This window comes from Rugamonas rivuli (assembly GCF_009380165.1).
GTDB lineage: Bacteria > Pseudomonadota > Gammaproteobacteria > Burkholderiales > Burkholderiaceae_D > Rugamonas > Rugamonas rivuli.
In genome coordinates this window covers 114,360-226,989 of the sequence record NZ_WHUF01000004.1, presented here as the reverse complement: position 1 = coordinate 226,989, position 112,630 = coordinate 114,360, and the positions used below count along the sequence as shown (strand labels likewise).

Sequence of the window (112,630 nt, the reverse complement as noted above, 5' to 3'; positions counted from 1 at the left end):
CGATTGTTCGGCCGTCAGCACGACGATGGTCAGCGGCCGCTTGCCGGCGCGCTGCACGGTCACTGCCGCACCGGCGCCTGGCTGCACGCCGCTTACCAGCGCACGGCCGCCATGCACGGCGACTTGCGCGGCGCTGGCGTGGAGTTGCGGTGCGAGCGCGGCATCGAACGCCAGCTCCACCGGCACGCCGCTGCTGGCACCGAACACCGCCACCACACCGGCCTTGCCCTGGTCGAGCAGGGCCAAGGGCTGCGCCGTTGCGTAGGCGAGGTTCACGCCGTCGAGATCGAGATTCAGCGGCCAGATGAAGTACGCGCCATCGGCGATGTCGACCGGCGTGGCCGGCAAGGTAATCGTCTGGCCTGGCAGCTTGACCGAGAACTGCGTGGCCTGCTGCGCCGCCATCGCATACTGGCGAACGTGGTTGTTCACAAACAGGAAACCGCGACCGCCTTCGCTGCGCACCGCGAAGCGCGGCGTTTTCAAATCGTCCGGCGTGGCAGGCGACGCATCCGGTTTGCGCACCGTCATCGGCGCAAGACGCGCACCGAAATCATGCAGGAACAAGTGGAAGGGACGCAGCTTCTCCAGCACCTTGCGCTGCTGGCCGTCCGGCCCAAGCGGCGCCTGGAAGTCGTAGCTGATCATGGTGGTGTCGTTGTAGCCGCCGCTGAGCGTACTTTCCTCCATCGACGTGCCGCCCAAGCCGGTCGGATTGCGGCCGCCGTGGAACATGTAATAGCCCATCAGGTTCACACCGGACCCCAGCTGCACCGGCAGCATGGACGCGATGTCGTCGGCCGACACCACCGTGCGGCGGCGATACATGAACGGCAGGCCCGCGCCGTATTCCGCGCCGAGGAAGGGCGTCACGTCCTTGTCCGTCTCCGCCGTGCCGGGCGCGTGGGCGGCGGTCTGCGCGCCCAGGTCGCCGCTGACGCGGGTGTCGAAGCGGAAGGCATAGGTCTCCTTGGGCGGCAGCTCGGCGGTGCTGGTGCCCCAAGGCTCGTCGGGGTAGCCGCCGAATACCGGCGTCACTTCGCCGCCGGGGTAGATGGTGCCGTCCCAGCCGGTCACGGTGTAGTAGGGCACGTCCATGCCCGCCTTCAGTGCCAGCTGTTTCAGCGCGGCGATGTGTGCCGCGCCCTTGCCGGGACCATCGATGTTGTATTCGTTTTCCAGCTGGATGCCGATCACGGGACCGCCATCCTTCCACAACTGGCCCTTGAGCTGCGCGCCGATCTGCGCATACAGCTTCTCCACCAGCGCCATGTACTGCGGATCGTTGGAGCGCGTCGGCATGGCGTTGACCACCCAATCCGGAACGCCTCCATAGCGCACTTCCGCGTGCGCCCACGGGCCTACGCGCACCACCACGTCCAGCCCCGCCTTGCGGGCCAGCTGCACGTAGCGGCGCAGGTCGCGGTTGCCCCGCCAGTCGAACTTGCCCGCCACCTCTTCGTGGTGGTTCCACATCACGTAGCTGGTGACGATGTCGATGCCGGCCGCCTTCATCTTGCGCAGCTCCGCTTCCCATTGTGTAGCGGGCGTGCGGCTGTAGTGGAACTCGCCCGCCACCGGCAGCCACGGAGCGCCGTTGCGGGTGAGGTAGCGCGCATTGGCGCCCAGCTTGTCGCCATTGGGTGCGACCGAACTGCCCATGCGCAGTGCCGCCGCCTTCGGTGCAGGCGTGGCCGCGCTGGCGTCGATGGACAGCATCGTATCGGCGCTGGCGGTGCTGCCTGCCAGGAGGCCCGCGATCAGCGCGGCGCCCGAATGGCGGCGTAACAAAAATGACATGCGGTCTCCAGTATCTTTTTTCTTTTTACCACTCGGCGACGCTGCCATCCGCGTGACGCCACACCGGGTTGCGCCAGTCCGGCGCGTTGCGGCTTGCTTCGATCACGCGTGCTTCGTCGATTTCCACGCCCAGGCCAGGCTTGGACAGCGGTTTCATATAGCCGTCGGTGATGCGGAAGTCTTCCTTGTTGAGTACATAGTCAAGCAGCTCGCCGCCACGGTTGTAGTGAATGCCCATGCTCTGCTCCTGCAGCACTGCGTTGTACGACACGAAGTCCACCTGCAGGCAGGCCGCCAGCGCGACAGGGCCGAGCGGGCAATGCGGCGCCAGCGCGATGTCGTAGGCTTCCGCCATCGAGGCGATCTTCAGGCATTCGGTGATGCCGCCGGCATGCGACAGGTCCGGCTGCACGATGGACAGGCCGCCGGCGTGGAAGACATTCTTGAATTCGAAGCGGGAGTACATGCGCTCGCCGGCCGCCAGCGGAATCGATGTGGTCTCCGCCAGACGCGGATAGTACTCGGCCTGCTCGGCCAGCACCGGCTCTTCGACGAACAGCGGGCGATATGGTTCCAGCTCGCGCAGCAGCACCTTGGCCATCGGCGCGGCCACGCGGCCGTGGAAGTCCAGGCCGAACTCGATGCTGTTGCCGAAAGCGGCGCGGATCTCGGCGACGCGTTCGACGGCCTTGTCGACGGCGGCGGCGGTGTCCAGCATGCCCAGTTCCTCGGTGCCGTTCATCTTGAAGGTGTCGAAGCCGCCCTCGCGCAGCGTGCGGATGTGGTCAATGATGTCGGAAGGGCGGTCGCCGCCCACCCAGCTGTACATCTTCATGCGGTCGCGTACCAGGCCGCCCAGCAGTTCGTAGACTGGCTTGCCCATCACCTTGCCCTTGATGTCCCACAGCGCCTGGTCGATGCCGGCGATGGCGCTCATCAGGATCGCGCCGCCGCGATAGAAGCCGGCGCGGTACATGGTTTGCCACAGGTCGTTGATGCGGGCCGGATCCTGGCCGATCAGATAGGGCTCCATTTCCTGCACCGCAGTCTCCACGGTGCGCGCGCGGCCTTCGATGACCGGTTCGCCCCAACCGACAACGCCTTCATCGGTTTCGATCTTCAGCAGCATCCAGCGCGGTGGTACACGGTAGGTGGTCAGTTTGATGATTTTCATAGGTGTGGGAAGTAAGTTCGGGAACAGTGCCCAGTCTAAGCCCGGCTGCTAGACTGGAAATATGATAAATTCGCAAGGAGCCATATCAATATCGGATAGCTGACCGGGCCCGGTGCAGGTATTCGATATCGGCATGGCAGGCGCCGAATTATTCATATCTCCGGGGTGTGCGGCGGGCTTAGACTGGCGCGATCACGTCACCCACCCGGAGTTCCCGCAGCATGAGTCCACACAGTACGGCCGTCGCGCCCACGCCCGGCATCCTGTTGATACGCGTCGGCCTGGCTGGCAGCTCGCTGCGCTGGGACGCCAACGCGGCCTGCTGGCGATGGCCGGACCCGCAAGGTGGCCAGCTGTATGCGTGGACTGGCGGCGAAGAGGTGCCGGCCGGCGTGCGCCTGCTGGAGAGCGCCGGCGTGATTGCTTGCTGCCGCTCCGGGCGCATGCTGCTAGGCCTGGGCAAGCGCCTCGGCATGGTGGAGCTGCCCGATCCCGGACAGCCCGTCCGCCCACTCCAGGCGCAGGTGCTGGCGACCATCGACGCCGCCGAAGCGCGTACCGTCATCAGCGACGGCTGTACCGACCGCGATGGATATTTTGTTTTCGGCACCGCCAACACCGGCGCCGACCGGCGGCCCATCGGCAGCTTCTATCAGTATTCGACGCGACACGGACTGCGGCGCCTGGCCTTGCCGGCGGTGGTCGCGGCGAGCAGCATCGCCTTCAGCATGGACGGCACGCGCATGTATTTCGCCGATGCGGCAAAGGGCGCCATCATGCAGTGCACCTACGATGCGGAGCGCGCCAAGACCGGCGACGTTCGCGAGTACGCGCTGGCGGCTGAGCGGGGCGCGGCCACCGTCGACAGCGACGACATGCTGTGGAGCGTGCAGGGCGGCTCGCTGGTGCAGTACGACGCCGGGGGCCATGTGCGCCGGCAGGTCGTGCTGGCGCGGGAGGCGATGGCCGGCGTGGCTTTCGGCGGCGCCGATTTGACGCAGTTGCTGCTGCTGGGCGCGCGCGGCGGCCTGTATCGCCTGCCGCCCGGCCAGGCCGGGGAACTGGCCGCCGGCGTGGCCGATACGCCGTTCGACGACACGCCCGGGGCAGGCGTCGCCGTTTCCCAACGTATGAGATACGATGATTGACGCTGCAACAGCACGCCCTTATGATGGGCGATCCAGAAAATCGCCCCTATGACCGATTCAAGCTCCGACCGCTTCGTCCGCTCCCACCTGAAAACCCGCCATCTGGTCCTGCTGGTCGAACTGGGCCGCCATGGCTCCATCGCCCATGCGGCGCAAGCCGCCAATCTTACCCAGCCCGGTGCATCCAAATTATTGGGCGAGCTGGAACACGCGCTTGGCGTGCAGCTGTTCGAACGCCTGTCGCGCGGCGTCGCCCCGACCTGGTACGGCAAGGTGCTGATACGCCGCGCCGGCGCGGCGCTGGCGGAGATGGATGCGGCCCACCAGGAAGTGATGGAGCTGTTGTCCGGCTTGCGCGGACGCGTCGGCATCGGCACGGTGCTGGCGCCGGCCACGGGCCTGGTGCCCAAGGCGATCAACTTGTTGAAGTCGCGGCACTCGCGGGTGCATGTATCGGTCAGCATGTCGACCAGTAAAGCGCTGGTGGAGCGGCTGCGCAGCGGCGAACTGGATCTGGTCGTGGGACGCATCCTCGACACGGCCGCCGCCGATGAACTTAATTTCGAACCGCTGACCGACGAGCCGCATCTGCTGATCGCGCGCGCCGGTCATCCGCTGGCGGGCCGCACCGATCTGCAGCTTGAAGAGTTGATGGAGCAGTGCTGGATACTGCCGCCCGCCGGCAGCATCCTGCGCGACCGCCTGACCGCGCTGTTCCTCTCGCATGGCCTGGAGCAGCCGGCGGAAACCGTCGAGACCCTCGATTTGCCTGTAGTGGCAAGCCTGCTGACGAGCAGCGACATGATCGTGGCGCTGCCGTCGGACGCGGTGCAGCCGTATCTGGAGGCCGGCCTGATGACGGTGCTGCCGTTCGATCTCGGCGTCAGCATGGACTCCTTCGGCATTGTGACGCGCAAGCGACACCAGCTCTCGCCCGGCGCCGATGCGATGCTGCTCGCGCTGCGCGACGCCGCAGCCGGCATCTACCCTCATTACCGCAGGCCCGCATAGACATTCGTGTTGGCGAGATATACGATCTTCGTATCCCCCGCACGCAATAAGCTATTGGAAGTGCATCTTCCATTTCGTTAGCATCCAGTCATTCGTCCAAGCCGTAAATCAGAGACGAAACCAAAACAACACTGGAGATGCAAATGAAGCACAAGAAAATGAGCTGGCTCATCGCCACGCTTTTCACCTCCCCATTGCTGGTCCAACAAGCGCTTGCCCAGGAAGCAGCTGGCGATATCCAGCAGGTGAACGTCACCGGCATTCGCGCCTCGGTGCGCAATGCGCTGGCGGCCAAGGAAGCTTCGAACAGCATCGTGGAGGTCGTTTCGTCGGAAGACATCGGCAAGCTGCCTGACACCACCATCGCCGAATCGCTGGCGCGGCTGCCGGGCATGTCGTCCGGCCTGGATCGCGGCAACGCCAGCCAGGTCGTGGCGCGCGGCCTCGGACCACGCTTCATCGGCGCCACGCTCAATGGCCGCGAACTGGCGTCGTCCGAGCCTAACCGCGCGGTGCGCTTCGAGCAGTTCCCGTCCGAGTCGCTGAGCGGCGCCACGGTCTACAAAACGCAATCGGCCGAACTGGTCGAAGGCGGCGTGGCCACCACCATCGACCTGCAAACCGTCTCGCCGCTGAAGTACAACGGCCGCCAGGTGTCGTTGAAAGCGGACGCGCTGTACTACGCGATGGCGCGCGATATCCCCGGCGCCACCAAACTTGCGCCTCGCGTCGGCGGCGTCTACATCGACCAGTTCGACAACCGCAAGCTCGGCGTCGCGCTGGCGTTCAGCTACCAGGACCAGCCTTCGATTGAAAAGAACGTCAAGCAGTTTGGCTTCAATGAGGACCACTCCGCCGACTTGAACGGCGACGGCAAGATCGACAAGACTCCATGGGGTTGGGGCGATTCCGCCAAGCGCGGCAAGGACAAGCGCTCCAGCGTATTGGGCAAGGTGGAATGGAAGCCCAGCGGCGACGCCATCATCACCGGCGATGCCTACTACGCGCAGGCCAAGATCAAGGAGCCGGGCGTCGCCCACTGGAGCGGCGATACCGGTAACTGGGACGGCTGGCAGAAATCCGCCTACAGCAACCTGGATATCCGCAATGGCTATGTGGTCGGCGGCACTGTCACCGGCGTCGGCCTGACCACCAACGATACCCTGTGGACGCAGGACATGGACACCTTCGCCACTGGCGTGAACGGCAAATTCAATGTCGGCGACTGGAAGATCGAATCGGACCTGTCCACCTCGCGCGCGGGCCGCGACAGCCAGTGGCGCGACCTGCGCCAGGTCTCCAACAACGGCGCCACCGTCAGCTTCTCCTTCACCGGCGATGAGCGCCAGGTGTTCTCCTACGGGCAGGATACCGGCAATCCGGCCAACTTCGGTGCCGCCACCTTGTACGTCGATACCGATGGCCATCTGCGCGACAGCCTGAACGCGCTGCACCTGAGCGCTGCGCGCGCGGTGGAGTGGGGCCCGGTCAACAAGCTGAAAATCGGCGCGCGCGCCACTGACCGCGAGAAGGACTATCACCAGACGACGTGGAATATTTCGCGTCTCGCGACGAACGGCACCCTCTCAAACTCGGACTATGAAACCGTCACCGTTGCCGGACTGGCCGCGCCGTTCATCGCGCTGAAGGACTTCGTGGGCACCATGGAGAGAGCATTCGGCGCCTCGGCCTTCGATTCGTCCGGCCGCGTGCCGACGCAGAACGACCTGCTGTCCGGCTGGCGCGTCAAGGAGCGCAGCTCTTCGGTGTATGCACAGGGAGACCTTGAGGGCGACGTGGGCGGCAAGTCCTATCGCGGCAATGTGGGCGTGCGTGTGGTGCACACCACCCAGACGGGCGAGGGCATGCAGTCGCTGAATAACGCGGCGCCGACGGCGGTTTCCGACGGCACCAGCTACACCGAGATCCTGCCTAGCCTGAACCTGATTTTCAACATGGATGAGAAACAGGAACACCAGGTCCGCTTCAGCGTTGCGCGGGCGATGTCGCGCGCGCCGCTGGACGAGATGCGGGGTTCGCGCAATATCTTCATCGATCCGAATCCGGCCATGCCGCTGACCGGCAGCGCAGGCAATCCGCAACTGAAGCCGATGATGGCCAATCAAGTGGACCTGGCCTACCAGTGGTACTTCGGCAAAGGTTCGCTGCTGTCGGCTGGCGCGTTCTATAAAAAGATCACGCGCTACATCGGCATCGTCAGCGACAACACCACTATCGATGGCCGCGCTGCGGTGATCACCCGTTCGGTCAACGGCGAGGGCGGGAATGTGCGCGGCCTGGAGTTCATCTACCAGCAGGCATTCGATAACGGCTTCGGCGTTTCGAGTAATTACTCGTACACGAACAGCGACATCAAGGAGAGCTTCCCTACTGCGAATCCGTTCCCGATCGAGGGCCTGATGAAGCACAACGGCGGCGTGACGCTGTGGTACGAGAAGAACGGCTTCGAGGCGCGTACGTCGGCCAACTATCACAGCAAGTTTGTGCGCAACCCTACCTGGGGTGCGGGCCAGTTGATAGAGAACGGCGCCGAGACTTATCTGACGTTGAACGTGGCGCAGCAACTGACCAAGCAGTTGCAGGTGCGCTTCGGCATCGACAACCTGACCAACCAGAAGGTGGTTTACACCAGCGCCAATATCCCGCAGCAGCAGGAAGTGACCGAGTTTGGACGTCGCTTCAATCTGGGCCTCTCGTACAAGTTCTGACATCGGCCCTCCGATTGTGGTTTGGCGGAACGGTGCGTGATGGCGCCGTTCCGTTTTTTTTATCCGGGAGCGTGACTTGAAAATGATGACGATGAACTGGCGACGTTTATGCGGCGCCCTGGTTTTATTGGTGGCCGGCGTATCCGCCCATGCGGCGACGCAGGGCCGCGAGAAGCTGTCGCTGGATCGCGGCTGGCTGTTCCACCTGGGCGATATCGTCCAGCCGCCGATCAAGGGACACGGCGAATCCTACGGCAACGCCAAGGCGGGCAATGCCGCCGGCGCAGCCGGCACGGAGTACGACGATTCCGACTGGCGCCACCTGGACCTGCCGCATGACTGGGCGGTCGAAGGTCCGTTCGATCCCAATACCAACGTGTCGCAGGGCTACCGTCCGCGCGGTATCGGCTGGTATCGCCGCTATCTGCGTGTGGACGCAGCAGATCGTGGCCGCCATTTCGAATTGCAGTTCGACGCCATCGCCACCCACGCCACCGTTTGGGTGAACGGCAATGTGGTGAACCGCAACTGGTCCGGCTACAACTCCAGCTATATCGACATCACGCCTTATCTGCGCTATGGCGATGCGATGAACACCATCGCCATCCGCGCCGATGCCGAGGCCATGGAGGGCTGGTGGTACGAGGGCGCGGGCATGTATCGCCATGCGTGGCTGGTCAAGCGCGATCCGGTGCATGTGGCCACGGACGGCGTGCATGCCACGCCTGTGCCGCCTTCGGGCAAGGGCACGCAGTGGACGATACCCGTCGAAGTCACGCTGAACAACAGCGGCAAGCAGGCCAGTGGCGTGACGGTGGAGGTGACGCTGTTCGACCCCGCCGGCAAGCAGGTGCTGCGCAGGAGCACCACCGCGCGCGTGGCGGCGCTGGGCGCGGGCACGGTGCAGGTTCCGCTGGCCATCGCCGCCCCGGCATTGTGGTCGCTGGAGAAAACCAATCTGTATCGCGTGACGACGCGCGTTCTGCAGGACGGCAAGGCGCTGGACGAGGTATCGCTGCATACCGGCTTCCGCACCATACGCTTCGATGCGGCGCAGGGCTTCTTCCTGAACGGCGTGCATGTGAAGCTGCAGGGCGTGTGCATCCACCAGGACCATGCGGGTGTTGGCGTGGCAGTACCGGATTCGGTGTGGGAGTACCGCCTGCGGCGCTTGAAGGAGCTGGGCGTGAACGCGATCCGTTTCTCGCATAACGCGCCGGCGGCCGAGGTGCTGGATCTGGTGGACCGCATGGGCTTTGTAGTCATGGACGAGAACCGCAACTTCAATCCCTCGCCGGATTATTTGAAGCAGCTGGAGTGGATGGTCAAGCGCGATCGCCATCATCCGGGCGTGATCCTGTGGTCGGTGTTCAATGAAGAGCCGGAGCAGGCCACCGAAGTGGGCTACGAAATGGTGCGCCGTATGTCGGCCGCCGTGAAGGCGTTGGACGATACGCGGCCGGTGACGGCGGCGATGAACGGCGGCTTCCTGACGGAGCTGAACGTGTCGCACGCAGTGGACGTGGTGGGTTCCAACTACCAGGTGCCGGACTACGACCGCTATCACAAGGCCAATCCGAACAAGCCGTTCACCAGCTCGGAGGACACCTCGGCCTACATGACGCGCGGCGAGTTCAAGACCGTGCGCGAGAAAAACCTGATCGCCAGCTACGACGACGATGCGGCGGAGTGGGGCAATACCCACCGCGACGCATGGCAGGCGATCGCCACGCGGCCTTATGTGGCGGGCGGTTTCGTCTGGACCGGCTTCGATTATCGCGGCGAGCCTACGCCCAACGAATGGCCTTCTGTCAGTTCGGTGTTCGGCATCATGGACCTGAACGGCTTCCCGAAGAACGCCTATTACATCCATCAGGTACAGTGGATCAAGGACCGCCCGCTGATCCACATCGCGCCGCATTGGAACTGGAGCGGCAGCGAGGGCAAGGAGATTCGCGTCATGGTGATGGCCAACGTGGAGCGCGTGCAGCTGCTGCTGAATGGCCGCCTGCTCGGCGAGCAGAAGGTGGACCAGTACCGCATGAACAACTTCAACGTCGCCTACGCGCCGGGCAAGCTGGAGGCGATCGGCTACAACGGCGGCAAGGAGGTCGCACGCACGGCGGTGGAAACCACAGGCGCCGCAGTCGCGCTGGAGCTGGCGCCCGACCGCACGCAACTGGCCGGCGACGGCCGCGATGCGATGCCGATCACGGTGCGCGCGCTGGATGCTCAGGGCCGCGCTGTGCCGCTGGCCGATGCGCAGGTGACGTTTGCGGTGACGGGCGGCGGCCGCTCCATCGGCCATGGCAACGGCGATCCGAATTCGCACGAGGACGAGAAGGGTGCGACGCGCCGGCTGTTCAACGGCTTGGCGCAGCTGATCGTGCAGAGCCGCTACGACAGCGCGGAGGCCATCAGCGTGACCGCCACTGCGGCGGGGCTGGCGCCTGCGCGCATCGATATTCCAGTGAGGGCGGTTCCGGCGCAGCCTTACGTGGAATCGGCCGAGGCGCCGCTGACGCTGGTGCGCAGCTGGCGCATCGCGCCGGACACCGCCCAGCGGCCGGATCCCAATCAGCAGCTGGCCAGCTTCGATATGAACACCTGGGGCTGGGGTTCGCCGCCGATGATCGCGCCGGCCGCTGCGAAATATCATCTGTACCGCGCCAGCTTCACGCCGCGCAAGAACCTGGCCGATGGCAGCGGTGTGATTCGTTTCGCCAGCGTGCGCGGCAAGGCCGAGGTCTGGCTGAATGGACAGTTGATCGGCAGGAAGGAAAGCTACTCGCCGGCAGCGTTTGAGCTGACGCTGCCGGCTGGTGCCGGACAGCGCGAGATCAATGTCCTCATCGAAGCGGAGGATGGGAAAACCAGCGGCATCGAAGGCCATGTGAGTATTGCGCCACGCTTGCTGGCAAAATAGCAATTCTCGTCAACGCGTTGACGGCAAGGAAATAAATCACGCGCTTGCCCGCCAAATATGCGGGCAAGCGTGCGATTCTGTTGACGGCGTAACGCGCGCTGCCTATAGTGGCGGGATGATTTCAGAATTCGAAGAACTATCCGACAAAATCGACCAGCTGGCCGAGATGACCCAGGCCCTGCGCCGGGAAAATGCCCAACTGCGCCAGGCGAATGCCGCCCTGGTGATCGAGAACATGAGCTATCAGCGCAAGCTGAGTGAAGCGGCCGGCCGGGTGGAAGCCTTGCTGGAGAAAATCCCTGCGCTCGACGGCGACGCCGAACAGGAAGAACAGCCTGAAAACGAGGATGCACGATGATACAGCTGGATGTGACCATCATGGGTTCGCCGTATCGACTGGTCGTCAAGGAAGGCGAGGAGCGCGCGCTGCGCGAGGCCGCTGCTTTCCTGGACAAGAAGATGACCGCGATCCGCGATGCCGGCAAGGTCAAGGGCAACGACCGCATCGCCGTGATGGCTGCGCTGGGCATGGCGGCGGAGTTCCTGTCGGTGAAATCGCCGGTGGGGCCGCTGTCGGACATGTCTATACTGGAAGTGCAGACCAAGATCAGCGCCATGCACAAAGTACTCGACAGCGCGCTGACGCCGCAAGAAACCCTGTTTTAATTCGCTAAACTCCTTCCTTTGCGGCGGACAAAAGAGTAAACTTCGTTTCACCCTGCGGTGTTCGCGATTGCCATATATTCCTTGAACCATTTATGTGCACCGGTTGCGGAATTTTGTTCGATGGGCGTGAGCGTCGCTAGTCCGATGAACCCGAAATTGAACTAACTGTGACCACCTTGAACCGTTTGGTTCGGGATGCCGGCAAAGACGGCACAGGCGGGGCCTATCATATAAAGAAGCGGTTGCAAGCATGTGAGTGCGCAGCCGCTTTTTTTCGTCTGGAGAAAATCCATGCAATATTGGTTGATGAAATCCGAGCCCGATGAAGTCAGCATCGACGATGTGATGGCTTCGCCCGATCAGACCACGCCGTGGTTCGGCGTGCGCAACTACCAGGCCCGCAACTTCATGCGCGATGGTATGCAGGATGGCGACGGCGTGCTGTTCTACCACTCCAGCTGTCCGGAACCCGGCATCGCCGGGCTGGCGAAAGTGGTGGGCGGGCCGTATCCCGACGCCACTCAGTTCGACAAGGACAGCAAGTACTACGACCCCAAGGCCACGCAGGAACAGCCGCGCTGGATTTCGGTCGATGTGCGCGGCACGCAGAAAACGCGCTTGCTGCCGCTGGCGGAGATGCGCACGATACCGGCGCTGGAGGACATGGTGGTGCTGCAAAAAGGCAGCCGCCTGTCGATCACGCCGGTGACGGCGGCGCAGTGGGCCGCCATCGTCAAGCTGCTGAAAAATTAGCGCAGGCTATGGCCTCACTGTTAGAAATTCTTCCAGGTCGCTAGCGGCCAGCGTTCGCATGCCTCCTCGAACGAACCACTGATCAGCGGTGAGCGCCGTGTCAATATCACCCTTCCGCGGGTTTTTGTGTTGGTCCAGTATTCGCCACGCATTTCAAGTGTGTGCTTGCCTCCAATTTGAATCTCCGCGGCCCCTTGCTGCGTACCTTCTCCCGCGCGAAATGCTTCGTTCAGTGAGTATAGATAGACCAGTCGTTTAATCTGGGCGGCGTCGTTGGTAATCAATTGCGCTGCGTAGGAGACGCCATGTCGGTCCCGCGTAAAGCTTAAAACTGTCAGGGATAGCAGGTCTTGGCGGATCGAGAAGACAATTGGAGGCTGTTGTTGCACATTGTCCCGACCCCGTTCCCAGTCGGATTCCAGATGCCCCGTCCATGTCCCTTCCAGCACAGGCACGCCTAAGATCCAAGGAAAGGGGCGCAGTTTCCATCCCCATTTTATGATCGCGATACAGGCCAGTAGCGTGCCGGAGATGGCTGCTGGAATGTGGCTGACGATTTCCCTTGTTTCTGCAAAGCCGGTCACCGCCCAGCTCAGAAAGAGGCATAACAAAAACAAGACCACCGTCAGATAAATGAATTTCTTGAGGTGGTCGGCATTTGTTCCGATGCTGAGCATTTTAGCTTTCCGGCGGCGAGATCTTACGCGTTGTTCCCCGAATGAAAAGAGTGCCCCCGGTGTGCTTGCTGAGGGTGGCTGCGGCTGCGACTGACGGCAGCATTGAACAGAGATATGCTGCCATGAATCGCGCGCCGATGGGCTGGCTGTTCGCTATCGGATGACTTTGATCAGGTACTGGCGGCGAGAGAAACTGGCAGACGTGAGTGATCGCAAGGCTATCGGCATTCACCAAATGGAAGCCATCATGGAATGGCGACACGCGCCGACATATCTGATGCAATAGCTCGGCGCTTTGGCGGACATTTTTGGTTGGCAAGTCCAATGACGAAACATCGGGAGCCAGTGATACCGATGGCAGTAGAAAACCGGGGCGATAAAACAGCAGACCCAAGCCGGAAAAATCCGGGACTTTTTCCTTGCTGAGGTCGGAGAAAATTCTTGCTACCCAGTTTTCTATCTGATGGTTCATTTCACCACCAACTTTAATACGATCAGGCCTTGATGGGCGCGCGGCCTTTTTGTTTGACGGTGTAGGCCCACGCCAGCATCGCCAGCGCGCCGGCGACCATCGGCAGCGACAGCACCTGGCCCGAGGTGATCGGCATGCCGAGCACGGTGGTTTCCCAATCCGGCGTGCGGAAGTATTCGGTGAAGAATCGCGCGCAGCCATACAGCAGCGTGTACGTCGCGCCGACCGCCAGGCGTGGGCGCTCCTTGCGCGCATACAGCCACAGGATCGCGAACACCAGCAGGCCATCGATCAGCAGCTGATACAACGGCGATGGATGGCGCAAGCCTTGCAGGAACACGGGATTCGGCCACAGCGGATAGTTCGTGTCCGGCCACAGCATCGCCCATGGCAGCGTTTGATCGCTCACCACGCGGCCCGGCAGCTCGGCGTTGATGAAGTTGCCCAGGCGTCCGGCGGCGTAACCCAGCGGCACCAGCGGCGCGATGAAGTCGTACACGTCCAGCAGATTGCGGCCGCTCTTGCGCGCCCACACGGCCATCGCGATCAGCACGCCGAGGAAGCCGCCGTGGAAGGACATGCCGCCATGCCAGACCTTGAGGATCTCGATCGGATTGGCGAAGAAGTAGCCGGGACGGTAGAACAGCACCTCGCCCATGCGCCCGCCGATCACCACGCCCAGCATGCCGTAGAACAGCATGTCGTCCAGGTCTTCCTTCTTCCAGCCCTGCGCGGCGATGTGCGGCTGCTTGATGCGCACGCGGCCCAGCGCGATGAACATGGCGAAGGCGAGGACGTACATCAATCCGTACCAGTGGATCGCCACCGGCCCCAGTTGCAGGGCGATTGGATCGGGCATCGGGTGTATCAGCATAGGGTGTTCTTCCTTAATAATTCCAAAAAGCCGCGCAGTACCGGCGAGGCATTGTCGCGTCGCCAGGCCAGGCCGGTTTCGACCAGCGGCGTGGCGTCGCGCAGCGCCCGGTATTCTACCCCGGGCCGCATCAGGTTGGACACGGACTGCGGCACCAGCGCCATCCCCATGCCCGCCGATACCAGGCTGACGATGGTCTGCATCTGTATCGCCTGCTGGCCTATCTCCGGCGTGATGCCGGCCTCGCGGAACACCGACAGGATGGCGTCGTACAGCGCCGGCGAGATCGCGCGCGGGAAGATGATCAGCGGTAGCTTGGGCAGGGAAGCCAATGCCAGCCTGCCTTTCTTCTTCACCAGGCCGGCCGGCAGCGCCACCACCAGCGGCTCGCTCAGCACCGGCAGATAGTCCAGTTCCAGCTTGGCCTTGTCCGGCAGCGGCGGGATCAGCAGGCCGGCGTCGATGCGGTTGTGCAGCAGGTCGTCCAGTTGCAGGTCGGAGGTGGCTTCCTGCAGCGTGATCTGCACCTGCGGCCAGGCGGCGCGGTAGGCGCGCAGGAAGGGCGGCAGCACGCTGTAGTCGGCCGACGAGACGAAGGCCAGCGTCAGCCGCCCGACTTCGCCGGTGGCGGCGCGCTGCACCAGCTGCGGCAGTTCCAGCGATTGCGCCAGCATACGGCGCGCTTCCGGCAGCAGGGCGGCGCCGGCCGGCGTCAGCGCCACGCCGCGCCGGTTGCGCTCGAACAGCGCGGCGCCCAGCAGCTCTTCCAGTGCCTGTATCGTTTGCGACAAGGGCGGCTGCGTCATGTGCAGGCGCAGCGCCGCCTTGCCGAAGTGGAGTTCCTCGGCGACGGTGACGAAATAGCGCAATTGCCGCAGTTCCAGATTCATATTGTTTACTATTGAAATTTGTCTCAGTGATATTTTATACGACTCACAGAGTCGAAAATACTATATTTGACACCGGGGCAGGGGGAAGGCAATCTCTCATACTAAGCCAGCGGTCTTAAGCCCGCCTTTATCATTGGAGAATCATCATGCCGCAATACCGTTCCCGCACCACCACCCACGGCCGCAACATGGCCGGCGCCCGCGCCCTGTGGCGCGCGACCGGCATGAAGGACGGCGATTTCGACAAGCCTATCGTCGCCGTGGTGAACTCCTTCACGCAGTTCGTGCCCGGCCACGTGCACCTGAAGGACCTGGGCCAGCTGGTGGCGCGCGAGATCGAAAAGGCCGGCGGCGTGGCCAAGGAATTCAACACCATCGCGGTCGATGATGGCATCGCCATGGGCCACGGCGGCATGCTGTACTCGCTGCCGTCGCGCGACCTGATCGCGGACTCGGTCGAGTACATGGTCAACGCGCACTGCGCCGATGCCATGGTCTGCATCTCCAACTGCGACAAGATCACGCCGGGCATGCTGATGGCCGCGATGCGCCTCAACATTCCGGTGGTGTTCATCTCCGGCGGCCCGATGGAAGCGGGCAAGGTAATCAAGGTGGTCGACGGCAAACAGAAGATCATCAAGCTCGATCTGGTCGACGCCATGATCAAGGCCGGCGATCAATCGGTCAGCGATGCCGACGTGGCCGAGATCGAGCGTTCCGCCTGTCCTACCTGCGGTTCGTGCTCGGGCATGTTCACCGCGAATTCGATGAACTGCCTGACCGAGGCGCTGGGCCTGGCGCTGCCGGGCAACGGCACCATCGTCGCCACACACGCCGACCGCGAGCAGCTGTTCCTGCGCGCCGGCCGCCTGATCGTCGAACTGGCCAAGCGCCACTACGAGCAGGACGATTACTCGGTGCTGCCGCGCTCCATCGCCACCAAGGCCGCGTTTGAAAATGCGATGGCGCTGGATGTGTCGATGGGCGGTTCCACCAACACCGTGCTGCACTTGCTGGCCGCCGCGCATGAGGCGGAAGTGGACTTCGACATGAAGGACATCGACCGCATCTCGCGCAAAGTGCCATGCCTGTGCAAGGTCGCGCCGATGACTGACAAGTACCACATCGAAGACGTGCACCGCGCAGGCGGCATCGTGGCGATCCTGGGTGAGCTGGCGCGCGCCGGTTTGCTGGATACCTCGCTGCCGACCATCCACGCGCCGACGCTGGGCGATGCGATCGAACGCAACGACATCAAGCGCAGCGACGATCCGGCCGTGCACCAGCTGTTCCGCGCCGCGCCTGGCGGTGTGCCGACGCAGGTGGCGTTCTCGCAATCGGAACGCTACGACGCGCTGGATACCGACCGCAGCACGGGCTGCATCCGCGACAAGGCGCACGCCTATTCGCAGGATGGCGGTCTGGCTGTCTTGTACGGCAACCTGGCGGAGAACGGCTGCATCGTGAAGACTGCGGGCGTGGATGAAAGCATTTTGAAATTCAGCGGCAAGGCGCGCGTATTCGAAAGCCAGGATGCGGCGGTTGAGGGCATCCTGGGCGATACGGTGCATGAGGGAGATGTGGTCATCATCCGCTACGAAGGTCCGAAGGGTGGGCCGGGCATGCAGGAGATGCTGTATCCGACTTCGTACATCAAGTCCAAGGGCCTGGGCAAGGCTTGCGCGCTGCTGACCGATGGGCGCTTCTCGGGCGGTTCGTCGGGGCTGGTGATTGGCCATGCTTCGCCGGAAGCGGCGGAGGGCGGTGCGATCGGCTTGGTGGAAGAGGGCGATATGATCGATATCGATATCCCTAACCGCACCATCAGCCTGCGCATCAGCGATGCAGACCTGGCTGCGCGTCGCGCGGCGATGGAGGCCAAGGGCTCGGCGGCCTGGAAGCCGGTGAACCGTCAGCGTTATGTGTCGCAGGCGCTGCAAGCCTACGCGGCGCTGACCACGTCGGCCGACCGTGGCGCCGTGCGCGATCTGTCGCAGATCAAGCGCTAAGGTCAGCTGTCATTCCCGCGCAGGCGGGAATCCATGCTGAGCATCCATGCTTGGCGCTCTATGGATTCCCGCTTTCGCGGGAATGACGGGCCGCTATTTCTTGTCGAAATTCTGCTTCACGCGCGCCTTGCGGCGCTTTTCATCTTCGTCGTGGGCCTTGCGCTTGTCCAGGCCCAGCATCGGCTCCAGGAACTCGAACCACACGAAGGCGAACACCATCAGCCCGATAATCCACCACCAGGACAGTAGGGCGAACTTCCACACTTCGAAATAACGCAGCCCGCACAGGGCGAGGATTAGCAAAATCATAGGCATGACGTTCTCCTCCAGTTACCTCATCTTACAAAGAAAACGGTTTTACGTGCAGCAATATTCTATTATCGGTCAACGAGCATAAGCGGTATGGCGTTTATTGTTCACTGGGAAAACACGGTAGAATTGTTGGCAGATTTGAGTAGCACTTACCTGGAGAAGACAATGAAACGCAATTTGATGATGGTTGGTATGGTGGTGGCTTCGGCATTCGCATCGCAATCGGCTATGGCCGACGCGGGTATGGACCTGGCGAAAGCGAAGAACTGCCTGGCTTGCCACGCCGTGAGCACCAAGCTGGTTGGTCCTGCCTACAAGGATGTCGCCGCCAAATACGCCGGCCAGAAAGATGCGGAAGCCAAGCTGGTGACGAAAGTGATCAAGGGCGGCACCGGCGCCTGGGGCGCGATCCCTATGCCTGCCAATCCGCAAGTGAGCGAAGCCGAAGCGAAAACCCTGGTGAAATGGGTGCTGGCGCAGAAATGAGCCTTGCTTTAGCCGCATAAAAAAAACGCGCCATCGGCGCGTTTTTCATTGGTACAGCTGAAACTTACTTGATGACCGAAGTGATGGTCTTGGTGCCGTTGTTGTAGTTGTACAGCGTCAGCGAGCCATCCTTGATGTCGCCCTTGGCATCGAACTCGATCAGGCCGGTAACGCCCTGGTACTTGATCTTCTGCAGCACTGGCAGGTACTTGGCAGGCTCTGCCGAGTTCGCCTGCTGCATGGCGGCAGCCATGGTCATGACCGAGTCGTACACGTATGGCGCGTACAGTTGCACGTCCATGTTGTACTTCTTCTTGTAGCGGGCGTGGAAATCGTCCATATTCTTTTGCAGCTCAGGCGGCACACCGCCGGCTTCCGCGCAGGTGACGACCGGTACCGCGGTTTCGCCAGCCAGCTTAGGCAGCGATTCGGTGCACAGGCCGTCGCCGCCCATGTACTTGGCCTTGATGCCCAGCGCCTTCATCTGGCGCAGCAGCGGGCCGCCTACCGAGTCCATGCCGCCGAAGAAGATGACGTCGGGATTCTTGGCCTTGATGGTGGTCAGGATGGCGTTGAAGTCGGTGGCCTTGTCGGTGGTGAATTCCTTGCCGACGATTTGCACGCCAGGCATCGCCTTCTTGGCGCCCTTGACGAACTCTTCAGCTACGCCCTGGCCGTAGGAGGTACGGTCGTCGATGACGGCGATCTTCTTCACGCCCATCTTGTTGACGGCGTAAGCGCCCAGCGTGCCGCCCAGCTTGGCGTCGTTGGCGACCACGCGGAAGGCCGAGTTGAAACCTTGTTGCGTATATTTGGTCTGGGTGGTGGCTGGCGAAATTTCCGGGATGCCGGCGTCGAAGTAAATCTTCGAGGCTGGGATGGTGGTGCCCGAGTTCAGGTGGCCGATCACGCCGTTGACTTTGGCGTCGACCAGTTTCTGTGCAACGGCCGTACCCTGTTTCGGATCGCCGCCGTCGTCTTCCAGCACGAGCACGAATTTGACCGGCTTGCCGCCGATCTTGATGCCTTTGGCGTTCAATTCTTCGACGGCCATTTTGGCGCCGTTTTCATTGTCCTTGCCAAGGTGCGCGGATGGACCGGAAACCGGCGCCACGTGGCCGATCTTGATCACTTCTTGCGCGCCGGCGCTGCCAGCAAAAGCCAGGGCGATGGCGAGTGGAATGAATTTGGTCTTGAACAGCATATGCATTCTCCAATGGTTGAATAAGCGACGGTGTCTCGTGAGCGCCGCAGAATTTTTTCTGCAAGGCCAAAAGGTACAACAAATTATTCTTAACGCAAAGGGAGATTCGCAGGGTTTCGCACTTTTAAGTGGCATTTCCCGGTTTTGATGCGCGCTGCGCTGGGAGGGGGCGGTCCGTGCACCAGAAGTGGGAACGGACCGGGTGGGAAATTCTTACTTTTTGGCTTGCAGATGCGTCAGCTCTTGCGAGACGGCGCGGGCGACGATTTTCTCGATGGTGTCGTGCAGGCCGATACGGATTTCGTTGGTCAGGCCATGCAAGGCATGGGTCAGTACTTCGGCCATGCAGTCCTTGATGCGCTGCTCCAGCACGAAGTCCACGCGCGACTGCAGCTGGTGCATGATGCGCTCGGACAGGCGATGCTCCATCATCGCCCATTCCGCATCGCCCCAGTTGTCGATGGCGTCGGCTTCCAGATCGGCCGCCATCTCGGCGCGCTTGGACAGGATGGAACGGGCGCCGTTAGCCGCTTCGCCGGGCAGCAGTTCATCGCCCAGGGGCTCGGCCTTCAGGACTTCCGTCAAGACAGGGATACTGGCGTCAAACGATTGGGCTTGGCTCATGATTTTCCTGTGACAAAGTGGGTAAGTGGATAGTCTTGCTGCTTGTATGCGACGTAGCGCTTGCGGCCTGCAGCCGCATCATCCTCGTCGGAGGAAATTACTTCGATCATGCGCTCGAATTGCGCGACCCCGGAAGGCGCGCGGCGCGACAAATTTATCAATAATTCTTTGTGTGGTAATTCCGCCTCATCGTTGTCGGTAAGAATGATTGGCGTGTGCGCGGCGAGCGCATCGCCGGCGAGCACGTGGGGCAGGAAGTCCACAGCGGAAAATGTCCACATCGCCGTGTTAAGTTCCGCCAGTTGCGCCTCATCGTCTGCCATCAGTACCACGCGCGTGTTGGCCGCGCTGGCCTTGCGCACGAGGCGGCAGGCATAGGCGATCTTGTCCGGCACGTTGGTGTGGAAATCGATGCGTGTCATAGCTGTTTGATCTGTTCTGTAGAGGAGGAATGCGCGCAGCAAGCCGCTGCGAGATTCCAGTTTATTCGAAAATTATTTTTGCCGCTGGCACCGATGTTGCTACCGCGTGCGAATTTTAGAATTGGAAACCGGGCGGCGCGTTGACCGGCGGCAGGGGCTTAGGCAGTTCCTCCACCGGGCGCGGCGCTTCGGGCACTGGTGGTGGTGGCGGTGCGGCGGAAACCGGCGCAGGGTACTGGTAATTCGGCGGCAGACGTTTCTCCAGCGGATAGCCTGCGTCGCTCAGCAACACGTCCCAGCTGTTCTGTTCGAAGCCGGTCAGTTTGCTGCGACCCACCAGCAACAATGGCAGCTGACCATTGCCTCCGGCCTTCTTCAGCGCCAACTGATCGTCCACCGAGGTAATGGTTTTTTCATGGAAGGGAATACCGCGCGCCATCAGCATTGCGCGGCCGTTGCTGCAACCATCGCACTGCGCCGTAGTGTAGAGCGTGACCGGGCGGTTGCGTACGGCGTCGGCCAGTTCCTGCGGCAACTCCACCGAAGCTCCGCCGGTGGAAAACGATTTCACTTCGACTTTTGTTTTGGACGGCGTGGATGGCGGTGGCGGCTGGTCGCTGTAGTGGGTGACACCCTTGTCGTCGACCCACTTGTACACCTGGGCGCTGGCCGTGCCGAAGCACAGCAGCGCAACGGTGAGCATGGCCAGCCGCTTCATGATCAGGCCGCCATGCCGCTGTGACGCAGCAACGCGTCGATGCTGGGCTCGCGGCCTCGGAAGGCCGTGAACGATTCCAGCGCAGGACGCGAGCCGCCTACCGACAGGATCTCCTGCAGGTAGCGCTTGCCGGTGGCGGTGGTGGCGTCCGGGCCCAGGGCCTTGGCTTCTTCGAACGCGGCGTAGGCATCGGCGGACAGCACCTCGGCCCACTTGTAGCTGTAGTAGCCGGCCGCGTAGCCGCCGGCGAAGATGTGGCCGAAGGAGTTCTGGAAGCGGTTGAATGCAGGCGGCACGATCAGCGCGAACTTGGCGCGCACCTCGTCGATCACTTGCTGCACGGTCTTGCCGGTGCTGGCGTCGTAGTCGTAGTGCAGGTGCATGTCCAGCAGCGAGAACTCGACCTGGCGCAGCGTCTGCAGGCCGGACTGGAAATTCTTCGCGGCCAGCATCTTGTCGTACAGCGCGCGCGGCAGCGGTTCGCCTGTGGTCACGTGCGAGGTCATGTGTTCGAGCACTTCCCATTCCCAGCAGAAGTTCTCCATGAATTGCGACGGCAGTTCCACCGCATCCCATTCGACGCCGGAGATGCCGGAGACACCCAGCTCATCCACCTGCGTCAGCATGTGGTGCAGGCCGTGGCCGAATTCGTGGAACAGCGTGATCACTTCATCGTGCGTGAACAGCGATGGCTGCACCACGCCGTCTGCCACTGCTGGCTCGGTGAAGTTGCAGGTCAGGTAGGCGACCGGGGTTTGTACTTTCTCTTCCTCGGCGCGGCGGCCGCGGGCGTCGTCCATCCAGGCGCCGCCGCTTTTGCCGGCGCGCGCGTACAGGTCCAGGTAGAACTGGCCGATCAGCTTGCCGTTGCGCTCGATGCGGAAGAAGCGCACATCCTTGTGCCATACCGGCGCGTCGTCCGGTTTGATCTCGACGGTGAACAGGTTCTGGATCAAACGGAACAGGCCGTCGACCACTTTGTGTTCAGGGAAGTACTGCTTCACTTCCTGCGCGGAGAAGGCGTAGCGGCGCTCCTGCAGTTTTTCGGATGCGTAGGGAATGTCCCAGGCTTTCAGTTCTTCGATGCCCAGTTCTTCCAGTGCGAATTTTTTCAGCTCGGCCAGGTCCTGCTCGGCGAACGGACGGGCACGCTTGGCCAGGTCTTCGAGGAAGGCGATCACCTGGTCCGGCGACTGCGCCATCTTCGGCACCAGCGAGACTTCGGCGAAGTTTTTATAGCCCAGCAGTTTGGCTTCCTCGTCGCGCAGCTTGAGCAGCGTGACGATGTTTTGCGTGTTGTCCCAGTCTTCCTTCTTGCTGAACACTTCGCCCTGCTCGGAAGCCTTGGTGGCGTTGGCGCGGTAGATGGTCTCACGCAGCTCGCGCTTGTCGGCGAATTGCAGGATAGGGAAGTAGGACGGGAAGTGCAGCGAGAATTCGTAGCCTTGCTTGTTTTCCTTTTCGGCGGCGGCGCGCGCGGCGGCTTTCACGTCGGCGGGCAGGCCAGCCAGGTCGGCCTCGTCGGCCACCAGCAGCTTGAAGTCGTTGGTGGCGTCGAGCACGTTTTCGGAGAAGCGGGTCGAGACCGACGCGTGTTCTTCCTGGATGTCGGCAAAGCGTTCTTTTTTATCGGCAGGCAGTTCGGCGCCGCCCATGCGGAAATCGCGCACGGCGTTGTCGATGATGCGCTTGCGGGCCGGCGACAGGCTGTCGAAGCCGGCCGATGCGCGCAGCGCCTTGTACTTGCCGAACAGCGCCTCGTTCTGGGCCAGCGCGGTCCAGAACTCGGTCACTTTCGGCTGGTTGTCGTTGTAGGTGGCGCGCAGCTCGGGCGTATCGACCACATTGTTCAGATGACTGACGATGCCCCATGCGCGGCCCAGCAGCTCGGTGGCGTTTTCCAGCGGGGTGACGAAGTTATCCCACGTCACTTGCTCGGACGGCGCTTCCAGTTGCTCGACCACGGCGCGGCTTTTGGCCAGCAGCTCATCGATGGCCGGGGTGACGTGCTCGGGCTTGATCGCATCGAAACGCGGCAGGCCGCTAAAGTCCAGCAGGGGATTTTGGTCAGTCATCTTGAGTCCAATAAGTTCGATACGGTTGTATTAAGTGCGCTCGGCCGCTTCGACGGTGTTCATCAGCAGCATGGTGATGGTCATCGGACCCACGCCGCCTGGTACCGGCGTGATGTGCGAAGCCACTTCCTTGATGCCGGCGAAATCGACGTCGCCGCACAGCTTGCCCGCTTCATCACGGTTGATGCCGACGTCGATGACGATCGCGCCCGGCTTCACCATATCAGCGGTCAGCGTATTGCGGCGGCCGGTTGCAGCCACAACAACGTCGGCCTGGCGGGTGTACAGGCCCAGGTCCGGCGTCGCACTATGACAGATGGTGACGGTGGCGTTGGCTTGCAAGAGCAGCAGCGCCATCGGCTTGCCGACGGTGTTGCTGCGGCCGATGACGACCGCGTGCTTGCCGCGTAGGTTGACGCCGGTGCTTTCGATCAGCTTCATGCAGCCGTACGGCGTGCAAGGACGGAAACCGTCCAGGCCGGCCATCAGCTCGCCGGCGCTCAGCACCGAGTAGCCGTCCACGTCTTTCTTGGTGGAGATCGCTTCGATGACCTTGTGCGGGTCGATGTGCTTAGGCAGCGGCATTTGCACCAGGATGCCGTGGATGGCCGGATCGGCGTTCAGCGCGGCGATGCGTTCCAGCAGGGCGGATTCGCTCAGGTCGGCAGGGTACTGATCCTTCAAGGAATAGAAACCGGCGTCCTCGCAAGCCTTGACCTTGTTGCGCACATACACATGGCTGGCCGGGTCGTCGCCGACGATGATCACGGCCAGGCCGGGCTGTTTGCCTAGTGCGGTGAGGGCGGCAGCACGTGCAGCAATTTCCGCGCGCAGTTTTTGGGAGAGGGCGATTCCGTCGATCAGTTGAGCAGGCATGATTTAACCAGGTTGGAGAGGAAAGCAGGATTATAAAGCCGCAGCGCGCACTCCGCCTCGTTTCCCGTGGTTTAGTGATGCTGCGGCGCACAAGAATTTCATGGGGTGATTTCACAATACGGAATGACGTATCGTAATTTGAAAAAGAAGAAAACTGCTGTTAGAATCGCACACGGCATCGAAGTATTGGTAAATAATCAGCGTCACGTCAGCATTCAAACTCAGGAGACTTAATACATGTCAGCTCAACTTGACCAGGTAACGGCAAACCCCGACCCTGATTCGCAAGAAACCAAAGAATGGTTGGACGCACTGGCCGCAGTGCTGGAACAAGAGGGCCCTGAACGTGCTCACTACCTGATGGAACGCCTGATCGATCTGGCCCGCCAAAGCGGCTCGGACATCCCGTTCTCCGCCAATACCGCATACGTCAACACCATCCCCGCCCACCTCGAAACCCACTGCCCAGGCAATCTGGAATACGAAGAGAAGCTGCGCTCGTGGATGCGCTGGAACGCCATGGCGATGGTCGTCAAGGCCAACCGCGTCGACGGCGACCTCGGTGGCCACCTGTCCTCGTTCGCCTCGCTGGCCAACATGCTGGGCATCGGCTTCAACCACTTCTGGAAAGCGCCTAGCGAAAGCCACGGCGGCGATCTGCTGTACATCCAGGGCCACTCCTCGCCAGGCGTGTACGCCCGCGCGTTCCTCGAAGGCCGCCTGACCGAAGAGCAGCTGACCCATTACCGTCGCGAAGTCGACGGCAAGGGCCTGTCCTCGTATCCGCACCCGAAACTGATGCCGAACTTCTGGCAGTTCCCGACCGTGTCGATGGGCCTGGGCCCGTTGATGGCGATCTACCAGGCGCGCTTCCTGAAGTACCTGCACGCGCGCTCGATCGCCGACACCACCGACCGTAAAGTCTGGGCATTCTGCGGCGACGGCGAGATGGACGAACCGGAATCGCTGGGCGCAATCGGCATGGCCGCGCGCGAGAAGCTGGACAACCTGGTCATCGTCGTCAACTGCAACCTGCAACGCCTGGACGGTCCTGTGCGCGGCAACGGCAAGATCATTCAAGAGCTGGAAGCGGACTTCCGCGGCGCCGGCTGGAACGTCGTCAAAGTCATCTGGGGCCCGGGTTGGGACGCGCTGCTGAAGCAGGACAAAGAAGGCATCCTGCGCAAAGTGATGATGGAAACCGTCGACGGCGAATACCAGAACTACAAAGCGAAAGACGGCGCCTACGTGCGCGCCAACTTCTTCGGCAAGCATCCTAAGCTGCTGGAGATGGTCGCCAACATGACCGACGACGACATCTGGCGCCTGACCCGTGGCGGCCACGATCCGCACAAGATCTACGCGGCTTTCAAGGTCGCACAGGAACACAAAGGCCAACCGACCGTCCTGCTGGTGAAAACCATCAAGGGCTTCGGCATGGGCAAGCACGGCGAAGCGCGCAACACCGCGCACAACACCAAGAAACTGACCGACGAAGCGGTGCGCGAAATGCGCGACCGCTACTCGATCCCTATCCCGGACGACAAGCTGGCCGATATCCCGTTCTACAAGCCTGCCGACGACGCACCGGAAATCAAGTACCTGCACGAGCGCCGCGCCGCGCTGGGCGGCTACCTGCCGGCCCGCCGCATGCAAGCCGACGAGAAGCTGACCGTGCCGCCACTGTCCGCGTTCCAGAACGTGCTGGATGCGACCGCTGAAGGCCGCGAAGTATCGAGCACCCAGACCTACGTGCGTATCCTGACCACGCTGCTGAAAGACTCCAGCGTCGGTTCGCGTATCGTGCCGGTGCTGGTCGACGAGTCGCGCACCTTCGGTATGGAAGGCCTGTTCCGCCAGGTTGGTATCTTCAACCAGCAAGGCCAGTTGTACGAGCCGGTCGACAAAGACCAGGTCATGTACTACCGCGAAGACAAGGCCGGCCAGATCCTGCAAGAGGGTATCAATGAAGCCGGTGGTATGAGCTCGTGGATCGCTGCGGCGACTTCGTACTCGACCAACAACCGCGTGATGATCCCGTTCTACACGTACTACTCGATGTTCGGCATGCAGCGTATCGGCGACCTGGTATGGGCCGCCGCCGACATGCGCGCCCGTGGCTTCCTGATGGGCGGCACCGCCGGCCGTACGACGCTGAACGGCGAAGGTCTGCAACACGAAGACGGTCATAGCCACCTGTTCGCAGCGGCTGTACCGAACTGCATGCCTTACGATCCGACCTTCGGCCACGAACTGGCCGTGATCATCCAGGACGGTATGCGCCGCATGGTGGAAGATCAGGAAGACGTGTTCTACTACATCACCATCATGAACGAGAACTACCCGCACCCAGGCATCAAGCCGGGCCAGGAAGAGGGCATCCTGAAGGGTATGTACCTGCTGCAGAAAGGCGACGAGAAAGCCAAGCAGCGCGTGCAGCTGATCGGCTCCGGCACCATCCTGCGCGAATCGATCTTCGCCGCAGAACTGCTGAAGAACGACTGGAACATCGCCGCCGACGTGTGGTCCGCTCCGTCGCTGACGCTGGTGGCCCGCGACGGCCAGGACGCAGAGCGCTGGAACCTGGTCAACCCGACCAAGGAACAACGCGTGCCGTACGTGGCGCAGCTGCTGAAGGATACGACCGGCCCTATCGTTGCGACGACCGATTACATGCGTGCGTTTGCTGAGCAGATCCGCGCCTTCATCCCGAAAGACCGCACCTACCGCGTGCTGGGCACCGATGGTTTCGGCCGTTCGGACACCCGCGCCGCACTGCGCGAGTTCTTCGAAGTGAACCGTTACTACATCACGGTCGCTGCGCTGAAATCGCTGGCGGAAGAAGGCAAGATCGACGCGAAGGTGGTGGAACAGGCAGTCGTCAAGTACGGCCTGAACGCCAACAAGCCAAATCCGGTGACTCAATAATTAGAACGGAGCAGACGCTATGAGCATTGTGGAAGTTAAAGTCCCGGATATCGGTGATTTCAAGGAAGTTGAAATCATCGAGTTGATGATCAAAGTAGGCGACACCATCAAGGTGGACCAGTCGCTGATTACCGTTGAATCGGACAAGGCCAGCATGGAGATTCCTTCGTCCGCCGCTGGCGTGGTCAAGGAAATCAAGGTCAAGGTCGGCGACAAGGTGGCTATGGGTTCGCTGCTGCTGTTGCTGGAAGCTGATGGCGCTGCCGCCGCTCCTGCCGCTGCCGCACCTGCACCAGCCGCTGCGGCTCCAGCACCGGCGCCTGCCGCCGCTGCCGCGCCGGCACCTGCGCCGGCTGCCGCCGTTTCGGCCGGCCCGGTCGAAGTCAAAGTGCCGGACATCGGCGACTTCAAGGAAGTTGAAGTCATCGAAGTGATGGTCAAAGTTGGCGACACGATCAAGGTCGATCAATCGCTGCTGACCGTTGAATCGGACAAAGCCAGCATGGAAATCCCTTCGTCGCACGCAGGTGTGGTGAAGGAAGTGAAGATCAAGGTTGGCGACAAGGTTGCAATGGGTTCCATCGTGCTGGTGGTTGAAGCCACCGGCGGCGCTGCTGCTCCGGCTCCTGCCGCTGCTGCCCCTGCTGCCGCAGCCGCTCCAGCTGCCGCTGCTGCCGCGCCTTCGCCGGCGCCTGCCGCCGCAGCCGCACCGGCCGCGTCGCAAGGTTCGGTCCAAACCGGCAAGCTGGCGCACGCATCGCCTTCGATCCGCAAGTTCGCCCGCGAACTGGGCGTGGATCTGCTCAAGGTGCCTGGCTCCGGTCCTAAAGGCCGCATCACCCAGCTGGACGTGCAGAACTACGTCAAGGGCGTGATGGCTGGTACCACCGCAGCACCTGCCGGCGCATCGTCGCCAGCAGGCGGCAACGGCGGCATGAGCGTGCTGCCATGGCCGGTGATCGACTTCAGCAAATTCGGTCCTACCGAACTGCTGCCGCTGTCGCGCATCAAGAAAATCTCTGGTCCTAACCTGCACCGCAACTGGGTCATGATCCCGCACGTCACGCAGTTCGACGATGCCGACATCACCGACCTGGAAGCGTTCCGCGTCGAGACCAACAACGCCAACGCCAAGAACAAGGATGCGGCCAAGCTGACCATGCTGGCCTTCGTCATCAAGGCATCGGTCGCCGCGCTGAAGAAATTCCCGGCGTTTAACGCGTCGCTGGATGAGAAGGGTGAAAACCTGATCCTCAAGCAGTACTACAACATCGGCTTCGCAGCCGACACGCCGAACGGCCTGGTTGTGCCAGTGATCAAAAACGCCGACCAGAAATCGGTCTCGCAGATCGCCCGCGAAATGACCGAGCTGTCGCTGCAAGCGCGCGAAGGCAAGCTGAAACCGACCGATATGCAAGGCGCCAGCTTCACCATCTCGTCGCTGGGCGGCATCGGCGGCACGCACTTCACTCCTATCGTCAACGCGCCGGAAGTGGCGATCCTTGGCCTGTCCAAGGCGTCGATCAAGCCGGTTTGGGACGGCAAGGCCTTCCAGCCTCGCCTGATGATGGGTACCTCGCTGTCCTACGACCACCGCGTGGTCGACGGCGCGATGGGTGCTCGCTTCTCCGTGTACCTGAGCGAAGTGCTCGGCGACATGCGCAAAATTCTGCTGTAAGGAGCGACTATGAGCACAGAAGTGAAAGTGCCGAACATCGGCGACTTCGCAGAAGTTGAAGTGATCGAGGTGATGGTCAAGGTTGGCGATACGATCAAGGTCGATCAGTCGCTGATCACCGTTGAATCGGACAAGGCCAGCATGGAAGTTCCTTCGTCGCACGCAGGTGTGGTGAAGGAAGTGAAGATCAAGGTTGGCGACAAGGTCAAGGAAGGCTCGCTGATGCTGGTGGTTGAAGCTTCCGCTGGCGCGGCTGCTGCGGCTCCTGCCGCCGCGCCGGCGCCTGCTGCGGCAGCTCCGGCTCCGGCCGCTGCACCTGCGCCAGCCGCACCGATCGCCGCACCAGCCGGTAGCAGCTACGCCGGCCAGGTCGACATCGACTGCGACATGATGGTACTGGGCGGCGGTCCTGGCGGTTACTCCGCTGCGTTCCGCGCTGCGGACCTGGGCCTGAACACCGTGATCGTCGAGCGTTACGAAACGCTGGGCGGCGTGTGCCTGAACGTAGGTTGCATCCCGTCGAAAGCGCTGCTGCACGTGGCGTCGGTGATCGACGAAACCTCGCACATGTCCAACACCGGCGTCACCTTCGCCAAGCCGACCATCGACATCGACCAGGTACGCAAGTACAAGGAAGGCGTCATCAAGAACATGACCGGCGGTCTGGCCGGCATGGCCAAGGCACGCAAGACGCAAGTCGTCACCGGCGTCGGCCAGTTCCTGAGCGCGAACCACATCGAAGTCACGGCCGGCGACGGCACCAAGAAAGTGGTGCAGTTCAAGCAGGCCATCATCGCAGCCGGTTCGGCCGTGGTGAAGCTGCCGTTCGTGCCTGAAGATCCACGCATCGTCGATTCGACCGGCGCGCTGGAACTGCGTCAGATCCCGAAACGCATGCTGGTCATCGGCGGCGGCATCATCGGCCTGGAAATGGCTACCGTGTACTCGACCTTCGGCGCGCGCATCGACGTGGTCGAAATGATGGACGGGTTGATGCAAGGCGCCGACCGCGATGCGGTCAAGGTCTGGCAGAAGTTCAACGAAAAGCGCTTCGACAACATCATGACCAAGACCAAAACGGTCGGCGTTGAAGCGCTGCCGGAAGGGATCAAAGTCACGTTCGAAGCGGCGGAAGCCGGCGCTGCCGCGCCAGCCCCGCAGATCTACGACCTGGTGCTGGTCGCAGTGGGCCGCAGCCCGAACGGGAAGAAGATCGCCGCCGACAAGGCAGGCGTGATCGTGTCCGATCGCGGCTTCATCCCTGTCGACAGCCAGATGCGCACCAACGTGCCGAACATCTTCGCCATCGGCGACCTGGTGGGCCAGCCTATGCTGGCGCACAAGGCGGTGCACGAAGGCCACGTGGCGGCGGAAGCTGCAGCGGGCCAGAAGTCGCACTTCGATGTGAAGGTGATTCCATCGGTGGCCTACACCGATCCGGAAGTGGCATGGGCCGGCATCACCGAAGACGAAGCGAAAGCCAAGGGCATCAAGGTCGAGAAGGGCCACTTCCCTTGGGCAGCGAGCGGCCGCGCCGTGGCCAATGGCCGCGCAGAGGGCTTCACCAAGCTGCTGTTCGACGCTGAAACGCACCGCATCATCGGCGGCACCATCGTCGGCACGCACGCCGGCGACATGATCGGCGAGATCGCGCTGGCGATCGAGATGGGTTGCGACGGCACCGACATCGGCAAGACGATCCACCCGCACCCGACCTTGGGCGAGTCGATCGGCATGGCCGCAGAGGTGTACGAAGGCGTCTGCACCGACCTGCCTCCGCCACGCAAGCGCTAAGCAACGCAGCATCACAAAACCGGGACTTGTTCCCGGTTTTTTTATAGGCTTTCAAGATGTCTTCAATACTGTCATTCATTCCGCTGCTGCTGTCGATCGCGCTGTACACCAGCCTCGTCAAGCTCGCGGCCTTCCTCTACAAACGCGCGCTGCTGAGCTGGCGCGATGCTTGTATCTTCAGTCTGATTCTGTTAACGGTGCTGGGCACTGGCACGCTGCTTAACCGCCTTTCAGGCAATGCGATTCCACTAGTGGTGTCGATAGCCGCCGGCATGGTGATCCAGGTCGGCATCGGCGCGTGGTACCTGGCGCCCCGTGCGCGCACGGCCGGTGGTGAGCCGCTTGCGGCCAAAGGCGCTGCGATGCTGGCGCTGATCGCCTATGGGCTGATCGCGATCCTGGGCGTACTGGCCGGCGTTGCGGTTACGGCGTTGCGCAGTTGAGTGCTATGGCGACAGCAGAACCCTATTTGACCAAGCGATAACTACGAGCAACGTGAAGGTAACTTTTTGATGTAAATCCAAATCGCCAGATAACACAACAATTCGGTGACAACCATTAGCACAATCACACCCGGGTTTGAAATATCAGGGGTTTCGCCAAGATTCATCATTATGAAAACTGAAGCTGCCGTGAATGTAACTATGAATCCACTGAAAAATGAAGGAATTTTCGACACGTCAGATTTTATTGCCTTGACAATTAAGTTATCCAAATCACGCAGGTATCTCATGTCTTCCTCCGAGAATGACGTAGCAATTATTTGAGGGTGCCAGTTTGGTCCGTGACTGGATCAAAATGATTTCACCCGGCCGTCGTTACATGATGGCCGCTACGTTCGGGTAAGTACTTGTAGAACCTCAAGAAATAGTTGATTTCAGTCACTTTTTTTGTGGCGAAGGTATAGCCTCAGCGAGTGAGGCGATAGATCAGGAGCCAAGCGGGGGAATGGTTTGATCGTTAGCGCGTGAGGCGATACAGCAGGATCGCAGTGCGAATAGTCGCACGTTCGATCGAGGCGATTTCCAGATCTTCGTCGGGCGAGTGCGCGCCGTTGCCGGTGGCGCCCAGTCCATCCAAGCTGTCGAGCAGCGGGGCGACGAATTGCACGTCGCCTGCGCCACGCTGGCCGGGCGGCAGGGCGGGGATCTCGCCCAGGCCTGCATCGGCGCTGGCTTGCGAGTAGGTCTTCAGCACCTCCAGGTTGCCGGCCGTCGGCGACATCGGCGGATACGATTCGTGGAAGCTGATGCTGGCGCTGGTGCCAGGCAGGTTCTGCGCGACGATGGCTTTCATCTTCGCGTGGGCGCGGTCGCGCTGCTCGTAGCTCAGGTAGCGCAGGTCGCCGTGAACCGTTGCGGTACGCGCGATCACATTGCCCTTGCCGGCGGCTTGGCCTTTCGATCCGGTGCCATCGACGCTGGCATCTGTGCCGCCCAGGATCAATCCCGGGCTGAAGGTCAGGTCAGGCTCCATCACCTGCTGGCGGAAGGCGTCGACGATGCGCGCCGCTTCGTACACGGCGCCATAGCCTGCGCTCTCGGTGAAGATGCCGCTGGAGTGGCCTTGTTTGCCTTTGACTTCCAGATCCCACGACGACGACGCGCGGCGCCCGATGGTGCCGGTGTCCTTGCCGGTCTTGTCGCGCACCGTGGCTTCGAAGGCCAGCGCGATGTCGCTGCGCTTGGCGGCTGCGACCATGTCGGCGCGTGAGATGTCGATCGGATCGCCGGCGTTCTCCTCGTCGCCGCTGAAGATCACGGTGATGGTGGTGTTATCCAGCGCGCCCACGCGCTGCAAGGCGCGCAGCGCTTCGACGATGATGACGTCGCCGCCCTTCATGTCGTTGACGCCCTGGCCGCGCACGCGCGCGCCATCGCGCTTCCACAGTTGCACCGGGCTGTCTTTTTCAAACACGGTATCCAGATGGCCGATCAGCAGCAGGCGCTTGCCTTGCTTGCCCTCGCGCGTGGCGAGCAGGTGGCCGGCGCGCTTGACTGCGGGCGGCATGTCGATCCAGCGGGTGCTGAAACCCAGCTGGTCGAACTGCTCGCGAAACAGCTTGCCGACTTCGCGCACACCTTCATGATTCATGGTGCCGCTGTTGATGTTCACCGAACGCTCCAGCAGCTGCAAGCCTTGCTCCGAATGGGCCTTGACCTCGTCGACGATCTTCTGCTCTACCGGCGACAGCGCTGCTGCGCCAGCGCTTGCGGTACTCATTGCCATCACCAGTGCTGCGAACGCGAACGGTTTCAATGCCATGTGGACTCCGGGTGATTCCTCAAGCCTGCGCCGATGCCGGCAATCCGAAGATGCGGTCGAAGGCTAGGCTGAACAGGAAGGTGTAAAACATAAAGAATAACACCAGGCCCAAGTCCAGCACAAAAGCCTCCCACAGCGAGATGTTGAGCCACCAGGCGAACAGCGGCACCAGGATCAGCACCAGGCCTCCTTCGAAGCCCAGGGCGTGTGCGGCGCGACGCGCCCAGCTGCGGCCACGCTTGGCCTGACGCGCTTCCCAGGCTTCGAACATGCCGTTGTAGACGAAGTTCCAGACCACCGCGACCAGCGACGAGGCGACGGCGGCCACGCTGGCATGGCCTGCGTCATGGCCCATCAGCAGCACCAGCACGCTGCTGGTCAAACCCACGGCGATCAATTCAAATAACGATACGTAGACGACTTTGCGTTTTAATCCTTGCATGTTGTTTCCTCCTTAATACGATGTGACCATGGTAATAGCAATTTTCTGATTGAAAAAGTCGACAGATATCAGTTTTTCTGACAGCATGGGCCATGGCCTTCTCCAGCGATAATATCGCCATCTTTCTCGCCGTGTTGGATCACGGTTCTTTTTCCGCAGCGGCGCGGGCGCTGGGGCGGGTGCCGTCGGCCGTCAGCATGGCGATCGCCAACCTGGAGGCGGAACTCGATCTGCAGCTGTTCGACCGCAGCTCACGCGAGGTGCGGCCCACCGAATCGGCGCGCGCGCTGGAGGCGGAGGCGCGGCAGATGGCCGGCCAGTTGCGCCGCCTGCAGGCGCACGCGCTGTCGCTGCACCAGGGGCTGGAACGGCGCCTGACGCTGGCCATCGCGCCCGAGCTGCTGTCGGCGCCGTGGAGCGATCCGCTGGCGCGGCTGGCGGAGGAGTTCCCGTCGCTGGAGGTGGACGTGGTGTCAGCGCCGCAGAACGATGCGCTGCGCATGCTGCACGACGGCGCGGCGCAACTGGCGCTGATCTACGAGCGGCCGCAGATCGACCAGCGCGAGAGCTTCCAGGAGCTGGGCAGCGAGGTGCTGGTGGCGGTGATCTCGCCGCAGCATCCGCAGGCGCGCGAGCGCAATGGCCAGTTCCGGCTGGAGGATCTGGTCGACATGCGGCAGGTCGCCATCGTCAGCCGCGATGCGCGGATCGAGGACGAGCGGGTGCTCATCTCGCGCAAGCTGTGGCGCACCGACAGCCACCTGGCCACACTGAGCCTGGTGCGCGCCGGCGTCGGCTGGGCCTATCTGCCGCGCAGGCTGGCGGCACCGCTGATCGCTTCCGGCGAGCTGCTGGGCATAGGCTTCGCGCACATGAGCAACCAGGTGCGCCTGTGGGTGGACGTGGTGTGGCTCAACGACAGGCCGCTGGGCCTGGGCGCGCAACGCCTGATCGCGCTGATGAAGGACATCGCCGGCCTGGAGGCGCGGCCGGTGGAGACTTAGCTCAGACTTAATGACCGTGCCGCTGCGCGTGGGAAGCTGGTATATTCGCTGTGCAGATTTTTTCATAAAGGATAACCATGCTTCGCCTGAAACTCGCTGTCGCTGCCGCCGCCTTGCTGGCCGGCGCCGCCTTCGCCTCGCCCACCGCGCCGAAAAACGGCGCCGAGTACACCACCCTGAAGACGCCGCAGCCGGTGCAGGCCGACGGCAAGAAGGTCGAGGTGATCGAGTTCTTCATGTACCACTGCCCGGCGTGCTACGCGCTGGAGCCGGCCATGCTGGCATGGGTGAAGAAGCAGGGCGACAAGATCGTGTTCCGCCGCATCCACTTGCCGCTGACGGGCGAGAACGATCCGGAAGCGCATATGTTCCTGACGCTGGAAGCGATGAAGCTGGAAGAGTCGCTGCACGCCAAGCTGCTGACCACCTGGCACGTCGAGCGCCGTCGCCTGAAGAGCGATGCGGACAACCTCGATTGGGCGGTCAAGAACGGCGTCGACAAGGACAAGTATCTGACCACGTATAACTCGTTCTCGGTCATCACCAAGCTGAAAAACGCCGGCCGCGTGGCGGGCACGTATGAAGTCAACAGCACGCCGACGCTGATCGTCAACGGCCGCTACCTGACCAATCCATCGATGGTGGACGCCAGCAATCCGGGCATCCCGCGCCAGCAGCTGGACCAGGCGACCTTGCAGGTGCTGGACGCGCTGGTGGCGATGTCGCACAAATAAGATGGGGGCCAGCGCCGAGTTTGTGAGCTGGATGCGCGAGCAGTTCGCGCCGCTCGGCGCGGCCGTGTCGGATTCGGTGTTCTTCGGCGGCCGCGATTTCAGATATCACGGCCAGCAGTTTGCGTGGGTGATCGGCAGCACGCTGTACCTGCGCGTCGACGACGGCACGCGTGCCGAGTTCGAGGCCGAGGGCGCGGCGCCGTTTTCCTACGAAACCAAAAAGGGGACGGTGCTGGTCCGCAAATTCTATACGGCGCCCGAGTTCCTGCTGGACGATCCCGGGCAGATGCTGGTCTGGGCGCGCAAGGCGATAGACGCGGCCGGCCGCGCTGGTTAGCGCGGCATCGGTAGCTCAGCGGATGGCTTAGTTGACGGTAAAGCGGGTCGGGATTTCGATGCCGCCGTTGCGCGCGGCTTCGGCGTAGGCTTGCATTTCCTGGATGACGGCGTCGAGTTGTTCTTGGCCGGGGTTGGCCTGGAAGCTCTTGATACGCTCGTTCATGAGCGTTACTTGCCTGCTCCAGTCCAGTCGATTCGTTTTGCTCATGTGTGCTCCGTGGGTAAAAAACCAGTATAGAGCAAATGACAAAAATGCACAGCTTCTAACGCAGCACCGCGCGGAAGAACAGGTCCAGCCCCAGCGTGGCGCGGGCGCGCAGCTCGTCGATCGATGGCGGGTGGTCGGCCGGGAACAGCATGCGCACCATGGTGTCGCCCATGATGCAGGTGATCATGTGCACCGCCAGCGTTTCCAGCGGAATCTCCGGACGCAGCTGGACGCGGATGTCGGGACGTGAGAAAAAGCGCATCAGCTCCTCGCGGGTGCGCAGCGGGCCGGCTTTGTAAAAGGTTTCGGCTAGCTCCGGCGTGGTGCGCGCCTCGGCAACCACCATGCGGTGCAGGCTGGCGAAGGAGGGCGCCGTCACCAGCTCCAGGAAGCGCAGCGCGAAATCTTCCATCACTTCCCGGAACGGCCGCGGGTCGGCTTCCATGTCGATCATGCCGGCGAAGAAGTGCGCGCGGCCGGTGCTGATCACTGCATTCAGCAGCCCGGCCTTGCCGCCAAACTTGACGTAGATCGTGCGTACGGCCACGTGGGCTTCGCGGGCGATCATCTCCAGACTGACCTTGCTATAACCTTTTTCCAGGAACAGCTGGGCTGCCGTGTGCAGCAGCGCCTGTTGACGGGCTTCCTTGTCGGCCGCGCGCGGGCGGCCGGCCGCCTTGCCGAAGCAGGGCGAGTCGGGGGCATAGCTGGCGGCATCCCCGGGGCAATCCGGTTCTTCCAGTGCGGCGTTGGCGGTGATCTTCATGGGCTGACATGTTAATGGATGCCGACATCGTAGTCCAAAATAAAATGAAATGCAATCGTTTCATTTCTTGACTTTGCCGAAAAACGGGCCAATAATGCACTTCTCCCATTTCATTTTATTTGGAGCTGCACATGTCCACTCAGCACAACCAAGAACAGAAAGTGCTCAGCGCCGTTCCCGCTGCCCAGCCTGCGGCGCCAGCCGTCGCTGCGCCGGCCGGCCCGGCCAAGTCCAACCGCCGCGTCCTGGTGATCGCCGCCGTCATCGCGCTGGCCGCGCTGGCCGCCGGTGGCCGCATGTGGTATCGCAGCCATTATTTCGTCGAGACGGAAAACGCCTATGTGGCCGGCCACGTGCATCCGGTATCGGCCCGCATCGCCGGCGTCGTCACCAAGGTCTTCATCGACGATAACCAGATCGTCAAGGAAGGCGATGTCATCGCCGAACTGGATCCGTTCGACCAGCACGTCAAGGTAGAGCAGATCCAGGCGCAGATCGCCACCGCTGAACAGCAAGTGGCGCAGTCGGACGCGCAGATCGCCCAGACCCAGGCCCAGGCCAGCGCCGCTGCCGCCCAGGTGGCGCAGTCGGAAGCGCAGCTGGTGCGCGCCAAGCAGGACGCCGAACGTTACGGCCAGCTGTATAACAGCCAGATGAAGGCCGTCTCGAAAGCGGAACTGGACGCCGCCGTCGCCGGCCGCGCCAGCGCAGTGGCCGACCTGGCCGCCCGCAAGGACAGCGCCGCCGCAGCCAAGGCCCAGATCAGCGCCGCCCATTCGGCCCGCGACGTGCTCAAGGCGCAGGTGAACGTGCTGCGCGTGCAGCTGAAAGACGCGCAGCAGCAGCTGGCTTACAACCGCATCCTGGCGCCAGTCGGCGGCCGTATCGGCAAGCGCACCATCGAGGTGGGCCAGCGCGTGACGGCCGGCCAGCAGCTGACAGCCATCGTGCAGGAAAACGTCTGGCTGACCGCCAACTTCAAGGAAACCCAGCTGGCCGACCTGAAGCCGGGCCAGGAAGTCAAAGTCTCCATCGATGCGATTCCGGGCCGTGAACTGATCGGCAAAGTAGACAGCTTCGCGCCAGCCTCCGGCGCCCAGTTCGCGCTGCTGCCGGCCGATAACGCCACCGGTAACTTCACCAAGATCGTCCAGCGCGTGCCGGTCAAGATCACCTTCAAGCCGGAAGACGTCAAGGCCCTGAGCGGCCGTCTGGTGCCGGGCATGTCGGCGATTGCCGAAGTCGCGGTGAACCAATCCGAAGCTAAAGCCGCGCACTAAGGAGCCCTGTCATGGCTAGCACCACAATCGATACGCCGGCCGGCGGCGTGGGGACTCCTGCGCTCGCGCCTATCATGCCGAGCGAGAAGGTCTCCGGCCGCACCTGGATGGCGGTGGCCGCCGGCATGCTGGGCGCCTTCATGGCGGTGCTCGACATCCAGATCACCAACTCGTCGCTGAAGGACATCCTCGGCACGCTGTCCGCCACGCAGGAAGAGGGCTCGTGGATCGCCACCGCCTACCTGGTGGCCGAGATCATCGTCATTCCGATGACCGGCTTGCTGACCCGCGTGTTCGGCATGCGTGCCTACATGATGGGCACCACCGCGCTGTTCCTGTGCTTCTCCACGCTGTGCGGCTTCGCATGGAACCTGCCGAGCATGATCGTGTTCCGCATGCTGCAGGGCTTCACCGGCGGCGCGCTGATCCCGATGGCGATGACGCTGGTGATGGCCAAGCTGCCACCATCGAAGCGCGCCACCGGCATGGCCATCTTCGGCCTGACCGCCACGCTGGCGCCTTCGATGGGCCCGACCTTCGGCGGCTATCTGAGCGAGCTGTATGGCTGGCCTTCGATCTTCTACATCAACTGGGTACCGGGTTTGCTGCTGATCGGCGGTATCGCGCTGGGCCTGGACAAGGAGAAGGCTCAACCCAGCCTGCTGCTCAATGCCGACTGGCTGGGCATCGGCCTCATGGCCATGGGCCTGGGCAGCCTGACCATCTTCCTGGAAGAAGGCAACAGCAAGGACTGGTTCGATTCCTCGTTCATCATCACCTTCGCGGCGATGGCTATCGTTGGCCTGCTCGGCTGGGCGGTGACGGGGGCGATGCGCAAGCAGCCCTTTGTCAACCTGGGCTTGTACGGCCAGCGTAACTTCTTCGCGGCCACCGCGCTGTCGATGGCGATGGGTATGGGCTTGTATGGCTCGTCGTTCCTGCTGCCGCTGTACCTGGGCCAGATCGCCGGCTACTCGCCGATGCAGATCGGTGAAGTCATCATGTGGGCCGGTTTGCCGCAGCTGTTCATCATGCCGTTCGTGGCCAAGCTGTCGTCCAAGGTGGACAACCGCATCCTGTGTTCCTTCGGCCTGCTGCTGTTCGGCGGCTCCTGCCTGATGAACGCCTACATGGACGCCACCACCGGCTACGACCAGCTGCTGCTGTCGCAAGTGGTGCGGGCACTGGGCCAGCCGTTCGTGATGCTGACGCTGTCGAACTTCGCGATGAACGGCATCTCGCCGAAAGACATGCCTTCGGCTTCGAGCCTGATTAACATGACCCGTAACCTGGGCGGTTCGATCGGTATCGCGCTGCTGGCTACCGCGCTGACGTCGCGTGAGCATTTCCATTCGCAGCGCCTCGGTGAATCCGTTACCGGTTTTGCGGCCGCTACGCAGGAACGTCTGGCGGCATTGACGCAATCGTTCATGAGCAAGGGCTTCGATGCGACCAGCGCTTCGGACATGGCGCTGAAGGCGATCGACGGCATCGTGCGGCGCGAGGCTTATGTGATGGCCTACAACGACGGCTTCTTCCTGGTCGCGGCGGTGCTGTTCGGCTGCATCGGCGTGCTGTGGTTCTCGGACAAGGTCAAAGCCCCTTCGGCTGGCGGTGGCGGCGGCGCGCACTAAGCGTTGACCTGAAGATCAATTTTATTAAGTGAGGTAACACCATGTTGAATTCAGCTTTGAAGCGCCTGACGCTCGCTGTTTCCGTAACGTTGGCCGTGACGGGTTGCGCCACCGTCGGCAGCGATTTCTCCGCACCGAAGAACGTCGCAGACGCGTCGTTCCGTCACCTGCCGCAAGCCGGTACCAGCGCGGCGCACCTGCCGGCGCAATGGTGGACCGTGTTCAACGACGACACCCTGAACCGCCTGGAGCAGACCGCGCTGCGCGACAACCCAAGCATCAAGGCCGCCGCACAGCGGCTGGTGGTGGCGCTGGAGCAGGCCGGCGTATCGCGCGCCAGCCAGCAGCCGTCGCTGAGCGTCAGCACCTCGGTGTCGAACTCGCGCACCTCGGCCGAGACCTCGCAAGGCCTGGCGCTGGGCGGCCGTTCGATCAAGGGTAACAATTACACGGTAGGCGCATCGCTGTCGTATGAAGTCGATCTGCTGGGCCGCGTGCGCCGCCTGGTCGAAGCTTCCGACGCGCAGGCGCTGGCGGCTGAAGCCGACCGCGATGGCGTGCTGCTGCTGTTGTCGTCGCAAGTGGCGACCACCTACTGGCAGCTGCGCGGCCTGGACGCAGAGATGGCGATCCTGAACGGCGCGCTCGACACCCGCCGCGAAACCGAAGAACTGGTGACGGCGCGCTTCAACGCCGGCCTGTCGAATGAACTGGACGTGTCGCGTGCCCGCATTGAGCGCGCCAACGCGCAGGCCGACCTGCATGAAGTGCAGCGTCAGCGCAATCTGCTGGAGCACAGCCTGGCGACGCTGACCGGCGCTTCGCCGTCGGCGCTGCTGACGGCTGCCAAGGCCAATGCCGCCGTGCTGCCGCAGCCGCCTGCTATCCCGGTCGGCCTGCCTGCCAGCCTGCTGGCGCAGCGTCCGGACCTGGCGGGCAGTGTAGCGAACCTGCGTTCGGCCAACGCGCAGATCGGCGTGGCGGAAGGTGCGTTCTATCCTTCGCTGACGCTGACCAGCAATTTCGGCTACGCGTCGGAAAGCCTGCGTGAACTGGGCAAGGGCGGTTCGCGCCAGTTCAGCGTTGGTCCTCTGGCGCTGTCGCTGCCGATCTTCGACGGTGGCCGCAACAAGGCTAACCTGGCTATCTCCAAGGCGCGCTATGAAGAGGCGATCGCCAACCATGAGAGCAAGCTGCTGACCGCTCTGCGCGAAGTGGAAGATGCGCTGTCCGACGTACAGGAACGCCAGCTGCAAGGCGAGGCGCAGTCGGTCTCGCAAGTGGCGGCCGCACGCGGTTACCTGGTGGCGCGTGCGCGTTACGAGCGTGGCGTGTCGACCTATCTGGACGTGACCGACGCGCAGCGTAGCTCGCTGGCGGCCGACCGCGCCGCGGTGCAGATCAACACGCAGCGCCTGTTGGCGGCGGTGTCGGTGGCGCGCGCGCTGGGTGCGGGCTGGCAGCCGTCGGCTCAGCTGGCGTCGGTGGTGCAGAACGGCGCGATCAAGCCGTTGGCGCAGCAGTAAATTAGTCCCCCTTACGCGGAAGAGGCCAGCGGCAGTGCTGCCGCTGGTCCGAAGCGTTCCACCACGAAGTCGATGAAGGTGGTCAGCTTGGGCGTGGCCCGGCGGTCGCGCGAATAGACCAGGTTCATCGGCCGTGCCGGCGGCAGATAATCGCACAGGATGGGCACCAGCCGTCCGGCGGCGATGTCCTGCGCCAGCAGCACCTCCGCCTGCATCAAGATCCCGAAACCCTTCAGCGCGGCCGCGCGCAACGCCTGTCCGCTATTTGTGCGGAAGCGGCTGGCCGGCAGCGCGCGCTTGCCGCGTCCATGGTGCACATCGTGTACCGATTGCAAACGCCAGCGCACGCCCACCGCCCCGACCATGAAGTCCAGACACTCGTGATGCGCCAGATCGTCCGGCGTTTGCGGCGTGCCGTGTTTTTTCAGGTAGGCCGGCGACGCGCAGATCGCCATGCCATAGTTGAACAGCGGCCGCGCGATCATGCCCGAATCGTCCAGCGCGCCGATGCGCACGGCGGCGTCGTAGCCTTCCTCCACCATGTCGACCATGCGGTCGTTGAGGCTCAGGTCCACGCCCACTTCGGGATGCAGGCGCAGGTAGTCGCTGATCGCGGGCGCCAGCCATTCGCTGCCGAAGGAGACGGGCGCGGTGATGCGCAGCCGTCCGCGCGGCACGCTGCGCATCGCTTCGGCGCCGGTTTCGGCGGCGGCGATCTGCGCCAGGATGGCGCGGCATTGTTCGACGTACTGGGCGCCGATCTCCGTCAGGCTCTGGCGGCGGGTGGTGCGCGTCAGCAGGCGCGCGCCCAGCGTGGCCTCCAGGTGGGCGATGTGCTTGCCGACCATGACCGGCGACAGCTGGAAGGCGCTGGCGGCGGCCGTGAAGTTGCCGGCGTCGACGACGGCCACAAAAATCTCCATGCTGCGCAGCTTGTCCATTCGATTGCTAATCCTGGGTTAATAATGATCTTCATCTTAGCTCATTTATTCCTTTGGCGTTGTGGCAGATACTGGTGTTTTCACTCACCGAGGAGAACATCATGAAAGTAGTCGTCATCGGCGCAGCAGGTGCGGTCGGCAAGGCAGTGGTAGAGCAACTGGGTCAGCGGCATGAGATCGTCACCGTCGGCGCGACCAGCGGGCAGTATCAGGCCGATATCGCCGACATTGCGCAGGTACGCGCCGTGTTCGCCCAGATCGGCCGCGTGGACGCGGTGGTGGTGGCGGCAGGTTCGCTGCACTTCGCGCCGCTGGAAGGCTTTACGCCGGAGCAGTTCTACGTGGGCTTGAACAGCAAGTTGATGGGCCAGGTGAATGTGGCGCTGGTCGCGCAGGAATACCTGAACGACGGCGGCTCGATCACGCTCACCAGCGGTATCGTGGCCGATGAGCCTATCCGCAACGGCGTCAGCGCCACCATGGTCAACTCCGCAGTTGAAGGCTTTGCGCGGGCGGCGGCGATCGAACTGCCGCGCGGCTTGCGCATCAATGCCGTCAGCCCTACCGTGCTGGAAGAATCGATGGGCAGCTATGGGCCGTTCTTCATCGGCTTCGAGCCGGTGCCTGCCCGCCGCGCAGCGCTGGCGTATGCACGCAGCGTCGACGGCGCTCAGACCGGACAGGTATATCGCGCCTGGGGCGGTTCGGTATGAAGGTGGTCGTGATCGGCGGGACCGGGACCATCGGTAGCGCCGTCGTTGAGCAGCTGGGGCAGCGGCATGAAGTCGTTGTCGTCGGCGCGCGCGGCGGCCAGCATCAGGTCGATATCGAAGACATCGCTCAGGTACGGGCGTTGTTTGCCAAGGTCGGTCGCGTCGATGCGGTGGTGGTGGCTGCGGGCGCGCTGCATGTGGGGCCGTTTGCCGAGCTGGCGCCCGAGCATTTCCATGTCGGCTTGCGCGGCAAGTTGATGGGGCAGGTCAATGTGGCGCTGGTGGCGCAGGAGTTCCTCAACGACGGTGGCTCGATCACGCTGACCAGCGGCGTCGATACCGAGCATCCGATACGTGGCGCGGTTGCAGCTTCCACTGCCAATGCGGCGGTGGAGGGCTTTGTGCGGGCGGCGGCGATTGAACTGCCGCGTGGCTTGCGCATCAATGCCGTCAGTCCGACGGTGCTGCAGGAGTCGGTGCATTTGTTCGGCGGCCTGTTCACCGGCTTCGAGCCGATCAAGGGCAGCCGTGCCGCGCTGTCGTACGCACGCAGTGTCGATGGTGCTCAGACGGGGCGGGTCTACCGGGCCTGGTAGCGGCCATCGCCGGGAGGAGAGCGGTGTACTACAATGCGGATCTCACTCCACCCTGAGGTTCGAATGAAAAAAATACTGCTCCCTCTGGCCCTGGCTGCCGCCTGTGCTTCCGTCTACGCCGCTCCGGCCAGCGTTACCGAATTGGACAAGATGACCAAGCGCTATGCGCCGGTCGCCTTGACGGCCGATACCAGCAAGCTCTCGGCCGGCGACAAGAAAGCCATCGCCAAGCTGATCGAAGCGGCCAAGATCGTCGACGTGCTGCAACTGCGCCAGCGCTGGTCCGGCAATGAATCGCTGTGGGCCGCGCTGCAAAAGGACACCACGCCGCTGGGCAAGGCACGCCTGAACTACTTCTGGCTCAACAAAGGTCCGTGGTCTATCCTGGACGATCACCAAAGCTTCCTGCCCGCCGAACTGGCCGGCATCGCTATCCCGGCCAAGAAGCCGGAAGCCGGCAACTTCTATCCCGAAGGTGCGGGCAAGCAGGCGTTGGAAAGCTGGATGAACACGCTGCCAGCCAAGGACAAAGAGCAGGCGCAATGGTTCTTCACCACCATCCGCAAAAATGCTGCGGGCCAGCTCAGTGTCGTGAAGTACTCGGACGAATACAAGCCAGAGCTGACGAAAGCCGCCGCGCTGTTGAAGCAGGCCGCAGCCGATACCGATAACGCCTCGCTGAAGAAATTCCTCGAACTGCGCGCCGACGCCTTCCTGAGCAACGACTACCTCGCTTCCGATTTCGCCTGGATGGACCTGGATGCGCCGGTCGACATCACCATCGGACCTTACGAGACCTACAACGACGAACTGTTCGGCTACAAGGCCGCGTTCGAAGCCTACGTCAACATCCGCGACCAGAAGGAAACGCAGAAGCTGGACTTCTTCGCCAAGCACATGCAGGAGCTGGAAGACAATCTGCCGCTGGACGCGAAATACCGCAACCCGAAAGTGGGCGCGCTGGCGCCGATGGTGGTGGTCAACCAGGTGTACGGTGCAGGCGACGGCAATATGGGCGTGCAGACCGCCGCCTACAATCTGCCGAACGACGAGCGCATCATCAGCCAGCGCGGCTCCAAGCGCGTGATGCTGAAGAACGTGCAGGAGGCCAAATTCAAATCCACGCTGACGCCGATTTCCAAGCTGGTGCTGAAGCCGGTGGACCAGAAGGATGTGGATTTCGATTCCTTCTTCACCCACATTCTTGCGCATGAAATCACGCACGGCCTGGGCCCGCACATCACCAGGAACAACGGCGCCGAATCGACGCCGCGCCAGGATTTGAAGGAAGCCTACTCGACCATCGAGGAGGCCAAGGCCGACATCACCGGCCTGTACGCGCTGGCCTACATGATGGACAAGGGCCAGCTGGCCGGCACGCTGGGGCAGGGCGCCGTGGCTGAACGCAAGCTGTACACGACCTTCCTGGCCTCGGCCTTCCGCACGCTGCACTTCGGCCTGACCGATTCGCACGCGCGCGGCATGGCGATCCAGATGAACTACATCCTCGACAAGGGTGGTTTCATCTCGCATGGCGACGGTACTTTCGCGGTGGACTTCAAGAAGATCAAGCAGGCAGTGATCGACCTCGACCGCGAATTCCTGACCATCGAAGCGACCGGCGACTACGCCCGCGCCAAGGACATGATGACCAAGTACGTGGTGATCCGTCCCGACGTGCAGAAGGCGTTGGACAAGATGAAGACGGTGCCGAACGATATCCGTCCTGAATTCAAGACCGCCAACACGCTGCTGGGCAAGTAAGCCTTAAATGGGGACGCGGCCGGGCCGCGTCCCCATTTCAAAACCTCAATCATTCCTCTTTTTCTACGTAGAAATAAGCTGTTGTAGAACCTGCCTCATGGCAATAAATCTTGCCCGCTGCATGCTACAGTTTGATCATCATGATCAAGCGCGCCTTATTCCTGCTGCTCCTGTCGTCCGCCGGCCTGGTTTCCGCCGCCCAGCTGACCGATATGGAAACCCGCTGGCTCACCGCCGGTTCCGCTGTGCTGGCCTACGCCAAGCAGGAACTCAAGCTGCCTGTCGATATCACCGTACAACCTCAGGCCCGTGCCAACGATGTGCCGCTGGCGCTGGGCTTCCAGGACGGCCGCTGCAAGCTGGTGCTGTCGATGCGCGGCAATCCCAAGGCTGAAGACATCCTCGCCGGCGTGCCCGCCGACCAGCAACCGCTGATGATCGAGGCCATGATCGCCCATGAAATCGGCCACTGCTGGCGCTACGCGCAGGGCGTGTGGCACGTGCTGCCGGCCGGCTTCGAGGAGCGCGTCCAAGCGTCGCCGGAGCAAGTCGAGGCGCAGGCCCAGGCATTGCGCGAAACCCGCCGCGAAGAGGGCTTTGCCGACCTGGTCGCGCTGGCCTGGACCCAGCAACGCCATCCGCAGCAGTATGGCGCCGTCGCCGCCTGGATGCGGCAGGTGCGGCAACCTTCCCCGTCCGTCGTTGCCGGCTCCCACAGTACCTTGGCGTGGCTGCAACTGGCGCCCACCGGCGCCGTCTTCGACCGCGGCCAGCCGCTGTTCGAACAGGCCGCCGGCCTGTGGCGCCAGGGCCTGTTGCAGGAAGACTGACCCTGCGGGCCAAATCCGCTACTTGGTACGTTCCCGCACAGAGTCGCGTCGTGGCCGGGCGTTTAATGTGTCCATCAACCACCACAAAAGGGACACATCATGAACAAGCTACTCCTCTTCGTCATGGCCACCGCCGCCAGCGCAAGTTTTGCCGCCACCACCCCGAACAACGACACGGTGGCCTACAAGGCCGCGACCAAGCAGGCCGAGATCGACTACAAGAGCGCCAAGGCAGCTTGCGATGGGCAATCGGGCACTTCCAAGGATATCTGCGTCGAGCAGGCCAAGGTCGCCCGCGCCAACAGCGAGGCCAATGCCACCTGGCAGTACAAGAACGACAAACGTTCGGTGCAGAAAGCCCAAACTGAAGTGGCGGACGCCAACTACAATCTGGCCAAGGCCAAGTGCGCACCGATGACGGGCGCGGACAAGGATGGCTGCCTGAGCACCGCCAAGTCGACCCACGTGGCCGCCATCAACGACGCCAAAGCCGGCAAGCAAATGGCTGACGTGGCACAGACCGGCATCGATTGCAGCACCATGAGCGGTACCGACAAGGCATCCTGCGAAACCAAGCAGAAGAGCGCAATGGCCAAGGACACCGTGGCTGACTCCGTCATCACCACCAAGGTGAAGACCGAATTGCTGGCCGAGCCTGCACTGAAATCGCTGGACGTGCATGTGGAAACCACCAACGGCACCGTCATGCTGAGCGGCTTCGTGCCATCGCAAGCTGAAGTGGACAAGGCCGTCGATGTGGCCCGCAATGTCAAAGGCGTGAACAAGGTGCAAAGCTCGTTGCGTATCAAGTAAGTCCCCCGTCGGCCTACGGGCCGCAGGGACCGCCGGCCCGCGGTCCCTTTATTTTTTCTTGCATTGATGATGATCGTAATCTAAAATCGTCGCAAGCGTGCGTGTCCCGCGCACCGTCGTCGTGAGGACTCGCATGTTTTCCCTACCGTTATCCAACTGGCTGCAGCGCCGCGGCCTGCATTATTCGTGGGTGATCGTCACCATCACCTTTTTGACCGGACTCAGCTCGTCCGCCGCGCTGGGGCTGCCGGGGGCGCTGTTGCAGCCACTGTCGCAGGAGTTCGGCTGGGATGTCGAACAGATCTCGTCGGCGCTGGCGGTGCGCTTCGTGCTGTTTGGTTTGATGGGGCCGTTTGCCGCCATCCTGATGGAACGTTTCGGCCTGCGCAACGTGGTGGTGACTGCGTTGACGCTGGTGTCCGGCGGCCTGGCGCTGGCGACGCAGATGACGCAGTTCTGGCAGCTGGTGCTGTGCTGGGGCGTGCTGCTCGGCGTCGGTTCCGGCATGACGGCGCTGGTGCTCAGCGCCGTGGTGTCGACCCGCTGGTTCGACAGCCACCGGGGCCTGGTGGTGGGCGTGCTGACGGCGGCCTCGGCCACCGGCCAGCTGATCTTCCTGCCGATCGGCGCCTGGCTGATCGAGCACTTCGGCTGGCGCATGGCGGTGCTGCCGGTGTTCATCGCCTGCACCCTGGTGGCCGTGCTGGTGTGCCTGCTGATGCGCAACCGTCCCAACGAATTGGGCCTGGCACCCTACGGCGCCGCGCCCGGCACGCCGGTAGCTCCCGTCGCGCCGGCCATGCGGATCACCTTTGCCACGCCGTTCCAGGTGCTGGCCGGCGTCGCCGGCAACCGCGTGTTCTGGATACTGTTCGGCACCTTCTTCATCTGCGGCCTCAGCACCAACGGCCTGATCCAGACCCACTTCATTTCGCTGTGCGGCGACTCCGGCCTGTCGGCGGTGCCGGCCGCCTCGGTGCTGGCGATGATGGGCGCGTTCGACCTGGTCGGCACCATCGCCTCCGGCTGGCTGTCGGACCGCTACGACAACCGCAAGCTGCTGTTCATGTACTACGGTTTGCGCGGGCTGTCGCTGTTCTGGCTGCCGTATTCGGAATTCACGCTGTACGGCCTGTCGCTGTTCGCCATGTTCTACGGCCTGGACTGGATCGCCACCGTGCCGCCGACGGTGCGGCTGGCCGGCGCCACCTTCGGCAAGGAAAAGGCGGGCATGGTGTTCGGCTGGGTGTTTGCCGGCCACCAGCTGGGCGCGGCCGTGGCCGCGTACGGCGCGGGCCGCGTGCGCACCTTGATGCTGACCTACAACCCGGCGCTGTTTGCCGCCGGCGCCGCCTGCCTGCTGGCCGCCGTCGTCATCCTGATGATACGCAAGCCGGCGGCGGCCGTGGCGGCCGTCGCGCCGGCCAAGGCCGCGTGAGGGGAGGGCGTCAGCCCATCGCCAGCAGCGCGATGCTGACGCCGACGCCGGCAAACCACACCAGCGTGCGCAGCGCGTCGACATTCGCCAGGTACAGCGCGATGTAGACCAGCCGCAAGCCGATAAAGCCCAGCGCCAGCGTGTCGATACGGCCCTGGTCGCCGTGGCCCTGCTGCGCCAGCACGACCGCCGCGATGAACAGCGGCAAAATCTCGAAGCCATTCATCTGCGCGGCGTTGGCGCGCGCCTGCCAGCCAGTCAGCCCGGCCGCCCAGTCGCGCGGCTGCTTGTTGTCGTAGCGCCCCGCGCCGCTCGGCAGCTTGGCCGATGCCAGTTTCGCCAGTCCTACCGTCGCGGCTGGCAGCATGCAGGCCGCCAAAACACACCAATTTGCAATCGTCATGCTGTCCCCTATTGGTTTGGATTTTCAAGAATTGATATCAGGAAAGTCTTGTGGATACTCTACTATTGATTTGAGCGCAAAAATGTTAACCGCTGTAAATAGTCGTGGATTAAGTTTCAACTAGATCAAAGCGAACTCTGCAATTACTGTCACAATCTGTAACAAATATCAATAAAGTGGATCAAAAATAAATATTCTTACAACAAGATTCTTTCATAAAAAAACAATGATATATTGACTTTTAGACCACAGCCATCTGGGATGCACTTCGGTGATGAGGGCTGTTGGTTGCTATCAGGGCGATATATATCTTTCCACAAGAAACCTAAAAAGTAAGGATAGTTTTTATGATCTTCAATACCAAACAACTGAAACTGGCCGCCGTGACCGCAGCCCTGTTGGCCGCTGGCGTAGCCCAGGCTTCCCCATCGATGCAAGCCGATATCGCCAAGCTGGAGCCGTTCACCGGCAACACTTCGGCAGTGACCAATTGGCGCTTCACGATCGGCCAGAGCTTCAACGGCGTGGCCGGCGCGCTGGACGGCGTGGCCCGTCTGAGCTTCACCAATGCTGACGGCAACTGGGCATGCTCCGGCTCGCTGCTGGCCGGCGGCCAATACGTGCTGACCGCCGCTCACTGCGCCGACAACTTCAGCAAAATGACCGTGCAATTCGGCTGGCAGGGCGGTACCGCCGCTGTGACCCGCAACGTTTCGGTCGGCAACGCCTTCGTCAACAAGGCCTGGACCGGCCAGCTGGACACCGGCGCCGACATCGCGATCCTGAAACTGGACACCGCAGTCACCGGCATCAACGGCTATCACCTGAGCACGACCAACGATGTCGGCAAGGATTACCTGATGGCCGGCTACGGCACCACCCAGAACGCCAACACCAATCTGCCTACCAACTGGAACGACGGTAACTACGGCCACTACGGCTTCAACACCTTCGACGTCGACAGCAAGACCTTCAACAAGGCCGCTGGCGACGCTGGTATCTACGACTACGATCCTAACTACTACGCTCCAGGCGCCACCTACATGAGCGATTTCGACGACGGCACCGATGCGCGCAACACGCTGGGCCGTATCGCAGGCGTGACCGGCAACAAATGGAGCAGCAGCAACGGCCGCGGCCCCATCGAAGCACTGATCGCAGGCGGCGATTCGGGCGGCGGCGACTTCGTCTGGAACGGTTCCGAATGGCTGCTGTCGGGCGTGCACTCGTGGGGCTGGCAGGGCGCTTGCGACGATTTCGGCCTGACCGGCTGCGACAACTCGACCAAAAACAAGTCCAGCTACGGCGATCTGTCCGGTTCCACCGCGACCTACTCGCACATCGGCTGGATCAACTCGGTGACGGCCGTACCGGAACCAGGCACCTACGCGATGATGATCGCCGGTCTGGCACTGGTTGGCGTAGCCCGCCGCCGCAAGCAGAAGTAATTCTGCCGGTATAAAAAAAACCCCGTCGGCCTTGGGCCACGGGGGTTTTTTCTTGGGCGAGACAGCCGCCTCGCCTTGTCTTACTTCAGATACTTGGCCAGCCAGCCATGCACTTCGCTGTAGAAGTAGCGGCTGTTGTCGCCCTTTAAGATCCAATGGTTCTCGTCCGGGAACACCAGCAGCTTGGCCGGCACGTTCAGGCGGTGCTGGGTCGCGTAGTTCATCAGCGCATTGTTGGCCGGCACGCGGTAATCGAGCTCGCCCACCGAAATCAGGATGGGCGTGGTGAAGCCCGTGCCCTTGGCGTGGTTCCCCGCCTGCATCACCGGACTCTGCTCGCGCCACACTGCCTTGTCGCCCCACACCGGGCCGCCGCTGTTGACTTCGCGGCCGTGGATGCTGTCGCTGCTGCCCCATTGCATCACCAGGTCCATCTCGCCCGCGTGCGACACGAAGGCCTTGTAGCGCGTAGTGGTCGCCTGCAGCCAGTTGGCCAGGTGGCCGCCGTAGCTGGCGCCGCCCGCCGCCAGGCGGCTGCCGTCGACGTAGCTGTACTTCTTGACCGCCTCGTCGACCGCTTCGTTGACCTCGTCTCCCGGCCCCTTGAGCGGATCGCCCTGGATGGCGCGCGCGAATTCCTCGCCGTAGCCGGTCGAACCCTTGTAGTCGGTCAGCAGCACCACGTAGCCCGGCTGCGCCAGCAGGTGGTAGTTCCAGCGGATCACGAACTGGTCGCGCCACATATTGGCCGCGCCGCCGTGGATCACCGCGAACAGCGGATATTTTTTAGCCGGATCGAAATTGGCCGGCTTGACGATCATGTTGTGGATCATGCGGCCGTCGCTGGCCTTGAACCAGAAGTGTTCCGGCGCCTGCCAGTCGATGCCGGCCGCGCGCTCGGTGTTGAACGACGTCAGGCGCTTGGGCGCACCGTTGCCGAAGGCGTACACCTCGGGCGGGTTGATGGCCGATTCCCACACGCCCACCATGGCCTTGCCGCCGGCCGCCAGCGAGCCGATGCTGCCGGTCGGCAGCGACGCTTCGTCGCGCAGGTCGCCGCCCGCGTAGTTGATCGAGTGCAGCTGCTCCAGGCCGGCGTGCTCGTAGCTGAACACGATGCGGTTGCTGCCGCCCGGCAGCACGAAGCGCGAGATCGAACGGTCCAGCGTGGCCGTCAACACTTTCGGCGTCGGATTGTTCAGCGGCCAGGCGAAGCTGGCGATGCGCGTCACGTCGTAGACCTTGCCTTCTTCCTCGGCCTCGGTCAGCGTGAACAGCGTCTTGCCGTCGGCGCTGAATTTCAGGCCGTGGTAGCTATGCTTGTCCTGGGTCAGCTGCTGCGGTTCGCCTCCGGCCGCCGCCATGCTGAAGATCTGCGTGTAGCCGGCCGCGCGCGCCGCCTCGTCGCGGTTGGTCGAGGCCGAGAACACCACGGCCTTGCCATCCTGCGACCAGATCGCGTCCAGCGACTGGCCCTCGTCGCCCTGGCCGCCGCCGAAGCCCGGCAGCGCCGCCAGCTTGCTGCCGGCCAGCAGGTCGCGCGGCTTGGCGCCGGCGTCCGCATCCATCACGAACAGGCGCACTTTTTTATCGTCGAGCCACTTGTCGAAGAAGCGCGGCGGGAAGGTTTCGTAGGCGCGCGCCGTGTACTTGCGGTCCTTGCGTTCCTTGGCGCTTTTCTTGACGTCTTCCTCGCCGGCGTTGCCGGGGTAGATATCGCTGACGAACAGCAGCTGCTTGCCGTCCGGGCTGAACTTCGGCTGGCGCGCGCCCAGTGTCAGCGTGGTCAGGCGCTGCGCCTCGCCGCCGGCCGCCACGTCGATGCGGTACAACTGCGCCGCGTCGTCGCCGTCGCGCTTGGCCACGAACACCAGCTGGCGGCTGTCCGGCGACCAGTTGGCGCCGCTCTCGCCGCCCTTGCTGAAGGTCAGGCGGCGGGCCGGCGTATCGTCGGTCAGCGACTTGATCCACAGGTCCGACCATTGCTCCTTGCTGTCGTAGGCCGGGTCGGTGACGGAGAACACGGCCCACTTGCCGTCCGGGCTGGGCAGCGGGGCGCCGACCCGTTTCATCAGCCATACGTCTTCGTGCGTGATCGCGTGTTTGGCGGCCGGCGCATCGGCGGCGACGGCGTTGCCGGCCAGGCCGGCCGAAATCAATATGGCAAAAATGGAAAGTCGCGGTATAGTCATGACGGCGTCGCTCGAAAGTCGGTGAAGCGACGATAGTGACCAAATCTCCCATTGCTGTCAATCAAGTTTCCATCCCACCCCATGGAGTAGCGATCGATGCAGACCATTACCAAAATCCACAAAGTAGCCGCCTTCACCGCAGGCGGGCAGGGCGGCAATCCGGCCGGCGTGATGATACGCGCGGCCTTGCCGGACGAGCCGGCCATGCAGCGCATCGCCGCCGAGATGGGCTATTCGGAAACCGTGTTTGCCGCACCGGCCGACGGCGGCTGGCGCGTGCGCTATTTCTCGCCCGATGGCGAAGTGCCGTTCTGCGGCCACGCCACCATCGCGCTGGGCGCGGTGCTGGCGCAGCAGCACGGCGACGGCATTTTCCCGCTGACCACCAACCACAGCCGCGTCACCGTCGAAGCCCAGTCCAAGGGCAACGAGGGCAGCGCGGCGCTGCAATCGCCGGCCACTTCCAGCGCACCGGCCCCGGCCGCGCTGGTGACGGCGGCGCTGGCGCTGTTCGGCTACCGCCAGGCCGACCTGGATGAGCGCATCCCGCCGGCCATCGCCCACGGCGGCGCCAACCACCTGGTGCTGGCGCTGGCCAGCCGCGCCCAACTGAGCGCGATGCGCTACCAGCTGGCGGACGGCCGCAGCCTGATGCGCGAGCACGGCCTGGCGACGATCTCGCTGGTGCACGCGGAAACGCCGCAGCGCTTCCATGCGCGCAATCCCTTCGCTTCCGGCGGCGTCTATGAAGATCCGGCCACCGGCGCCGCAGCCGCCGCGCTGGGCGGCTATCTGCGCGACCTCGGCTGGCCGCACGGCGGCGCCATCGACATCGTCCAGGGCGAGGACATGGGGGCGCCCTGCCATCTGCGGGTGCAGATCTCGGGCGAGTCCGGCAGTTCGATCCGCGTCTCCGGCAACGCCCGCATGCTGGGCGACTAGTCCCACTTCTTCAGCAGGCGGGCCAGCTCGCCTGTTTTCTCCATCTGCTCCAGCGCGCGCCGCACGCGGGCGGCCACGGCCGGATCGACATGCCGGCCCATCACCATGTACAGCGGCGCCGTGTACATCACCTGCGGCAGCACCCGCACCTTGCCGGCGACGCCGGCGCGCGCGATGAGGCCGCTCAGACCCGGCGAACGGTGCAGGAAGAAGCGGGCCCGCCCGGCCGCCAGCTTTTGCAGGTTCATGGCGGGATCGGTGGCGCTGGCATTGATCTGCAAGCCGCCCAGGGCCAGCAGGAAATCGGTGGTGGCAAAGCCGCGGTTGGCCAGCACCACGCCGTTCTTGCCGAGCTTGCGCACATCGTCCCAGTTGTTCACGACCACGTCGTCGCCGCTGCGCACCAGCAGCATGTAATGGATGGGAAACAGCGGCGGATCGAGGTACAGATATTTCCGCTCGCGCTCGACGTTGCGCTGCACCCCGCACAAGGCGTCGTGCTGCTGCATGGACAGCTCGTGGTAGGCGCGTATCAACGGCATCCATCGCTGGTCGCCGATGAAGACCAGGCCGGGATCGATGCGCTCGATGGTGCGGAAGATATCCACGCACAAGCCGATGATGCGGTCCGGCCCGGCCGGGATGAACTTCGGCTCCGTGCCTTCCTGCGCCGTCACCCGCAGCGACACCTGCTGCGCCGCGCACGCGCAAGGCAGCAGCAGCGCCGACGCCAGCAACAGGGCGCGCACGGGTCGGGCTTTGATGATCGGCAGCATCGGTCCTCCTGGGATGGCATCTTGGCGGATGAGCCAGTATATCGCTGTCGGCGAACTTGACAACAGTCTGCGCGCCGGCCGCCCTGCCCGCGCTAATCGCCTGATTCCAAAGGAAGCGCAGGGCACGGCACGATAAATGCGTCCCACCGCCGCGTGTCCGCCTGGCGCGGACTGCTGTTTCCACGCATGGGAAAGGATATCGTATGCGCACTGCTCCCTCCTTGTTGCTGGCCGCGCTGCTGCTGGCGGTCAGCATCCCCGGCAACGCCTTCTGTCCCAAGAATGGCTTTGTCTGTTTCATCACGTCCAAGTCGGCCGGCAGCCTGACCCACCAGGACATCACCCAGCGCGGCATCGAAGCGCTCGACAAGCGCTACTTCGGCGTGCCCAAGCTGACCGCGTCGATGCAAAAAGCGCTGGACCAGATCATCGAGGCGGACGCCAAGGTCGACGACGACCAGACCAGCTCGGCCAAGCACTTCGACGGCGAGAACGCGACCGGCGCCCAGCTGCGGCTGGCCACGCTCAAGCAGAACGTGCTGGACGCGCTGCGCAGCGACCCGATCAACACCACCGGCGCGCGCGACAACCTCGGCAGCGCGCTGCACACCATCCAGGACTTCTACTCGCACAGCAACTGGGTCGAGCAGGGCAACAGCGGCGCCCATCCCGGCGTCGGCCGTCCCGGCTCGCTGGCCTTCGCCGGCCCCGCCACGCCGACCTGCGACGGCTTCACCGACACCGGCCTGTTCTGCGCCAACTCGTCCAACCTGGTCGGCAGCCTGCTCACCAGCGGCTATTACGGCGGCGAGGACCGCGTCAAGCCGGGTTCCTTCAAGTGTAGCCACGGCGGCCCGCTCGACAAGAGCTCGCCGTCCAGCGACATCCTTGGCTACTTCCGCGAAGGCATCAACAAGGACACGCTGTACTGCGACATCTCGCCGCACAGCGGCTTCCACAACACGGCGGCGGCGGCCGCCATCGCCGGCACCCAGCAGTTCGTCGAAGATATCAAGGCCGAGATCACGCCGGCCCAGCTGAAGGCGCTGCTGGGCGCAGGCCCCACGCTGGCCTTCGCCATCGACACCACCGGCAGCATGGGCGGCATCATCGCCGGCGTGCGCGCCTCGGCCATCAGCATCGTCGACGCCCGCCTCGGCACCGACGAGGAACCGTTGCAGTACGTGCTGGCGCCGTTCAACGACCCGTTCACCGGCCCCACCATCGCCACCAACGACGCCGGCCTGTTCAAGGGCGCCATCAGCGGCCTGGGCGCATCGGGCGGCGGCGACTGTCCCGAGCTGGCCATGACCGGCATGTACAACGGCCTGTCGCTGGCCGATCCGGGCGGCGACCTGTTCATGTACACCGACGCCACCGCCAAGGACGCCAGCCTGGCCGGCGCCGTCATCAGCCTGGCCAAGAGCAAGGACATCAAGATCTATCCGGTGCTGTTCGGCAGCTGCTCGCCGTTGACGCCGGGCTTCCTGCAGGCGGCGGCCGAGACCGGCGGCCAGGTGTTCTTCCTGTTCGGCGGCGAGGCCAGCACCGTCACCCAGCTGGCCGACCTGGTGGTGCGCAACAACGTGGTGCAAGTGCTGTCGCTGGTCGACACCTACGCCACCGCCAAGAGCTACACGGTGCCGGTCGACGGCAGCATGAGCCGCTTGACGGTCTCGGTCAGCGGCACGGTGCAGGGCGTGCAGCCGGTGGTGACGCTGACGCGGCCGGACGGCGTGGTGATCACCGCCGCCAACGCCACCCGCTTCCTGAGCTTGTCGAGCGGCGTCATCATCTCGGTCGACAGCCCGCCGCGCGGCGCCTGGACGCTGGCCATCAGCGGCTCGTCCAGCCAGACCTACGTCAACGTCAACGGCGTGGCCGACCTGGCCTTCAACTCCTTCAGGCTGGCCCGCTTCGGCGCGCAGCCGCCGCACCAGGGCCTGCTGACGATAGACGGCGAACCCGCACCGGGCCAGTCGCTGTATGCGATCGCCGCGCTGACCGGCATCGGCAGCGCGCCGCAATTCCAGCTGCGGCGCAAGAACTTCGAGCTGCTGTCGCCGCTGCCGCTGGAGGCCGACCAGACCGACAGCGGCAGGTTCTTCGGCGCGCTGACCGTGCCCAATGAAGCCTTCGTCGCCTACGCCACCGGCACCGACAGTTCCGGCTTCCCCTACCAGCGCCTGGTGAGCGTGATGGTGCAGCCGCAAACGGTGTCGGTGGTGCCGCCGTCGCGCCAGGACTTGCGCCCCGGCGTCACCACCACGCTGACCTACCAGGTGCGCAACGACGGCCCGGCCGGCACCTTCAGCATCAGCGCCACCGACGACCAGCACTACATCGCCAACATCTCGCCCAACGTGCTGACCTTGGCCAGCGGCGCCAGCGCCAACGTCACCGTCACGCTGACGCCGCCGGCCGGCACGCGCATCGGCAGCGCCGACAGCATCACCGTCACGGCGCAGAGCACCAGCGTGGTCACGGTGCACAACAGCGCTTCGCTGACGGTGTTCGTCACGGGCTCGGTGCAGGTGCCGGGCCGGCCCGACCTCATCGCCGCCATCGTCGGCCAGGAGACCGTGGCGCCCGGCGTCATCGGTGTCGATGTGCGCTTCACCAACACCGGTGTCGGCACCGCGCACGACATGACCTTGTCCTCGCTGGCGCTGCGCACGCTGGCCGGCAGCGGCACCGTCACGCTGAACACCGCCTTGTCGCCGGCGCTGCCGTTCGTCACGCCGAATGTCGATGTCGGCAGCTTCTTCACCGTGCGCCTGACCTTCAATGTGCCTGCGACGGTGCAGCGTTTCAGCGTCGCCGAAAACGGCAGCGTGACCGACCTGAACGGCGTGACCTACGCCTACTCGCAGGCCCAATCCGTCATCCCGAAATAAACCGGAGGAACCGTCATGAAACTCAGATATCTCTGCGCCCTGGCCGCGCTGTTGTTGAAGCTGTTGTGGTGGGCGCCTGTCGCCGGCGCGACGCCATTTGTGTTCACCTTCGCGGCAGTGCCGTCCGCTTCGGTCACGGGCAATCCCGGCGATGTGGTGGGATGGGGCTACCAGCTGGTCAACACCGACACGCTGAACTGGTTTGTGCCGACGCAGCTGAACGCATCATCGTTCAGCATCGGCTCGCCGGACGCCAGCTACTTCGATTTCCCGGTGCTGGCGCCGGGCGCCACAGTGGCCGCCGCCTTCGACGCCGTCACGCACACCGGGCTGTATGGCTTGCAGATCTTCCCGTTCGCGCTGCCGGCCATGAGCGACAGCGGCAGCTTCAGCCTCGCCGGCGAATGGTGGAATGGCGATCCGCTGGCCGGCGGCACGTTCCTGCAGGTGTCGGATGTGCTGCTGGCGCCGCTGTCGATCGCGGTGGCGGGGACGGCGATACCGGCGCCGGGCAGCATGTGGCTGCTGGCGGCGGGGCTGCCTTTATTGTGGCTGGCTCAGCGCCGTCGCCAGAAAGGCCCGCAGCTCGGCCGCGCTTTGCGATGATGGCGCGGCGGGCCGCACATCCCGGTAGTAGCCCGGGCCGGTGCGGCCCAGCAGCTTGAAGGATTTGCCTGCGTAGCTGCTGGGGAGCACCTGCAGCAGGGTCAGTTGCGTCAAGCCGCCGTCCAGCGCCTGCATGTGCACGAGGAACTGGCAGGCGTACTGGCGGCCTTCGGCGCTCCAGTAGTAATCGACGTCTGGAGTGATCAGCACATCGTGGCGGCGCTGCTCTGCGGGCAGCGCCAGCCACGCTGCCAGCGCCGGGTTCGATGGCGGCAATGCCAGGTCGGCGTCCGGCGGGAACAGTGGAGAGCCGAAGGGCAGGGCCATGCGGTAGCGCCGGTGTTCCTCGCGCTGCGCGGGGATGCGCTGCACCGCCTGCAGCAACGCCTGCTGTACCTGCGGCGCGGCCATGCGCACCGTCAGCGCCTCGTGCTGCGCGTGCGCCGCCGTTGACAGCAGCAAGGCCAGCACGGCCGGCGCGGCGGCACGCATGTCAATCCCACTTGCGCATCAGCCGTTCCAGCTCGCCGTTTTTTTCAAGCTGAAACAGCGCGCGCTCCAGGCGCTCGTTGATGAAGCCGGCGAGTCGCTTGCTGGTGACGAAATACAGCTTGGCGCTGTACATCACTTGCGGCAGGATGCGTACCTTGTCGGCGGTGCCGGTGCGTTCCAGCAGCCGTTGCAGGCCGGGGCCGCGATGGAAGAACAGGCGTCCGCGTCCCGCGATCAGTTTTTGCAGATTCGATTGCGGGTTGGTGGAGTTGGCGTCGACTTCAATGCCGCCCATCTCGGCGAGGATAGAGCCTGCTGCGAAGCCGCGATTGATCAGCACCACGTTGTCGGGCGCCAGACGGCGCACGTCGTCCCACTGCGTGATGACCACCGGGTCGTGGGCGCGCGCCAGGAAGTGGTACTCGATGGAGTACAGCGCCGGGCCCAGGAAATGATATTTGAGTTCGCGTTCCGCCGTGCGTTGCATGGCGCACTGCACGTCTTGCTGGCCGGTTTCCATTTCGGAGTAGGCGCGTATCAGCGGCTTCCAGCGCTGGTCGCCGACGAATTGCAGCGTCGGTTCGATCTGCTCGACGGCGCGCAGGATGTCGATGCACAAACCGACCACATGGTCCTTGCCGTCGGCGATGAACTTGGGCTCTGTCCCTTCTTGCGCGGCGGTGCGCAGCACGATGGCATGGACTGGCAGAATGGCAGACAACAGCAAGGCGCAGCATGCCGCGCCGAGCCGCCGGGTCCACCCGCTATGCAGTCCTGCCATGTCATCCTCTCTGAGCCGCGCTGGGCGCTGTTTGATGACAAGCTTACACCAGTCAGCGTAAGGTGCGGATAAATTGATGGCCTCCATACAGCCTGCCGTCTATGCATTCCATACCGTCCTGATAGGCTCCCTGCACGAAAGCGCATTTGTTCAGGACACGGGCCGATGCGGGGTTGTTGTCGGTGACGTAGGCCAGCAGATGCTGCAAGCGCCACTGCTGCTGCGCCAACGCGACCAGGTGCAGCAACGCTCGCGTAGCCAGGCCCTGGCCCGCCGCGTCGCGAGCTATGCGATAGCCTGCTTCGGCGCTGGCCGTCGTGCTGTCGATGTCCTTCAGATTGGCGCGGCCGACGATGCGGCCGCTGGCGTCGAGCAGCAGGCATGGATGCCAGGTGCCCTTGGCATAGCCGTCCAGATACTGATCGATGTGGCGCTGCACGCCTTGCGGTGTATAGAAGGCCTCGTCGCGCGGCGCGATATGCTGCTCGAACCAGGCGCGGTTCTCCAGTTCGAATTGCAGCAGTGGCGCCGCGTCCTGTGCTTGCAGCGTCTTGATGATGATGTCGTTCATACCGTCTCCAGAAAATCTTTTGTGCACGCGACCAGGCCCGCGCAGGCCAGCGTGGCCAGGCCCGCCGTCGTCAGCGCCGGGACGATGCCGTAGTGCGCGGCCAGCATGCCCCACGCCGCGCTGCCTGCGGTCTGGCCGGCGGCGATCGCCAGGATGTGCACGGACAGCGTCCTGGCGCGCACCGCATCGGGAAAGGCCTGCTGCGCCGCGCCGTTGAGGGTGGTGACGATGGCTGACCATGCGACACCGCCGATCACCACCAGCACAAGGCGCAGCGGCTGCGATGCGATCAGGCTTATCGTCATCAGCATGCCGCCATGGATGCAAAGGCCGCCGGCCAGCACCATGCGCTTGGCTGCGTGGCGGCGCGCGAGCGGCAGCACGAAGGCTGCCAGCACGGCGCCTGCGCCCAGTGCGCCCATCAGCGCGCCGTAGGTGCCGGCGTCGCGATGCAGCAGCGGCAGCAATGCGGCACAGGCCGCCGAGACGAAGAATATCGCCATCGCATGCATCAGCAGCGAACGATAGCGGGCCGACGCCCAACTGATGCGCAACGCGCTGCGCATGCCGTGGCGTTCGGCCGCGCGTGGCGCTGGCGATGTCCGCCATTGCCGGTAGATCCACAGCAGCGCGCTGAAGGACAAGGCGTTCAACAAGTAAAGTGCTCCCGCGCCGGTCAGCTGAAACAGCAGGCCGCCCAACGCCGGCCCGGCCAGCGCCGCCAGGTTGTAGCTCATGTTATTCAAGGTGGCCGCCGCTTCGATCTCCTGCGGCGGCACCAGTGCGGACATCGACGCCTGCCATGCCGGCATCGTGAACGCCATGCCTGCGCCCATGACAAAGGTCAGCAGCAGCAAGACGGGCACTGGCTGTTTGCCACCAAAGGCCAGCAGCGCCATTGCGACGGCGGCCAGCGCCATCAAGGCGTTGCTGCGGAATAGCAGGGTGGGCCGGTGCAGCGTATCGGCCAGCGCGCCTGCGGGCAGGGCGAACAGCAGCATCGGCGCCCAGGTCGCGGTCTGCACCAGCGCCGTCAACTGCGGCGAGTGCGACAGCGTGGCGATCTGCCAGGCCGCCGCGAAGGCTTGCATGCGGCTGCCCAGGTTGGACAGCATATTGGCCAGCCACAGTTGGCGAAAGCGCGCGTGGCGCAACGGCTGGAATATCGAAACGGCGTGTGGTTTGGGCGGCATGGCTGAAGTCTAAAAGCGCGCCGCCGCCGGGGTCAATCTTGATTCCGGCAATCGACATTACAATAGACGCATGAATCAAGACCTGTCCGCAACCGAGGCCGCGCGCATCCTCGGTGTCAGCCTCGCCACTTTGTACTCGTATGTCAGTCGCGGCCTGTTGACGCCCGGCGTTGCGCAGGCCGGGCGGCGCAAACGCTATCCGCGCGATGAAGTGCTGCGGCTGGCCGCGCGCAAGGCCGACGGCAAACGAGGCGGCCATCAAGTCGCCGCCGCGATGAACTGGGGCACGCCGGTGCTGGAGACGCGCATCTCGCGCATCGCCGACGGCCGCCTCCACTATCGCGGCCACGACGTGCTGACCCTTGCCGCCAGCGCCACGCTGGAGCAGGTGGCGTGTTTGCTGTGGGACGATGGCGGCACCGACTACTTCGCCGCCGACAACGCTGCGACCACACTCGCCACCAACGCCGACGCGTTGCGCGCCTCCGCCATCGCCGGTAGCGCGCAGCAGCTGTCGCCGCTGGAAGCCGCGATGTGTGCGCTGCCCCTGCATGCGCGAACGATGTCCGCGCAGCCGGACGACGCCCACGGCCGCTTCATCACCGGCGCCGGCTTGATGCGCCTGCTGGCCGCAACGCTGCTGAACCGCGCCCCATCCGTCCAGCCGCTGCATCTGCAAATCGCCCAAGCCTGGCACGCCGACGCAACGCAGGCCGAATGGATACGCGCCGCGCTGGTCCTGCTGGCCGATCACGAATTAAACGCATCCACCTTCACCGTGCGCTGCGTCGCCTCCACCGGCGCCAGTCCGGCTGCCGCGTTAAGCGCCGGCCTGGCCGCCTTGTCCGGCGCGCAGCACGGCGGCGGCAGCACACTCGCGCGCACCATGCTGGAAACTGCTCTGACGTCCGACAACATGGAGCGCAGCATCGCCACGTACTTCTCGGGCCGCGACCCCAGCCTGGCCGGCTACTCGCACCCGCTCTACCCACAAGGCGACCCACGCGCCGCCTATCTGCTGAACGCGATGTCGCCCTGGCCGCAAGCCCGCACCGTGCTGGCGGCCGGCGAACAGGCCGCCGTCCACCTGGGCATGCCACCCAACGCCGACCTCGCGCTGGCCGCCATGAGCATCGTCTGCGACTGGCCACCGGCCGCCGGAGAAATCCTGTTCGCGCTGGCGCGTTCGGCCGGCTGGATCGCCCACGCGGCCGAGCAGATCGCCGACGGCGGCGTGATACGCCCTCGCGCACGCTACATCGGCAACTATCCGGCGGCATAAAAAACAGCCCGTCATAGGCGACTGTAGCGAGTCCGCCTCACTTGTTTCCTAAACAATGCTAAACATGATGCGAACTTTGAAAGTTTGTAGAGACGCCATGTCTTCTTCTGTATAAATCTTTCTGGTTGGAATGCAGTCCCCAACGACATGCCGTCGGCATTGGGCTCGTTTAGGAAAATTTCAAACGACCAGCCGATGGGAACGCTGCTTCCGCCACATAAAAAATACAGCCCGTCGTCGGGCACACGACCTGGAGACCATACATGACAATCAAACCACCTCTCGCTTCACGTCAGCGCCGCTGGCAAGCCACGCCGATCGCCACGGCCCTGGGCCTCGGATTGATGGCCCTGACCAGCGCCCACGCGCAAGTCGCGCCGGCGGAGAAGCCTGCTGCCAAACCAGCCGAGAAGAATGCCGACGCCAACCAAGTGGAGTCGGTGGTTGTTACCGGCTACCGCTACGCGATCGAAAAAAGTCTCGACCAGAAGCGCAACGCCAACGCCATCGTCGACGTCGTCACCGCTGAAGACATCGGCAAGTTCCCCGACAAGAACGTGGCCGACGCGCTGCAGCGCGTGCCTGGCGTGATCATCGACCGCAGCGGCGGCGAGGGCAAGAACGTCAGCGTCCGCGGCCTGTCGTCGGAACTGACCTTGACCCAATTGAACGGCAACTACATCGCCACCGCCGAGTCCAACGGCGACCCGACCCGCTCGTTCAACTACATGCTGATGCCGGCCAACATGCTGTCCAGCGCCGAGCTGTTCAAGTCGCCCGAAGCACGCATCGACGAAGGCGGCATCGGCGGCACCGTGATCCTGCACACGCGCCGTCCGCTGGAAGTGAAATCCGGCAGCGGCTTCGTCGCCGCCGAAGGCACCTGGGCCGACACCAGCAAGAAAACCGACGGCCAGTTCTCCGGCCAATATGCATGGCATGACGAGGGCAACCGTTTCGGCGTGCTGGTCGGCTACACCCAACAGAAACGCACCACGCGCACCATGGGGGCCAGCACCGAGAACTGGCAATGGTACGGCGACAACTACAAAACCCATCCAGCAACCGATGTCAACGGCAAGCCGTCGGACATGAACAGCTACTGGTGGGGCCAGTCCGGCTTCTACGACCAGGCCGGCAAGTACTACACCAACTTCATGATGCCGACCTCGGTCAACTTCGATGTGAAGACCGAGGACCGCGAGCGCAAGGGCGGCCAGTTGACCATGCAATTGAAGCCGGTCCGCAACCTGACCCTGACCGGTAACTACTTCCGCTTCGACCTGTCGCAGAACTCGCAGACCAACACGCTGAAGATCCCGGAATGGAATCTGGCGCGCTACGACGGCGACGGCAACTGGCCGGGCGGCCGCATGCTCGACGGCCTGACCTTCGACCCTAGCGGCACCATCGTCACCGGCGCGAAGTACAGCGCGCACCCGGGCAAGACCTACTATTGCAGCGGCTCCCAGGCTGCCGCGGGCGGCATCAAGAATACCGGCGGCTTCGGCCCCGACGACTGCACCATTCCTACGCCACAGATCACCGGCAGCTACAACCGCGAGAAGGCGCTGTCGCAAACCGCCGACATCGAAGCCGAATGGCACGGCGACTCTCTGGACGCCACCTTCAAGGGCGGCCGTACCTGGGCCGGCGGCGGTCCTGAGCTGCAATTCGCCATGCCGATCAAGCCGCGCCTGCAAAACGCCGACGGCAGCTGGACGCTGGGTAACTACGCCAGCGCCTGGAGCACCAACGGCACGCCGACGATGACGTTCTCGCCGGAGCTGATGGCCAATCTGCAGAAGGGCATAGGCGAGATCGACCTCGGTTCGACCTCGTCCTCGTGGACCCGCAACAGCACCCAGCAGAAGTACGCCCAGGCCGACTTCACCTGGCACAACGACGGCAAGTGGCTGGACTCGCTGCAATTCGGCGGCAAGTACCGTGACGGCGGCACCAGCCGCAGCACCGGCAACAACTACTGGGTGTGCAAGGGCGCCAACCCGGCCGACTACGACAAGCGTTATCAGGCCGGCTGCGATTCCACCGCCAACAAGTTCCAGCCGCAGTTCCTGTACGGCCAATCGCTGGGCAACCTGGCGGGCGGCATCAGTGCCAGCGCGTTCCCGGCGATTAACTACCCAGCCTACATCGCCTACCTGAACCAGACCTACGGCGCGATGCAGACCCGTAACGAAGACAACTTCGTCTACAACGTCAACGAGAAGATTTCGTCGACCTACCTGCAGGCCAACATCAAGACCGACCGTCTGCGCGGTAACGTCGGCCTGCGCGTGGTGCGCACCAAGCAGCATGCCGACTCGACCGACCGCGTCGACAACTACAACGACTACTTCTTCAACGGCCCTAACGGCGCACCCGCGCCTTGCCTGGCGGGCGGTTTGCCTGCGGTCGGCGCACCTGCCGGCTCCGGTTGCACCAGCGGCTTCACCAGGCTGCCGGACAGCACCGCGCGCACCTCGTCGTTCGTGGTCAGCTCGCTCGACCGCAGCTACAACGACGTGCTGCCTAGCCTGAACCTGGCCTACGATCTGCGTCCGGACCTGCTGCTGCGCATGGCGGCGTCCAAGGTGGTCTCGCGTCCAAGCTACAACGACATCGCTACCCCGGGCGGCCTGCAGTACTACAGCCAGGAATACGTCAACGACCGCCGTCTGATCGGTGGCGGCGACAAGCAGGGCTGGTTCGGCGAAGGCAGCAACAAGCAGCTGGAGCCGTACAAAGCTACCCAGCTCGACGTGGGCCTGGAGTGGTACTTCCAGCGCGGCTCGGTGCTGGGCGTGGACCTGTTCCGCAAGAACGTCAGCAACTTCGCAGTGCCTGTGGTGCGTGACGTGACCATGGACGTCGGCGGCAAGAGCGTGACCGTGCAGAACTACTCGACTTCCGCCGGTGGCCGTAACGGCGTCTCGCAGGGTGTCGAAATGTATGCACAGCACACGCTGGCTTCCGGCCTCGGCTTCCAGGTCAACTACACGTACAACAAGACCAACCAGGCGGCCATCACCCTTGGCGACGGTACGGAGATCGGCAAGTCGCAGCTGGTCGGCAGCGCGAAGAACCAGGCGAACATCACCGTGTTCTACGAAACCGACAAGTATCTGGCGCGTGCTTCGTACAACCGTCGCGGCGAAGTGGTGGGCGGCCTGGTCAACGGCTTGAACGTCTACCAGGATCCGTACAGCCAGGTCGACATCAACGTGGCGTACAACATCACCAAGGAGCTGAGCCTGACCGCTTCGGTGTTGAACCTGACCAAGGAAGAGAGCAGCTCGCACCTGGGTAGCGATACCAAGAACCGCTTCTACTCCAATGGTTACACCGGCCGCATCGCCTACTTCGGCCTGAACTACAAGTTCTGATTTTCGTCCCCCCTCTCGCGCCCGCTGGCGTGAGAGGTCTTCCCTTCCGGCAGTTGCCTTCTTTGGCGGCTGCCGGTTTTTTTGCTTGAAGAACGGATCGCGAGACATGACAAACAACAGGATCAAGCGCGTGGTCGTCGTCGGTGGCGGCAGCGCAGGCTGGATGGCGGCTGCGGCACTGGCTACTTATCTCGGCAAGCAAACTTCGGTGCGGTTGATCGAGTCTGAGGAAATCGGCATCGTTGGCGTGGGTGAGGCCAGCGTTCCGCACATCCGCATGTTCAACGGACAGATGCTGGGCATAGACGAAACCGAGTTCGTCAAGCGCACGCAGGGCACGATCAAGCTTGGCATCCAGTTCCAGGATTGGGCGCGCATCGGCGACAGCTACATCCACGGCTTCGGCGTGATTGGTCGCTCATTGGGGCCGCTGCCGTTCCACCAGTTCTGGCTGAAGTTGTTCCAGTCCGGGCGGGCGGCGCCGATTGGCGAGTACTCGCTGCAAACGGTGATGGCGCCGCAAGGCAAGTTCGTGCCTGGCGATAGGAACTCGCCGCCGAACTCGCCATTGGCCGACATCGCCTATGCCTATCATTTCGACGCCGGTTTGTATGCGCGCTTCCTGCGCGAGCTGTCGGAGCAGCGCGGCGTACAGCGCATCGAAGGCAAGATCGTCGGTGTGAACCAGCGCGCCGACGATGGCTTTGTCGAATCGGTGACGATGGAGAACGGACAGGTCGTCGACGGCGAATTGTTCATCGATTGCTCGGGCTTCCGTGGGTTGCTGATCGAGCAGGCGCTGAAGACCGGTTACGAGGACTGGTCGCACTGGCTGCCATGCGACAGCGCGATGGCGGTGCCGAGCGAGCGCATTGATCCGATCACACCGTACACGCGTGCCACCGCGCGCGAAGCAGGGTGGCAGTGGCGCATTCCGTTGCAGCACCGTACCGGCAACGGCTATGTGTATTCGAGCAAATACATCGGCGACGACGAGGCATCAGCAACGCTGCTGGCCAACCTCGACGGCAAGCCGCTGGCCGATCCGCGTCCGCTGCGCTTCACGCCCGGCATGCGCAAGAAGTGCTGGAACAAGAACGTGGTGGCGCTGGGTCTGGCCAGCGGATTTTTGGAGCCGCTGGAATCGACCAGCATCTACATGGTCCAGTCGGGCATCACGCGGCTGCTGGGACTGTTCCCTGGCAGCGACTTCAATCCCTTGCTGGCCGAGCGCTTCAATCGCGAATCGGCATTCGAGTACGAGCGGGTACGGGATTTCCTGATCCTGCACTACCACGCGACCGAGCGCAACGACACGCCATTCTGGGACTACTGCCGCACGATGTCGGTCCCGGACAGCTTGAAGGAGGCGATGGACCTGTTCCGCAGCGACGGGCGCTATTTCCGCAACGGCGAGGATTTCTTCGCGCTGCCGAGTTGGGTGCAAGTGATGCTGGGCCAGCGCATCATGCCGCAAAGCTACCACCCGATTGTCGATGACATGCCGGAGGATAAGCTGGTGCAATACGTCGAGGACATGCGCGCAACGCTGGCCCACGCCGTCGCGGCGATGCCCACGCACCAGCAATGGCTGGACCGTTACTGGAAGGCGTCCGCGCTCTAGGCGATGTGTGCCATCAACTCGGCTGAGTTTCTTGTACCACTCAAGGATACTGTTGGCGCGTATGCATGACGGATAGAATTTCTATCGCAGTCGTGCCAACGCGATACACGATAACGTAATTTGAATGGACGACCATTTCGCGCGTGTCAGCTACCCGTCCCGGACGGTATAGATTGGGGTGATGCGGAAGCTGTGATACGGCGCGATCAATCTCGTTGTAGAGATCGGTTGCGGCCTGTTGGTTACGCTCTGCGATGTAGGCGAGAATCGTCGCCAGATCTGCTTGCGCTTCAGTTTGCCATCGGATCGGAAGCATTGGTGTCGCGCTTCGTTTCGATAATCTTCCGGAGTGCCGCCATCACGTCCTCGTGAGGGGCCGAGGGGCGTTGGTCGTCAAGCGACCTTTGAACTTTCGCCCGAAACCAACGGTCGTAGGCTTCGGCTTCTTCAGCAGTCGCAAACTCGGACGCAGTCGGGGATGGATTTTCATTCATGATTTGCCGATTATACGGCAGACGGATTGCATGATGTCGCGCCAGCCTGGTTCATTGATCGACATCACAGATGGCGTTGCGTCTTGGTTTACTCCTCATTACCTTGGATGTGTATTGCATTTCTGCTAAGCTTGGCAAGATTTTTTTAAACTAAAGTCTTGTCTGCTAATGGAAATTCTTTGAAATATATATTCTTGGCGCTCACGATATTTGTCTCTGCCAACGTGAGTGCAGATGCTTGGCAGCCTTCGTCCGGACATGCGCAATTGCCGCTTTGGCCTGGAGCGATCCCCAACCCACAACCCGCCGCTGGACCTGAGGACGACACAACGCTGCGCGAAGATGCGCCCGTTGCGGGCAAGCCGTGGCTACAGGTATCGAACGTCACGCATCCGACGATGACCATCTACCCGCCGAAGGGGAAGAACACCGGCGCTGCCGTGGTCGTCTTTCCTGGCGGGGGCTATCGGGTACTGGCCATCGATCTTGAAGGCACGGAAGTGTGCGACTGGCTCACCGACATCGGCGTGACGTGCGTGCTCTTGAAGTATCGCGTTCCTGGCTCGGGGCCGCATTGGGATCCGGTGCGCAACAAGCGCGTCATTCCGAAAGTACATACGGCGTTGCAGGATGCGCAGAGGGCAGTGAGCCTCCTTCGCCATCATGCGGCCGATTGGAAAATCGATCCGAACAAGATTGGCGTTCTTGGCTTTTCGGCCGGCGGCCACTTGGTCGCGGCAATCAGTACGTACACCAAGCGCATCTATCCGGCTGTAGATGAGGCCGACCGTGCGAGCTATCGTCCTGACTTTGCGGTAGCGCTTTATCCCGGGCATATGTCGGTCAATTACCAGGACGACCTTTCCAGGATCAATCCAGGCATCGTCGTCACCAAGCAGACACCGCCAACCTTCCTGGTTCACGCGCAAGACGATCCGGTGGATCCGGTCGAGTTTTCCCTGCTGTATTACGCGGCGCTGAGGAAGGCGAATGTGCCGGTTGAGATGCACTTGTTCGCCGGCGGTAAGCACGCGTTCGGACTGCGTCCAACCGGGCTCCCGATCACGAAGTGGCCGCAGCTGGTCGAGACGTGGTTGACGACGATCGGCGTTGTGGTAGAGCACCCGGAGGAATTTCATACGAAAGGCAGCCAATGAGGAATGTCCTGACCATCATCGCGCTCTTGTTGTCGGTGGCCCGCGTGGCCGATGCGCAGCCAGCCCCAGGCGCCGACTACGATGTGCAAGACAAGGTAGTACTCACGACCCGCGACGGCGCCACCGTGTCGGGGATGCTGGTACGCCGAAAAGATGCGGCCCCCACACTGCCGACGGTGCTGCAGTTCACCATCTACGTTCGCCCTGAGCGTGACCTGGCGAGCCTGAAAGAGATAGCCGACCGCGGCTATGTCGCCATGATGGCCTACAGCCGCGGCAAGTACCTGAGCCAGGACCCCATTGCACCGTACGAGCACGACGCCAAGGATGCCTACGATGTCATCGACTGGATCAGTCGCCAGCCCTGGAGCAACGGCGCGGTAGGCATGTTCGGCGGCAGCTACAACGGCTTTACGCAATGGGCTGCGGCCAAGACTTTGCATCCGGCCCTCAAGACTATCGTGCCCTATGTGGCGAACCGCCCGGGAATGGGTTTGCCGATGGAGAATAATGTCTTCATCAATCCCAATTACCAGTGGGCCTTCTACGTCGGCAACAACAAGACCCTCGACAGCGCCGTCAACGATGACCGCGAGCGCTTCCGCAAGATGCAGTTCGCGTGGTGGAGCAGCGGTGCTGCCTATCGCACCATCGACAAGATCGACGGCACGCCCAATCCCTTGCTGCAGCGATGGATGCAGCACCCATCCTACGACGCTTACTGGCAGGCGATGGCGCCGTACAAGGACGAGTTTGCCCAGATCCGGATACCGGTATTGTCGGTGGACGGTTACTACAACGATTCGCAGGTATCCGGCGTGAATTATCTGCGTGAGCACCTGCGCTATGTGCCGAACGCCGAGCACTACCTGATCATCGGTCCTTATGGCCACTTCGGAGCGCAGCGCGGCGGCGAGAAGCTTATCAATGGCATGGAGGTGCCGGACGCTGCGCTGATCGATACCAAGGCCATCACTTATCAATGGCTGGACTACATCCTGAAAAACGGCCCCAAGCCCGGCGTGTTGAAGGACAAGATCAACTACCAGGTCATGGGCACCGAGCAGTGGCGCAGCGCGCCTTCGTTGGCAGCGATGAGCAATGAAACACTCAAGCTCTACTTGAGCAATGTGTCGCTCGCCAGCGCAAACAAGCAGCGCGCGCATCTCCTGAGCGCCGTCCGGCCGGGCAAGCCGGCCATGCTCAGGCAGGTGGTCGATTTTCGGGACCGCAAGCAGTTCAACAATGACTACTACCCGGGTTCGATCGTGACCGACGAGATCGATACGAGCAACGGCTACATTTTTATCAGCGCACCGTTCGAGGACGAGGTCTTGTACAACGGCGCCTTTGGTGGCGAGATTGCCGCGCGCATCAATAAGCGCGACTTCGACCTGGGCGTGACCCTGTACGAGCTGACGCCGGAGGGGAAGTATTTCCATCTCTCTTACATCATCAATCGCGCCAGCTATGCGAAGGATCCAAGCCGCCGCATGCTGCTCACGCCTGGCCGGCTTGAGCGCATCCCGCTGGGCATGACCAAGTTGGTCAGCAAACGCCTGAGCAAGGGAAGCCGGCTGGTTGTCTACCTGAACGTGAACAAGAACCCGTTCTCACAACTGAATTACGGCACAGGCAAGGATGTGAGCGATGAAACGATTGCCGATGCGAAGGAGAAGCTGAAGGTGGAATGGTCCAACCGCAGCTATATCACGGTGCCGATCTTGCGATTGGCGCAGTGATCTTTCTTATGGACGCAAAAAAGGCCTACGCGCCGTAGCGGGTAAGCCTCAATTGGTACTGCTGAATTCGGTGGTAGGCCGTGCGGGATTCGAACCTGCGACCAACGGATTAAAAGTCCGCTGCTCTACCAGCTGAGCTAACGACCCCCGAAAGAGGCCGTATTATATACAGCCTGCCGCAAAGTGCAAAGGGTTTTGTGAAAACAATTTATCCCCTTCCTATTTCATCCCCAGCGCCGCCGTCACCTTCAGCACTTCGTCGGCGGTGGTGACGCCTTCCTGCACCTTCATCGCGCCGGCGATGCGCAGCGGCTTCATGCCGTCGGCCACGCTCTGGCGGCGCAGCGCCTGGATGTCGGTTTCCTCGCGCACCATGTCGCTGAAGCTCTCCGTCACCGTCAGCAGCTCGTAGATGCCGGTGCGGCCGCGATAGCCGGTCTGACGGCATTCGGGGCAGCCCACCGCGCGATAGATAACGGCCGGCTTGGGCAAGTCCCAGGCGCCGCCTATGCTGTGCCAGATGTCGTCGGTCAGTTCGCCGTCGTCCTTCTTGCATTCGGTGCACAGCGTGCGCACCAGGCGCTGCGCCATGATGCCGATCAGCGTCGCCTCCAGCAGGTAGTAGGGCACGCCCAGCTCCAGCAGCCGCATCACGGCCGACGGCGCGTCGTTGGTGTGCAGGGTGGACAGCACCAGGTGGCCGGTCAGCGCGGCCTGGATCGCCATCTCGGCGGTGGCCAGGTCGCGGATCTCGCCGACCATGATGATGTCCGGGTCTTGCCGCATCAGCGCGCGCACGCCGTCGGCGAACGACAGCTCGATGCCGGGCTGTACCTGCATCTGGTTGAAGGCCGGCTCCACCATCTCGATCGGGTCTTCCACCGTGCAGACGTTGACCTCCGATGTCGCCAGCGCCTTGAGCGTGGTGTACAGCGTGGTGGTCTTGCCCGAGCCGGTCGGTCCCGTCACCAGGATGATGCCGTGCGGGCGCGCGGTCAGCTCGTCCCAGCGCTGCGCGTCGTCGGCGGGGAAGCCCAGTTCCGGCAAGGTCTTCACCACCACGTCGGGGTCGAAGATACGCATCACCAGCTTTTCGCCGAAGGCGGTCGGCAGCGTCGACAGGCGCAGTTCGATTTCCTGGCCGCCGGCGGTGCGGGTCTTGATGCGGCCGTCCTGCGGGCGGCGCTTCTCGATCACGTCCATGCGGCCCAGCAGCTTGATGCGCGCGGTCATGGCGATCATCACCACCGCCGGCACCTGGTACACCTGGTGCAGCACGCCGTCGATGCGGAAGCGGATCGCCGCCATGTCGCGCTTGGGTTCGAGGTGGATGTCCGAGGCGCGCTGTTCGAAGGCGTACTGCCACAGCCAGTCGACGATGTTGATCACGTGCTGATCGTTGGCGTCGACCTGCTTGTTGGTCTTGCCCATCTCGACCAGCTGCTCGAAGTTGTTGCGCAGCGCGAGGTCGTTGGTGTTGTTCTTGTTGGCCTTCTTGATCGACTTGGCCAGGCTAAAGAATTGCGTGATGTACTGCGCGATGTCGAGCGGATTGGCGATCACGCGGCGTATCGTGCGGCGCGAGATCTTGGCGATCTCCGCTTCCCACTCGACCGCGTAAGGGTCGGCGGTGGCCACCACCAGCGTATCGCCGTTCAGTTCCAGCGGCAGGATGTTGAAGCGCGCCGCGTAGCTGGCCGACATCACGTCGGCCACGCGGGTGAAGTCTATCTTCAGCGGATCGATGCGGGTGAAGGCCAGGCCGGTGCGCGCGGCCAGCCATTCGCACAGCGCGTCCAGGGTCAGCAGCTTGTGCGGCGGCAGCGCCGACAGCAGCTTGCCATGCGCCACCGCGCACAGCGGGTGCATGGGGCCGACGGCATTCTTCAGGATGCCCTGGCTCTGCGCGTACAGATCCTTGACTTCGGCCTTGCGTATCATGCCGTCGGCCAGCAGCCAGGTGTAGATCTGCTGCAGATCGAGCGGCGCCGGTTTGGCGGGCGGTGTGACGGCAGTTGCGGAGGTTGCGGACATCGTGCCACTTTCAAAAGTCGGCAGCGGAACGGCCCGCTGCCGCATTCCCTCTGATTACTTCGCTTACTTCGCTGCGATGCCTTTGACCCAGGTCTTGGCCGGCAGCTTGGTGTCGGCGGTGATCTGCGCCGCGCGCTCGGCCAGCGCGGCGAGGTCGATGGCGCGCTGGCGCTTGAAGGCGATCGCCACCACGTTACCATCATGTACCTGCGGCAGGCAAATGACTTGCTCGAAGGCGAACTTGATGGCCTTGATGTTGCGCGCGTAGCTGGGGTGGTCGCCGAACAGGTTGACCGTCATGATGCCATCGTCCGTCAGGCAGGCGTTGCAGGACTGGTAGAACTCGGCGCTGTCGAGCACCGGGCCGCGCGCGGTGGCGTCGTACAGGTCCACTTGCAGCACGTCCAGCGTGCCGGCGTTGGCTTCGTCGTTGACGTAGTCGAGCGCATCCATTTCCACCACATTCAGGCGGGCGTCGTTGTCCGGCAGCTTGAACATCGAGGCGCAGATCGCGATCACCGACGGATTCAGCTCGACCGCCGTGACGGCGGCCTCGGGGAAGGTGACGTAGCAGTATTTGGTCAGCGTGGCCGTGCCCAGGCCCAGCTGGGCGATGCGCGCCGGCGTTTGCTGCCACAGCATCCAGGCCATCATCTGCTGCGCGTATTCCAGCTCCGGCCAGTTGGGCTTGCGGATGCGCATCGCGCCTTGCACCCATTCCGTGCCGAAGTGCAGATAGCGTACGCCGTCCTGTTCCGACAGCGTCACCGGCGCATATTTGGGCTTGCGCACGGAGGCGGGCTTGGAGGCCGGGCGGGAGGATTCGACTTGTTCGATGGATTTTCGTTTGATCAGCATGGGGGCGGCAGCGACAGGAGGTGAACCGGCATTATCCCGCGATGCCTTGCAGCAAAGCAAGCCTGAAAACGACACTGCCGGTCATCGGACCGGCAGTGCTTGGGAGTAGCGGGGGATTAACGCTGCATCGGCTCGACGACCACGCGCAGGCGCACGCGCTCGCCCGGATCGTAGGACATCACGCTGGTGTAGTTGCGGCCGCGATAGTCATAGGTGACTTCATAGCCAGAGGTGCGCGATTCCCAGTGGTCGACGGTGCGGCACTGTTTGACTTGCTGTTCCTGCACGCCGCCGCTGGACGGGGTGTTGGCGTTGTCGATGCGGTCGCCTGCAACGGCGCCGGCGATGGCGCCAGCTGCGGTGGCGACCGAGCGGCCGGTACCGCCGCCGACCTGATTACCGGCCAGACCGCCGATCAGGCCGCCGATGATGGCGCCGCCGACGCCGCGCGATGGCGCAGGCTGCTGTACCTGGACGTATTCGGTGCGGCATTCCTGGCGCGGACGGTTGATTTGTTCGACCTGCGGGGTGACGCGAACCACACGGCCGAAATCTTCAAAATCGGCAGCTTGGGCAGCGAAGGGCAGGGCGCTTACGCAAAGTACGGATGCGATCAGTTTGGCTTGCAAGTTCATTTGGTACCTCGTGTCAGTTTGGATGTCTTATCAGGGATTCTGATATTGCATGGTTTGTATGGTAGTCCTGCTACCGGCTGGGAACTAGTGCTAAACAGGTATCTATGGCAACAAATTGTAACAGGGGCCATGAAAGCGCGTCGCGCGCCCAAAAGGGGGAAATGTGCTCATTTGGCCCCTAAAACCCGCTCAAAATGTTCTGTTTTTAACAAATATTGCGTGAGCCATCACATTCGTGTTGATCTGGGAGGAACAACACGTTACCCTAATATGCGTATGGGATTCGAGAAACACATTGAATCAGCCACGGTGAACGCAGACCAGTTTGCCGTGTTAAGTGGACAGGTGCTCAAATTATTTACTCTTTAATTCACAAAATAGGCACTCCCGACAGTAAAGTGGACACACCGTACATTCCAGGTCAGATTGAGGGAAACATGAGTTTGTTAATGACCGTGCCGCCCAACCTCGTGCAATCGATCCGCGCCTTCCGCGTGGTCGAGTTGCAGGAAGAAGCGGCCCGCCTCGGACATCACTTCCTGTACGCGCACTGCATCGCCGGCGCGACCAAGCAGCAAGTCCTGGGCATCATTGCCGAATCGTTCCAGTTCCCCAAGGGTATAGGCAAGAATTTCGATGGTTTGCGGACAACTTTGACCGAAACCATGGCCGGCGCCGGCACGCAGCAAGGTTTCCTGGTGGTGCTGGAGCAGTTGCCCAATACTCAAAAATTTGACAAGGAAGCACGGGAAACCCTGCTGGACGTGTTCCGCGACGCTGCCGATTACTGGGCCGACAAAAAAGTCCCGTTCCGGGTGTTTTACTCCTTCGAGTAAGCCGGAATCCCCTCCCGCGCCAGCGTAGGAGCGGGTCTTCCACGCCCCGAGGCGCCCTGCTGCATTGCAACAAATCTTGTTCAGTTGTAGTCCCGGCTGCATGAACAAGGTACAATGTCGGCCTATGAAAAACATCGTCATCCTGATTTCCGGTCGCGGCAGCAACATGGAAGCGGTCGTCCGCGCGGCGCAAGCCGAGCGCTGGCCCGCCCGTATTGCCGCCGTCATCAGCAACCGCGCCGACGCCTCCGGGCTGGTTTTCGCTGCTGAGCATGGAATCCCGACGGCCATTGTTGCCAACAAAGACTACGCCAGCCGCGCCGAATTCGACGCCGCCCTGCAAACCGTGATCGACGGCTTCCAGCCCGATCTGGTGGTGCTGGCAGGTTTCATGCGGATTTTGACGGAGCAGTTTGTCGCGCATTACGCCGGCCGCATGCTCAACATCCATCCATCGCTGCTGCCGCTGTTCCCCGGCCTGGCGACCCACGCGCAGGCGCTGGCCGCCGGCGTGGCCGAGCATGGTGCGACGGTGCATTTCGTGACGGCCGAACTCGATCACGGGCCGATGGTGGCGCAAGCCGCCGTGCCCGTGTTGCCCGACGATACGGTTGAAACCCTGTCCGCCCGCGTGCTGCAGCAGGAGCATGTCATTTATCCGCGGGCGATACGCTGGTTTGTCGAAGACAGGTTGACGATAGCGCAGGGCGCGGTCCACGTGGACCATACAAAGTAAAACTAACCAAGGAATTCCATGAGATTGCCACCAGCGATACTCGCCAACGCCGAAGAAGTGTTGCGCGAGATTTTGCGCTTTGCCGCGCCGGCCGACACCACCCTGTCGCGCTATTTCAAAGACCACCACCGCCTGGGCGGCCGCGAACGCGGCGCCATCGCCGAGTGCGTCTACAATGTGCTGCGCAATAAATCGTTTTATACCGATTTCTCCGAAGCGGGCGGCGGCGCCACCATGCGTCGCCTGACGCTGCTGGGCATGGCGGACGCGGTCGGCGTCGAATCGCTGGGCGGCCTGACCGAAGATGAAGTGGCGTGGGTCGAGCGCATCCTGCAGATCGACCGCAAGGTGATGCACAAGTCCAGCCGTTCGAACATGCCGAAGTGGTTGTTCGACAAGCTGGTCGAGCAGATGGGCGAAGAGGAAACGCTGGCGCTGGCCGACGGCATGAACTCGCCTGCACCGCTGGACCTGCGCGTCAACGCCATGAAGGCGACCCGCGACGACGTCGCCGCCAAGCTGCTGGAAGCACCCATCCGCAGCACGCCGACGCCGTTCGCGCCGCTGGGCCTGCGCGTGCTGCAAAAGCCTGCGCTGCAAAACCTGCCGCTGTTCAAGGATGGTCATATCGAAGTGCAGGACGAGGGCAGCCAGATCCTGTCGGCCATCGTCGGCGCCAAGCGCGGCGAGATGGTGGTGGACTTCTGCGCCGGCGCCGGCGGCAAGACGCTGGCACTGGGCGCGACCATGCGCAACACCGGCCGCCTGTATGCCTTCGACGTGTCCGAGAAGCGTCTGGCCAAGCTGAAGCCGCGCCTGGCGCGCAGCGGTCTGTCCAATGTGCATCCGGTGCAGATCGCGCATGAGCGCGACGCCAAGATCAAACGTCTGGCCGGCAAGATCGACCGCGTGCTGGTCGATGCGCCATGCTCGGGCCTGGGTACCCTGCGCCGCAATCCTGACGTCAAATGGCGCCAGCAGCCGAGCGCTATCGGCGAACTGCAGGTCAAGCAAGCCGCCATCCTGGCCGGCGCCGCGCGCCTGTTGAAGGGCGGCGGCCGCCTGGTCTACGCAACGTGCAGCTTCCTGGACGACGAGAACGACTTCATCGCCAAGCAGTTCCTCGATACCCATCCGGACTTCGAGCTGGTGCCGATGAACAAAGTGCTGGCCGAGCAGCGCATCGAGCTGGAGATGGGCGACTATCTGAAGCTGCTGCCGCACAAGCACCAGACCGACGGCTTCTTCGCTGCAGTATTCGAGCGCAAGCCTATGGCCAAGAAAGTCATCGTCAAGGACGAGGACGAAGCGGTCGAGGAATAATCTTCCTCGGTACGCAGCGCAAGGGCCGGGCAGGTGTGTACACTGCCCGGCCTTTTTTACGTTAATCTACGCATCTCAGTCATTCCGCACTTCCACACGATGAATCAACAACCCTTGCTCAACCTGATCGACGACCTCACCGGCGATTTGACCGACCCCAGCCTGCTGTGGCAGGTCGGCGCCATTGTCGTTTCCGTGCTGCTGGGCTTTGGGCTGACGCGGCTGCTGAAGAAACGCTTCGGCCGCCAGGATGATGGGCACGGCGCCATGCTGCGCTTTGGCGTCGAAAGCTTCGGCCGCGTGATGGCGCCGCTGGCCGTGGTCGGTCTGCTGGCGCTGGCGCGCGTGGTGCTGGCCAAGTACCACTTCCACGTCAACATGCTCAGGCTGGCGCTGCCGATCTTCGGTTCGCTGGCGGTGATACGTTTTACCTTCTACCTGCTGCGCCGCGTGTTTGCGCGCCAGGGCCAGGTCAGCGCCACCATGCTGGCGTTCGAGAAGGTGTTCCAGTTGCTTGTGTGGCTGGCCTTCGTGCTGTACATCACCGGCGTGTGGGTCGATGTGTTCGACTACCTGGACAGCACCATCCTGCCTATCGGTAAATACAAGGTGTCGATCGCCGACATCCTGCAGGCGACCGTGTCGGTGGTGGTGCTGCTGATGCTGGCGCTGTGGGCCGGTGCTGCGCTGGAAGAGCAGTTGATGAAGGTGCAGGGCATGCACTCCAACCTGCGGGTGGTGGTGGCGCGCACCGCGCGCGCCGTGCTGATCCTGGTGGCGGTGCTGATGAGCTTGTCGCTGGTGGGGATCGACCTCACCGTGCTGTCGGTGTTCGGCGGCGCGCTGGGTGTCGGCCTGGGTCTGGGTTTGCAGAAGATCGCCAGCAACTACGTGTCCGGCTTCGTGATCCTGTTGGACCGCAGCCTGACCATCGGCGACATGATCACCGTCGACAAGTACAGCGGCCGCGTCACGCAGATCAACACGCGCTACACCGTGTTGCAGGGACTGGATGGCGTCGAGTCCATCGTGCCGAACGAGATGCTGGTGTCGGGCGCGGTGCAGAACTCGTCGCTGTCGAGCAGCATGCTGTGGATCTCGACCAAGGTTTCGGTGGCTTACGATACCGATGTCGATACCGTGCTCAAGCTGCTGGAAGATGCGGCGCTGACCGTCGACCGCGTGCTGAAGGAAGACAAGCTGCCGTCGGCGCAGCTGCTGAGCTTTGGCGCGGACGGGCTGGATCTGCAGGTGGGATTCTGGATCAACGATCCGCAGAACGGCCGCGGCGGCGTCACCTCGGACGTCAACCGCGCGATCTGGCGCGCGCTGAAGGAGAACAATATTTCCGTGCCATTCCCGCAGCGGGAAATGCGCATCCTCGGCCCTGTGCCCGAGCAATTTTCAGCCCCGGAAAGCACGACCGTGCCGAAGAAATCATCGGTGACTACGGGAAATCCTTCCGCTGATCACGTTTAAATCAGCGTACAATAACGTCCAAAAGTAAGACTGACGGACTTCCTGCGCCTGCTAAAAACGCAATCTTGACGGAACGACCGCACAGCGAGACATGCCCACTTTGGAGTAGTAATGATTTTTAGTTTATATGATGTACTGGATTTTTTGTCTAACGGCGTCACCCGACTCACCGCATGGCAAGTGTTCTTCTATACGCTGATCGTAACGCACATCACCATCGCCAGCGTCACCATCTACCTGCACCGCCACCAGGCGCACCGTGCGCTGGAGCTGCACGCGATTCCTAGCCATTTCTTCCGTTTCTGGCTGTGGCTGACCACCGGCCAGGTGACCAAGGAATGGGCTGCGATCCACCGCAAGCACCACGCCAAGTGCGACACCGAGGAAGATCCGCACAGCCCTGTCACCCGCGGCATCAAGAAAGTGTTCTGGGAAGGCGCCGAGCTGTATCGCGCTGAATCGAAGAACCTGGAAACCATGGAGAAGTATGGCCATGGCACGCCGACCGACTGGATCGAACGCAACCTGTACACCCGCTTCAGCTGGCAGGGCGTGGCTGCGCTGCTGGTGATCAACGTCGTGCTGTTCGGCGTGATCGGCATTACCGTGTGGGCTGTGCAGATGATGTGGATCCCGGTGACGGCGGCCGGCATCATCAACGGCATCGGCCACTACTGGGGCTATCGCAACTACGATTGCGCCGACGCGGCCACCAACATCATCCCGTTCGGCATCCTGATCGGCGGCGAAGAACTGCACAACAACCACCATACCTTCGCCACCTCGGCCAAGCTGTCGTCGAAATGGTATGAGTTCGACATCGGCTGGGGATACATCCGCGCGCTGGAAATGATGGGCCTGGCCAAGGTCAAGAAACGCGCTCCTGAGCCGAAGTTCGCCAAGGGCAAAGTGGAGGCCGACTTCGACACGCTGCAATCGGTCATCGCCAACCGCTACGACGTGATGGCCAAGTACGCCAAATCGGTCAAGCACGCCTGGAAAGAAGAGCTGGAGCACCTGAAAGACAAGGCCCAGCTGGAAGCGCGCTTCCTGAAATCGTCGCGCAAGCTGTTGCAGCGCGAGCCGGGCAAGCTGGAGGCGCCGCAGCAGCAACAGCTGGTGGAACTGTTCCAGCACAGCAAAGCGCTGGAAACCATGCACACCATGCGCGTGGAACTGGGCGTGATCTGGGAGCGTTCGCACTTCACCCGCGACCAGCTGCTGCACAAGCTGCAAGACTGGTGCAACCGCGCGGAAGCGTCGGGCATCAAGTCGCTGCAAGACTTCTCGTTCCGCCTGCGCAGCTACGCATAAGAAAGTATTGATACAATAAAACGGCTCCGAATTCGGAGCCGTTTTTCATTTCAGGGAGCATCATGCAACTGCGAGCTTATTTGACTGCCTTGACCCTGGCGCTGCCGCTGTGCGCCGCCCACGCCGCCGACTGGACCGTGCGTTTCGACGGCGCCGGTCCGCTGAAGATCGGCATGCGTTTCGACACCGTCAACAAAGTGCTGGGCGAGCACATGGAGCGTACGCCGAAAGCCTTGCGCGCCTCGCCCAACTGCTTCCAGCTGGAACCAGCGCGCCAGCCCGGCTTGCTGCTGATGTTTGTCGGCGATGTCCTGAAGCGGGTGGACGTGATGGAGGAGGGCATCCAATCCGAGCGCGGCATCGGCCTGGGCGATCCGGTGGAAAAGATCAGCCAGGTCTACGGCGAAGCGGTGACGTCCGCGCCGCAAGCCTACGACGACAGCGAGCAGACCCTGACCGTCAAGGCAGGCGGCGGCCAGTACGCGATCCGCTTCGACACCAGCAAAGGCAAGGTCGGCGCGATCTACGCCGGCGCCTGGAAGGAAGTGCAGTACATCGAGGGCTGCCTGTAAAACAAAAAAGCCGCTGAGCTGATGCTGAGCGGCTTTTTTACGAGAAGCGAAGATCGAATTACTTGATCTTGGTTTCTTTGAACATGACGTGCTTGCGTGCTTTAGGATCGAACTTCATGATCTCCATTTTAGCAGGCGTGGTGCGCTTGTTCTTGGTGGTGGTGTAGAAGAAACCCGTACCTGCGGTCGATTCCAGTTTGATTTTGTCGCGGCCAGTTTTTGCCATGGTAGCTCCCTAATTAGACTTTTTCGCCACGGGCGCGCATGTCGGCCAGTACGGCATCGATGCCGACTTTGTCGATTACGCGCAGACCAGCGTTGGACAGACGCAGGGAGACCCAGCGGTTTTCAGATTCAACAAAAATACGACGGTTCTGCAGGTTAGGCAGGAAACGACGTTTGGTTTTGTTGTTTGCGTGGGAAACATTGTTGCCGACCATCGGCTTCTTCCCAGTAACTTGGCAAACACGTGCCATAACGCACTCCTTAAAAGACATTCCACAATTGGAAAAACAAGAGTATATCCAAAAAACTCAGCTTTTTCAATGACTTGTGAAAAACAATTGTGTCGCGTGCATATGAAAATATTTAACAATTGTGAATTCGCTCGTAAACCCTTGAGCGCATAGGGGTAAACTCATAGCTGGCCATGCTCGGCAAACGAGTGCACCTGGTGGCCGGCCACCACAAAATGGTCGAGGATGCGGATATCGACCAGCGCCATGGCCTGCACCAGTGCCCGGGTTAGCAGCAGATCCGATTCGCTGGGATCGGGCGTGCCGGACGGGTGGTTGTGGGCCAGCATGATGCTGGCCGCGTTGCAGGCCAGTGCCGCCTTGACCACTTCCCTCGGGTAGACGCTGGTGTGCGTCAAGGTGCCGCGAAACATTTCACGGGCTTCGATCAAGCGGTTCTTCACGTCGAGGAACAGCACATGGAAGGATTCGAAGTCCTTGCCGCTGAAGGTGATGCGCAGATACTCCTTGACCGCGCGCGGCGAGTTCAGCGCCTGGCCAGCCTTGATTTCCTCCAGAATCGCGCGCCGCGCCAGCTCCATCACGGCTTGCAGCTGCGCGAACTTGGCCGGTCCCAGCCCGTGCAGCGCGGAAAACGCCTCCAGGCTGGCCCCGAACATGGCTTGCAGCGAGCCGAAATGGTGCAATATCTGCTGCCCCAGTTGCACCGCATCCTTGCCGGGGATGCCGGTGCGCAGGAAAACCGCCAGCAATTCTGCGTCCGACAGCGCCGCCGCGCCCTCGCGTATCAGCCGCTCGCGCGGGCGCCGCTCCGGCGGCCATTCCTTGATTGCCATCGATATCCTCCGCAAATCAGCACAGACGACGGGCGCGAGCGGCAAGGTGGCTTACAATAGAGCCTTTGCCAGCTTACCGAATCTCACGTCATGTCTAACGCGCAACCTGCTGTCGTCACCAAATCGGCTTACTTAACACTGCATTATCGTCTTGCCTCGTTGGACGGTACTGATATCGTTACAACCTTCGGCGGAAATCCCGCCACGCTGATGCTGGGCCAGGGCCAGCTGGCGCCGGTGCTGGAAGAGCTGCTGATCGGCATTCCTGAAGGCACGCACAAGACCTTCGAGCTGGAGCCTGGCGTCGGCTTCGGCCCGCGCAATCCGGAACTGGTGCGCGAAGTTACCCGCGCCACGCTGGACGAGAACTCGGTGCCGGGCGCCGACTATAAAGTAGGCGACCTGGTCGACTTCGCCGCGCCGGGCGGCGGCCGCTTCGCCGGCATCCTGCGCGAGCTGGGCGACGAAACCTGTTTGTTCGACTTCAACCACCCGCTGGCCGGCCAGCCGCTGAAATTCGAAGTCCAACTCATCTCCGTGCTGTGAGGAACCCATGAGCGATAAAGAAATCCTGCTGGCCCAGCCGCGCGGCTTTTGCGCCGGCGTCGACCGCGCCATCGAAATCGTCGAGCGCGCGCTGACCCAGTTCGGCGCGCCTATCTATGTGCGCCACGAAATCGTCCACAACGCCTACGTGGTGGAAGACCTGCGCAACAAGGGCGCCATCTTCATCGAAGACCTGGACGACGTCCCGGCCGGCAACACCCTGGTGTTCTCGGCGCACGGCGTGTCCAAGGCGGTGCGGGCGGAAGCCGAATCGCGCGGCCTGAGCATCTTCGACGCCACGTGCCCGCTGGTCACCAAGGTGCACGTGGAAGTGGCCAAGATGCGCAAGCAGGGCTGCGAAATCATCATGATCGGCCACGACGGCCATCCGGAAGTCGAAGGCACGATGGGCCAGACCGAAGAGGGCATGTACTTGGTCGAAACCGTGGCCGACGTCGACAAGCTCAACGTCACCAAACCGGACCAGCTGGCGTATGTCTCCCAGACAACGTTGTCCGTTGACGACACTGCCGACATCATCGAAGCGCTGAAACGCAAATATCCGGCCATCATCGAGCCGAAAAAAGGCGACATCTGCTACGCCACCACCAACCGCCAGGAAGCCGTGAAATTCATGGCGCCGCAGGTGGAAGTGGTGATCGTGGTCGGCAGCCCGAACAGCTCCAATTCCAACCGCCTGCGCGAAGTGGCGGAAAAGAAGGGCACGCCGGCCTACATGGTCGACAACGCCACGCAGATTGATCCGCTCTGGCTGGAAGGCAAGTTGCGCGTGGGCGTCACCGCCGGCGCGTCGGCGCCGGAAGTTTTGGTGCACGCCGTCATCGACCGCCTGAAGGAACTGGGCGCGCGCAGCGTGCGCATCCTCGATGGCGTGCAGGAAGCGGTGACTTTCCCGTTGCCCAAGGGCCTGGATGGACAGAAAGCTGCACCGGCCGAGGGCGTGGTTTAACAACTTTCGGGATGGAACGGAATTATATTTCGCATATTTCCGTTATTCCGCAGTTAGTTTTTCCAAAATCTCGCTATCATTGCCTCGCTCTTAAAAAGTTGTCGTTTCGGCTTATAAATGAGGGAACGGCGGAGGGGGCGCTCGCAGGGGATGATACCGGTTCAGGCATGAAATTTGCATCATGAACGCGTAGTCAACGGCGGCACTACGGAGACCTCTCCGGGTGCCGTTTTTGTTACATGAGCCGGATGTGCAGGCATAACATAAAAGTAAAGGCGCTCTTCATGGATACTTTTATCCAACAAATTATTAACGGACTTGTGCTCGGGAGCATGTACGCACTGGTCGCGCTGGGCTACACCATGGTGTACGGTGTGCTGAACCTGATCAACTTCGCCCACGGCGATGTGCTGATGATAGGCGCGATGACCGGCCTGACCATCCTCAACCTTCTCAACCAATATGCGCCGGACCTGCCCGGCTACGTCAAACTGGCGATCGCCATCGGCGGCGCCATTCCGGTATGCATGATCGTCAACATCATCATTGAACGCGTCGCCTACCGCCGCCTGCGCAACGCGCCGCGCCTGGCGCCGCTGATCACCGCGATCGGCGTGTCGACCCTGCTCAACACCTTTGCGATGATGATCTGGGGCCGCAACCCGCTGTCCTTCCCACAACTGTTGCCTTCCGACCCGGTCGCTATCGGCGGCGCGCTGATTTCGCCGACCCAGATTCTGTTGCTGGCGCTGGCCCTGATCTCGATGGCCGGCCTGGTGGTGCTGGTGGAGAAAACCAAGATGGGCCGCGCGATGCGCGCCACCGCCGAGAATCCCCGCGTCGCCGGGCTGATGGGCGTCGATTCCAACAAGGTCATCGTCGCCACGTTCGCGCTGGGTGCGGCGCTGGCCGCCGTGGCCGGCGTGATGTGGGGCGCCAACTATGCGTCGGTGCAGTTCACGATGGGCTTCCTGCCGGGCCTGAAAGCCTTCTGCGCCGCAGTGCTGGGCGGCATCGGCAACATCTACGGCGCCATGCTGGGCGGCATCGTCCTCGGCATCATCGAGAGCCTGGGCGCCGGCTACATCGGCGACCTGACCGGAGGCTTCCTCGGCAGCCACTATCAGGACATCTTTGCCTTTGTCGTGCTGATCATTGTGCTGACGGTGCGTCCGTCCGGCATCATGGGCGAGCGCGTCGCGGACCGTGCCTAAGCGGAGGAACTGATATGGCCATTCTGAATTTCGACACCACCCGCAACCCGCGCAAGGCCTACAGCAGCATGGCTGTGGTGCTGATCGGCTTGCTGATCTTCCCGTTCGTCGCCTCGCAGTTCGGCAACTCATGGGTCCGCATCATCGACATGGCGCTGCTGTACATCATGCTGGCGCTGGGCTTGAACATCGTGGTCGGCTTCGCCGGCTTGCTGGACCTGGGCTACATCGCGTTCTACGCGGTGGGCGCCTACATGACCGGCCTGCTGGCCTCGCCGCAATTCGCGGCGCTGCTGGAGTCGATGATCAACGAATACCCGGTCATCGGCAACTCGCTGGTGGCGATCCTGGGACCGGACATCCAGCAGAACGGCATCCACCTGTCGGTGTGGCTGATCGTGCCGTTGGCGGCCGCGCTGGCCGGCCTGTTCGGCGCCATCCTGGGGGCGCCGACGCTGAAGCTGCGCGGCGACTACCTGGCCATCGTGACGCTGGGCTTCGGCGAGATCATCCGTATCTTCATGAACAACCTGAACGAGCCGATCAACTTCACCAACGGCCCGCAGGGCATCAACCTGATCGACCCGATCCGCGTGTTTGGCGTCAACCTGGCGGGCGAGGCGGGATCGCGCGCGAATGTGGTGATCGGTGGTTTCTCGATGCCGTCGGTGAACGCGTATTACTTCCTGTTCCTGTTCCTGTGCGTGGCGGTGGTCTTCATCACCTCGCGCCTGCAGCATTCGCGCCTGGGCCGCGCCTGGGTCGCCATCCGTGAAGACGAGATCGCCGCTAAGGCGATGGGCATCAACACCCGCAACGTCAAGCTGCTGGCGTTCTCGATGGGCGCCTCGTTCGGCGGCATCGCCGGCGCGATGTTCGCATCGTTCCAGGGCTTCGTCTCGCCGGAATCGTTCTCGCTGACCGAATCGATCGCCGTGCTGGCGATGGTGGTGTTGGGTGGCATCGGCCATATCCCGGGCGTCATCATGGGCGGCGCGCTGCTGGCGGCATTGCCGGAAGTGCTGCGCCACGTGGTCGAGCCGCTGCAGCAGAAGCTGTTCGGCCACGTGCTGATCGAGGCCGAAGTGCTTCGCCAGCTGCTGTACGGCCTGGCGATGGTGCTGATCATGCTGAACCGCCCGGCCGGCCTGTGGCCTGCGCCCAAGCATGAAGACCGCCCCGACGGCGACTCCGACACCAAAGATCAATCGTCCGGCACCGTGGCGGCCTGAGGAATAGACACATGAGCGAACAAGTAATTCTGAACATCGCCGGCGTGAACAAGCGCTTCGGCGGCTTGCAGGCGCTGACCGATGTCGGCATCAAGATCATGAAGGGCCAGATCTACGGCCTGATCGGCCCCAACGGCGCCGGCAAGACCACCTTCTTCAACGTCATCACCGGCCTGTACCAGCCGGACACCGGCACCTTCGAGCTGGCCGGCAAGCCGTACTCGCCGTCGGCGCCGCATGCGGTGGCCAAGGCCGGCATCGCCCGGACCTTCCAGAACATCCGCCTGTTCGGCGAGATGACCGCGCTGGAAAACGTCATGGTCGGCCGCCACGTGCGTTCGCACCAGGGCGTGTTCGGCGCCGTGTTCCGCCACAAGGCGGCGCGCGAGGAAGAGGCGGCTATCCGCAAGCGCGCGCAAGAGCTGCTGGACTTCGTCGGCATCGGCAAGTTCGCCAGCCGCACGTCGAAGTTCCTGTCCTACGGCGACCAGCGCCGCCTGGAAATCGCCCGCGCGCTGGCCACCGATCCGCAACTGCTGGCGCTGGACGAACCGGCGGCCGGCATGAACGCCACCGAGAAACTGGCGCTGCGCGAGCTGCTGGTCAAGATCAAGAATGAAGGCAAGACCGTGCTGCTGATCGAGCACGACGTCAAGATGATGATGGGCTTGTGCGACCGGCTGATGGTGCTGGAATACGGCAAGCCGATCGCCGAGGGCCTGCCGGCTGAAATCCAAAGCAATCAGGCGGTGATCGACGCCTACCTGGGAGGATCGCACTAATGAGCGACAACGTTCTTAAAGTATCGGGACTGAAAGTCGCGTACGGCGGCATCAAGGCCGTCAAGGGTATCGACCTGGAAGTGAACCAGGGTGAGCTGGTGGCGCTGATCGGCGCCAACGGCGCCGGCAAGACCACCACGCTCAAAGCCATCACCGGCACGCTGCCGCCTTGCAAGGTCGAGGGCACGGTGAACTACATGGGCGAGTCGCTGAAGGGCAGCAAGTCCTTCCACCTGGTCGAGAAAAAGCTGGCGATGGTGCCGGAAGGGCGGGGCGTGTTCACCCGCATGTCGATTCAGGAAAACCTGATGATGGGCGCCTACACGCGCGACGACAAGGCCGGCATCGAGGCCGACATCGCCAAGTGGTTCGACGTCTTCCCGCGCCTGAAGGAGCGGGCGGCGCAGATGGCGGGCACCTTGTCGGGCGGCGAGCAGCAGATGCTGGCGATGGCGCGCGCGCTGATGTCGCATCCCAAGCTGCTGCTGCTGGATGAGCCGTCGATGGGCTTGTCGCCTATCATGGTCGAGAAGATCTTCGAAGTGATCCGCAACGTCTCGAAAGAGGGCATCACGATCCTGCTGGTGGAGCAGAACGCCAAGCTGGCGCTGCAAGCCGCGCACCGCGGCTACGTCATGGATTCCGGCCACATCACGATGACCGGCAACGCCAAGGACATGCTGGACGATCCGCGCGTCAAAGCCGCTTACCTCGGCGAATAATAAAAAAAGCCTCGGCGATGCCGAGGCTTTTTTGATGGGAACCGGCACCCTACCGTGCCGGTGATCCTTGATTACTTCTTGGCTGGAGCAGCTTTAGCGGCTGCAGCGGTGAACTGGTTCACGGCCGAAGTCAGGTTCGATTCGATCGACTCGACAGCCTGCTTGGCGGTCTTGGCGAACTGCTCGTAACCGGCGTTGGCGTTGCCGATGGCCGATTTCAGGATGGCCACTGCGTTTTCCGAACCGGCTGGAGCGTTTTTGCTCACTTCTTCCACCAGCGAGATGACTTTGCGGTTGGTTTCAGCGATCTGGGTTTCAGCAGCTTTGCTGAATTCAGCGCCGGTGCTCGAAGCGATGGTCGCCAGGTGACGGCCGTAGGCGATGGTTTTTTCTGCGTTAGGCTGGGCTTGTGCCGAAGCCAGCGAGAAGAATTCTTGTGGATCTTTAGCCGACAGCAGTTGCTTGGTGGTGATCGACGACTCTTCCAGCGATGCTTTAGCAGCGGTCAGGTTCAGGTCGACGAACTTCTCCACGCCTTCGAAAGCCTTGTTGGTCAGGGCCGAGAAAATCGCGAATTGAGCTTCAAAGTTAGCTTTGGTCGCATTGGAAAATTGCTCAGGGATTGAAAACATTTATTTCTCCAGGAAAGTAGTCATTGATTAAGTACTGCTGTTTCTACAGCCGGTGCGAAACAGACTATCCACGTTTCAGACCGAACAACAAATTGTGCAACGCAACAAACCCGATTTTACGGCCTTCAAAAATTAAGTCAAGCGATTTTTTGTGCATTGCATCAAAGAACCGAGTCTAGCCTGCGGAAACAATTTCCATAGGGAAAATGCGGGCTGCAAGGGGCATGAACGGTGGCAAAACGGCCGCCGTGATAGACTTGCATCCTGTTGAGTCGGCGCCGCACAACGGCGCCGATTTCCTTTCTTGATGCAAGTCAGTTTTCGCCGTTATCCATGCCCAACACCCCAAGCACCGCCGCGGCCGTCAAACACGCCACCTTGTTGTCGCCGCTGCCCTTGTTTTTCGTGCTGTTGTGGAGCAGCGGCTTCATCGTCGCCAAGTTCGGCCTGCCGTATGCGCCGCCGCTGACCTTCCTGGTGCTGCGCTTCCTGGGCGTGCTGCTGTTCCTGGTGCCTGCCGTGCTGCTGCTGAAAGCGCCGTGGCCGCAGGGCCGGATCTGGCAGATCGCGCTGGCCGGGCTGCTGGTGCAGGCCGGCTATCTGATCGGCGTCTGGTGCGCGATCAAGCTGGGCATGCCGGCCGGGCTGTCGGCGCTGATCGTCGGCATGCAACCCATCCTGACCGCCTTCGCCGCGCCGCTGATCGGCGAAAAAGTACGGCCGCGACAGTGGCTGGGCCTGGTTTTCGGCTTGGGCGGGGTAGCGCTGGTGGTGGCCGCCAAGATCCAGCTGGTGGGCCTGTCGACCGACGCCATCCTGCTGTGCGTGCTGGCCCTGCTGTCGATGACGGTCGGAACCTTGTATCAGAAACGCTATTGCCCGCATTTCGACTTGCGCACCGGCACCGTGATCCAGTTCGCCGCCTCGCTGGTCGTGGTGCTGCCGCTGGCCATCATATTCGAAGGCTGGACGCCTGAATTTGCTGCGGTGCAGTGGACGCCGCGCTTCATAGGCGCCTTGCTGTGGTCGGTGATGGGCTTGTCGATAGGCGCCATCTTCCTGCTGTTCGCGCTGATACGCCGCAGCGACGCCACCCAAGTCACCAGCCTGCTGTACCTGACCCCGCCGACCACCGCCGTCATGGCCTGGCTGATGTTCGGCGAAGCTTTCAACGCCCTCGGCATGGCGGGGATGGCGCTGGCGGTCATGGGTGTGATATTTGTCGTCAAGAAAACCAGATAAAAGCGAGTGCACATGATTTCCACTTCCGACCAGCAAGCGGTGGACGCCGCCATCACCGGCCGCCGTTCGATCCGCGCCTTCCTGCCGCAGCCCGTGGCGCGCGAGGATATCGCGCAAATCCTGCAGGTGGCGGCGCGGGCGCCGTCCGGCACCAACACCCAGCCGTGGAAGGTCTACGTGCTCGAAGGCGAGCGCAAGCAGCAGCTGTCGTCGGCCATCCTGGCCGCGCACAACGATGTGGAGCAGGCCAAGCTGCACACCGAGGAATACGCCTACTATCCGCGCGAGTGGGTCTCGCCCTTCATCGAGCGGCGCCGCAAGGTGGGCTGGGATCTGTACGCGCTGCTGGGCCTGACGCGCGACAACAAGGCCGGCATGGCCGCCCAGCACGGCCGCAACTACGAGTTTTTCGGCGCCCCGGTGGGCATGATCTTCACCATCGACCGCATCATGGAGCAGGGCTCGTGGCTGGACTACGGTATGTTCCTGCAGAACATCATGGTGGCGGCGCGGGCGCGTGGCCTGGATACTTGCCCGCAGGCGGCATTTACCCAGTATCATCGAATCATCGGCCAGGTGCTGGACTTGCCGGAGCGGGAGACCGTGGTGTGCGGCATGGCGCTCGGTTACGCCGATCCGTCGAAAATCGAGAATACTTTGATCACGGACCGTATGCCGGTCGAAGAATTTGTTAAATTTGTTGATTAGAACTAGCTTGTTATAAACCTACGGGACCGTATTGCGTCGACGCAACCATCGATGCCGCCAATGTTAAATTTGCTTGCGCTTGGTCAGCGTTTTGCTACACTGCAACAGGTGTTGGGCTTTTTGCCCATGCCGTTTTTTTCGGGGATATGAATGTATAAACTCGCTCTCAGTGCGCTCATTTCGCTGATGTTTGCCGCCACCGCCGTCACCGCCACGCCTGCCCAGGCTGCCGATGGCGCCGCTTCGAAAAAACACCAGGTGAAGAAGGGCAAGGCCCGCCAGCCGGTACGCGTCGCCGCAGCCGAGGCGGGGGAGCGCGTGGTCAAGCGCTTGATCAAGGTCAACGGCCGCCGCAAGGTGGTCTACCAGCGCATCATCGCGGCCGCGCCGCCGGTGCCGACGATGGGCGACCTGGCCGGCCTGAACATGACGCGCGATCCACTGGACCTGAAATCCAACGTGGCGCTGGTGCTGGACCAGGCCAACTCCGAAGTGTTGTTTGAGAAGAATTCCAACGTCGCCCTGCCGATCGCCTCGATCACCAAGATGATGACCGGCCTGGTCGTGGTCGAAGCCCGGCAGGACATGGACGAAATGCTGACCGTCACCGACGAGGATGTCGACCGCGAAAAATTCAGCAGCTCGCGCCTGAAGGTCGGCACCCAGCTGACCCGCGCCAATATGCTGCACGTCGCGCTGATGAGCTCGGAAAACCGCGCAGCCTCGGCGCTGGGCCGCAACTACCCGGGCGGCAAGCCGGCGTTTGTCGAGGCGATGAACGCCAAGGCCCGCGAACTGGGCATGGTCGACACCCATTACGTCGATTCCAGCGGCCTGTCGAAAATGAATGTGGCCAGCGCGCGCGACCTGGCCAAGCTGGCGATGGCCGCGTATCAGCAGCCCATCCTGCGCCAGTACTCGACCGACGCCAAGGCCATGATCGAAACCAACGGCCGTCCTATGCAGTTCGGCACCACCAACCACCTGGTCGCCAGCCCGGACTGGGCGATCGGCCTGCAGAAAACCGGCTTCATCAACGAAGCGGGGCGCTGCCTGATGATGCAGGCGGTGATCGAAGGCCGCTCGGTGATCATGGTGTTCCTCGATTCCAAGGGCAAGCAGTCGCGTACGGCCGATGCCGGCCGCATGCGCAAATGGCTGGAGGCGCTGAAACCGGCCGGCCTCAGCTCGCCGTCTTACTCGACCGGGATGTAACCGAGCGTGGCGGAGATCTGGTTGGCGGTTGTCACCAGGTCTTCCAGCCAGTCATCCTGCAGACGGTCGGCCGGCGCCGAGATCGACAGCCCGGCAATCAGCTTGCCGCTGTCGTCGTGGATGCCGGCGGCCATGCAACGCACCCCTAGTTCCAGTTCCTCGTTGTCGCGCGCATAGCCGCGCGAGCGCACCAGGCTGAGCTCGCGCTCCAGCTTGGTCAAATCCGTGATCGAATTCTTGTTGTGGCCGGCCAGTCCGGTACGCGTGGCGTAGGCGCGGATGGCTTTCGGCTCGTCCACCGACAGGAACAGCTTGCCGGTCGAGGTCAGGTGCAGCGGACCGCGGCCGCCGATGGCGCGCACCACCTGCATGCCCGAGCGCTCGGAGAAGGCTCGGTCGATGTAGACGATCTCGTCGCCCTGGCGCACCGACAGGTTGATGGTCTGCTGGGTTTTTTTGTGCAGTGCACGCATGAAGTCCAGCGCAGCCTCGCGCACCGACAGCCGGCTCTTGACCACATTGCCCAGTTCCAGCAGCCGCATGCCGAGCCGGTAGGTGCCCGGTTCGATACGGTCGACAAAGCGCGTCAGCACCATATCGTTGAGGATACGGTGGGCGGTGGAAGGGTGTAGCCCCGAGACCTTGGACAATTCCTTCAGGCTCACGGGGTCCGGATACTTGGCCAGGGCATCGAGCAGCGCCACCATGCGCTCGATCACCTGGATAGTGGTCTTTTGCTCGGGAACGGTTTCGATTTTCATGATGTGGTTGGTGCGGTGCAGTATGCGATAGCTACGTTATACCATAATGTGAAAAAAATGGGAATTGATGCATAATGATACATTCTATTTTTGCGGCATATTCATGGAACCAGTGAGCGAATTCAAGAGCAAGAGCGGCCTGAAACGTATCTTTTCGGCCTTTTTATACTCCATCGACGGCTTCAAGTCGGCCTGGAAGCACGAGCATGCTTTCCGCCAGGAAGTGAGCCTGTTCGCGGTCGGCACCATCATCGCGCTGGCGCTGCGCATTTCGGCGTTTGAGAAACTGGTATTGATCGGCGTGCTGATGTTGATCCTGATCGTGGAACTGATCAATTCATCGATCGAAGCCGTGGTCGACCGGGTGTCGCTGGAGCGCCACCCCTTGTCGAAAAACGCCAAGGACTTCGGCAGCGCCGCCGTACTGCTGACCTGCCTGCTGGCGGCCGGCGCCTGGGGCGTGGTGCTGTTCAACCGCTTTTACTGAACGCATATAAGGTTTGGGTATATTGAACTGCTAAAAGCTTAGTTCTCATTTATAAAGGACAGCCGTAATCTGGAGACCTTCACTACAAGGGGAACCAAAAAATGCTGTCCAAGAAAATTATTGCTGCTGCTATTCTCGCCGTCACCGCCGTCGCGCCAGCCTTGGCGGCTGAGATCTCTTTGCTGAACGTGTCCTACGACCCGACGCGTGAGCTGTACCAGGACGTCAACGCCGCCTTTGCCAAAAGCTGGCAAGCCAAGACCGGCGACACGCTGAAAATCAAGCAGTCGCACGGCGGTTCCGGCAAGCAAGGCCGTGCCGTGATCGACGGCCTGGAAGCGGACGTGGTCTCGCTGGCGCTGGCCTACGACATCGACGCCATCGCCGAGCACAAGCTGCTGTCGCCGGACTGGCAGAAAAAGCTGCCGCACAACAGCACGCCTTACACCTCGACCATCGTGTTCCTGGTGCGCAAGGGCAATCCTAAAGGCATCAAGGATTGGAACGACCTGGTCAAGCCTGGCGTGGCCGTCATCACCCCGAATCCGAAAACTTCCGGCGGCGCCCGCTGGAACCACTTGGCCGCCTACGGCTACGCGCTGCGCCTGCCGGGCGGCAGCGAAGCCTCGGCCAAGGACTTCCTGAGCAAGCTGTACAAAAACGTGCCGGTGCTCGATTCCGGCGCGCGCGGCGCCACCACCACCTTCGTCGAGCGTGGCATCGGCGACGTGCTGATCGCCTGGGAAAACGAAGCGCTGCTGGCGATCAAGGAACTGGGCCCGACCAAGTTCGACATCGTTGCGCCGTCGGTCTCCATCCTGGCAGAGCCACCGGTGGCCGTGGTCGATAAAGTGGCCGACAAGCGCGGCACCCGCAAGGTGGCCGAGGCTTACCTGAACTTCCTGTACACCGATGAAGCGCAGGAAATCATCGCCAAGAACTACTACCGTCCGGCAGTGGAGAAGGAAGCGAAGAAATACGCTGCCCAATTCCCGGCCGTCAAACTGTTCAAGCTGTCCGATGTGGCCGGCGACTGGACCAAGGCGCAGAAGACCCACTTCGCCGACGGCGGCCTGTTCGACCAGATCTACCAGCCCAAGTAATCATGGACGATGTACTGGCCCGGTTCCGCGTGCTGATTGCGCCCGGTCTGCATAACAGCGGACCGGAGCACTGGCAAAGTCGCTGGCAGCGCCTGTTCCCCTGGTTCGAGCGGGTGGGGCAGGATGCGTGGGACCAGCCCGACTTGTCGCGCTGGTCGGCGCGGGTCGACCAGGTGCGCGGCGACGATACGCGTCCGACGCTGATCGTCGCCCACAGTTTCGGCAGCTTGGCCACCGTGCACAGCGTGGCGCGCGATCCGTCCGGCGTGGCCGGCGTGCTGCTGGTGGCGCCTGCCGATCCCGATAAATTCGGCGTGGCGGCGCAGCTGCCGCAGCAGGCGCTGCCGGTGCCGTCTATCCTGGTCGGCAGCACCAGCGACCCGTGGATGGCGGCGCCGCGCGCCGAGTTGTGGGCGCGGCGCTGGAGCAGCCGCTTCATCAACGGCGGGCCGCTGGGACACATCAATGCCGAGTCCGGCCTGGGCGATTGGCCGGAAGGCTTGGAAACCTTGTATTTTTTAGCAGAAAAGGCGCAGAATAGCAGGCTGACGGCCGGCTGAAAACCGGTCCCTTTTCTTTCCCCCCTGGAGCACACCATGACGATACGACTGGGCGATAATGCCCCTGATTTTGAACAAGATTCCTCCATCGGCAAGCTGCACTTTCACGAGTGGGCAGGCAATTCCTGGGTCGTGCTGTTCTCGCACCCGGCCGATTTTACGCCAGTGTGCACGACCGAGCTGGGCCTGACCGCCAAGCTGAAACCTGAATTTGACAAGCGCAACGTCAAAGCGATCGCGCTGTCGGTCGACCCGGCCGAATCGCACCAGGCCTGGATCAGCGACATCGAGGAAACCCAGGGCACCGTGGTCGGCTTCCCCATCATCGCCGATGAAGACCGCAAAGTCTCCGCGCTGTACGACATGATTCACCCGAACGCCTCGACCACGGCCACCGTGCGCACGCTGTTCGTCATCGATCCGAACAAGAAGGTCCGCCTGAGCATCACCTACCCGATGAGCACCGGCCGCAATTTCGACGAAGTGTTGCGCGTTATCGACGCCCTGCAACTGACCGACGGCTACACCGTGGCCACCCCGGGCAACTGGAAAGATGGCGACGATGTCATCATCCCGCTGACCGTGCAAGACCCTGATGTACTGAAACAAAAGTATCCTAAGGGCTTCACCGCGGCCAAACCTTACCTCCGCGTAACACCTCAGCCGAATAAATAACGCATAAGCAAATAAGCAATCCGTTGTTTGGATATTTCCCAAGAGTAGGTACTCTGCGATCTACTCTTGGGGAATTGCATGGATTTGTCGTTTGTCGCATCTGGTTTCGCGGTCGGCCTGCTGGTCGGCATGACCGGCGTTGGCGGTGGCTCGTTGATGACGCCGCTGCTGACTTTGTTGTTCGGTGTCTCGCCCGCAGTGGCGGTCGGCACCGACCTGGCGTTCGCCTCGCTGACCAAGGGCGTCGGCACCTTCACCCACCGCATGCGCGGCACGGTGCACTGGGAAATCGTGCGCCGCCTCTGCCTGGGCGCCTTGCCTGCGGCCCTGATAGCCAGCCTGTTCCTCAAACATTTCGGCACCCTCAATAAAGACATCGGCCAGGTGATACGCTACATGATCGCCGGTTCCGTGCTGCTGACCGTCGTCGCCCTGCTGTTCAAGCGCAAGATGCTGGCCTGGATCACCGCCCATCCCGAGCGCCAGTTGCAGGGCAGGGCGCTGGTCATCGCCACGGTGGTCTCCGGCGCAGTGCTGGGCACGCTGGTGACGATCTCCTCCATCGGCGCCGGCGCCATCGGCGCGACGCTGCTGGTGATGTTGTACCCACGCCTGACCTCGGCCGAAGTGGCCGGCACCGACATCGCCTACGCCGTGCCGCTGACGGCCATTGCCGCCGTCGGCCACTGGTGGCTGGGCTCGATCAACTGGAGCCTGTTGCTGACCCTGCTGATCGGTTCGCTGCCCGGCATCACCATCGGCGCCTACGCCGCCCGCGCCGTGCCGGAGCGCCTGCTGCGCGGCTTGCTGGCGCTGACCCTGGTCGCGGTCGCCGCCAAGCTGGTGTCCTGAGCGGTATATAGCTTCCGCGTCTAACTAAATGAAAAATGCTTCGTTTGTAATATGAAGCGCAGATGAGAACATGCAGCCCTTATAGAAGAATTTGTAATAAGGGAGCAACCATGTCAGCAGTTCTCGCTGCGTCCGCCACGGCACCCGCTGCCGCCCGGAGCGCGCCATTCCGCGTCATGCCGGGTTTCCGGCTGTCGCTGGGATTCACCATTTTCTACCTGACGCTGATCGTCCTGATCCCGTTGTCGGCAGTGTTCCTGAAGACCTTCACGCTGAGCTGGGAAGGTTTCTGGAGCGCCGTGACGTCGGCCCGCGTGATGGCTTCCTACAAACTGACTTTCGGCGCCTCGCTGCTGGGCGCCTTCATCAACGTCATCTTCGGCGGCATCGTCGCCTGGGTGCTGGTGCGCTACGAATTCCCCGGCAAGCGCATCATCGACGCGCTGGTCGACCTGCCGTTCGCGCTGCCGACCGCCGTGGCCGGCATCACGCTGACCGCGCTGTATTCGGCCAACGGCTGGTTCGGCCGCTTCCTCGAAGGCACGCTGGGTTTCAAGGTGGCGTTCACGCCGGTCGGCGTGGTGGTCGCGCTGACCTTCATCGGCCTGCCGTTCGTGGTGCGCACCGTGCAGCCTGTGCTGGAAGACGCCGAGCGCGAACTGGAAGAGGCCGCCGCCAGCCTGGGCGCCAACGCATTGCAGACCTTTACCCGCGTGGTGTTCCCGACCATCTTGCCGTCGCTGATGACAGGCTTCGCGCTGGCCTTCGCGCGCGCCACCGGCGAGTACGGCTCGGTGATTTTCATCGCCGGCAATATGCCGATGGTGTCGGAGATCACGCCGCTGTTCATCATCACCAAGCTGGAGCAGTACGACTATGCCGGCGCCACCGCCATCGCGGTGGTGATGCTGGTGGTGTCCTTCATCATGCTGTTGACCATCAACCTGTTGCAAGCCTGGGCTCGCGGAAAGTCGGGTAAATAATGAGCGCCGTCCCTACTACTGTACCGCGCCGCCGTGGCGAACTACCGTCGGCCCCGCACACGCTGGAGCCGGGCTGGGTGCGCATCGTGCTGATCGCCGTCGCGCTGACCTTCCTGACGCTGTTCCTGTTCGTGCCGCTGGTGGCCGTGTTCGCCGAAGCCTTCCGCAAGGGCTGGCAAGCCTACGTGGCCGCCATCATCGAGGAAGATGCGATCTCGGCCATCAAGCTGACGCTGATCACGGCCGTGATCGCCGTGCCGCTGAACCTGGTGTTCGGCGTGGCTGCTTCGTGGTGCATCGCCAAGTTCGAGTTCCGCGGCAAGAGCATCCTGCTGACCCTGATCGACTTGCCGTTCTCGGTGTCGCCCGTGATCTCCGGCCTGATCTACGTGCTGCTGTTCGGCGCGCAGGGCTGGTTCGGCCCGTGGCTGCAGGCGCACGACATCAAGATCCTGTTCGCGGTGCCGGGCATCGTGCTGGCCACCATCTTCGTCACCTTCCCGTTTGTCGCCCGCGAGCTGATTCCGCTGATGCAGGCGCAGGGCAGCGAAGAGGAAGAGGCCGCCATCGTGCTGGGCGCGTCCGGCTGGGACACCTTCCGCCGCGTCACGCTGCCCAACATCAAATGGGGCCTGCTGTACGGCGTGATCCTGTGTAATGCCCGCGCCATGGGCGAGTTCGGCGCGGTGTCGGTGGTGTCCGGCCACATTCGCGGCGAGACCAACACCGTGCCGCTGCAGGTCGAGATCCTCTACAACGAATACAACTTTGCCGCCGCCTTTGCCGTGGCCTCGCTGCTGGCCCTGCTGGCGCTGGTGACGCTGGCCCTGAAATCCTTTATCGCCTGGCGCCTCAACGAATCCATCGCCGACGACAAGCGTCCAACGGAGTAATGCCATGACTATCGAAGTTAAAAACATCAACAAGCGCTTCGGCGATTTCGTCGCCCTGAACAATGTGTCGCTGGATTTCCCGCAGGGCGAACTGACCGCGCTGTTGGGGCCTTCCGGCTGCGGCAAGACCACGCTGCTGCGCATCATCGCCGGCCTCGAACATCCGGACTCGGGCCAGGTGCTGCTGGACGCCAACGACGCCTCGCACCGCCATGTGCGCGAGCGCCAGGTCGGCTTCGTGTTCCAGCACTACGCGCTGTTCAAGCACATGACGGTATTTGAGAACGTCGCCTTCGGCCTGCGCGTCAAGCCGCGCGCAGAGCGGCCGTCGGAAGACCAGATCCGCCGCAAGGTCAAAGACCTGCTGGAACTGGTGCAGCTGGACTGGCTGGCCGACCGCTATCCGCCGCAGCTGTCGGGCGGCCAGCGTCAGCGTATCGCGCTGGCGCGCGCACTGGCCGTTGAACCTCGTGTGCTGCTGCTGGACGAACCGTTCGGCGCGCTGGACGCCAAGGTGCGCAAGGAACTGCGCCGCTGGCTGCGCCGCCTGCACGACGAGCTGCACGTGACCTCGATCTTCGTCACCCACGACCAGGAAGAGGCGCTGGAAGTGGCCGACCAGGTGGTGCTGATGAACAAGGGGAACGTCGAGCAGATCGGCGCACCTGACGAGGTCTACAACCATCCTGCCTCGCCGTTCGTGTACGGCTTCCTCGGCAATGTGAACATGTTCCACGGCCGCGTGCAGGACGGCATCCTGGCCAGCGGCGACGCTTCCTTCACCGTGCCGGGCCAGCCTGCCGCCGACGGCAAGGGCACGGCCTATGTGCGTCCGCACGACCTGGAGATCGACCGCTACACGCCGGGTGCGGAAGGCATCGTGGTCAAGCTGCGCCGCGCGCACGCGATCGGCCCGCTGGCCCAGCTGGACCTGGAGCGCAGCGATACCACCGAGCTGATCGAAGCGGTGATGTCGAATGAACGTTACAGCCATCTGCAATTGAAAGAAGGCGAAACCCTGGTAGTGCGTCCCAAGCGCCTGCATGTATTTGTTGATGGTGGAGTATCCATATGAATTTCCAACAACTGCGGTCCATCCGCGAAGCGGCCCGTCGCGGCTACAACCTGACCGAAGTGGCGAATGCCCTGTTCACCTCGCAACCCGGCGTCAGCCGCCAGATCCGCGAGCTGGAAGACGAACTGGGCGTCGTGATTTTCGAACGCAACGGCAAGCGCCTGACCGGCATGACCGAGCCGGGCAAGGGCATCCTGAAGATCATCGACCGCCTGCTGATCGAGGCCGAGAATCTGCAACAGGCCAGCCTGGAATACACCGGCCAGCAAAGCGGCACGCTGAGCGTGGCCGCCACCCACACGCAGGCGCGCTATGCGCTGCCCAAAGTGGTGCAAGGTTTCCGCACTGCCTATCCCGACGTGCGCATCGCCCTGCAGCAGAGCGCGCCCGAGCACATCGCCGAATGGATTTTGTCCGGCAAGACCGACATCGGCATCGCCACTGAAGGCCTGTCGCAGTTCCCCGACCTGGTGTCCTTCCCTTGCTACCGCTGGAGCCATTTGATCGTGGTGCCGGACGGCCACCCGCTGCTGACGCGCTCGCCGATCCGTCTGGAAGACCTGGCCGAATTCCCGCTGATTACCTACGACGTCGGCTTCACCGGTCGCGGCCATATCGACGCGGCGTTCGCGCAGGCCGGCGTCAAGCCCGACATCGTGCTGACCGCGATGGATTCGGACGTGATCAAGCAGTATGTGTCGCTGGGTTTGGGCGTGGGCATCGTCGCTTCGATGGCCTTCGACCACGGCCGCGACAAGGGCATGCGCGCGGTGGAAGCGTCGCACCTGTTTGCGCAAAACACCACGCGGCTGGCGGTGCGGCGCGGCGCTTATCTGCGCTCCTACGCCTACCACTTCATCCAGCAATTCGCGCCCGACCTGACCCGCGCCGATATCGACGCGGCCTTGAGCGGCGGGGATTTGTCCTGATCCGGCGGCCGCCGCACACGTGTGGCGGCCACCAAACAGTCTGCGAATTTTTTCCATCAAGCACGGCTGATTGACCCTATACTAAAACGCATAACTAGTTTGCAGCAACCAAGAATTTAAGTCCGTTGGTCTTACTCTGGGGAGCACGTAAATGGGTATCGGAAACTGGAAGATAGGGGCCAGGCTCGCTGCCGGCCTGGGTGTGTCGATGGTGTTCATGATCGGCATTTCCGTGATCGGCATAGGCAATCTTGGCAAGTTGAATAACAACACCCAGGATCTGTCGGCGGACAAGATACCCAAGGTGATACTCGCCTACGAAACCATCGGCGGCCTGAACGATGTGGCGCGCGCCATGCGCAACGCCATGCTGTCCAAAGATCCCGAGGTGGTCAAGGCCGAGCTGGAGCGCGTGGAAAAGCGCAAGGCCGACAACGCCACCCGCCTCGACAAACTCGGCGTGCTGATCGCCGACGATGAAGACCCGCAAAGCAAGGCCAAGCTGCAAGCCGTGCTGGAAGCGCGCGACAAATACACGGTGGTGCAGACTCACTTCCTCAAGATGTCGGCCGACGACAGCAAACGCGAAGAGTCGGTCAACTATCTGCTGACCACGGTGCGCAAGGAACAAACCGCCTACCTGAACGCACTGACCGAACTGGTCAAATTCCAGAATGCCTCGATCGACGATGCCAGCACCGTGGCACAGCAAGCCTACGCCAGCTCGCGCAACATGATGATCATGCTGACCGTGGCCGCCGTCGCGCTGGCTTCATGGGTGCTGTACTGGATCACGCGCAGCATCACGCAGCCGTTGAACCGCGCCGTCGGCATGGCGCAGGCGGTGGCGGGCGGCGACCTCACCATGCACATGGAGTGCAACACCACCGATGAAACCGGCTTGCTGCTGCGCGCGCTGATCGACATGAACGAGAGCCTGGCGCGCACCGTCGGCCAGGTGCGCTCGGGGACGGACACGATCGCCACCGCCTCCCATCAGATCGCCAGCGGCAACCTGGACTTGTCCAGCCGCACCGAGCAGCAGGCCTCCAGCCTGGAGGAGACCGCGTCGTCGATGGAGGAACTGACGTCGACCGTGACGCAGAACGCCGAGAACGCACGCCAGGCCACCAAGCTGGTAGTGGCGGCATCCGAGTTCGCCACCAAGGGCGGGCAGGTGGTCGGCCAGGTCGTCACCACGATGGGCGCGATCAAGGAAAGCTCCAGCAAGATTGTCGACATCATCAGCGTGATCGACGGCATCGCCTTCCAGACCAATATCCTGGCCTTGAATGCGGCGGTGGAGGCGGCGCGCGCGGGCGAACAGGGACGCGGTTTCGCCGTGGTGGCTTCGGAGGTGCGGACGCTGGCACAGCGCTCGGCCAGCGCAGCCAAGGAAATCAAGGAGCTGATCGCGCGTTCGGTGCAGACGGTGGATGCGGGCGCCTTGCTGGTGGACGAGGCCGGCGCGACGATGGAAGGCATCGTCAAATCGGTCAAGCAGGTGGCCGACATCATGACGGAAATCAGCGCCGCCAGCAGTGAGCAAAGCACGGGGATAGAACAGGTCAATCAAGCCATCGTGTCGATCGACGATGTGACGCAGCAGAATGCGGCGCTGGTGGAAGAGGCCGCCGCCGCCGCGCAAAGCATGCGCGAGCAGGCTGACTTGCTGGCGCAGGCGGTCAGCGTGTTCAAGCTGGCGGGACAACCGCCAGCGCCACGTCAACCCATGCGGCAACTGGCGGCGGCCTGAACTTCGATTACCAGCTGTAGCCAGCCTTGGCGTAGTAGTAGCGGCCGTTGAAGCCGTTCGGCGCGAAGCCGCTGTACGGATTGATGCCGTTGTTGTTGAGGTTGCCCGCCGACGTGACCTGGTCCGGATAACGGTTGGTCACGTTGTCGATGCCCGCGCTCAGGCGCCAGTTCTTGTTCAGCTTGACGCTGCCCGAGATATCCAGCACCCACTGCGGGTTGTACACCTGGTCCAGCGTCGCATTGTTCTGCGGTACGGTGAAGCTGCCGTAGCGCGTCACCACGCCGCGCGCGCCCCAGTCGCCCAGCGCCCAGTCGGTCGCCAGGCTGAACTTGTCCTTCGGCGAACCCACCGTGATGCGGTTGATGGTCTGGCGGTCGATCAGCGTCAGGCCGTTGGCGGTCAGGATGGCTGGATTGTCGTTCACGTGTTCCAGCGAATTCTTGTTGTGGTTGTAGGCCGCGGTGAAGTCGTAGCGGCCCGCATCCTTGCTGTCCCAACGGTAGGTGCTGACCACGTCGACGCCGGTGGTGCGGGTATCGATGGCGTTGGTGAAGTAGCGGCCCGCGCCCACCAGGATGCCTTGCTTGGCCAGCGCCGCCTGCAGCGCCGGCGATAGCGTCATATTGGCCGACAGTGCGATGCGGTCGTCGATGTCGATGCGGTAGGCGTCGACCGAGGTGTTCCAGTTGCGGGTAGGCGACCATTGCACGCCGAGGCTGTAGTTGCGGGCTTTCTCGGCTTTCAGCGGGGTCGCACCCAACGCCGATGCGGCGGCGCTGCCGACGGCGAAGGTGCCTGTTTCGATCGGCGTGTTGACGCCGTTGACCACCGAGAAGTTGGTGGTGGTGATCGTGTAGAACTGCTGCGCCAGCGATGGCGCGCGGAAGCCGGACGAGGCCGTGCCGCGCAGCGAGAAGTCCGGCGAGAAGGCATAGCGCGCCGAGCCCTTGGCCGAGGTGGTGCTGCCGAAGTCGCTGTAGCGTTCGTGGCGCAGCGCGGCCGAGGTCGAGAACTTCTTGGTGACTTCCGCTTCCAGGTTGGCGTAGATCGATTCGTTGTGGCGGCTGTTGCTGCCGGCATTGATAGGACGGAAGCCGGAGAAGCCCTGCGCGCCGGTGCCGATGTAGGATGCTTCGTCGCCGGCGCCGATCTCGTATTTCTCATGGCGCGCTTCGACGCCCAGCGCCACCGTCAGCGGGCCGCTGAAGGCCGCCACCGGATATTCCTTGGCGATGTCGAAGTTGAACAGCTGCTGCGTGTTCTTCAGCTTGCCCGCGTAGAAGTGGGTCGGGCTGGCGGCGCCCAGCGTCTGGTTGACGGTGTGGTCCAGGTCCAGCTGGAATTCGTTGCTGCCGTAGTTCAGGCTGGCATCCCAACGCCAGCCGCGCGCTTCGCCGCGCAAGCCCGTCACCAGCGAGGTGTCGGTCGACTCGCTGTTCTCCAGCGGCAGGAAGCCTTCCGGATACAGCGGCGTGCGCTGCGCCGAGCCGTTCAGCGCGGTGCGCCAGGTGGCGGCGGCCGAGGTGTTGCGCTGGCCGTAGTTGGCGAAGGCGTACCAGTCGATATCGTCGTTGATGCGGTACTGGCTGTTGACGAACACGGTGCGCGGACGGGTCTCCGGATCGCCGAAGCGCTGGTTGACCTTGCCGTAGCGCGGTTCGGCCGGATTGCGCAGGTCGGGACCGGCGCGGTTGGTTGGATCGCGGTCTGCCGCTTCCAGCGCCACGCGCACCCAGCCCTGGTCGCCCAGGTTGAAGCCGGTGGAGCCGCGCACGGTGATAGCCTTGCCGTCGCGCTTCTGGTATTCGCCGAAGCCCACTTCGGCCTCGCCGCCGGATGCGCCTTTTTTCAGGATGATGTTGATCACGCCGGCAATCGCGTCGGAGCCGTACTGGGCCGCCGCGCCGTCGCGCAGCACTTCGATGTGGTCGATGGCCGCCAGCGGGATCGCGTTCAGGTCCACCGGCGCCGAGCCGCGGCCCTGGGTGCCGTTGACGTTGACCACCGCCGAGGTGTGGCGGCGCTTGCCGTTGACCAGTACCAGCGTCTGGTCAGGCGACAGGCCGCGCAGCTGCGCCGGGCGCACCGCATCGCTGGCGTCGGCGCCGGACGGGCGCGGGAAGTTCATCGACGGCAGCAGGCGCCCCAGCACGGTCGCCAGTTCGGATGAACCGCTCGCCTGCAATTCCTTGGCGCCGATGACGTCGACCGGCGATTCGGAATCGATGGTGCGGCGGTTCTTGGCGTAAGTCCCGGTGACGACCACGGACTGCAGTTCGCCGTCGGCGACGGCTTGCTGGGCGAAGGCGGGAATGACGACGGTGGCGATCAGGCTGCTGAGCAGGAGGGGGCGGGCGATGCGGGGGGCGATGCGGCGAGTGCTCATTAGACGGTCTTTCTACGTTGGTGATGAGGAAAGCTTACCAGTGTGCAAGCTTGTTGCCCACGAATGGTTACGTCTAATGATATTCAAGATTTGGATAACGTGCAGGAGACTGTTGTTTTACTGGCCTGGATTGGGGATGCGGGCATGGATGGCGTCGACCTGGGCCAACACTTCGGGCGGCAGTTGCAGACTGTAGGCGTCGATGTTTTCCTTCAGCTGCGCCAGCGTGGTGGCGCCGATGATGGTCGAGGCCACGAACCAGCGCGAGTAGCACCACGCCAGCGCCAGTTGCGTCGGCGTGATGCCGTGGTCGCGCGCCAGCTTCGCGTATTGCGCCACCGCTTCCAGCACCTGCGGGCGCAGGTAGCGCGGGCTCCACGTCGGCGGGAACAGCGTCAGGCGGCCGTGGGCTTTCGGGTTGTCGTGATACTTGGCCGTCAGCTGGCCGAAAGCCAGCGGGCTGTACGCCAGCAGGCTGACGTTCTCGCGGAAGCAGGTCTCGTCCAGCAGGCTGGTTTCGTAGTGGCGCGCGGTCAGGTTGTACAGGTTCTGGATGGTGGCGATGCGCGGCAGGCCCTGCATCTCGGACTGCTTGACGAACTCGTTCACGCCCCAGCACGATTCGTTGGACACGCCGATCGCGCCGATCTTGCCTTCCTTGATCAGCTCGCCCAACGCGGCCAGCGTTTCCTCGATCGCCACGCTGGCGCGCTCCAGCTTGGGATTGAAGGCGCTGGCGCCGAAGATCGGCACGTTGCGGCTGGGCCAGTGCAATTGGTATAAATCGATATGGTCGGTTTGCAGCCGCTGCAGGCTGGTGTCGACCGCCGCGCGCAGATTGGCGGCGTCGAAGTTCTGCTTGCCGCCGCGTACCCAGCTGATGTTCGCGTTGGGACCGGCGGCCTTGGTGGCCAGCACCACCTTGCTGCGCGCGCCCGTCTTCTTCAGCCAGCTGCCGATGTAGCGTTCGGTCGCGCCCTGCGTTTCCGCGCGTGGCATCACCGGATACATTTCCGCCGTGTCGATGAAGTTGATGCCGCGCTCCAGCGCGTAGTCCAGCTGGCTGTGGGCGTCGGCTTCGGTGTTCTGCTCGCCGAAGGTCATCGTGCCCAGGCAGATCTTGCTGACGTTGAGGTCGCTCGTGCCGAGTTGAGTCTGCTGCATGCCTGCTCCTGTTATTTGCCGCGTACGGCGTCCGCGCAATCGCGCACCAGTGCCGGGCCTGCGTAGATCAGGCCGCTGTACAGCTGCACCAGTTGCGCGCCGCAGTCCATTTTGACCTTGGCGTCCGCGCCGCGCATGATGCCGCCGACGCCGATGATGGGCAGGGCATCGCCCAGTTCGGCCTTGAGCAGACGGATCACGGTGTTGGAGAATTCGAACACCGGCGCACCGGACAAGCCGCCCGCTTCGGCGCCGTGCAGCATGCCGGTGACGGCGTCGCGGCTCAGCGTGGTGTTGGTGGCGATGACGCCGTCGATCTTGTGGCGCAGCAGCGCGTCGGCGATGTTCTTGACCTGGTCGCCATCCATGTCCGGCGCGATCTTCAGGGCCAGCGGCACGTAACGCTTGTGCTGGTCGGCCAGGCGCAGCTGGGCTTCCTTCAAGGTGCCCAGCAGGCCGTCCAGTTCCGAGCCGCCTTGCAGCTGGCGCAGGTTCTTGGTGTTCGGCGACGAAATGTTGACCGTCACATAGCTGGCGTAAGGGTAGACTTTTTCCAGGCAGTGCAGGTAGTCGTCGGTGGCGCGTTCGATCGGCGTGTCGGCGTTCTTGCCGATGTTCAGGCCCAGCACGCCGGCCTTGTCCTGGTAGAAGCGCGACGACTGCACGTTGGCGACGAAGGCGTCGACGCCGCCGTTGTTGAAGCCCATGCGGTTGATGATGGCGTTCGCTTCCGGCAGGCGGAACATGCGCGGCTTGGGATTGCCCGCTTGCGCGCGCGGCGTCACGGTGCCGACTTCGATCGAGCCGAAGCCCAGGTCGGCCAGCGCGTCGATGTAGGCGCCGTCCTTGTCCAGGCCGGCGGCCAGGCCGACCGGGTTTTTAAACGTAATGCCCATCACGGTGCGTGGATCGGCCTTGGGCTGCTTGACCAGCTTGGTCAGGCCGAGCGCGGCGGCGCGCTTGAGTGCGGGAAGGGTGAAATGGTGTGCGGCTTCGGCGTCCATCGAAAACAACATCGGACGGGCCAGCGAGTACAGGAATTTTTCGGACATGGGGAGCTCAGGTTGACGTTCCCCGTATTTTATCAGGCGTCCAGCACGCTCCACACGCCCTTGATGCGCGCCTCCAGCGGTTTGAAGTTGGTTTTGTAGGACATTTTCGGACTTTCCTTGATCCAGTAGCCCAGGTAGACATAGGGCAGCTTCAGTTCGCGCGCCTGGGCGATCTGCCACAACACGTTGAAGGTGCCGTAGGACGCGCCCTCGACATCGGGATCGAAGAAGGTGTAGACCGACGACAGCCCGTCCGACAGCACGTCGATGATGCTGATCATGCGCAGCGTGCCGTCCGGCTCGCGGAACTCCACCAGGCGCGTGTTGACGCGGCTTTGCAGCAGGAACTGCGCGTACTGGTCGCGGCTGTCCTGGTCCATGCCGCCGCCGGCGTGGCGCTTGCTCTGGTAGCGCAGGTAGAGGTCGTAGTGCTCGTCGGAGAAGGACAGCGTGGCGACGCCCGCCATCAGGTCGCCATGCCGGCTCCATGCGCGGCGCTGGCCGCGGTTGGGCGCGAACTGGTCGGCCACCACGCGCACCGGGATGCAGGCCTGGCAGCCGTCGCAATATGGCCGATATGTAAAGATGCCGCTGCGGCGGAAGCCGTTCTTGACCAGTTCGGAGTAGACGTCGGCGTTGATCAGGTGCGAAGGCGTCGCCACCTGCGAGCGCGCCTGGCGCGCGTCCAGATAGCTGCAAGGGTAGGGCGCCGTGGTGTAAAACTGCAGCGTCGCGAAAGGGAGATCGTTCAGGTGCGTCATGCACGTCCTATCGGGGGCGGTTTGTTTATACCTATGATAGCGCCACTTTCGCAGCGGCGCTCGCCACCTTTAGCTTAACTGTCCGCAGCCAGCGGTGCAATGGGTTCCCACTCGGTGATCTGAGGCAATTCAATTGTGTTGCGCAGATGCGCCAGGAATTGCGCGCGCGGTATCGGCGACGCGCCGAGCGAGGCCAGGTGGCCGGTCTCCTGTTGGCAATCGATCATCGCGACGCCGTGATCGCGCAGGAAGCGCACCAGATAAGCCAAGGCGATCTTGGAACCGTCGGTGACGCGCGCGAACATCGATTCGCCGTAGAACATGCGGCCTATCGAGACGCCATAGGCGCCGCCGACCAGCTGGCCGTCAAGCCACAGCTCGGCCGAGTGGGCGTAGCCGAGTTTGTGCAGGCCGGTGTAGCCGGCGATGATGTCTTCCGAGATCCAGGTGCCGGGGCCGTCGCGTCGCGGCGCGGCGCAGGCGCGCATCACCTGTTCGAAGGCAGTGTCGAAGCGCACTTGCCAGCGGCCGCCGTTGGCCATCTCGCGTTCGACTTTGCGCAGGGTTTTCTTCAGGCTGTCCGAGATGCGGAAATTTTGCGTCATCAACACCATGCGCGGATCGGTGCTCCACCACAGGATGGGCTGGCCTTCGGAAAACCAGGGGAAGATGCCGTTGCGGTAGGCCGTCAGCAGCCGTTGCGGCGACAGGTCGGCGCCGGCCGCCAGCAGGCCGGGCGCGTCGGTGGTCAGCGCCTCGGCGACGTCGGGGAAGGGGCTGTCGGGATCTAGCCAGGGAATCATAGGTACAGCGTCACCTTACGCCAGGTCCGAGCGCATGTTGCGGGTGATGTCCTGGGTGTGGAAGCCGTAGCTGCCGCCCTCGCGTATTTTGACGCGGTCGGCGAAGAACAGTTCCAGCGTGGTGCGGATGGTGGGGAAGGCCAGGTCGTCCCACGGGATCTCGGCCTCGGTGAACAGCTGCACTTCCAGGCTTTCCTCGCCGGGTGCGAAGTCCAGGTCGAGCAGCGTGGCCAGGTAGAACATGTGGACCTGGTGTACGCGCGCCACGTTCAGCAGCGTGAACAGCTTGCCCAGTTCGATGTTGGCGCCGGCTTCTTCCTGCGTTTCGCGAATGGCCGCCTCGCTGGTGGTCTCGTTGTTTTCCATGAAGCCGGCCGGCAGCGTCCAAAAGCCGTGGCGCGGTTCGATCGCGCGTTTGCACAGCAGGACTTTCAACTCACCGTCACCTTCCCACACGGGGATGGAGCCCAGCACCATTTTCGGGTTCTGGTAGTGGATGGTGGCGCAGTTGCCGCATACATAGCGCGGGCGGTTGTCGCCGGCCGGAATGGACAGGCTGACAGGGGAGGCGCATTCGGAACAGAATTTCATAGGGGGATAGCTCAAGTCGTTATGTAGGCTCACGGTGCTTACTTTACACCGATAGTCGCCTGCGCGGCATGGCCTATGCCTATAGGTAACTACATATATTCGGGCTATCGCGGCCGATTTCAGGATTAATATTGCCTAACGTAAGGATTTGCCCTATAATACGTACATACAGACGCGGGGTGGAGCAGTCTGGCAGCTCGTCGGGCTCATAACCCGAAGGTCACAGGTTCAAATCCTGTCCCCGCAACCAGAACACAGCAAGCCGTTGATTCTTCAAAAGGAATCAGCGGCTTTTGCTTTTCCGGGTGCGCCACCTAGTGAGCCACCTGTGCAAATCAAAGCCCCACGCCTCTACCGCAACCGCTGCGGCGTCTATTACTTCCGCGTCAAATCCGGCGGAAAAGAAAAACGAATCAGCCTCCGCACCAAGTGTTCCAAAACTGCTAACATTCTCGCTCTGCAACTCAATCTTGATTTGGAGCGGAGGCGGGACATGGCTGAACCCAAGCTGTCGGACTTCAACTTCGATTTGGCGACTCTGCGCCGCTACGAGATCGCGCTCAAAAATGGGACCGCCATCCGCACCGACGGCTCCGCCGAAGAACACGCGCGCGTGATGGAGATGATGGCCGAGATCGATCGGGTTGGCATAATCGACCTTGAGGACCGGCCCCTGCGCTCCGTCACCGCCAAGCGCGCCAAGTCCGAGCCGCTCACGCGGGCCGTGGACAAGTGGCTCGCCAACTGCACGGGCAAGAACGGCGGGCGCACCGTGGACACGAAGGGCTACCACATCAAAGACTTCTTGGAGCGCATGTTTCCCTTGGTCGAATCCGTCGAGCTCTGGCTCGCCGAGCATGAGAAGGTCGAGTTCAACAAGAAGCGGGCTCTGCACGCATGGGAAGAAAACAAGGCCGCCGGCCGCCATGCCAGCGCCGACATCGAAGCCAGCGCGCTCGACAAGCAAACGCTTGTGGAATACAAGGACGCGCTGCTGACCATACCGCAGACTTCGAAAACCATCGACAACAAGCTCAGCACGTTGCACGACTTCTTCAAATACATGATTGGGCATGGACTGCACACCAAGCTCGACAGCAACCCCGTCGAGGGCATGTTCATCCTGACCAAGGACGCGCGGAAGAAGACCACCAAAGCCTATCAGCCCTTCACCGAGGATGCGCTTGCCAAGCTCTTCGACTCCGCGCCATACCTCGACGCGATGGGCGGAGCGCCAGACTTGTTCTGGGGGCCTCTCCTTGGCGTCTACACCGGCATGAGGATCGGCGAGGTCACGCAGATACGCTGCATCGACGTCCACAAGGCGCCGCGCACGGGCATCCACTACATACACGTCTACAAGAGCAAGACCGTCGGCGGCATTCGCAACGTTCCCATCTGCGACGCGCTGATCGGCCTAGGCTTCCTTGAATATGTGAACGAGTGTCGAGCGGCCGGAGCGGAGCGGCTGTTCCCTCATCGGCTCCTCATCAATCACAGCTATTCGAAAGAGCTTTCGGCCGCGATGCTTGAATACCAGCGCGCCCGACGCATCAAAGCCCCACAGACGAGCTTCCACTCGTTCCGGGTGAACGTCATCACACAAATGCACGACAACGACGCCGAGGCGGGCAAGATCATGAAGATCGTCGGCCACGACGACGGCGAGGGCCACGCGGTCCATTGGGGCTACGTCCGCGAGCTGCACAAGCTCAAACCCGTCGTGGACGAACTAGCGTGGCCCATCGACTTGCAGGCGTTGAAATACGACGGCCGGTTCGCCGGCTTTTTGGCGGATCGGAACAACTGGGCGCAAGAGAAGCCTGCGGAATCGGCCCAGAACGGCCAAGAGAAGCAATCCAAGCGCTAGTCGTGGCCAGCCGCGCCCTCGGCCACGTCGGCGTTGACGCCTTGGGCATCCGCGTCCTGCTCTGGTTGATCCAAAATGCGCTCGAGTCCGGCCTCTCTGAACACTTTGCGGATGGCTCGACTTAGGCGCGGAATTGGGTTTGCCTGGCAGATGGCGCGGCAGGCCGTGGCGAAATGCTCCAAAGCGTCGGCGAAGTCCGCCGCATAGCCTTCGCGTCGGGAATACAAGACCACATTCGCGCGTAGGAAGTCCCGCAACTGCGGTCCCGATGTTGTCTTGATCGTCTCCTCGTAGGAGGCGACAGTCGCATCGCGCATGGCTTGACTATTCACGCTTTCCCAGTTGGCGTTGTCGCCAATGCGAAGACATGCTTCCAAAAGAGAAGGAATGGGTTTGAGACGCCTTTCGGCCTCGGAGAAGGCTGCCTCCATCTCTGGGTGCAGTGGCTTGTTGTCGTAGTTGTCTGGACGATGGGGAGGCGGCTCCTTCTCTTTGAAGCCGTCGATCCAACGCGCGATGATCGTCTTTCCGACTTCGGCTCCGCCCGGAACATCGGCCAACCTATCGTGAAGCGCCGTGGCGGCATAGGCATCCAACAGGGCGGCGCCCTCCGCGAGTTCCGCTCCGAGAGATAGAAGCTCCTCGTCCGTGACCATCGGGTGCCACTGCTCCAACTCGAAAAATCGGCTGCACTTCTCGCGAAGCTCCATCACGTTCTTCTCGTCCACGTAGCGGTTCACTATGGAATCCACCCGGTGGGAATCCAGCAACCCCGATGTCAGGAAGTCGAGCAGCATGCGCTCGTAGTCGTCGCAGTTGTTGATCTTCAAGTCGTCCAGTAACGCGCCCCACTTCTTTTCCTCTGGCGGGCGCGCGGGAGCATCTGCGAAAACGCTGCCCGGCCGCCTGATCGCCTCCTCCAACTGGAAGTTGGACGAATTGAATGCCATGACGAAATCGAACGAGGGGCCGTTGTCCAAGCCATGATGATGTATGGCGCACATGAGGACCGTCGAGGGGATGGTCCGAGCCAACACCTCGTCCGTCAAATTGTCGCGATCTCCAAGAACCTTGTTCACCGTCCGTATGATCTTTTGGATGATGCGTATGTTGGAAATTTTGCAGACCTCCACGGCGCCTTCGATGTGGGGCGCGTATTTGGATGGCTCCTCCCCGAGTGCGATGTCAAACGCCTCCTTAGGTGTCGTGGCCAACGCGATCTCGTGGTCGATCACCTTCTCGCGCAGCTTGTTCCACATGTCCTTGTCTTCGAGCTTGTCGGAGTTCAGGATCAACAGAATGCGAGAACCGTAGACTTGGGTGAATTCATCGATGAAACCCATCACCTCCTCGATGTTGAGGTCTTTGTGTTTGCGTTCGATGTCGTCCAAGACGATCACTCGATTGCGGAGGATCGCCGGCACGGCAAGCAGCGCGATTTCGTCGAGGGCGGAGAATGCGGGATTGAATCCCCTTGCGAATTTGATCGCCTGCCTGACGGCCCCGGTCACGACCTCGCGCGCGACATGCCCAGTCTTCGAGTCGGGGATAACGCTTTGCACAATCCTCAACTTCAATTGCAGGATGTCCTTGATGCCAAACAACGACACGTAGAGCGCCTTCCTTATGGCGTCGTTGGTCGAATCTTTTTGCACCTGCTTCCACATGTGGCTCTTGCCCGTCCCCCACTTGCCGGACAGGGCGATGACGCCGTTGTCCCGGTCGTCGATCAACTGTTCAAAATTGGCCTTGGTGATGGCGAGGGACATGCTTTTCCTATCTGGCGTGGGGTGGGGATGGTTTGCTGGTTGGGCGCTAGGCGGCCCGGCGCGGACGTTGCGCGCCGTTGCCTGGCCGAGCCACGCGATCCAGCGCGCGGGCTTGGGCCAGGTGGAAGGCCCTCGCGGAGGCGTCGGCCAAGCGCTCGCTGAACTCCCGCAGGGTCAAATCCTCGGCCTTGCCCGTCAGCTTGCCGGCGATGATGGCGGCGCACATGTCCATTGGACGGCCGCCCCTTTGGATCGAGAAGGGCCAAGTCTCCACCGGGCTGGCTGTCGCCATCCACGACTGGAAGCCGAGGATCGGCGGCATTGCCGAGCGCACCAACCGCTTCTTGCCCGCGACAGCCTCCTCGAAGCGCGCGAGGTAGTCTTCGATCTCCGAGGCGGGATACTTGAACTTTTTAGAGACTTGCACGCAGGCGATGGATTCGAGCGACAGTGGATCGATGGGGCGGCGGTCAGTCGGCTTCTTCGCCAACTCCTCGTCTCGGGCGGCGCGGGCGCGGTGGAGCGCCTTCTGGGTCTCGCCCAAGATCAGTGACGCCTCGGCGACGGAGAAGGCTGCGGCCATCTTCTGGTCAGCCGGCTTTTCCCTCAACGCGGCCAGCAAGGCCGTCCCCTTCGCAATGTCTGACGGTTTCCGAATGTGTAGCATGCGCGCCCTCCCTCTGTGTTGTGATTTTACCATGTCGTTTTTTGAGCCCGCGCCGACGGGACGGATGGGACAAACGGGACAAGGAGGACAAACGGGACCAGTGGTTGGGCGACTCGGTTTTGCCCATCGCATTCGCCACACAATCGGCCTCATGTCGGGAGCGCTTCGTTCCCGCGCTGGCGCTGGAGGCGGACATGGAGAAGGCGATGCGAGGTCGAGGCGAGCGGGGAAGCATCCGCCGCGAAGCCGCCATCGCCCCGTCCGCCAAGCGCGTCGTGGACAAGCTTGGCGAGCTGGCGTTCGACCAAGACGGGGCCAAGGCCAGCCTCGAGTTCGCCAAGCATCGCGGGCATTGGATCGCCGAGTTCCGCTTCTCCATCCGCTCTGGGGCCTATCAGGCTTGCACCCTGCCATTGACCACATCCAGCGATGGCTTCGGCACGCGCCCCGAAGCCTTGGCCGGCGCGGCCTCCCGGCTGCTCGAATCCCTGCAATCCTCCATCGAGGGCGAGCAGCTTGCCAAGTCTGGACAGAAGGCCGTCGCCGCGTTGCGCGCTTGGGCCAAGCAGTTCTTGGCGGCCGAGCCGGATGCGCCGCCCGCCGCAGGGCCGTTGTCGGGCATGCGCTTTCTGGATGTCTTCGCAGGCATCGGCGGGTTCCACCAAGCTCTGGCGTCGCTTGGCGCCTCGTGCGCCGGCGCCATCGAGCTGGACGCCAGGGCCAGAGAGACCTACCAAGCGAACCATCGCGGCGACTACCCCGTGCATGCCGACATCCGGGCCGTGGACGCCGGCGCGTATGGCGAGGTGCACATCGTCTGCGGCGGCTTCCCGTGCCAGAGTTTCAGCCTCGCGGGTGGCCGGGCCGGATTCGGCGATCCCGACAAAGGCGCGCTGTTTTTCGACCTGGTCAAGCTGATTGGCATTTTATCCCCCAGCGTCGCCATTCTTGAAAACGTCGCCGGCCTGGCGAACCACGACGGGGGCCGGACGCTCGACGTCGTCTTGGACACCCTGACCCGATTGGGCTACTCGGTCAGCATGCGCCTGCTCAACTCGGGATCGTTCGGCTTGCCGCAGATGAGGGAGCGCCTTTTCCTGGTGTGCATCCATGATCGGGCGCTCGCGAACCGGACGGCCCCCTTCGTCTTCCCCAAGGGCGCGGACGCGGCCAGTGTCGTCGCCGACATTCTGGAACCGAAGCCGAAGACGGCTCCTTGCGGGCGGGCATGGGAGAGGACGAAGCCCAATCCCATCGACCGATCCGGCAAGATCGAGGTGGTCGGGCTCATCGAGGGCAAAGGGAGCCAAGGCTACCGAATCGCCTCCCCACTGGGCAAAGGCTTCACACTGTGCGCGAACTCCGGCGGCGCTGGCGGGAAGACCGGGCTCTACCTGGTGGACGGCAAGCCCCGCGCGCTGACGCCGAGGGAGGCGGCTCGGATGCAGGGCTTCCCGGAGGAGTTCGAGCCCCACGCGCTCCGAAGCGTGGCCCTGCGCCAGTTCGGGAACTCGGTTGCGGTTCCGGTCGTCGAGGCCATCGCCAAGGCTTTGCCCATCAAGCGCTCAGCGCCGCGCGGTGGCGGCCACGCAAATGAAGGCGA

Annotated in this window: 104 protein-coding genes, 2 tRNA genes, 1 other RNA gene and 2 pseudogenes (2 of these 109 only partly in view); 64 read left to right on the top strand and 45 right to left on the bottom strand. The window is 62.7% G+C overall.

The genetic code is table 11. From position 1 onward, the window contains the following. Positions 1-1,800 carry the 5' portion of a beta-galactosidase gene (locus GEV01_RS16085; protein WP_152806240.1) on the bottom strand. The gene continues 687 nt to the left of window position 1, outside the view, so only the first 1,800 of its 2,487 coding nucleotides appear in the window; the start codon lies at positions 1,798-1,800; the stop codon falls past the left edge of the window. A 25-nt stretch (positions 1,801-1,825) separates the two neighbouring features. Further along, a complete protein-coding gene (gene dgoD, locus GEV01_RS16080) occupies positions 1,826-2,974 on the bottom strand; it encodes a galactonate dehydratase (protein ID WP_070269220.1) in 1,149 nt (382 codons plus the stop codon). A gap of 221 nt (positions 2,975-3,195) precedes the next feature. Between dgoD and GEV01_RS16075 the strand changes: the two genes are divergently transcribed. The 8 genes from GEV01_RS16075 to GEV01_RS16040 all read left to right on the top strand — a co-directional run bounded on the left by GEV01_RS16075 (position 3,196) and on the right by GEV01_RS16040 (position 12,207). After that, positions 3,196-4,122 (top strand): SMP-30/gluconolactonase/LRE family protein, encoded by a 927-nt coding sequence (locus GEV01_RS16075; protein ID WP_152806238.1) that lies wholly within the window; start codon positions 3,196-3,198, stop codon positions 4,120-4,122. A gap of 48 nt (positions 4,123-4,170) precedes the next feature. Beyond that, positions 4,171-5,133: a LysR substrate-binding domain-containing protein gene (locus GEV01_RS16070; protein ID WP_152806236.1), complete on the top strand. Its 963-nt coding sequence runs from the start codon at positions 4,171-4,173 to the stop codon at positions 5,131-5,133. Between the two features lie 143 nt (positions 5,134-5,276). After that, positions 5,277-7,862 carry a TonB-dependent receptor gene (locus tag GEV01_RS16065; RefSeq protein ID WP_152806234.1) on the top strand — a complete coding sequence of 862 codons (2,586 nt, stop codon included), beginning with the start codon at positions 5,277-5,279 and terminating at the stop codon, positions 7,860-7,862. A gap of 91 nt (positions 7,863-7,953) precedes the next feature. Then, positions 7,954-10,788, top strand: a complete 2,835-nt coding sequence (gene galA / locus GEV01_RS16060) for a beta-galactosidase GalA (protein ID WP_235914388.1) — start codon at positions 7,954-7,956, stop codon at positions 10,786-10,788. Positions 10,789-10,903: 115 nt separating this feature from the next. Then, positions 10,904-11,146: a hypothetical protein gene (locus GEV01_RS16055; RefSeq protein WP_008451583.1), complete on the top strand. Its 243-nt coding sequence runs from the start codon at positions 10,904-10,906 to the stop codon at positions 11,144-11,146. Then, positions 11,143-11,454 carry a cell division protein ZapA gene (locus GEV01_RS16050; RefSeq protein WP_070269225.1) on the top strand — a complete coding sequence of 104 codons (312 nt, stop codon included), beginning with the start codon at positions 11,143-11,145 and terminating at the stop codon, positions 11,452-11,454. The genes GEV01_RS16055 and GEV01_RS16050 overlap by 4 nt, the downstream gene beginning before the upstream one ends. 46 nt (positions 11,455-11,500) lie before the next feature. Beyond that, positions 11,501-11,681, top strand: a non-coding RNA gene (gene ssrS / locus GEV01_RS16045) — 6S RNA. A gap of 64 nt (positions 11,682-11,745) precedes the next feature. Continuing rightward, complete coding sequence (locus GEV01_RS16040; protein ID WP_152806232.1) at positions 11,746-12,207, top strand: EVE domain-containing protein; 462 nt, start codon at positions 11,746-11,748, stop codon at positions 12,205-12,207. 20 nt (positions 12,208-12,227) lie between these two features. Here the strand turns inward: GEV01_RS16040 and GEV01_RS16035 are convergent, their stop codons facing one another. Genes GEV01_RS16035 through GEV01_RS16020 form a run of 4 tightly spaced genes read right to left on the bottom strand, consistent with a single transcriptional unit; the run spans position 12,228 to position 15,120 of the window. Continuing rightward, positions 12,228-12,884: a Cap15 family cyclic dinucleotide receptor domain-containing protein gene (locus GEV01_RS16035; protein ID WP_152806229.1), complete on the bottom strand. Its 657-nt coding sequence runs from the start codon at positions 12,882-12,884 to the stop codon at positions 12,228-12,230. 1 nt (position 12,885) lies between these two features. Next, on the bottom strand, positions 12,886-13,356 hold the full coding sequence (locus GEV01_RS16030) for a hypothetical protein (protein WP_152806226.1): 471 nt from the start codon (positions 13,354-13,356) through the stop codon (positions 12,886-12,888). 22 nt (positions 13,357-13,378) lie between these two features. Continuing rightward, positions 13,379-14,230, bottom strand: coding sequence for a prolipoprotein diacylglyceryl transferase (gene lgt, locus GEV01_RS16025; protein WP_152806223.1), 852 nt, complete (start codon positions 14,228-14,230; stop codon positions 13,379-13,381). After that, positions 14,224-15,120: a LysR family transcriptional regulator gene (locus GEV01_RS16020; protein ID WP_152806221.1), complete on the bottom strand. Its 897-nt coding sequence runs from the start codon at positions 15,118-15,120 to the stop codon at positions 14,224-14,226. Before GEV01_RS16020 ends, lgt begins: the two co-directional genes overlap by 7 nt. Before the next feature lie 146 nt (positions 15,121-15,266). Between GEV01_RS16020 and ilvD the strand changes: the two genes are divergently transcribed. Continuing rightward, on the top strand, positions 15,267-17,129 hold the full coding sequence (ilvD, locus tag GEV01_RS16015; protein ID WP_070269229.1) for a dihydroxy-acid dehydratase: 1,863 nt from the start codon (positions 15,267-15,269) through the stop codon (positions 17,127-17,129). Positions 17,130-17,222: 93 nt separating this feature from the next. Here ilvD and GEV01_RS16010 read toward each other — a convergent pair whose 3' ends face one another. Continuing rightward, positions 17,223-17,444, bottom strand: a complete 222-nt coding sequence (locus GEV01_RS16010) for a TIGR04438 family Trp-rich protein (RefSeq protein WP_008451576.1) — start codon at positions 17,442-17,444, stop codon at positions 17,223-17,225. 162 nt (positions 17,445-17,606) lie between these two features. Between GEV01_RS16010 and GEV01_RS16005 the strand changes: the two genes are divergently transcribed. Next, on the top strand, positions 17,607-17,927 hold the full coding sequence (locus GEV01_RS16005; protein WP_070269230.1) for a c-type cytochrome: 321 nt from the start codon (positions 17,607-17,609) through the stop codon (positions 17,925-17,927). Between the two features lie 64 nt (positions 17,928-17,991). Here GEV01_RS16005 and GEV01_RS16000 read toward each other — a convergent pair whose 3' ends face one another. The 6 genes from GEV01_RS16000 to folD all read right to left on the bottom strand — a co-directional run bounded on the left by GEV01_RS16000 (position 17,992) and on the right by folD (position 23,846). After that, positions 17,992-19,131 (bottom strand): branched-chain amino acid ABC transporter substrate-binding protein, encoded by a 1,140-nt coding sequence (locus GEV01_RS16000; RefSeq protein WP_152806218.1) that lies wholly within the window; start codon positions 19,129-19,131, stop codon positions 17,992-17,994. A gap of 213 nt (positions 19,132-19,344) precedes the next feature. Next, entirely contained in the window at positions 19,345-19,755 is a 411-nt protein-coding gene (locus GEV01_RS15995) for a hypothetical protein (protein ID WP_008451573.1), read from the bottom strand. Next, positions 19,752-20,177 (bottom strand): DNA polymerase III subunit chi, encoded by a 426-nt coding sequence (locus GEV01_RS15990; protein ID WP_152806215.1) that lies wholly within the window; start codon positions 20,175-20,177, stop codon positions 19,752-19,754. Before GEV01_RS15990 ends, GEV01_RS15995 begins: the two co-directional genes overlap by 4 nt. 115 nt (positions 20,178-20,292) lie before the next feature. Next, positions 20,293-20,895: a glutaredoxin family protein gene (locus tag GEV01_RS15985; protein ID WP_152806212.1), complete on the bottom strand. Its 603-nt coding sequence runs from the start codon at positions 20,893-20,895 to the stop codon at positions 20,293-20,295. 2 nt (positions 20,896-20,897) lie between these two features. Next, positions 20,898-22,970 (bottom strand): M3 family metallopeptidase, encoded by a 2,073-nt coding sequence (locus tag GEV01_RS15980; protein WP_152806209.1) that lies wholly within the window; start codon positions 22,968-22,970, stop codon positions 20,898-20,900. Between the two features lie 30 nt (positions 22,971-23,000). Next, positions 23,001-23,846: a bifunctional methylenetetrahydrofolate dehydrogenase/methenyltetrahydrofolate cyclohydrolase FolD gene (gene folD, locus GEV01_RS15975; protein WP_152806207.1), complete on the bottom strand. Its 846-nt coding sequence runs from the start codon at positions 23,844-23,846 to the stop codon at positions 23,001-23,003. A gap of 237 nt (positions 23,847-24,083) precedes the next feature. Between folD and aceE the strand changes: the two genes are divergently transcribed. The 4 genes from aceE to GEV01_RS15955 are packed head-to-tail and all read left to right on the top strand — an operon-like array spanning position 24,084 to position 30,689. Next, entirely contained in the window at positions 24,084-26,774 is a 2,691-nt protein-coding gene (gene aceE / locus GEV01_RS15970) for a pyruvate dehydrogenase (acetyl-transferring), homodimeric type (protein WP_152806204.1), read from the top strand. Positions 26,775-26,793: 19 nt separating this feature from the next. Beyond that, complete coding sequence (aceF, locus tag GEV01_RS15965) at positions 26,794-28,452, top strand: dihydrolipoyllysine-residue acetyltransferase (protein WP_152806200.1); 1,659 nt, start codon at positions 26,794-26,796, stop codon at positions 28,450-28,452. 9 nt (positions 28,453-28,461) lie between these two features. Then, positions 28,462-30,246 (top strand): dihydrolipoyl dehydrogenase, encoded by a 1,785-nt coding sequence (lpdA, locus tag GEV01_RS15960; RefSeq protein ID WP_152806197.1) that lies wholly within the window; start codon positions 28,462-28,464, stop codon positions 30,244-30,246. A gap of 56 nt (positions 30,247-30,302) precedes the next feature. Next, on the top strand, positions 30,303-30,689 hold the full coding sequence (locus tag GEV01_RS15955) for a hypothetical protein (RefSeq protein WP_152806194.1): 387 nt from the start codon (positions 30,303-30,305) through the stop codon (positions 30,687-30,689). Between the two features lie 41 nt (positions 30,690-30,730). Here GEV01_RS15955 and GEV01_RS15950 read toward each other — a convergent pair whose 3' ends face one another. From GEV01_RS15950 to GEV01_RS15940, 3 genes are all read right to left on the bottom strand, one after another. Next, on the bottom strand, positions 30,731-30,979 hold the full coding sequence (locus GEV01_RS15950) for a hypothetical protein (protein WP_152806191.1): 249 nt from the start codon (positions 30,977-30,979) through the stop codon (positions 30,731-30,733). Positions 30,980-31,206: 227 nt separating this feature from the next. Next, positions 31,207-32,511 (bottom strand): M20/M25/M40 family metallo-hydrolase, encoded by a 1,305-nt coding sequence (locus tag GEV01_RS15945; RefSeq protein WP_152806188.1) that lies wholly within the window; start codon positions 32,509-32,511, stop codon positions 31,207-31,209. A 19-nt stretch (positions 32,512-32,530) separates the two neighbouring features. Beyond that, positions 32,531-32,953: a PACE efflux transporter gene (locus GEV01_RS15940; RefSeq protein WP_152806186.1), complete on the bottom strand. Its 423-nt coding sequence runs from the start codon at positions 32,951-32,953 to the stop codon at positions 32,531-32,533. Positions 32,954-33,045: 92 nt separating this feature from the next. Between GEV01_RS15940 and GEV01_RS15935 the strand changes: the two genes are divergently transcribed. From GEV01_RS15935 to GEV01_RS15925, 3 genes are all read left to right on the top strand, one after another. Continuing rightward, positions 33,046-33,957, top strand: coding sequence for a LysR family transcriptional regulator (locus GEV01_RS15935; RefSeq protein WP_152806182.1), 912 nt, complete (start codon positions 33,046-33,048; stop codon positions 33,955-33,957). Between the two features lie 77 nt (positions 33,958-34,034). Then, positions 34,035-34,691, top strand: coding sequence for a thiol:disulfide interchange protein DsbA/DsbL (locus GEV01_RS15930; protein ID WP_152806179.1), 657 nt, complete (start codon positions 34,035-34,037; stop codon positions 34,689-34,691). A gap of 31 nt (positions 34,692-34,722) precedes the next feature. Further along, entirely contained in the window at positions 34,723-35,028 is a 306-nt protein-coding gene (locus GEV01_RS15925) for a TfoX/Sxy family protein (protein WP_152807059.1), read from the top strand. Between the two features lie 27 nt (positions 35,029-35,055). Here GEV01_RS15925 and GEV01_RS15920 read toward each other — a convergent pair whose 3' ends face one another. Both GEV01_RS15920 and GEV01_RS15915 read right to left on the bottom strand, forming a co-directional pair. After that, a complete protein-coding gene (locus GEV01_RS15920) occupies positions 35,056-35,238 on the bottom strand; it encodes a hypothetical protein (RefSeq protein ID WP_152806176.1) in 183 nt (60 codons plus the stop codon). A gap of 55 nt (positions 35,239-35,293) precedes the next feature. Beyond that, positions 35,294-36,004: a TetR/AcrR family transcriptional regulator gene (locus GEV01_RS15915; RefSeq protein WP_152806174.1), complete on the bottom strand. Its 711-nt coding sequence runs from the start codon at positions 36,002-36,004 to the stop codon at positions 35,294-35,296. Positions 36,005-36,135: 131 nt separating this feature from the next. Between GEV01_RS15915 and GEV01_RS15910 the strand changes: the two genes are divergently transcribed. The 3 genes from GEV01_RS15910 to GEV01_RS15900 are packed head-to-tail and all read left to right on the top strand — an operon-like array spanning position 36,136 to position 40,444. Next, positions 36,136-37,284, top strand: a complete 1,149-nt coding sequence (locus GEV01_RS15910; protein WP_152806171.1) for an HlyD family secretion protein — start codon at positions 36,136-36,138, stop codon at positions 37,282-37,284. A gap of 11 nt (positions 37,285-37,295) precedes the next feature. Beyond that, positions 37,296-38,918 carry a DHA2 family efflux MFS transporter permease subunit gene (locus GEV01_RS15905; protein WP_152806167.1) on the top strand — a complete coding sequence of 541 codons (1,623 nt, stop codon included), beginning with the start codon at positions 37,296-37,298 and terminating at the stop codon, positions 38,916-38,918. A 41-nt stretch (positions 38,919-38,959) separates the two neighbouring features. Next, positions 38,960-40,444 (top strand): efflux transporter outer membrane subunit, encoded by a 1,485-nt coding sequence (locus GEV01_RS15900; protein WP_152806165.1) that lies wholly within the window; start codon positions 38,960-38,962, stop codon positions 40,442-40,444. A gap of 11 nt (positions 40,445-40,455) precedes the next feature. On the opposite strand, the gene GEV01_RS15895 is transcribed toward GEV01_RS15900, so the two are convergent. Beyond that, a complete protein-coding gene (locus GEV01_RS15895) occupies positions 40,456-41,385 on the bottom strand; it encodes a LysR family transcriptional regulator (protein ID WP_152806162.1) in 930 nt (309 codons plus the stop codon). A gap of 101 nt (positions 41,386-41,486) precedes the next feature. On the opposite strand from GEV01_RS15895, the gene GEV01_RS15890 reads away from it, so the two are divergent. The 6 genes from GEV01_RS15890 (at position 41,487) to GEV01_RS15865 (ending at position 47,539) form a co-directional block, all read left to right on the top strand. Further along, positions 41,487-42,098: a short chain dehydrogenase gene (locus tag GEV01_RS15890; protein WP_152806159.1), complete on the top strand. Its 612-nt coding sequence runs from the start codon at positions 41,487-41,489 to the stop codon at positions 42,096-42,098. Continuing rightward, positions 42,095-42,694: a short chain dehydrogenase gene (locus GEV01_RS15885; protein WP_152806156.1), complete on the top strand. Its 600-nt coding sequence runs from the start codon at positions 42,095-42,097 to the stop codon at positions 42,692-42,694. Before GEV01_RS15890 ends, GEV01_RS15885 begins: the two co-directional genes overlap by 4 nt. A 63-nt stretch (positions 42,695-42,757) precedes the next feature. Beyond that, positions 42,758-44,458 carry a dipeptidyl-peptidase 3 family protein gene (locus GEV01_RS15880; RefSeq protein WP_152806153.1) on the top strand — a complete coding sequence of 567 codons (1,701 nt, stop codon included), beginning with the start codon at positions 42,758-42,760 and terminating at the stop codon, positions 44,456-44,458. 140 nt (positions 44,459-44,598) lie between these two features. Further along, entirely contained in the window at positions 44,599-45,288 is a 690-nt protein-coding gene (locus tag GEV01_RS15875) for a hypothetical protein (protein WP_175023079.1), read from the top strand. Between the two features lie 99 nt (positions 45,289-45,387). Next, positions 45,388-46,101: a BON domain-containing protein gene (locus tag GEV01_RS15870; RefSeq protein ID WP_152806147.1), complete on the top strand. Its 714-nt coding sequence runs from the start codon at positions 45,388-45,390 to the stop codon at positions 46,099-46,101. 133 nt (positions 46,102-46,234) lie between these two features. Next, a complete protein-coding gene (locus GEV01_RS15865) occupies positions 46,235-47,539 on the top strand; it encodes an MFS transporter (protein WP_152806144.1) in 1,305 nt (434 codons plus the stop codon). A gap of 10 nt (positions 47,540-47,549) precedes the next feature. On the opposite strand, the gene GEV01_RS15860 is transcribed toward GEV01_RS15865, so the two are convergent. After that, positions 47,550-47,942 (bottom strand): MAPEG family protein, encoded by a 393-nt coding sequence (locus GEV01_RS15860; RefSeq protein WP_152806141.1) that lies wholly within the window; start codon positions 47,940-47,942, stop codon positions 47,550-47,552. Between the two features lie 347 nt (positions 47,943-48,289). Between GEV01_RS15860 and GEV01_RS31530 the strand changes: the two are divergent. Further along, a pseudogene (locus GEV01_RS31530) lies at positions 48,290-48,859 on the top strand (trypsin-like serine protease); the annotation flags it as partial. Between the two features lie 435 nt (positions 48,860-49,294). Further along, positions 49,295-49,390 (top strand): annotated as a pseudogene (locus tag GEV01_RS31525) (PEPxxWA-CTERM sorting domain-containing protein); the annotation flags it as partial. Between the two features lie 80 nt (positions 49,391-49,470). Here the strand turns inward: GEV01_RS31525 and GEV01_RS15850 are convergent. After that, positions 49,471-51,582: an alpha/beta hydrolase family protein gene (locus GEV01_RS15850; protein WP_152806136.1), complete on the bottom strand. Its 2,112-nt coding sequence runs from the start codon at positions 51,580-51,582 to the stop codon at positions 49,471-49,473. A gap of 96 nt (positions 51,583-51,678) precedes the next feature. On the opposite strand from GEV01_RS15850, the gene GEV01_RS15845 reads away from it, so the two are divergent. Then, positions 51,679-52,524 carry a PhzF family phenazine biosynthesis protein gene (locus GEV01_RS15845; RefSeq protein WP_152806133.1) on the top strand — a complete coding sequence of 282 codons (846 nt, stop codon included), beginning with the start codon at positions 51,679-51,681 and terminating at the stop codon, positions 52,522-52,524. Here GEV01_RS15845 and GEV01_RS15840 read toward each other — a convergent pair. Further along, a complete protein-coding gene (locus GEV01_RS15840; RefSeq protein ID WP_152806130.1) occupies positions 52,521-53,300 on the bottom strand; it encodes a substrate-binding periplasmic protein in 780 nt (259 codons plus the stop codon). The two genes, GEV01_RS15845 and GEV01_RS15840, sit on opposite strands and share 4 nt — an antisense overlap. Before the next feature lie 203 nt (positions 53,301-53,503). On the opposite strand from GEV01_RS15840, the gene GEV01_RS15835 reads away from it, so the two are divergent. Both GEV01_RS15835 and GEV01_RS15830 read left to right on the top strand, forming a co-directional pair. Continuing rightward, complete coding sequence (locus GEV01_RS15835) at positions 53,504-56,197, top strand: hypothetical protein (RefSeq protein ID WP_152806126.1); 2,694 nt, start codon at positions 53,504-53,506, stop codon at positions 56,195-56,197. 15 nt (positions 56,198-56,212) lie between these two features. Continuing rightward, complete coding sequence (locus GEV01_RS15830) at positions 56,213-56,803, top strand: hypothetical protein (RefSeq protein ID WP_152806123.1); 591 nt, start codon at positions 56,213-56,215, stop codon at positions 56,801-56,803. Here the strand turns inward: GEV01_RS15830 and GEV01_RS15825 are convergent. The 4 genes from GEV01_RS15825 to GEV01_RS15810 are packed head-to-tail and all read right to left on the bottom strand — an operon-like array spanning position 56,741 to position 59,840. Next, a complete protein-coding gene (locus GEV01_RS15825) occupies positions 56,741-57,295 on the bottom strand; it encodes a hypothetical protein (protein WP_152806120.1) in 555 nt (184 codons plus the stop codon). The two genes, GEV01_RS15830 and GEV01_RS15825, sit on opposite strands and share 63 nt — an antisense overlap. 1 nt (position 57,296) lies before the next feature. Next, a complete protein-coding gene (locus GEV01_RS15820; RefSeq protein ID WP_152806118.1) occupies positions 57,297-58,076 on the bottom strand; it encodes a substrate-binding periplasmic protein in 780 nt (259 codons plus the stop codon). Between the two features lie 52 nt (positions 58,077-58,128). After that, complete coding sequence (locus tag GEV01_RS15815; protein ID WP_152806115.1) at positions 58,129-58,647, bottom strand: GNAT family N-acetyltransferase; 519 nt, start codon at positions 58,645-58,647, stop codon at positions 58,129-58,131. Continuing rightward, positions 58,644-59,840 carry an MFS transporter gene (locus tag GEV01_RS15810; protein ID WP_152806112.1) on the bottom strand — a complete coding sequence of 399 codons (1,197 nt, stop codon included), beginning with the start codon at positions 59,838-59,840 and terminating at the stop codon, positions 58,644-58,646. Before GEV01_RS15810 ends, GEV01_RS15815 begins: the two co-directional genes overlap by 4 nt. 70 nt (positions 59,841-59,910) lie before the next feature. Between GEV01_RS15810 and GEV01_RS15805 the strand changes: the two genes are divergently transcribed. The 3 genes from GEV01_RS15805 to GEV01_RS15795 all read left to right on the top strand — a co-directional run bounded on the left by GEV01_RS15805 (position 59,911) and on the right by GEV01_RS15795 (position 66,132). Beyond that, positions 59,911-61,122: a citrate synthase family protein gene (locus GEV01_RS15805; RefSeq protein WP_152806108.1), complete on the top strand. Its 1,212-nt coding sequence runs from the start codon at positions 59,911-59,913 to the stop codon at positions 61,120-61,122. Positions 61,123-61,385: 263 nt separating this feature from the next. After that, positions 61,386-64,508, top strand: coding sequence for a TonB-dependent receptor (locus GEV01_RS15800; protein ID WP_152806105.1), 3,123 nt, complete (start codon positions 61,386-61,388; stop codon positions 64,506-64,508). Positions 64,509-64,614: 106 nt separating this feature from the next. Continuing rightward, positions 64,615-66,132, top strand: a complete 1,518-nt coding sequence (locus GEV01_RS15795) for a tryptophan halogenase family protein (protein WP_152806103.1) — start codon at positions 64,615-64,617, stop codon at positions 66,130-66,132. A 40-nt stretch (positions 66,133-66,172) separates the two neighbouring features. Here the strand turns inward: GEV01_RS15795 and GEV01_RS15790 are convergent, their stop codons facing one another. Continuing rightward, a complete protein-coding gene (locus GEV01_RS15790) occupies positions 66,173-66,448 on the bottom strand; it encodes a type II toxin-antitoxin system RelE/ParE family toxin (protein ID WP_152806100.1) in 276 nt (91 codons plus the stop codon). After that, a complete protein-coding gene (gene relB / locus GEV01_RS15785) occupies positions 66,423-66,626 on the bottom strand; it encodes a type II toxin-antitoxin system RelB family antitoxin (RefSeq protein WP_152806097.1) in 204 nt (67 codons plus the stop codon). Before relB ends, GEV01_RS15790 begins: the two co-directional genes overlap by 26 nt. A gap of 179 nt (positions 66,627-66,805) precedes the next feature. On the opposite strand from relB, the gene GEV01_RS15780 reads away from it, so the two are divergent. Both GEV01_RS15780 and GEV01_RS15775 read left to right on the top strand, forming a co-directional pair. Beyond that, positions 66,806-67,783 (top strand): alpha/beta hydrolase, encoded by a 978-nt coding sequence (locus GEV01_RS15780; protein WP_152806094.1) that lies wholly within the window; start codon positions 66,806-66,808, stop codon positions 67,781-67,783. After that, positions 67,780-69,525, top strand: coding sequence for a CocE/NonD family hydrolase (locus GEV01_RS15775; protein WP_152806091.1), 1,746 nt, complete (start codon positions 67,780-67,782; stop codon positions 69,523-69,525). The genes GEV01_RS15780 and GEV01_RS15775 overlap by 4 nt, the downstream gene beginning before the upstream one ends. Positions 69,526-69,596: 71 nt before the next feature. Here the strand turns inward: GEV01_RS15775 and GEV01_RS15770 are convergent. From GEV01_RS15770 to GEV01_RS15755, 4 genes are all read right to left on the bottom strand, one after another. Beyond that, positions 69,597-69,672 (bottom strand) — tRNA-Lys (locus tag GEV01_RS15770). A 72-nt stretch (positions 69,673-69,744) separates the two neighbouring features. Next, positions 69,745-71,559: a GspE/PulE family protein gene (locus GEV01_RS15765; RefSeq protein WP_152806088.1), complete on the bottom strand. Its 1,815-nt coding sequence runs from the start codon at positions 71,557-71,559 to the stop codon at positions 69,745-69,747. Between the two features lie 63 nt (positions 71,560-71,622). Beyond that, a complete protein-coding gene (locus tag GEV01_RS15760) occupies positions 71,623-72,417 on the bottom strand; it encodes a spermine/spermidine synthase domain-containing protein (RefSeq protein WP_152806085.1) in 795 nt (264 codons plus the stop codon). A gap of 116 nt (positions 72,418-72,533) precedes the next feature. Then, positions 72,534-73,052 (bottom strand): glycine zipper 2TM domain-containing protein, encoded by a 519-nt coding sequence (locus GEV01_RS15755; protein WP_152806082.1) that lies wholly within the window; start codon positions 73,050-73,052, stop codon positions 72,534-72,536. A gap of 437 nt (positions 73,053-73,489) precedes the next feature. Here GEV01_RS15755 and GEV01_RS15750 point away from each other — a divergent pair, with 437 nt between their 5' ends. The 6 genes from GEV01_RS15750 to GEV01_RS15725 all read left to right on the top strand — a co-directional run bounded on the left by GEV01_RS15750 (position 73,490) and on the right by GEV01_RS15725 (position 79,312). Then, on the top strand, positions 73,490-73,888 hold the full coding sequence (locus GEV01_RS15750; RefSeq protein ID WP_008451499.1) for a barstar family protein: 399 nt from the start codon (positions 73,490-73,492) through the stop codon (positions 73,886-73,888). A gap of 124 nt (positions 73,889-74,012) precedes the next feature. Beyond that, positions 74,013-74,624, top strand: a complete 612-nt coding sequence (purN, locus tag GEV01_RS15745; protein WP_008451497.1) for a phosphoribosylglycinamide formyltransferase — start codon at positions 74,013-74,015, stop codon at positions 74,622-74,624. Positions 74,625-74,642: 18 nt separating this feature from the next. Next, positions 74,643-75,947, top strand: coding sequence for an RsmB/NOP family class I SAM-dependent RNA methyltransferase (locus tag GEV01_RS15740; protein WP_152806079.1), 1,305 nt, complete (start codon positions 74,643-74,645; stop codon positions 75,945-75,947). A gap of 99 nt (positions 75,948-76,046) precedes the next feature. Next, positions 76,047-77,426, top strand: a complete 1,380-nt coding sequence (locus GEV01_RS15735) for a mechanosensitive ion channel family protein (protein WP_152806077.1) — start codon at positions 76,047-76,049, stop codon at positions 77,424-77,426. 111 nt (positions 77,427-77,537) lie between these two features. Then, complete coding sequence (locus GEV01_RS15730; RefSeq protein ID WP_152806075.1) at positions 77,538-78,740, top strand: DesA family fatty acid desaturase; 1,203 nt, start codon at positions 77,538-77,540, stop codon at positions 78,738-78,740. Positions 78,741-78,820: 80 nt separating this feature from the next. Continuing rightward, positions 78,821-79,312, top strand: coding sequence for a hypothetical protein (locus GEV01_RS15725; RefSeq protein WP_235914386.1), 492 nt, complete (start codon positions 78,821-78,823; stop codon positions 79,310-79,312). A gap of 58 nt (positions 79,313-79,370) precedes the next feature. Here the strand turns inward: GEV01_RS15725 and rpmG are convergent, their stop codons facing one another. The 3 genes from rpmG to radC form a co-directional block, all read right to left on the bottom strand. Next, a complete protein-coding gene (gene rpmG, locus GEV01_RS15720) occupies positions 79,371-79,538 on the bottom strand; it encodes a 50S ribosomal protein L33 (RefSeq protein WP_008451489.1) in 168 nt (55 codons plus the stop codon). Positions 79,539-79,551: 13 nt separating this feature from the next. After that, positions 79,552-79,788 (bottom strand): 50S ribosomal protein L28, encoded by a 237-nt coding sequence (gene rpmB, locus GEV01_RS15715; RefSeq protein WP_008451488.1) that lies wholly within the window; start codon positions 79,786-79,788, stop codon positions 79,552-79,554. Positions 79,789-79,949: 161 nt separating this feature from the next. Further along, positions 79,950-80,624: a RadC family protein gene (gene radC, locus GEV01_RS15710; RefSeq protein WP_152806069.1), complete on the bottom strand. Its 675-nt coding sequence runs from the start codon at positions 80,622-80,624 to the stop codon at positions 79,950-79,952. A gap of 90 nt (positions 80,625-80,714) precedes the next feature. Between radC and GEV01_RS15705 the strand changes: the two genes are divergently transcribed. The 6 genes from GEV01_RS15705 (at position 80,715) to GEV01_RS15680 (ending at position 86,090) form a co-directional block, all read left to right on the top strand. Then, positions 80,715-81,170 carry an FKBP-type peptidyl-prolyl cis-trans isomerase gene (locus GEV01_RS15705; RefSeq protein ID WP_008451486.1) on the top strand — a complete coding sequence of 152 codons (456 nt, stop codon included), beginning with the start codon at positions 80,715-80,717 and terminating at the stop codon, positions 81,168-81,170. Between the two features lie 7 nt (positions 81,171-81,177). Next, positions 81,178-82,140: a 4-hydroxy-3-methylbut-2-enyl diphosphate reductase gene (gene ispH / locus GEV01_RS15700; protein ID WP_152806066.1), complete on the top strand. Its 963-nt coding sequence runs from the start codon at positions 81,178-81,180 to the stop codon at positions 82,138-82,140. A gap of 284 nt (positions 82,141-82,424) precedes the next feature. Next, positions 82,425-83,354 carry a branched-chain amino acid ABC transporter permease gene (locus GEV01_RS15695; protein ID WP_008451484.1) on the top strand — a complete coding sequence of 310 codons (930 nt, stop codon included), beginning with the start codon at positions 82,425-82,427 and terminating at the stop codon, positions 83,352-83,354. 14 nt (positions 83,355-83,368) lie between these two features. Continuing rightward, positions 83,369-84,586, top strand: coding sequence for an ABC transporter permease subunit (locus tag GEV01_RS15690; protein WP_152806062.1), 1,218 nt, complete (start codon positions 83,369-83,371; stop codon positions 84,584-84,586). Between the two features lie 11 nt (positions 84,587-84,597). After that, the gene (locus tag GEV01_RS15685) at positions 84,598-85,368 is read left to right on the top strand and encodes an ABC transporter ATP-binding protein (protein ID WP_152806059.1); all 771 of its coding nucleotides are present in this window, start codon (positions 84,598-84,600) and stop codon (positions 85,366-85,368) included. Then, on the top strand, positions 85,368-86,090 hold the full coding sequence (locus tag GEV01_RS15680; RefSeq protein WP_152806057.1) for an ABC transporter ATP-binding protein: 723 nt from the start codon (positions 85,368-85,370) through the stop codon (positions 86,088-86,090). Before GEV01_RS15685 ends, GEV01_RS15680 begins: the two co-directional genes overlap by 1 nt. Before the next feature lie 71 nt (positions 86,091-86,161). On the opposite strand, the gene GEV01_RS15675 is transcribed toward GEV01_RS15680, so the two are convergent. Further along, a complete protein-coding gene (locus GEV01_RS15675) occupies positions 86,162-86,722 on the bottom strand; it encodes a phasin family protein (RefSeq protein ID WP_008451480.1) in 561 nt (186 codons plus the stop codon). A gap of 333 nt (positions 86,723-87,055) precedes the next feature. Between GEV01_RS15675 and GEV01_RS15670 the strand changes: the two genes are divergently transcribed. The 3 genes from GEV01_RS15670 (at position 87,056) to pbpG (ending at position 89,887) form a co-directional block, all read left to right on the top strand. Beyond that, positions 87,056-87,964, top strand: a complete 909-nt coding sequence (locus GEV01_RS15670) for a DMT family transporter (RefSeq protein WP_152806053.1) — start codon at positions 87,056-87,058, stop codon at positions 87,962-87,964. A gap of 12 nt (positions 87,965-87,976) precedes the next feature. Further along, complete coding sequence (locus tag GEV01_RS15665; RefSeq protein WP_152806050.1) at positions 87,977-88,672, top strand: nitroreductase; 696 nt, start codon at positions 87,977-87,979, stop codon at positions 88,670-88,672. 150 nt (positions 88,673-88,822) lie between these two features. Then, positions 88,823-89,887 (top strand): D-alanyl-D-alanine endopeptidase, encoded by a 1,065-nt coding sequence (gene pbpG, locus GEV01_RS15660; RefSeq protein WP_152806047.1) that lies wholly within the window; start codon positions 88,823-88,825, stop codon positions 89,885-89,887. Here the strand turns inward: pbpG and GEV01_RS15655 are convergent. Further along, complete coding sequence (locus GEV01_RS15655; RefSeq protein WP_152806044.1) at positions 89,869-90,648, bottom strand: IclR family transcriptional regulator; 780 nt, start codon at positions 90,646-90,648, stop codon at positions 89,869-89,871. The genes pbpG and GEV01_RS15655 overlap by 19 nt on opposite strands. A gap of 103 nt (positions 90,649-90,751) precedes the next feature. Here GEV01_RS15655 and GEV01_RS15650 point away from each other — a divergent pair, with 103 nt between their 5' ends. The 10 genes from GEV01_RS15650 (at position 90,752) to GEV01_RS15605 (ending at position 99,961) form a co-directional block, all read left to right on the top strand. Then, positions 90,752-91,135 (top strand): diacylglycerol kinase, encoded by a 384-nt coding sequence (locus tag GEV01_RS15650; protein ID WP_043482310.1) that lies wholly within the window; start codon positions 90,752-90,754, stop codon positions 91,133-91,135. Positions 91,136-91,236: 101 nt separating this feature from the next. Further along, positions 91,237-92,238, top strand: a complete 1,002-nt coding sequence (locus GEV01_RS15645; protein WP_070269282.1) for a sulfate ABC transporter substrate-binding protein — start codon at positions 91,237-91,239, stop codon at positions 92,236-92,238. A 2-nt stretch (positions 92,239-92,240) separates the two neighbouring features. Then, on the top strand, positions 92,241-92,798 hold the full coding sequence (locus tag GEV01_RS15640; protein ID WP_152806041.1) for an RBBP9/YdeN family alpha/beta hydrolase: 558 nt from the start codon (positions 92,241-92,243) through the stop codon (positions 92,796-92,798). Positions 92,799-92,834: 36 nt separating this feature from the next. Beyond that, positions 92,835-93,473, top strand: a complete 639-nt coding sequence (locus GEV01_RS15635) for a peroxiredoxin (RefSeq protein WP_152806038.1) — start codon at positions 92,835-92,837, stop codon at positions 93,471-93,473. 78 nt (positions 93,474-93,551) lie between these two features. Continuing rightward, positions 93,552-94,325 carry a sulfite exporter TauE/SafE family protein gene (locus tag GEV01_RS15630; RefSeq protein WP_152806035.1) on the top strand — a complete coding sequence of 258 codons (774 nt, stop codon included), beginning with the start codon at positions 93,552-93,554 and terminating at the stop codon, positions 94,323-94,325. 110 nt (positions 94,326-94,435) lie between these two features. Next, entirely contained in the window at positions 94,436-95,308 is an 873-nt protein-coding gene (gene cysT, locus GEV01_RS15625; RefSeq protein WP_008451469.1) for a sulfate ABC transporter permease subunit CysT, read from the top strand. Then, positions 95,308-96,201, top strand: a complete 894-nt coding sequence (gene cysW / locus GEV01_RS15620) for a sulfate ABC transporter permease subunit CysW (RefSeq protein ID WP_152806032.1) — start codon at positions 95,308-95,310, stop codon at positions 96,199-96,201. Before cysT ends, cysW begins: the two co-directional genes overlap by 1 nt. Positions 96,202-96,205: 4 nt before the next feature. Further along, entirely contained in the window at positions 96,206-97,276 is a 1,071-nt protein-coding gene (locus GEV01_RS15615) for a sulfate/molybdate ABC transporter ATP-binding protein (RefSeq protein WP_152806028.1), read from the top strand. Continuing rightward, the gene (locus GEV01_RS15610; protein WP_070360414.1) at positions 97,273-98,205 is read left to right on the top strand and encodes a CysB family HTH-type transcriptional regulator; all 933 of its coding nucleotides are present in this window, start codon (positions 97,273-97,275) and stop codon (positions 98,203-98,205) included. Before GEV01_RS15615 ends, GEV01_RS15610 begins: the two co-directional genes overlap by 4 nt. A 151-nt stretch (positions 98,206-98,356) precedes the next feature. Beyond that, the gene (locus GEV01_RS15605) at positions 98,357-99,961 is read left to right on the top strand and encodes a methyl-accepting chemotaxis protein (RefSeq protein WP_152806025.1); all 1,605 of its coding nucleotides are present in this window, start codon (positions 98,357-98,359) and stop codon (positions 99,959-99,961) included. 7 nt (positions 99,962-99,968) lie between these two features. Here GEV01_RS15605 and GEV01_RS15600 read toward each other — a convergent pair whose 3' ends face one another. From GEV01_RS15600 to GEV01_RS15575, 6 genes are all read right to left on the bottom strand, one after another. Then, on the bottom strand, positions 99,969-102,350 hold the full coding sequence (locus GEV01_RS15600; protein WP_152806022.1) for a TonB-dependent receptor plug domain-containing protein: 2,382 nt from the start codon (positions 102,348-102,350) through the stop codon (positions 99,969-99,971). 117 nt (positions 102,351-102,467) lie between these two features. Then, on the bottom strand, positions 102,468-103,514 hold the full coding sequence (locus GEV01_RS15595; protein WP_152806019.1) for an aldo/keto reductase: 1,047 nt from the start codon (positions 103,512-103,514) through the stop codon (positions 102,468-102,470). A gap of 11 nt (positions 103,515-103,525) precedes the next feature. Beyond that, positions 103,526-104,566, bottom strand: a complete 1,041-nt coding sequence (locus tag GEV01_RS15590) for a quinone-dependent dihydroorotate dehydrogenase (RefSeq protein ID WP_152806015.1) — start codon at positions 104,564-104,566, stop codon at positions 103,526-103,528. A 32-nt stretch (positions 104,567-104,598) separates the two neighbouring features. Next, positions 104,599-105,327 carry an arginyltransferase gene (locus GEV01_RS15585; RefSeq protein WP_070269293.1) on the bottom strand — a complete coding sequence of 243 codons (729 nt, stop codon included), beginning with the start codon at positions 105,325-105,327 and terminating at the stop codon, positions 104,599-104,601. A gap of 74 nt (positions 105,328-105,401) precedes the next feature. Continuing rightward, the gene (gene aat / locus GEV01_RS15580; protein WP_152806012.1) at positions 105,402-106,130 is read right to left on the bottom strand and encodes a leucyl/phenylalanyl-tRNA--protein transferase; all 729 of its coding nucleotides are present in this window, start codon (positions 106,128-106,130) and stop codon (positions 105,402-105,404) included. Positions 106,131-106,145: 15 nt separating this feature from the next. Continuing rightward, positions 106,146-106,721 (bottom strand): NUDIX hydrolase, encoded by a 576-nt coding sequence (locus GEV01_RS15575; RefSeq protein ID WP_152806009.1) that lies wholly within the window; start codon positions 106,719-106,721, stop codon positions 106,146-106,148. Positions 106,722-106,894: 173 nt separating this feature from the next. Here GEV01_RS15575 and GEV01_RS15570 point away from each other — a divergent pair. Both GEV01_RS15570 and GEV01_RS31420 read left to right on the top strand, forming a co-directional pair. Next, positions 106,895-106,971 (top strand) — tRNA-Met (locus GEV01_RS15570). A 78-nt stretch (positions 106,972-107,049) separates the two neighbouring features. Beyond that, complete coding sequence (locus tag GEV01_RS31420; protein ID WP_152806006.1) at positions 107,050-108,591, top strand: tyrosine-type recombinase/integrase; 1,542 nt, start codon at positions 107,050-107,052, stop codon at positions 108,589-108,591. Here GEV01_RS31420 and GEV01_RS15560 read toward each other — a convergent pair. After that, on the bottom strand, positions 108,588-110,360 hold the full coding sequence (locus GEV01_RS15560) for a P-loop NTPase family protein (protein WP_152806003.1): 1,773 nt from the start codon (positions 110,358-110,360) through the stop codon (positions 108,588-108,590). The genes GEV01_RS31420 and GEV01_RS15560 overlap by 4 nt on opposite strands. A 46-nt stretch (positions 110,361-110,406) precedes the next feature. Further along, on the bottom strand, positions 110,407-110,982 hold the full coding sequence (locus GEV01_RS15555) for a hypothetical protein (RefSeq protein WP_152806001.1): 576 nt from the start codon (positions 110,980-110,982) through the stop codon (positions 110,407-110,409). A gap of 239 nt (positions 110,983-111,221) precedes the next feature. On the opposite strand from GEV01_RS15555, the gene dcm reads away from it, so the two are divergent. After that, positions 111,222-112,630 carry the start of a DNA (cytosine-5-)-methyltransferase gene (gene dcm, locus GEV01_RS15550; RefSeq protein ID WP_217428419.1) on the top strand. Its footprint extends 2,440 nt past the window's final position, so 1,409 of the gene's 3,849 nt are visible here — the first part of the coding sequence; the start codon lies at positions 111,222-111,224; its stop codon lies off the right edge, out of view.

What these genes read in the sequence shown, in the direction of transcription:
- GEV01_RS15585 (WP_070269293.1), bottom strand. Translation starts at nt 105,327, where the DNA reads ATGACGCACCTGAACGATCTCCCTTTCGCGACGCTGCAGTTTTACACC.
- lgt (WP_152806223.1), bottom strand. Translation starts at nt 14,230, where the DNA reads ATGCTGATACACCCGATGCCCGATCCAATCGCCCTGCAACTGGGGCCG.
- GEV01_RS15935 (WP_152806182.1), top strand. Translation starts at nt 33,046, where the DNA reads ATGGCCTTCTCCAGCGATAATATCGCCATCTTTCTCGCCGTGTTGGAT.
- rpmG (WP_008451489.1), bottom strand. Translation starts at nt 79,538, where the DNA reads ATGGCAAAAACTGGCCGCGACAAAATCAAACTGGAATCGACCGCAGGT.
- GEV01_RS15955 (WP_152806194.1), top strand. Translation starts at nt 30,303, where the DNA reads ATGTCTTCAATACTGTCATTCATTCCGCTGCTGCTGTCGATCGCGCTG.
- rpmB (WP_008451488.1), bottom strand. Translation starts at nt 79,788, where the DNA reads ATGGCACGTGTTTGCCAAGTTACTGGGAAGAAGCCGATGGTCGGCAAC.
- GEV01_RS16035 (WP_152806229.1), bottom strand. Translation starts at nt 12,884, where the DNA reads ATGCTCAGCATCGGAACAAATGCCGACCACCTCAAGAAATTCATTTAT.
- GEV01_RS15880 (WP_152806153.1), top strand. Translation starts at nt 42,758, where the DNA reads ATGAAAAAAATACTGCTCCCTCTGGCCCTGGCTGCCGCCTGTGCTTCC.
- GEV01_RS15605 (WP_152806025.1), top strand. Translation starts at nt 98,357, where the DNA reads ATGGGTATCGGAAACTGGAAGATAGGGGCCAGGCTCGCTGCCGGCCTG.
- aat (WP_152806012.1), bottom strand. Translation starts at nt 106,130, where the DNA reads ATGATTCCCTGGCTAGATCCCGACAGCCCCTTCCCCGACGTCGCCGAG.
- pbpG (WP_152806047.1), top strand. Translation starts at nt 88,823, where the DNA reads ATGTATAAACTCGCTCTCAGTGCGCTCATTTCGCTGATGTTTGCCGCC.
- GEV01_RS15755 (WP_152806082.1), bottom strand. Translation starts at nt 73,052, where the DNA reads ATGAACTTGCAAGCCAAACTGATCGCATCCGTACTTTGCGTAAGCGCC.
- dgoD (WP_070269220.1), bottom strand. Translation starts at nt 2,974, where the DNA reads ATGAAAATCATCAAACTGACCACCTACCGTGTACCACCGCGCTGGATG.
- cysT (WP_008451469.1), top strand. Translation starts at nt 94,436, where the DNA reads ATGTCAGCAGTTCTCGCTGCGTCCGCCACGGCACCCGCTGCCGCCCGG.
- GEV01_RS15945 (WP_152806188.1), bottom strand. Translation starts at nt 32,511, where the DNA reads ATGGCATTGAAACCGTTCGCGTTCGCAGCACTGGTGATGGCAATGAGT.
- ilvD (WP_070269229.1), top strand. Translation starts at nt 15,267, where the DNA reads ATGCCGCAATACCGTTCCCGCACCACCACCCACGGCCGCAACATGGCC.
- GEV01_RS15980 (WP_152806209.1), bottom strand. Translation starts at nt 22,970, where the DNA reads ATGACTGACCAAAATCCCCTGCTGGACTTTAGCGGCCTGCCGCGTTTC.
- GEV01_RS15560 (WP_152806003.1), bottom strand. Translation starts at nt 110,360, where the DNA reads ATGTCCCTCGCCATCACCAAGGCCAATTTTGAACAGTTGATCGACGAC.
- GEV01_RS16040 (WP_152806232.1), top strand. Translation starts at nt 11,746, where the DNA reads ATGCAATATTGGTTGATGAAATCCGAGCCCGATGAAGTCAGCATCGAC.
- GEV01_RS15875 (WP_175023079.1), top strand. Translation starts at nt 44,599, where the DNA reads ATGATCAAGCGCGCCTTATTCCTGCTGCTCCTGTCGTCCGCCGGCCTG.
- GEV01_RS15675 (WP_008451480.1), bottom strand. Translation starts at nt 86,722, where the DNA reads ATGTTTTCAATCCCTGAGCAATTTTCCAATGCGACCAAAGCTAACTTT.
- galA (WP_235914388.1), top strand. Translation starts at nt 7,954, where the DNA reads ATGAACTGGCGACGTTTATGCGGCGCCCTGGTTTTATTGGTGGCCGGC.
- GEV01_RS15740 (WP_152806079.1), top strand. Translation starts at nt 74,643, where the DNA reads ATGAGATTGCCACCAGCGATACTCGCCAACGCCGAAGAAGTGTTGCGC.
- GEV01_RS16030 (WP_152806226.1), bottom strand. Translation starts at nt 13,356, where the DNA reads ATGAACCATCAGATAGAAAACTGGGTAGCAAGAATTTTCTCCGACCTC.
- GEV01_RS15835 (WP_152806126.1), top strand. Translation starts at nt 53,504, where the DNA reads ATGCGCACTGCTCCCTCCTTGTTGCTGGCCGCGCTGCTGCTGGCGGTC.
- GEV01_RS15890 (WP_152806159.1), top strand. Translation starts at nt 41,487, where the DNA reads ATGAAAGTAGTCGTCATCGGCGCAGCAGGTGCGGTCGGCAAGGCAGTG.
- GEV01_RS16055 (WP_008451583.1), top strand. Translation starts at nt 10,904, where the DNA reads ATGATTTCAGAATTCGAAGAACTATCCGACAAAATCGACCAGCTGGCC.
- GEV01_RS15885 (WP_152806156.1), top strand. Translation starts at nt 42,095, where the DNA reads ATGAAGGTGGTCGTGATCGGCGGGACCGGGACCATCGGTAGCGCCGTC.
- GEV01_RS15615 (WP_152806028.1), top strand. Translation starts at nt 96,206, where the DNA reads ATGACTATCGAAGTTAAAAACATCAACAAGCGCTTCGGCGATTTCGTC.
- GEV01_RS15670 (WP_152806053.1), top strand. Translation starts at nt 87,056, where the DNA reads ATGCCCAACACCCCAAGCACCGCCGCGGCCGTCAAACACGCCACCTTG.
- GEV01_RS15830 (WP_152806123.1), top strand. Translation starts at nt 56,213, where the DNA reads ATGAAACTCAGATATCTCTGCGCCCTGGCCGCGCTGTTGTTGAAGCTG.
- GEV01_RS15655 (WP_152806044.1), bottom strand. Translation starts at nt 90,648, where the DNA reads ATGAAAATCGAAACCGTTCCCGAGCAAAAGACCACTATCCAGGTGATC.
- GEV01_RS15690 (WP_152806062.1), top strand. Translation starts at nt 83,369, where the DNA reads ATGGCCATTCTGAATTTCGACACCACCCGCAACCCGCGCAAGGCCTAC.
- GEV01_RS15920 (WP_152806176.1), bottom strand. Translation starts at nt 35,238, where the DNA reads ATGAGCAAAACGAATCGACTGGACTGGAGCAGGCAAGTAACGCTCATG.
- GEV01_RS15915 (WP_152806174.1), bottom strand. Translation starts at nt 36,004, where the DNA reads ATGAAGATCACCGCCAACGCCGCACTGGAAGAACCGGATTGCCCCGGG.
- GEV01_RS15865 (WP_152806144.1), top strand. Translation starts at nt 46,235, where the DNA reads ATGTTTTCCCTACCGTTATCCAACTGGCTGCAGCGCCGCGGCCTGCAT.
- GEV01_RS15930 (WP_152806179.1), top strand. Translation starts at nt 34,035, where the DNA reads ATGCTTCGCCTGAAACTCGCTGTCGCTGCCGCCGCCTTGCTGGCCGGC.
- GEV01_RS15985 (WP_152806212.1), bottom strand. Translation starts at nt 20,895, where the DNA reads ATGAAGCGGCTGGCCATGCTCACCGTTGCGCTGCTGTGCTTCGGCACG.
- lpdA (WP_152806197.1), top strand. Translation starts at nt 28,462, where the DNA reads ATGAGCACAGAAGTGAAAGTGCCGAACATCGGCGACTTCGCAGAAGTT.
- GEV01_RS16050 (WP_070269225.1), top strand. Translation starts at nt 11,143, where the DNA reads ATGATACAGCTGGATGTGACCATCATGGGTTCGCCGTATCGACTGGTC.
- purN (WP_008451497.1), top strand. Translation starts at nt 74,013, where the DNA reads ATGAAAAACATCGTCATCCTGATTTCCGGTCGCGGCAGCAACATGGAA.
- ispH (WP_152806066.1), top strand. Translation starts at nt 81,178, where the DNA reads ATGAGCGATAAAGAAATCCTGCTGGCCCAGCCGCGCGGCTTTTGCGCC.
- GEV01_RS15600 (WP_152806022.1), bottom strand. Translation starts at nt 102,350, where the DNA reads ATGAGCACTCGCCGCATCGCCCCCCGCATCGCCCGCCCCCTCCTGCTC.
- GEV01_RS16065 (WP_152806234.1), top strand. Translation starts at nt 5,277, where the DNA reads ATGAAGCACAAGAAAATGAGCTGGCTCATCGCCACGCTTTTCACCTCC.
- GEV01_RS16000 (WP_152806218.1), bottom strand. Translation starts at nt 19,131, where the DNA reads ATGCTGTTCAAGACCAAATTCATTCCACTCGCCATCGCCCTGGCTTTT.
- GEV01_RS15685 (WP_152806059.1), top strand. Translation starts at nt 84,598, where the DNA reads ATGAGCGAACAAGTAATTCTGAACATCGCCGGCGTGAACAAGCGCTTC.
- GEV01_RS15950 (WP_152806191.1), bottom strand. Translation starts at nt 30,979, where the DNA reads ATGAGATACCTGCGTGATTTGGATAACTTAATTGTCAAGGCAATAAAA.
- aceF (WP_152806200.1), top strand. Translation starts at nt 26,794, where the DNA reads ATGAGCATTGTGGAAGTTAAAGTCCCGGATATCGGTGATTTCAAGGAA.
- GEV01_RS15900 (WP_152806165.1), top strand. Translation starts at nt 38,960, where the DNA reads ATGTTGAATTCAGCTTTGAAGCGCCTGACGCTCGCTGTTTCCGTAACG.
- radC (WP_152806069.1), bottom strand. Translation starts at nt 80,624, where the DNA reads ATGGCAATCAAGGAATGGCCGCCGGAGCGGCGCCCGCGCGAGCGGCTG.
- GEV01_RS15815 (WP_152806115.1), bottom strand. Translation starts at nt 58,647, where the DNA reads ATGAACGACATCATCATCAAGACGCTGCAAGCACAGGACGCGGCGCCA.
- GEV01_RS15590 (WP_152806015.1), bottom strand. Translation starts at nt 104,566, where the DNA reads ATGTCCGAAAAATTCCTGTACTCGCTGGCCCGTCCGATGTTGTTTTCG.
- GEV01_RS15820 (WP_152806118.1), bottom strand. Translation starts at nt 58,076, where the DNA reads ATGGCAGGACTGCATAGCGGGTGGACCCGGCGGCTCGGCGCGGCATGC.
- GEV01_RS15800 (WP_152806105.1), top strand. Translation starts at nt 61,386, where the DNA reads ATGACAATCAAACCACCTCTCGCTTCACGTCAGCGCCGCTGGCAAGCC.
- GEV01_RS15645 (WP_070269282.1), top strand. Translation starts at nt 91,237, where the DNA reads ATGCTGTCCAAGAAAATTATTGCTGCTGCTATTCTCGCCGTCACCGCC.
- GEV01_RS15850 (WP_152806136.1), bottom strand. Translation starts at nt 51,582, where the DNA reads ATGACTATACCGCGACTTTCCATTTTTGCCATATTGATTTCGGCCGGC.
- GEV01_RS15630 (WP_152806035.1), top strand. Translation starts at nt 93,552, where the DNA reads ATGGATTTGTCGTTTGTCGCATCTGGTTTCGCGGTCGGCCTGCTGGTC.
- GEV01_RS15635 (WP_152806038.1), top strand. Translation starts at nt 92,835, where the DNA reads ATGACGATACGACTGGGCGATAATGCCCCTGATTTTGAACAAGATTCC.
- GEV01_RS15995 (WP_008451573.1), bottom strand. Translation starts at nt 19,755, where the DNA reads ATGAGCCAAGCCCAATCGTTTGACGCCAGTATCCCTGTCTTGACGGAA.
- GEV01_RS15575 (WP_152806009.1), bottom strand. Translation starts at nt 106,721, where the DNA reads ATGAAATTCTGTTCCGAATGCGCCTCCCCTGTCAGCCTGTCCATTCCG.
- GEV01_RS15650 (WP_043482310.1), top strand. Translation starts at nt 90,752, where the DNA reads ATGGAACCAGTGAGCGAATTCAAGAGCAAGAGCGGCCTGAAACGTATC.
- GEV01_RS15795 (WP_152806103.1), top strand. Translation starts at nt 64,615, where the DNA reads ATGACAAACAACAGGATCAAGCGCGTGGTCGTCGTCGGTGGCGGCAGC.
- aceE (WP_152806204.1), top strand. Translation starts at nt 24,084, where the DNA reads ATGTCAGCTCAACTTGACCAGGTAACGGCAAACCCCGACCCTGATTCG.
- GEV01_RS15925 (WP_152807059.1), top strand. Translation starts at nt 34,723, where the DNA reads ATGCGCGAGCAGTTCGCGCCGCTCGGCGCGGCCGTGTCGGATTCGGTG.
- cysW (WP_152806032.1), top strand. Translation starts at nt 95,308, where the DNA reads ATGAGCGCCGTCCCTACTACTGTACCGCGCCGCCGTGGCGAACTACCG.
- relB (WP_152806097.1), bottom strand. Translation starts at nt 66,626, where the DNA reads ATGAATGAAAATCCATCCCCGACTGCGTCCGAGTTTGCGACTGCTGAA.
- folD (WP_152806207.1), bottom strand. Translation starts at nt 23,846, where the DNA reads ATGCCTGCTCAACTGATCGACGGAATCGCCCTCTCCCAAAAACTGCGC.
- GEV01_RS15790 (WP_152806100.1), bottom strand. Translation starts at nt 66,448, where the DNA reads ATGCTTCCGATCCGATGGCAAACTGAAGCGCAAGCAGATCTGGCGACG.
- GEV01_RS15990 (WP_152806215.1), bottom strand. Translation starts at nt 20,177, where the DNA reads ATGACACGCATCGATTTCCACACCAACGTGCCGGACAAGATCGCCTAT.
- GEV01_RS15680 (WP_152806057.1), top strand. Translation starts at nt 85,368, where the DNA reads ATGAGCGACAACGTTCTTAAAGTATCGGGACTGAAAGTCGCGTACGGC.
- GEV01_RS15905 (WP_152806167.1), top strand. Translation starts at nt 37,296, where the DNA reads ATGGCTAGCACCACAATCGATACGCCGGCCGGCGGCGTGGGGACTCCT.
- GEV01_RS16005 (WP_070269230.1), top strand. Translation starts at nt 17,607, where the DNA reads ATGAAACGCAATTTGATGATGGTTGGTATGGTGGTGGCTTCGGCATTC.
- GEV01_RS15730 (WP_152806075.1), top strand. Translation starts at nt 77,538, where the DNA reads ATGATTTTTAGTTTATATGATGTACTGGATTTTTTGTCTAACGGCGTC.
- GEV01_RS15840 (WP_152806130.1), bottom strand. Translation starts at nt 53,300, where the DNA reads ATGCTGCCGATCATCAAAGCCCGACCCGTGCGCGCCCTGTTGCTGGCG.
- GEV01_RS15595 (WP_152806019.1), bottom strand. Translation starts at nt 103,514, where the DNA reads ATGCAGCAGACTCAACTCGGCACGAGCGACCTCAACGTCAGCAAGATC.
- GEV01_RS15845 (WP_152806133.1), top strand. Translation starts at nt 51,679, where the DNA reads ATGCAGACCATTACCAAAATCCACAAAGTAGCCGCCTTCACCGCAGGC.
- GEV01_RS15870 (WP_152806147.1), top strand. Translation starts at nt 45,388, where the DNA reads ATGAACAAGCTACTCCTCTTCGTCATGGCCACCGCCGCCAGCGCAAGT.
- GEV01_RS15695 (WP_008451484.1), top strand. Translation starts at nt 82,425, where the DNA reads ATGGATACTTTTATCCAACAAATTATTAACGGACTTGTGCTCGGGAGC.
- GEV01_RS15775 (WP_152806091.1), top strand. Translation starts at nt 67,780, where the DNA reads ATGAGGAATGTCCTGACCATCATCGCGCTCTTGTTGTCGGTGGCCCGC.
- GEV01_RS15940 (WP_152806186.1), bottom strand. Translation starts at nt 32,953, where the DNA reads ATGCAAGGATTAAAACGCAAAGTCGTCTACGTATCGTTATTTGAATTG.
- GEV01_RS16010 (WP_008451576.1), bottom strand. Translation starts at nt 17,444, where the DNA reads ATGCCTATGATTTTGCTAATCCTCGCCCTGTGCGGGCTGCGTTATTTC.
- GEV01_RS15860 (WP_152806141.1), bottom strand. Translation starts at nt 47,942, where the DNA reads ATGACGATTGCAAATTGGTGTGTTTTGGCGGCCTGCATGCTGCCAGCC.
- GEV01_RS15750 (WP_008451499.1), top strand. Translation starts at nt 73,490, where the DNA reads ATGAGTTTGTTAATGACCGTGCCGCCCAACCTCGTGCAATCGATCCGC.
- GEV01_RS15760 (WP_152806085.1), bottom strand. Translation starts at nt 72,417, where the DNA reads ATGCTGATCAAACGAAAATCCATCGAACAAGTCGAATCCTCCCGCCCG.
- GEV01_RS15765 (WP_152806088.1), bottom strand. Translation starts at nt 71,559, where the DNA reads ATGTCCGCAACCTCCGCAACTGCCGTCACACCGCCCGCCAAACCGGCG.
- GEV01_RS16070 (WP_152806236.1), top strand. Translation starts at nt 4,171, where the DNA reads ATGACCGATTCAAGCTCCGACCGCTTCGTCCGCTCCCACCTGAAAACC.
- GEV01_RS15805 (WP_152806108.1), top strand. Translation starts at nt 59,911, where the DNA reads ATGAATCAAGACCTGTCCGCAACCGAGGCCGCGCGCATCCTCGGTGTC.
- GEV01_RS15735 (WP_152806077.1), top strand. Translation starts at nt 76,047, where the DNA reads ATGAATCAACAACCCTTGCTCAACCTGATCGACGACCTCACCGGCGAT.
- GEV01_RS15910 (WP_152806171.1), top strand. Translation starts at nt 36,136, where the DNA reads ATGTCCACTCAGCACAACCAAGAACAGAAAGTGCTCAGCGCCGTTCCC.
- GEV01_RS16020 (WP_152806221.1), bottom strand. Translation starts at nt 15,120, where the DNA reads ATGAATCTGGAACTGCGGCAATTGCGCTATTTCGTCACCGTCGCCGAG.
- GEV01_RS15705 (WP_008451486.1), top strand. Translation starts at nt 80,715, where the DNA reads ATGTCTAACGCGCAACCTGCTGTCGTCACCAAATCGGCTTACTTAACA.
- GEV01_RS15610 (WP_070360414.1), top strand. Translation starts at nt 97,273, where the DNA reads ATGAATTTCCAACAACTGCGGTCCATCCGCGAAGCGGCCCGTCGCGGC.
- GEV01_RS15810 (WP_152806112.1), bottom strand. Translation starts at nt 59,840, where the DNA reads ATGCCGCCCAAACCACACGCCGTTTCGATATTCCAGCCGTTGCGCCAC.
- GEV01_RS15640 (WP_152806041.1), top strand. Translation starts at nt 92,241, where the DNA reads ATGGACGATGTACTGGCCCGGTTCCGCGTGCTGATTGCGCCCGGTCTG.
- GEV01_RS15825 (WP_152806120.1), bottom strand. Translation starts at nt 57,295, where the DNA reads ATGCGTGCCGCCGCGCCGGCCGTGCTGGCCTTGCTGCTGTCAACGGCG.
- GEV01_RS16075 (WP_152806238.1), top strand. Translation starts at nt 3,196, where the DNA reads ATGAGTCCACACAGTACGGCCGTCGCGCCCACGCCCGGCATCCTGTTG.
- GEV01_RS15895 (WP_152806162.1), bottom strand. Translation starts at nt 41,385, where the DNA reads ATGGACAAGCTGCGCAGCATGGAGATTTTTGTGGCCGTCGTCGACGCC.
- GEV01_RS15665 (WP_152806050.1), top strand. Translation starts at nt 87,977, where the DNA reads ATGATTTCCACTTCCGACCAGCAAGCGGTGGACGCCGCCATCACCGGC.